Source organism: Allobosea sp. 47.2.35 (genome assembly GCF_024655635.1).
In the GTDB taxonomy this organism is placed as follows: Bacteria; Pseudomonadota; Alphaproteobacteria; order Rhizobiales; family Beijerinckiaceae; genus Allobosea.
The window spans coordinates 55,680-169,047 of sequence record NZ_JANLGI010000009.1 but is presented as its reverse complement, the minus strand read 5'-3'; the positions used below and the strand labels follow the sequence as shown (position 1 = coordinate 169,047).

Here is a 113,368-nt window from a genome sequence, read left to right as displayed (position 1 = left end):
AACCGGTTAGCCCAACGGCCGCGATGGCGTGCTCGATCTTGTGGGCGGCGCCCGCGCCGATCCGACCGAAGATGCCGGCCCGATTCCACAAGCCCATGGCGACGAGATCGTAGACATGGATCGGGAACGAGCGGTCAAGATCAGCCGATTGCGGGAGATAAGCGAGCCGCTTGCCCTTGGCGAGCGCAACGCCACCGGAGAGCGGGGCGAGCGCGCCGGCAATGCCCTTGAGCAGGGTCGACTTGCCGGCGCCGTTCGGCCCGACGATGGCGGTCAGGCTCCCCGCCGCGATTTCGCCGGAGAGGTGATGCACCGCCGGATGGCGGTCATAGCCCAGCGTCAGGTCGGTCAGGCGGATGGCGGACATCAACGCAACCTCACAGGATCACGGCCAAAGTCGCCAGCCAGAGCAGCGCGACGACGGCAGCGGCCAATCCCACGCGCGTGCCCGCAGACAGACGCAACAGCGACCACCCCGGAGCTTCCGAGGCGGCGCGATGCGTATGATGGGCGTGCGCGTGAGCCATGAGAAACGATATAATGTTACGCTCGTGCCGGAGCAAGACGATTCCGCTAGCCGTCCCCGCTCAGAATGGCAGGTACTGATAAAGCCAGGTCTCGGTCAGCACGGTATCGCCCGCCTTGAGGTAGCAGCGCATCTCGACCGGCTCGACGCCGCCCACGGTGAGGTCGAACTGGGCGCGCCAATGGCCGGGTACATCGTCCGGCACCGCTTCCGTCAAGACATAGGAGAAGCTGCCGCGCGAGGTCGACAGCACCACCTCGGGCTTCACGCCGAAGGGGATCGCTTCCAGAGCCGGTCCCAGAAACTCGACCATGAACTTCCGCACGCCCCGCGGCCGCGTCGTTCCCGGCTGGCCGCCATTGCCCAGTCGCGTGGCGACGACCCGGCCGAGTTGCGTCGGGAAAGGTTCATCGGCAAGCCAGTGCAGCTTGTAGCGGAAATTATAGGCGTTTCCGGCCTTCGCGGGACCTTCGGGCACCCACATCGCGACGATGTTGTCGTGGATCTCGTCGTCGGTGGGGATCTCGACAAGCTGGACGGAGCCCTTGCCCCACTGCCCATCGGTCTCGACCCAGAGGCTCGGGCGGCGCTCGTAATGCACCCCGTCAAGGTAATGCCCGGCCTCGCGGTCGCGCTGCATCAATCCGAAGCCGCGCGGATCATTGTCGACGAAGGCCGAGGCCATGGTGTGCGGCGGATTGTTGAGGGGGCGCCAGGCGCGCTCGCCCGGTCCGGTCCAGAGCGCGAGCCCGTCGGAATCATGCACCTCGGGGCGCCAGTCGATCGCCGTCTGCTTGGCGGTCTCGGAATACCAGAACATCGAGGTCAGCGGCGTGATGCCGAGCCGCGAGACGTCCTTGCGCAGATGCAGCGCGGTCTCGATCTCCATGGTCACGCCCTTGCCACGATGCATGCGGAAGCGATAGGCGCCAGCCACGCTCGGCCCCGAGAGCAGCGCGTAGACCACGACATGCTCGGCGCCTGCCTGCGGCGTCTCCAGCCAGATATGGGTGAAGTCCGGGAACTCCTCCAGCTTGCCGGAGACAGCCGGATCGATCGCGACACCGCGCGCCGACAGGCCATACTGGTAGAGTTCGCCGATGGCGCGAAAATAGGAGGCGCCGAGGAAGGCGACCCAGTCATTGGTCTTCCAGTCGAGCGCCCCGCCATCGCGGCCGGGATGGCCGCTGCGGCTCTCCTGCAGGCGGAAGCCGGCGAAACCCGCTCCGGCCGGCAGGTCGCGTGCCGGAGAATTGGCGGGCATCTCAAAATAGCTGGGATCGTAGACGATCTCGCGCGCCTTGCCGGCCTCGACGACATGCATCCTGACCGGCTTCTGGAAGAAGCGACCGAGGTGGAAGAAGGTCACTGGCCAGGGCGAAGGCCCATCCGCCCAGAGCGCGGCTTCCGGCTTGAACCGGATCTTGCCGTGGGCATCGTAGTCGATCCGCTGCATGACCTCGGGCCGTGGGCTCGGCGGCGCCGAGTAGGGCTTGGCCGCCATCTCCTTCGCCTTCGCCTTCAGCGCCTCGAAGGTGAAATCCCCGCTGTCGCCGAGCTTGAGCCCTTGCTGCGCCAACGCGTCCGGCGCGAAGCCGAGCGCGGCGAGCGTCGCCGTCGCACCCGCACCTGCGAGAAGAGTTCGTCGGTCGAGGCGGAGCCCCTGGCTGCTACCCTGCTCGGCACGGTCGTGCATGTCGTTCCTGATCGCTCGTTGCTCGGATGCCCGGTCTGCCGGCCTGTGGCGGCTATCGTGCGAAACCGGAGATATGCAGCCAATCATGGCGAAACCAGTCCGTTCTTTCGGCTAAAGGCGAAGGGCCCCCTTTCGTCGAATGCTTTCCCTTTCGGGTTCAGCGTGCTCTAAAAAACCCGATCAACCGGCCGCATGAGCCGGAGCGACCCTCAGGGAGACGTCATGAAAGCACTGTTCCGCAGCCGCCGCCTCGCCGGCCTTGCCGCCGCCGCCCTCATCGCCGTAGCACCTGCGGCCGCCCGCGCCGAGGAATTCGTCAACGTTCTGACCGGTGGCACCTCCGGCGTGTATTATCCGATGGGCGTTGCCCTTTCGAAAATCTACGGCGAGAAGATTCCGGGCACCCGGCCGACTGTTCAGGCGACGAAGGCATCGGTCGAAAATCTCGTCCTGCTGCAGCAGGGCAAGGGCGAGATCGCTTTCACCCTCGGCGATTCGCTCGCCGCCGCCTGGAAGGGCGAAGAGGAAGCCGGCTTCAAGGCACCGCTGAAGAAGCTGCGCGGCGTCACCGCGATCTATCCGAACTATGTCCAGATCGTCGCCTCGAAGGATAGCGGCATCAAGACGCTGGCCGATCTCAAGGGCAAGCGCCTCTCGGTCGGCGCGCCGAAATCCGGCACCGAGCTGAACGCCCGCGCGATCCTCGCCGCCGCCGGGATGTCCTACAAGGATCTCGGCAAGATCGAGTACCTGCCCTTCGCCGAATCGGTCGAATTGATGAAGAACCGCCAGCTCGACGCGACCCTGCAATCGGCCGGTCTCGGCGTCGCCTCGCTGCGCGACCTCGCGACCTCCGTCGAGATCACCGTCGTCGAGGTGCCGGCCGCGACCGTCGACAAGGCCGGCTCCCCCTTCGTCAAGGCGACGATCCCGGCCAATACCTATACCGGCCAGAGCGCGCCCGTTCACACCGCCGCCGTGGTGAACTACCTCGTCACCCACGAGGGCGTGAAGGAAGACCTCGTCTACCAGATGACCAAGGCGATGTACGAGAATCTCGGCGACCTCGCCGCCGCCCATGCAGCCGGCAAGGCGATCAAGCTGGAAAGCGCGCTGGAAGGCATGCCCATCCCGCTGCATCCCGGCGCCGCCAAGTACTTCAAGGAAAAGGGCCTCAAGGTCGGTTCCTGAACCGTCCGGAGAGCCGTGATCACGGGCGAGGCCTCGGGGCCTCGCCTTTTTGTCTGGCGGGTGGACCCAGCGCATGAGCGAAGACAAGCATAAGCCCCTGGCCGTACCGGATACCGGCGGCGTGCCCGTCGAGACGCAGCAGCCGATCGTCGATCCCGAGCATGGGCTGCCGCCCGGCTTCGGCCCGGGCTGGCCCGGGCGCCTGCTGTTCTGGATCGCGGTGGCCTTCTCGCTCTTCCAGATCGCCACCGCCTTCAACATCCCGCTCGATCACCGCTTCGCCGGCATCGACATCATCGACCTGCTGCGCGCCACGATCGCGCTCTGGCTGGTCGCGATCGTCGTCCAGGCCGCGCGCGGCAAGCCCTGGGCGGAGATGCTGCTCGCCTGGATCCCGATGGCGGTCGTGGTCGAATTGCTGGCGCGGTTCGGCGGATCGGTGCCCAACCAGATCCTGCGCACCCTCCATGTCGGCCTGCTCTGCCTCGTCGCGGGCGGGCTCCTGGCCCAGCACAAGAGCCAATCGCGCGCCAGTGCGGCCCTCGCCTGGACGCTCGCCATCGCCGGCTTCGCCATCGGCCTCTATCACTGGTTCTTCTACGAGGACCTGGTCGCGCGCGCCGGCGAGGTCACGCAGGCCGATCTCGTCGTCGGCATCGCGGCGATCGCCATCCTCTTCCTGATCTGCTGGCGCTTCATGGGCCCTGCGCTGCCGATCGTCGCCGGCCTGTTCCTGGCCTATTGCCTCTTCGGCAACTACCTGCCCTCGCCGATGAACCATCGCGGCTATTCGCTGGAGCAGGTGATCGAGCACATGTCCTTCGGCACCGAGGGCATCTATGCGACGCCGACCGGCGTCTCGGCCACCTTCATCTTCCTGTTCATCCTGTTCGGCTCCTTCCTGGAGCGGGCCGGCATGATCCAGCTCTTCACCGATGTCGCGATGGGCCTGTTCGGCAGCGCCCGCGGCGGCCCGGCCAAGGTCGCGGTCTTCTCCTCGGCGCTGATGGGCACGATCTCGGGCTCCGGCGTCGCCAATGTCGTCTCGACCGGCCAGTTCACGATTCCGCTGATGAAGCGCTTCGGCTATCGCGCCGCCTTCGCCGGCGGCGTCGAGGCGACGGCCTCGATGGGCGGCCAGATCATGCCGCCGGTGATGGGCGCCGTCGCCTTCATCATGGCGGAGACCATCGACGTGCCCTATGCCGCCGTCGTCCAGGCGGCGATCGTGCCGGCCGTGCTCTACTACACCGCCGCCTTCCTGGCCGTGCATCTCGAGGCCGGCAAGCGCGGGCTCGTCGGCATGCCGCGCTCGGCCCTGCCGAGCGCCGGCAAGGCGCTTTCCGAGAAATGGTTCCTGATCCTGCCACTGGCGGTGCTGGTCTACCTGCTCTTCGCGGGCTACACACCGCTCTTCTCGGGTTCGGTCGGCCTCGCGCTCACCGTGGTCCTGATCCTCGGCGGCTCCTTCGCGCTCGGCATCGGCCCGATCGCGGTGCGCGTCCTGTTCTGGGTCGGGCTCGGCCTGCTCTGCGGGCTCTTCTTCTGGTACGGCATCCTCGTCATCGTCGCGATGGTGGCGGCGCTGATCCTCGTGAACCTGTTCAGCAAGGGCGGCGCCGAGACCGTCGCAGCCTGCCGGGAAGCCCTCGCGGACGGCGCGCGCCAGGCGATCCCGGTCGGCGTCGCCTGTGCCGTGGTCGGCATCGTCATCGGCACGATGACGCTTACCGGCGTCGGCACGATCTTCGGCAATGCCGTGGTCGCCGTCGGGCGGGATTCGCTGTTCCTCGCGCTGATCCTCACGATGATCGTCAGCCTCATCCTCGGCATGGGCATCCCGACCATCCCGAACTACATCATCACCTCCTCGCTGGCGGCGCCGATCCTGCTGAAGCTCGGCGTGCCGCTGATCGTCAGCCACATGTTCGTCTTCTATTTCGGCATCATGGCGGACCTGACGCCGCCAGTGGCTCTGGCCGCCTTCGCGGCTGCGCCGATCGCCAAGGAATCCGGCTTCAAGATCGGCTTCCAGGCCTTGAAGATCGCGATGGCCGGTTTCGTGATCCCCTTCATGGCGGTCTACGACCCCGCCCTGATGCTGCAGCCGGTCCAGGGCCTGAGCGGCTTCGCCTATACCAGCGCGGCTGCCTACATCATCGTCAAGGCACTGCTGGCGATCTTCCTCTGGGGCACGGCCACGATCGGTTTCATGAAGCGCGACATGGCGGTCTGGGAGCGCGCGCTGGCGGCGGCAGCCGCCGGCTCGCTCGTCATGGCCCTGCCTGTCACCGACGAGATCGGCTTTGCCCTGGCCGCACTGGTCATCGGCCAGCATCTGTGGCGCGCGCGCGGCGCCGCGGCGCCGGCATGAGCCTGTGCCTGGCGGCCGGCGCGCTCGTGGTGGCGCTCGGCCAGGGCGAGATCACGCTGGGTTGGCGCCATTCGGTGCAGAAGACACTGTGGGAAGAGGTCTGGCGCGAAACGCCCGCCGGGCTCGAAATCGTCGAGGCGCGGATCGAAGGCTCCGGCGCCGGCATGGACCCGCCCGACGGCGCGAAGCTCGTCGACGGCTTCTGGCGCTGGCATCCGGCCCTGCCGCCGCTCAAGGAAGTGGTGATGCGCCGCTCCGGCGCGACGGCCGATTGGCGCATCTGCACGATGTCGGGCTGCCGCACGATGGGAGATTATCTCCCGGCGGATGCCGACCCGGTCACGTTGAAGATCTGCGACTGAAGGGAGAGGCCGAAGGCCTCAATCGACCTCGGTCAGATGCTCGATCTTGAGCATGCGGCGCATCAGGTTGATCAGCCCGTAGCCGGCGAAGACCGAGAACACCGCCATCAGGATGTATTCGAAGATGGTGCCGAGCTCGAACAGGCCGGCCAGTGCCCAGCCGGCCGCCAGCGCCACGCCGAAAAGCTCGACGGCGATCAGGATCCCGAACGAGGAGACCATGATCAGGTTGCGCCAGTTCATATGCCGTCCGGCCATGCTGTCCTTCCTTCACGCGCGGGCCGCCTTGCGCGGCCATGCGCCCCACGCACCTAGCGGAGCTTGCCGCCCCATGCAACAAATTCGCGCCCATCGTGCAGATGGGCATGATCTCCGCGCTTGAAAAGTCCTGATGCTCGATACACCCGTCTTCGCCTCCGCCGCCGTCGCGGCCCCTCACCGCCTCGCCTCCGAGGCGGGCCGCGCCATCCTTGCCGAAGGCGGCAATGCCATCGAGGCCATGGTCGCGATGGCCGCGACGATCGCCGTGGTCTACCCCCACATGAACGGCATCGGCGGCGACGGCTTCTGGCTGGTGCATGAGCCCGGCGGGAAGATGCACGGCATCGAGGCCTGCGGCCCGGCCGGGTCGCTCGCGACGATCGAGCGCTATCGCAGCAAGGGCTATGACGTCCTGCCTTCGCGTGGGCCGGAAGCGGCCCTGACCGTTGCCGGTGCCGTCGGTGGCTGGCAGTTGGCCCTCGATATCTCGCGCTCGCTCGGCGGGCGCATGCCGCTCGGCGAATTGCTGCTCGACGCGATCGGCCATTGCCGCGAAGGCTATGCGGTCTCGGATTCCGAGCTCGGCAACAAGCCGAACGAGCTGGAGGCGCTGAAGGCCGCGCCCGGCTTCGTCTCCAGCTTCTGGATCGACGGCGCTCCGCCCAGGCCCGGCGCCCGCCGCAAGCCGGAGGCGCTTAGTGCTGCCCTGCAGCAGCTCGCCGATGCCGGGCTCGACGATTTCTACCGCGGCGATGTCGGCCGCGAGATCGCCGCCGATCTCGAACGCATCGGCGCACCGGTCACACGCACGGACCTCGAACGCTACCACGCGCGATCCGTCGCGCCGCTCACTCTGAAGCTCCCCGGCCTGACCGTCGCCAACCTGCCGCCGCCGACGCAGGGGCTGGCCTCGCTGCTGATCCTCGGCATCTTCGAACGGCTGGGCGAGGCCAGGCTCGACTCGTTCGAGCACCATCACGGGCTGATCGAGGCAACGAAGCGCGCCTTCGCCATCCGCGACCGCTATGTCACCGATCCGGCCGAACTCGACCACCCGCCCGCCGATTTCCTGACCGACGCCGCCCTGATCCGCGAGGCGGCGGCCGTGGACATGAAGCGGGCGGCGAAGCTGCCGCTGCGCACTGGCGACGGCGACACGATCTGGATGGGCGCCATCGACGGCAAGGGTCTCGCCGTCTCCTATATTCAGTCGATCTATTGGGAATACGGCTCGGGCTGCGCGCTCCCCGCCACCGGTATCCACTGGCAGAACCGCGGCGTCTCCTTCTCGCTCGACAAGAATGCGGCCAATCCGCTGAGGCCCGGCCGCAAGCCTTTCCACACGCTGAATCCGGCCCTTGCCCGTTTCGACGACGGGCGCGTCCTGCCCTATGGCTCGATGGGCGGCGACGGCCAGCCGCAGTTCCAGGCGCAGATCCTGACGCGCTACCGCGCCGGCCAGAACCTCGCGACGGCGGTCGATGCGCCGCGCTGGCTGTTCGGCAAGACCTGGGGGGCGGGCTCGACCAGCCTCAAGTTCGAGAGCCGCTTCGACCCCTCGCTGCTGGAGCGGCTCGATGCCGCCGGCCATCCGGTCGAGGAAAGCGGCCTCGCCTATTCCGAGGGCTTCGGCCATGCCGGCATGCTGGTGAAACACGCGAAGGGCCATGTCGAGGCGGTGCATGACCCGCGTTCCGACGGCGATTCCAGGGGGCTCTGACGCCAGATGACTTTCGACGATCCGTTCCGCTGCTTCGTCCCCTACCCCGACGCGCCGGTGAAGCACGCCGTCGCCGGCCCGCTTGCCGGTTTGACGCTGGCGGTGAAGGACCTCTTCGACATCAAGGGCTATCCGACCGGGGCCGGTTCGCCGCTGATCTTGGCGCAATCCGGCATCAAGACCAAGACCGCACCGATCGTGAAGGAGCTGCTTCAGGCCGGCGCGCGCTTCGTCGGCAAGACCCATACCGACGAGCTCGCCTTCTCGCTCAACGGCCAGAACGCGCATTTCGGCTCGCCGATCAATCCGGCCGCGCCCGAGCGCATCACCGGCGGCTCCTCCTGCGGCTCGATGGCCGCGGTGGCCGGTCGCCTCGCCGATATCGCACTGGGCTCGGACACCGGCGGCTCGGTGCGCGCACCGGCAAGCTATGGCGGCCTCTTCGGCATCCGGCCGAGCCATGGCCGGCTCTCGCTGAAGCGCGCCTGGCCGCTGGCGGAAAGCCTCGACACGCCCGGCTGGTTCGCTCGCGACGGCGACATCTTCGCCCGCGTCGCCAATGTCCTGTTCGGCCCGGACAAGACCGAACTGCCCGAGGCGCCGCGCCTCCTGATGACCGACGACATGTTCGCCCAGGCCGTGCCCGAGGCGGAGACGATCCTGCGCAATGTCGTACAGCGCACGGTTACGACCCTCGGCCAGCCCGAGGGGGTCAAGCTCGTCCGCGATCTCGATGCGCTTTACTGGGCCTTCCGCTGGATCCAGGGCCGCGAAGCCTGGCTGTCGGACGGCCCGATGATCGAGCGCTTCGCCCCGCCGCTCGGCCCGGGTGTGAAGGAGCGTTTCGCCTTCTCGAAGGCGGTGACCGACGCCGAATACGCCAAGGGCGAGGCCACCCGGAAAACCTTCCGCACCCGGCTCGCCCGCCTGCTCGGCCAGGACGGCGTGCTGATCCTGCCGACCATGCCGGACGTCGCCCCGCTGATCGCCGCGAAGGAAGCCGAGCTCGAGGATTTCCGCAACCGGGCGCTGCGCCTGCTCTGCCTCGCAGGGCTCTCAGGCTTCCCGCAGGTCACGATCCCCGTGGCGCAGCGCGAGGGCGCCCCGCTTGGCCTGTCGCTGATTGGACCGAAGGGCTCCGACCGTTCGCTCGTCGCCTTCGCTGTGCGCTACGAGCGCGCCGCACGCATCCGGATCGCCTGAGAGGAGGCCGCCATGAGCGGACATCACCACCACGATCACGACCACACCCATGACAACCACTTCACCGCGATCGAGGCGCGGGTGAAGGCGCTGGAAACGCTGATGGTCCAGAAGGGCTATGTCGACCCGGCCGCGCTGGACGCGATCATCGACACCTATGAGACCAAGATCGGCCCGCGCGACGGCGCCCGCATCGTCGCGAAAGCCTGGACCGATCCGGCCTTCGCCGAACGCCTGAAGGCTGACGGCACGGCCGCCGCGGCCGAACTCGGCTATGGCGGGCGCGGCGGCGAGCATATCGTCGCCTGCTTCAACACGCCCGAGCAGCACAACCTGATCGTCTGCACGCTCTGCTCCTGTTACCCTTGGCCAGTGCTCGGGCTGCCGCCGGTCTGGTACAAATCCCCGCCCTACCGCGCCAAGGCGGTGATCGATCCGCGCGGCACGATCGCCGATTTCGGCGTGACGCTGCCGGAGAACCAGCGCGTCCGCGTCTGGGATTCCACCGCCGAGACCCGCTTCATCGTCATCCCGATGCGGCCCGCCGGCACCGAAGGCTGGAGCGAGGAAAAGCTCGCCAGCATCGTCTCCCGCGACTCGATGATCGGCACCGGCCTTCCTCGCGTGGAGGACGCGGCATGAACAGCGCCCATGATCTCGGCGGTCAGATGGCCTTCGGCCCGGTCGTCCCCGAGCCGAACGAACCGGTCTTCCACGGCGACTGGGAGAAGCGCGTGCTCGCGATCAATGTCGCGGCCGGCGCCATGGGTGCCTGGACCATCGACGAGATCCGCCATGCCCGCGAGAGCTTGCCGCCAGCCCAGTACCTCTCCTCGACCTATTACGAGATCTGGCTCGCCGCGCTCGACAAGGTGCTGGTCAAGCACGGTTTCCTGAGCGCGGACGAACTCGTCAGCGGCAAGCCGGCCACCGAACGCCGCGAGCCGAAGCGCGTGCTCAAGGGCGAGGAGGTCGCGGGCGTCCTGCGGCGCGGCTTCCCCTATGAGCGCGAGGCCAAGGCCCCGGCCCGCTTCACGGTGGGCGACAAGGTCCGCACCATCGTGATGCACCCGCAGCACCACACCCGCCTGCCGCGCTATGCGCGCGGCAAGACCGGCGTGGTCGAGCGCATCACCGGCTGCCATGTCTTCCCGGATACGGGCGCGCAGGGAAAGCCCGAGACGGCGCAATGGCTTTACACGGTGGTCTTCGACGGTCGCGAGCTCTGGGGCCGCGACGCCGACCCGACCTCCACCGTCAGCATCGAGGCCTGGGAGAGCTATCTTGAGCCGGCCTGAGACCGATCTGGCGGCAGCGCTCGCCGCCGATACGCCGATCCCGCGCGACGCCGAGGGCCCGATCTTCGCCGAGCCCTGGCAGGCGCAGGCCTTCGCGCTGGTCGTCGAACTCCAGAACAAGGGCGTCTTCACCGCCGAGGAATGGGCGCAGGCGCTCGGCGCCGAAATCCGCGAGGCGCTCGCGGCCGGCGGCTGCAAGGACGGCTCGGATTATTACGAGCGCTGGTGCGAGGCGCTGGAGCATCTCCTGATCGAAAAGGGGCTGGCCTCGCATGACGGCGTCGACGCGCTCGCCGCCTCATGGGCGCGCGCGGCCGAGGCGACACCGCATGGCAAGCCGATCCTGCTGGAGAATGATCCGCTGCGGGCCGAGCCCTAACTCCCAGTCCCGCCGATCCAAAGGCCGGTGAACAGCGCCGCGCCGAGCACGGCGACGAAAGCGGCGGCGAGCAGTTCGAGCCCGGCGATGAGCCGGGCTGAGCGCAGGCTGCCCCCGCCGGCCAATTTCAGCGCCGCGAACTTGAAGAACACGGCGAAGGCGGCGAGCGCCCCAGTGGTGAGCGCCGTGCCCAGCGCCATGGCGAAGGTTGCGGCGATCCCCGCCCAGAACAGCCCCTGCGCATTGGCGAAGACGAGGATGATCAGCGCGCCCGCGCAGGGCCGTGCACCGGCCGCAACGACGACGCCCGCCATGTCGCGCCAGCCGGCGAGCCGCGAGACCTGCTCGGCATCGGGCATATGGACATGATCGCAAGCCGCCGGGTCATGCGCCCCGCCGGCTTCCAGCCGGACCAGCGCGCCCGCCTTACGCCAGAGCATCAGCAGCCCGACCAGCGCGACCAGCAGAAAGCTGCCCTGCTCGATCACGGTCGTCGCGGCATTCATCTGCATCGCGGTGACCCGCAGCAGCAAGGTCGCCGCCGTCACGATCGCGATCGCAACCAGCGCCTGCAGGAGCGCGGCCGCAAAGCTTAAGGCCAGGCCGCGCTTCAGGCTGCGGTTGTCCGCGACGATATAGCCGGAGATCACCGCCTTGCCATGGCCGGGACCGGCGGCATGGAAGACGCCGTAGCCGAAGGAGAGCCCAAGCAAACCCCAGAGCGCGCCGGGCGCCGTCGCGATCGCCTTCAGCGTCGCGGTCAATTCGCGGTAGAAGCTTGACTGCCAGGCTAGCAGCACCGCCCCGAAACCAGTCGTTGACGGCAAGGCCTCGCGCGGCAGCGCGGCGCCGAAGGGGTTGCGCGGTGGGGGCGGAGGCGGCGGACTGACGCTCGCGATCAGGAAAGCGATCAGGGCAACCACGCCCCCGACCAGCAACAGCGCCAGCGCGCAGGCGATCAGGCGTCGCGACAGCCTCGCACCGGCTGGGCGCGCTGTCTCGGCGGATGTCACGGACATGCCACCAGCGCCCGCGTCACGATCTCGAGTCCGCTGACATCGGGGGTCGCGGTGATATCGGCCTCGGCGAGGCGCTTCTGCGTGGCGTCGTCGAGCTTGGGCGGGCGATTGACCCGCACGACGCAGCCCTGCGGCGCGCCCTTGGTTACGACGGCATCAGGCTCATCGACGATGGAGAACGCGACGAAATAGGTGGGGTCGCCGATCTCGATGCCGAATGAGCGCGCCTTGGCCGGGGTCTTCAACGGCAGCGTGAAAACCAGCGTCAGCACCTTGTTATCGAAGGTCATGACCTCTTCGCCCGGCGTGCCGAATTCCTGCTTGCGGCCGTTGAGCTTGGCCGCGGTGAAGAATTCGACATCGGGCAGCGATTCGACATTGATCTTGGCGAGCTCAGCGAGCTCGTCCGAGGTCAGCTTGCCGTCCCGGTTCTTGTCGAGACCTTGCGTGATATAGGCCGAATAGGCCTCGTCGAAGCTCCAGCGGTTCCGGATCGCCTGCACCGAGCCGTCGGCCGCGAAGACGATCTCGGCCTTGGCGGTGACGAAGACATGCGGATGCGCAGCCACCGGCCCGGCCGCAAAAGCGGCCATAAGGAGCCCCGACAGGGCCGTGAAATGCGCGCGTCGCGTCAAAGGCGAACCCTCCGTGATCCCGCTTGCGTGGATCATGGTGAAGCGATCGTCAACGGGCGCTTCGTCACGCCTGATCGCTGCGACAGCCATCCCCGGCAAACAGGGCCAAATCGCGGCGCCTCCCGCAGGACGCGCACCGGCCGTTCCCGCAAATCTCTGGACCCGGCCCCGAAAACTGGAATGATACCAGATCAATTGACCGCCTCCGGTCGATATGTCAGCCTTACTGACATATTCGCCGCGGAGATGGCGAAGCATGAGGCCGGGATCACCGGCCCGTCGGCGGGAACGATGATCCGGGAGGCCGAACATGGCCGAAGCACCACGGAAATCCGGCACCGAGGCGGGGGCGCTGCGCCAGACCGGGCTGCGCGAGGTCGCGCTCGACGACAAATATGATCTCGGGAAGCGCGAGGTTTTCCTCACCGGCACGCAGGCCGTCGCCCGCATGCTGCTGATGCAACGCGAGCGCGACCGGCAGGCCGGGCTCGACACCGCCGGCTTCGTCTCCGGCTATCGCGGCTCCCCGCTCGGCGGGCTCGACCAGCAATTGATGCGGGCGTCCAAGCCCCTGAAGGCCGCGAACATCGTCTTCCAGCCGGGCTTGAACGAGGACCTCGCCGCGACCGCGATCTGGGGCACGCAGCAGGCGGGCCTGAGTGGCGAAGGCAAGCACGACGGCGTCTTCGCTCTCTGGTACGGCAAGGGCCCGGGTGTCGACCGTTCCGGCGATGTCTTCCGCCACGGCAACATGGCCGGCACCGATCCCAAGGGCGGCGTCATCTGCCTGATGGGCGACGACCACACGGCGGAATCCTCGACCAACGCCCATCAGACCGAGTTCGTGCTGGTCGACCGGATGATGCCGATCCTGAACCCGGCCGGCGTGCAGGAGATCATCGATTACGGCCTGCACGGCATCGCGCTCTCGCGCTTCGCCTCGGTCTGGGTCGGCATCAAATGCGTCAAGGACAACATCGAATCGACCGCCTCGGTCGACGGCTCGCTCGACCGCGTCACGATCGTCACGCCGACCGATTACACCCCGCCGCCCGGCGGCCTCGCCATCCGCCGCGAGCTCGATTTCGTCGAGCAGGAGCGCCGGATGCATCTCTACAAGCGCGACGCGATGCTGGCCTATCTGCGCGCCAACAAGCTGAACCGCATCGTCAGCCATGGCGGCAAGAAGCCGCGCATCGGCATCGCCACCGTCGGCAAATCCTATCTCGACGTGCAGCAGGCGCTCGCCGATCTCGGCATCGACGAGGTCCGCGCCAATGACCTCGGCATCCGCCTGTTCAAGCTCGCCTGCCCCTGGCCGATCGACCCGGCCGAGCTGAAGGCCTTTGCCAAGGGACTCGACCTGATCATGGTGGTCGAGGAAAAACGCTCGCTGATTGAGGTTCAGGTTCGCGAGGAGCTTTACGGCGCCAAGCACCAGCCGATGGTGATCGGCAAGAAGGACGAGAACGGCGACTGGCTCTTCCCTGTCCACGGCGCGCTCGACCCCAACGACATCGCCATCGCACTGGGCGGACGCCTGCTGCAATACCGCGATGACCCCGCCTTACGCGCCCGGCTGGAGGAGATCGCGGCGGCGCAGGGCCGCCTCGCCGAGGCGCAGGAGATCGCGCGGCGCACGCCCTATTTCTGCTCGGGCTGCCCGCATAATTCCTCGACCGTCGTGCCCGAGGGCTCGCGCGCCTATGCCGGCATCGGCTGCCATTACATGGTTCAGTGGATGGACCGCGACACGGCGGGCTTCACCCAGATGGGCGGCGAGGGCGCGAACTGGGTCGGCGAAGCGCCGTTCTCGAAGCGCGGCCATGTCTTCCAGAATCTCGGCGACGGCACCTATACCCATTCCGGCTCGCTCGCGATCCGCTGGGCCGTCGCGTCGGGCGTCACGATCACCTACAAGCTGCTCTATAACGACGCGGTCGCGATGACCGGCGGCCAGCAGGCCGAAGGCCATCTCTCGCCCGACCAGATGGCGCGGCAGGTCGCGGCCGAAGGCGTCGCCCGTATCGCCGTCGTCAGCGACGACCCCGGCAAATATCCGCCGGGCACGCAATGGCCGGCCGGCACGACGCTGCACCATCGCGACGAGCTCGACGCCGTCCAGCGCGAGCTCGCCGGAACCTCCGGCGTCTCGCTCCTGCTCTACGATCAGACCTGCGCCACCGAGAAGCGCCGCCGACGCAAGCGCGGCGCTTATCCCGATCCCGACAAGCGCATCATCGTCAACGAACTGGTCTGCGAAGGCTGCGGCGATTGCGGCGTGCAGTCGAACTGCGTCTCCGTCCAGCCGCTCGAAACCGAATTCGGCCGGAAGCGCCAGATCGACCAGTCGAACTGCAACAAGGACTTCTCCTGCGTGAAGGGTTTTTGCCCTTCCTTCGTCACCGTGCACGGCGCGAAGCCCAGGAAGGCCGATCCGCTCCGGCTCGATGCCGCGGCACTCGGCGAAACTGAACTGCCCGAACCGCTAGTGCCGGCGCTCGATCGCAGCTTCGCGGTGATCGTCACCGGCGTCGGCGGCACGGGCGTCGTCACCATCGGCGCGATTCTCGGCATGGCCGCGCATCTCGAAGGCAAGGGCTGCGGCATGATCGACATGGCCGGCCTCGCCCAGAAGGGCGGCGCGGTCTTCAGCCATGTCAAGCTCGCGCCGCATCCGGACGATATCCATGCCATCCGCGTCACCGCGGGACAGGCCGATCTCGTGCTGGGCTGCGACTTGACCGTCACCGGCTCGAAGAAGGTGCTCGGCGCGATCAGGCCCGAACGCGGCACAGTCATCGTCAACACGGCAGAGAGCCTGCCGGGCGACTTCACCCGCAATGCCGATTTCTCGCTGCCGACCGAGCGCCTGAAGCGCGCGATCCTCGGAGCCGCCGGCCGCGAGCAGACGCATTTCATCGATGCGACCGCCGCAGCGGTCGCCTTTCTCGGCAATGCCATCGCCGCCAATATGTTCATGCTCGGCCATGCCTGGCAGCTCGGGGCTGTGCCGCTCTCTCGCGAGGCGCTGCTCAAGGCGGTCGAGCTCAATGGCGAAGCCGTCGCCATGAACAAGCAGGCCTTCGAGCTCGGCCGCCGCGCCGCGCATGACCCGCAAGCGCTCGCCGGGCTCCTCTCGCAGAGCAAGGCGGCGACGCCCGCCCGCCAGCTCTCCCAGACGCTGGAAGAGACCATCGAGCGCCGCATCGCCTTCCTCACCGCCTATCAGAACGCGGCCTATGCGGCGCGCTATCGCCATCTCGTCGCTCGCGCGCAGACGCGCGAGGCGGCGGTGATGTCCGGCCAGACGGCGCTGAGCGACGCCGTCGCCCGCAATCTATTCAAGCTGATGGCCTATAAAGACGAATACGAGGTCGCGCGGCTTTACAGCGACGGCGCCTTCCGCAAGCAGGTCACTGCCACCTTCGAGGCAGAAGCCGGCGACGGCACGCCGCTACGCTACGAGTTCCACCTTGCCCCGCCGCTGCTGGCACGACGCGACCCCAATACCGGCCTGCCGCGCAAGATGAGCTTCGGTCCGTGGATGATGGGTGCCTTCTCGATGCTGGCAAAGCTCAAGGGCCTGCGCGGCACCGCCTTCGACCTCTTCGGCCGTACCGAGGAGCGCCGCACCGAGCGCCGGCTGATCGAGGATTACGAGGCCCTGTTGAACGAGTTGCTGACCCGTCTCGCGGCCGAGAACCACGCGCTCTGCGTGGCGCTGGCCGCGATACCCGCGAAGATCCGCGGCTTTGGCCATGTCAAGGAACGGCATCTCAAGGCCGCGAAGGCAGAGGAAGCGGTGTTACTCAAGCAGTTGCGAGACGGCTCTCCTTCCGCGGCCCTGCCCCAGGCGGCCGAATAGGGCGGGGGAACCCCTCTCCCATAGAGAAAGGGGCCGGGGTGAGGCGTAGGCCGTTGGACCAGTGAGGCACCAACTTCACCGCTGCGCAGCGACTACCTCACGGCAAGGACGGTGAGCGGCCTACCCCTCACCCTGCCCTCTCCCTACGGGAGAGGGTTCCCTGCGCCTCTTTGGTTCAGCTTGAGTCCGGCTGCCCTCGCAGCCCATACTGCTGCCAACCGCCCATTGCCCGGATAACCCCATCTTGATCACCCCCGAGGAACTGCGTGCCATCGCCTCCTGGTCCCATGATCTGGCGGAGGCAGAGTTCGAGGAGGCGCGACGCGGCATCTCCTTCAAGAGTTACGGCAAGGGTGCCTCGATCTGCCATGTCGGCGACCGGCTGGAGGCATGGACCGGTGTCGCCGAGGGGCTGGTCAAGATGGCGACGACCTCGAAGACCGGAAAATCGGCGACCCTCGCCGGTCTGCGCACGGGAGCCTGGTTCGGAGAGGGCACCGTGATCAAGGCCGAGGCACGCCGCTACGAGCTGGTGGCGCTGCGCGAGTCGCGGATTGCGCTGATGCGGCGCTCAACCTTCCTCTGGCTGTTCGAGCATTCGGCCGCGTTCAATCGCTTCCTCGTCCACCAGTTCAACGAGCGCCTCGCCCAGTTCATCTCGCTGGCCGAAACCGAGCGCACGCTTGATTCCACCGGTCGCCTCGCCCGCAACCTCGCCTGGCTGTTCAACCCGATCCTCTATCCCGATCTCGGCCGCACATTGGCGATATCGCAGGAGGAACTGGGCATGCTCGCCGGCATCTCCCGGCAAATGGCCAATCAGGGCCTGGCGAAGCTCGCCGATCTCGGCCTGATCGAGCTCGGACACGGCAGCATCACCATCCGCGACCTCGACAAGCTCGCCCGCTACGAAGGTTGAACATTGCTGCAGGGCACCAAATCGCGTTTCGCGCGTTCCTTCTCCTGAACAGCTAGGGCTGAGAAAGGAACCGCCGCCATGTTTGGCCTCCTCGACCTCATGACGAAACGGGTCAACGACCAGATCGTCGAATACGCTGCCGCGCAGTCCGAGATCGCCCGTCGTCTCTGGGGCAATTGGCTCGATCCCTTCCACACCTGCAAGCCGGTGAAGATCAATATGGATCGGCATGTGTTGGGTGGTGCGACTGCACGCAACACGAAGCCTCGGCGCTGATCTCAAGGGCAGCGCGCCACGCCCCCGGTAGCTTGTCGCCCATGAGGGGCTCTCTATTGAGCCATAGCAGTCGCCCGACACCTATGGCTAAGTGGCACATGGAGGGGTGTTGTCAGTCTCCACTCCAGTCGCGGATTACATCGACCAGGTCTTCGTCGTTCTCGCTGATCTCTATTGCTGAGTAGCCGAAGTCTTCCGCGAAAAGTTTCTCAGCGAAGGGTTTGATGACGCGCCAGTCAGGATCGACCACCATTCCGTTGGGTGGCCCGACTTTCACTAGAGCGGTAGCTTCGACCAATGAGCCGTCACCGAGCGTGATCTTGCAAGGTGCAACGACCTCAAATCCCATGCGCTTACCAGCCGCAAGCCAAAGCCGTCCTTGATCTGATATCGAAGTCATTCCGGCACAGTGGCACGACTCTTTTCTAGCCGGCAACGGGGCGCGAGCCGATGCGCTGGTCACTTCATGGTTAGGGCCGACAAGTGGTGGACTACCGTTGTTTTTGCGAAGCGGCCCTCGATCGCTTTTAAGATGCTGATGGCGTCGGCGTTCGTTGAAAGCCGCTAAACCGGCGCGTTGAACACCGCCTCGATCGCATAGCCGTCAGGATCGACCACGAAGGCAGCGTAGTAATGCGGCCCGTAATGCGTGCGCAGGCCAGGCGCGCCATTGTCGCGTCCGCCCTGCCGAAGCGCTTCCTCATGGAACCGGTCGACCGCCCCGCGATCAGGCGCGGCGAAGGCCAAATGGAAGCCCGGCCCCGGCGGCCGCTGCCCTTCCGGCCGGTGCTTCAGCGCGAGCTTGTCGCCACCCCCGGGCACACCGTAGCCGACCGCCTGTCCTGTCTCACCCGGGCGCAGGTCCTGCCAGACCCTGACATAACCAAGCGGCGCCAGCACCGCGTCGTAAAAGGCGCAGGCGCGCTCGATATCGAAAACGCCGAAAGACAGATGATGAAGCATGAGTCGGTCCGCCGCCACCGCGGGCGCGGTTCCGCCCGCCGATTCAATCTGTCGAATTCGTGAGGAAAATCAGAGCCGAAGCAAAAGCGCACGCAACAAATCTGCGTGAGGAGCAGACTTCGGCGGGACAATAGTCACCAAAAGGCGAATTGTCTGTCAAGCGGGTCCTTGCAAGGATGATGGCCGCCTGCAAGTCTTGCATGAGAACGAGGCCGGAAACCGGCCCGCGGAAGTCGCCACGACGCATGGCGGCTCGACAGGGAGAACGCAATCGTGGCAAGCGGCACCGCCGGCCAGGCGGATACCTTTCCGAAATTGCTGTTGCGCAACGCGAAGGAACGCGCCTCGCGCGTCGCCTTCCGCCACAAGGATCTCGGCATCTGGCAGTCCTGGAACTGGGCGGAGGTAGCCGAGCACGTCCGCAATTTCGCCAAGGGTCTTCAGGACCTCGGCCTGAAGCGCGGCGAGAAGGTCGCGATCATCGGCCAGAACCGGCCACGGCTCTACTGGTCGATGTGCGCGGCACAATGGATCGGCGCGATTCCCGTCCCGGTCTATGCCGACGGCGTCGCCGAGGAGATGGCCTATGTCCTCGACCATGCCGAGGCGGTCTTTGCCGTGGTGCAGGACCAGGAGCAGGTCGACAAGCTGCTCTCGATCGCCGATCGCCTGCCGCATCTCCGGCACATGCTCTATGACGAGCCCCGCGGCTTGCGCGACTACGACCATAGCAAGCTCCACGCCATCGAGACGGTGATCGCTGACGGCGGCCGGGCATTGAAGGACCCGCAAGCGGGGGCGGCACTTGCCCGCGAGATGGAGCAGGGCCAGGGTTCCGATCTCGGCATCATCCTCTACACCTCCGGCACCACCGGGCGGCCCAAGGGCGTGATGCTCAGCCACTACAACGTGCTGATCGCCGCCGAGATCGGCTGCGGCTTCGACGGGCTCAACGAGACCGACGAGGTCATCGCCTATCTGCCGATTGCCTGGGTGGGCGACCACGTCTTCTCCTATGCGCAGGCGATGCTGGCCGGCTTCTGCGTCAACTGCCCGGAAAGCCCGGACACGGTGATCGACGACCGCCGCGAGGTCGGCACGACCTATGCCTTCGCCCCGCCCCGCGTCTTCGAGAACATGCTGACCGTGACCATGGTGCGCATGGAGGATGCCGGCGCGCTCAAGCGGAAGATGTTCCACTATTTCCTCGACGTCGCGAAGCGCTATGGCGAGCAGATCCTGAACGGTGAGAGCGTGCCGCTGAAAGGCCGCCTGCTCTACAAGCTCGGCGACTGGCTGGTCTACGGCCCGCTGCGCAACCGCTTCGGCCTGACCAATATCAAGGTCGGCTACACTGCGGGCGAGGCGATCGGCCCCGAGCTTTTCCGCTTCTATCGCTCCATCGGCATCAATCTGAAGCAGCTCTACGGCCAGACCGAGGCCGGGGTCTACATCACCATGCAGCCGAACGGCGAGATCAAGGCCGATACGGTCGGAAAGCCCGCGCCGATGGTCGATATCCGCATCGACGACAATGGCGAGGTGCTCTACCGCTCACCCTCGATCTTCGGCGGCTACTACAAGGACCCGGACAAGACCGCAGAGACCATGACCGAAGACGGCTATGTCCGCTCCGGCGATGCCGGCTTCTTCGACGACGGCGGCCATCTCAAGATCATCGACCGCGCCAAGGATGTCGGCAAGCTCGCCAATGGCGAGCTGTTCCCGCCGAAATACATCGAGAACAAGCTGAAATTCTATCCGAACATCAAGGAGGCCGTCGCCTTCGGCCAGGGCCGCGACCACGCGACCGTGGCGCTGAACATCGACCTCATCGCCGTCGGCAACTGGGCCGAGCGCAACAACGTCGTCTATGCCTCCTATCAGGAGCTCGCCGGCCACGATCTCGTCTATGACATGATCGCCAAGCATGTCGACGAGGTGAACCGCTCGCTCGCCTCCGAGCCGATGATGGGCGGCGCGCAGATCAAGCGCTTCCTGATCTTGCACAAGGAGCTGGACGCCGACGACGGCGAATTGACCCGCACCCAGAAGGTCCGCCGCGGCTTCATCGCCGAGCGCTACGCCCCGCTGGTCACGGCGCTCTATGACGGCTCGGAGGCCGCCGATATCTCGACAGAAGTCACCTTCGAGGACGGCCGCAAGGGCGCGATCTCGGCACGCGTCAAGGTGCGTGACGCCAAGATCTACCCCGTCGCCGGGCAGGAGGCGCCGTCATCGGCGAAGGCGGCATGAACGCGGAACCGATCAACGTGACCGGCACACCCATTCGCGCCAAGGGCGAAGTCCTGCTCTCTGTCGAGAACATCTCGCTGCGCTTCGGCGGCGTGAAGGCGATCACCGATGTCTCCTTCGACATCCGCAAGGGCGAGATCCGCGCCATCATCGGGCCGAACGGCGCCGGCAAGACCTCGATGCTCAACTGCATCAACGGCTTCTACCAGCCTCAGGAAGGCCAGATCGTCTTCAAGGGCGAGCGCCGCGCCAAGATGCGCCCGCACCGCGCCGCAGCCGGCGGCATCGCTCGCACCTTCCAGAACGTCGCGCTGTTCAAGGGCATGTCGACGCTCGACAACATCATGACCGGCCGCACGCTCAAGATGAAGAAGGGCTTCTTCTGGCAGGCTTTGCGCCATGGCCCGGCAATGCAGGAGGAGATCGCGCATCGCCGCGTCGTCGAGGACATTATCGACTTCCTGCAGATCGAGCACATCCGCAAACTGCCGGTCGGCAAGCTGCCCTACGGCCTGCAGAAGCGCGTCGAGCTTGGCCGCGCGCTCGCGATGGAGCCGGAGCTGCTGCTGCTCGATGAGCCGATGGCCGGCATGAATCTCGAGGAGAAGGAGGACATGTGCCGCTTCATCCTCGACGTGAACAACCAGTTCGGCACCACGATCGCTTTGATCGAGCACGATATGGGGGTCGTCATGGACCTGTCCGACCGCGTCGTCGTGCTCGAATACGGCCGCAAGATCGCCGACGGCACGCCCGAAGAGGTCAAGGCCGACCAGCGCGTCATCGATGCCTATCTCGGCGTGGCGCATTGAGGAGCGTGGAGACATGAGCGACATCGCCACCCGCCCCGCCCCGAACCTCCTCGCCAACCCGCTGGTCAAGGCCGGCCTGATCGTCGTCGTCGTCATCGCGGCGCTCGCGATCGGCGTGCGGCTCGATTCCACCAACACGCTCTATGCGATCTTCGTCGATCCGTTCCAGCAGATGGTCCAGGCGCCGGACCTGCTGGTGCAGACGGTCTGGGAAGGGCTCGTCTCCGGCGTGCTCTATGCCCTGATCGCACTCGGCTTCGTGCTGATCTTCAAGGCCTCGGGCGTGTTCAACTTCGCGCAGGGCATCATGGTGGTGTTCGCGGCGCTGACCCTGGTCGGCCTCTACGAGAAGGGCGTGCCGGCCTTCCTTGCGGTCATCCTGACGCTCGGCGTGATGTTCGCGCTCGCGGTCACCATCGAGCGCGTGGTGCTGCGCCCGCTGGTCAACCAGCCCGACATCATCCTGTTCATGGCGACCTTCGGCATCACCTATTTCCTGATCGGCTTCGGTGAATCCCTCTTCGGCGGCAACCCCAAGCAGATGATCGCCGAGCAGCTCTACCTGCCCAAGGGCGCGATCGACCTGCAGATCCTCGGCGGGCTGGTCTCGCTGCAGAAGATCGACATCGCCGCAGCCCTCATCGCCTCGCTGATGATCGCAGCGCTTGCCGCCTTCTTCCAGTATACCCGCATCGGCCGCGCGCTCAGAGCCGTGGCCGACAGCCACAAGGCGGCGCTCTCGGTCGGCATCTCGCTCAACCAGATCTGGGTGATCGTCTGGTTCACCGCCGGCATCGTCGCCCTGATCACCGGCATCATGTGGGGCGCCCGCTCGGACGTGTCCTTCGCGCTGGAGATCGTCGCGCTGAAGGCGCTGCCCGTGCTGATCCTCGGCGGCTTCACCTCGATCCCCGGCGCCATCGTCGGCGGCCTGATCATCGGCATCGGCGAGAAGCTCGGCGAGTTCTATTGGGGCCCGCTGATCGGCGGCGGCATCGAGAGCTGGCTCGCCTATTTCATCGCCCTGGGCTTCCTGCTGTTCCGGCCGCAGGGCCTGTTCGGCGACAAGATCATCGAACGTATCTGAGGAGCCGGACGACATGCTCTACCGCGAGGCCGGCCAATACAAATCCAGCTATGCCAGCGACATGGCGGTCTTCCCCCTCAAGGAAGACCGGATCGGCATCGCCGTCATCCTGGCGATCGCGCTCGTCGCCATCCCCTTCCTGGGCAGCGACTTCTTCATCGCCTCGGTGATGATCCCCTTCCTCGTCTTCTCGCTGGCGGCGATCGGGCTCAACATCCTCACCGGCTATACCGGGCTGATCTCGCTTGGCACCGCCGCCTTCATGGGGGTGGGCGCCTATAGCTGCTACAAGCTCACCACCTTCTTCCCCGGCGTGAACATCATCGTCCTGATCCTCGTCTCGGGGCTGTTCTCGGCCGGCATCGGCGTGCTCTTCGGCCTGCCGTCGCTGCGCATCAAGGGCTTCTACCTCGCCGTCGCGACGCTCGCCGCGCAGTTCTTCCTGCAATGGGCCTTCGTCCGCGTGCCCTGGCTGTTCAACTACAACGCCTCGGGCGCGATCGAGGTGCCGCAGCGCACGCTCTTCGACATCCCGCTGACCGGTGCGGCCGCGACACCTGAAACACGCTATTTCGTCTGCCTCGGCCTCGTCGTGGTGCTGACCTGGTTCGCCTCCAACATCGTCCACGGCAAGCTCGGCCGCTCCTGGATGGCCGTGCGCGACATGGACATCGCCGCCGAGCTGATGGGCATCAAGCTGCTCAACGCCAAGCTCGCCGCCTTCGCCGTCTCCTCCTATTTCTGCGGCGTCGCCGGCGCGATGATGATCTTCCTCTGGTACGGCGGCGGCGAGGCGGCGGACGTGTTCTCGATCCGCCTCTCCTTCAACATCCTGTTCATGGTCATCATCGGCGGCCTCGGCTCCCTGATCGGTTCCTTCTTCGGCGCGGCCTTCCTCTCGATCCTGCCGACGGCGCTGAAATTCGGCCTGCCGGCGCTCGGCATCCCGATCGCGGGCGCCGCCGCCGAGCACGTCACCTTCATGCTGGTCGGCGCGCTGATCATCATCTTCCTGATCGTCGAGCCGCACGGCCTCGCCAGGCTCTGGCAGATCGGGAAGCAGAAATTGCGGACGTGGCCCTTCCCCTATTGAGGCCGGAGCATGGCGCGAAAAGTGGAAACCGGTTTTCGCACCAAGTCATGCTCCCAAACCTCAAACGGGAGAGACCCAAGAAACGACCGGCGACAGTGAAGCGCCGGCGGATAAAGACCGATCCGACAGCAGTCTGGTCGGGAGGAAACGAACGGAGGAAGTCCATGAAGACCAGCAATCTGTTGAAGGGTGCAGCGCTCGGAGCCCTGTTCGCCGCCGGCGCGCTTGCCCCGGCCATGGCGCAGGACAGCATCTACTTCGCCAACAATGCCTATCGCACCGGCCCGTTCTCGGGCTCGGGCATCCCGATCGGCGACGGCATGCGCGACTACATCGCGATGATCAACGAGCGTGACGGTGGCGTGAACGGCGTCAAGATCGTCTACGAGGAATGCGAGACCGGCTACGACACCAAGAAGTCGATCGAGTGCTACGAGCAGGCCAAGTCGAAGAACACCGTTGTCTACTCGCCCTGGTCGACCGGCGCGACGCTCGCCGCGATCCCGCGCGCCCATGTCGACAAGATCCCGATCCTGTCCATGGCCTACGGCCTGTCCTCGTCGGCTGACGGCACGAACTTCCCCTGGGTCTTCATCCCGCCGCTGACCTATTGGGACGGCGCCTCGCTGATGGTGAAGCACATGGCGGCCGAGCTCGGCGGCATGGACAAGCTCAAGGGCAAGAAGCTCGGCCTGATCCATCTCGACGCCCCCTTCGGCAAGGAGCCGATCCCGGTCCTCGAGAACCTCGCCAAGAAATACGGCTTCGAGCTCAAGCTCTATCCGGTGGCCGCGGCCGACATGCAGAACCAGGGCTCGCTCTGGCTCTCGATCCGCCGCGACCGGCCGGACTTCCTCTACAACCAGGGCTGGGGCGCGATGAACCCGACCGCAGTGAAGGAAGCGATCAAGAACAACTTCCCGATCGGCAAGCTGGTCGGCGTCTGGTGGGCCGGCGGCGACGACGATGCCCGCGCGGGCGGGCCTGAGGCCAAGGGCTACAAGTCGTTGAACTTCAACGCCGCAGGTCAGAACTTCCCGGTGATCCAGGACATCCTCAAGCACGTCGTCGACAAGGGCAAGAGCACGACGCCGAAGGACAAGGTCGGCGAGAACCTCTATAATCGCGGCGTCTACAACTCGATGCTGGTCGTCGAGGCGATCCGCACGGCGCAGAAGCTGACCGGCAAGAAGGTCATAACCTCCGAAGACATGCGCCGCGGCCTCGAGAGCCTCAATGTCGACGAGGCCAGGCTCAAGGAGATCGGCATGGCGGGCTTCGCTTCGCCTGTGAAGATCAGCTGCGCCGACCATTCCGGGCACCACAAGGCCTATGTCGCCGAGTGGGACGGCAGCAAGTGGACCCAGAAGGGCGACTGGATCGAGCCTCTGAAGGACGAAGTCCGGCCGCTGATCGAGTCCAACGCCAAGGACTATGTCGAGAAGGCCGGCAATTGGCCGAAGCGCACCGAAGCCTGCGAGAAGTCGTCCTGATCTGACGGCAGCCGGCGGCGGCTCCCCGCCGCCGGCCCCCTTCGATACCGATTGTCCGGGAGAGGCCGATGTCGACCGCCACCCTCGAAAAGCCAGCCACAACGACCGCGGGCGACACGATCCTGTCGCTCAACAATATCGAGGTCATCTACGACCATGTCGTGCTGGTGCTGAAGGGCGTCTCGCTCACCGTGCCACGCGCGGGCATTGTCGCGATCCTCGGCGCCAACGGCGCCGGAAAGACCACCACACTGAAGGCGATCTCCAACCTGCTCAAGGCCGAGCGCGGCGAGGTCACCAAGGGCTCGATCGTCTTCGACGGCGAGCGCGTCGACAAGATGTCCCCGAACGAACTGGTCCGGCGCGGCTGCATCCAGGTCATGGAGGGCCGGCACTGCTTCGGCCATCTCTCGATCGAGGAGAACCTGCTGACCGGCGCCTTCACCCGCCGCGACGGCAATGCCGCGATCAAGCGCGACCTCGAGAAGATCTACACCCTGTTCCCGCGCCTGAAGCAGCGCCGCTCGTCGCAGGCCGGCTACACCTCCGGCGGCGAGCAGCAGATGTGCGCCATCGGCAGGGCGATGATGTCGAACCCGAAGATGATCCTGCTCGACGAGCCCTCGATGGGCCTCGCCCCGCAAATCGTCGAGGAGATCTTCGAGATCGTCCGTCAGCTCAATGCCGACGAAGGTGTCTCCTTCCTCGTCGCCGAGCAGAACACCAACATGGCGCTGCGCTACGCCACCTACGGCTACATCATGGAGACCGGCCGCGTCGTCATGGATGGCGAGGCGAAGATGCTGCGCGAGAACGAGGACGTGAAGGAATTCTATCTCGGCGTCGCCGAGGGCAACAAGAAGTCCTTCCGCGAGGTGAAGAGCTACAAGCGCCGCAAGCGCTGGCTGTCGTGACCCCAAGCGATCCGGCACCGCACCCCGACAGACGAGACCACTCCATGACAGAGCACCACGACGCGCTCGAAACCCGCTCGCCTGCCGTGCGCGAGGCCGATCTCTTCGCTCGCCTACCGGCGATTCTGGCAGCGGCCACGAAGGCCCCGGCCTATGCCGAGCGGCTCGCCGGCATCGACCCCGCCGCGATCACCGACCGCAAGGCACTGGCCAGCCTGCCGATCCTGCGCAAGGCGGAACTGCCCGCGCTTCAGAAAGCCGCCCTGCCCTTCGGTGGCTTCGTCGCGGAAACGCCCGGCTCCTTCGGTCGGCTCTTCACCTCGCCCGGCCCGATTTTCGAGCCGGAAGGCACTGCTGTCGATGCCTGGGGTGCTGGGCGCGGCCTCTACGCCGCAGGTTTCCGGCCGGGCGATATCGTCCTGAACACGCTGAGCTACCACCTGACGCCGGGCGGCTTCATCATGGACTCGGCCGCCCGCGCGCTCGGCTGTGCCGTGATCCCGGCCGGTCCCGGCAATACCGAGCAGCAGATGGAGGTGATCTCGGCCTATCGCCCAAGCGCCTATGCCGGAACGCCCGATTTCCTGAAGATTCTGATCGAGGCGGCCGAAACGCGCGGCGTCGACATCTCTTCGATCAAGCGCGCCGTCGTTTCCGGCGCCGCCTTCCCGCCCTCGCTCCAAGCCTGGGTCCGGGAGCGCGGCATCGACGCCTACCAGCTTTATGCCACTGCCGATGTCGGCGTCATCGCCTATGAGACCTCGGCCCGCGAAGGCATGGTGCTGAACGAGAACCTGATCGTCGAGATCGTCCGGCCGGGCACGGGCGATCCCGTTCCCGAGGGTGAGGTCGGCGAGGTCGTGATCACCAATCTCGACCCGCATCATCCCCAGATCAGGCTCGCCGTTGGCGACCTCACCTCCGTGCTGCCGGGCCAAAGCGCCTGCGGGCGCAGCAATACCCGGATCAAGGGCTGGATGGGCCGCGCCGACCAGACCGCCAAGATCAAGGGCATGTTCGTGCGGCCCGAGCAGGTCGCCGAGATCGCCAAGCGCCATGCCGAGATCGCGAAACTCCGCCTCGTCGTCGGCCGCGCCAACGAGACCGATACGATGACGCTGAAGGCCGAGATCTATGCCGAGCCGGCCGGCTTCGTCGATGCAGTCTCCTCGACCTTGCAGCAGGTGACCAAGCTGAAAGGCGCCGTGGAGATCCTGCCGCTCGGCGCGCTGCCGAACGACGGCAAGGTCATCGCCGACGAACGCCCGGTCGGGTGACCCCGCGCGTCACCACGCGATCAACGTCTGCCCCTGCCCTTCCAACCAGGCATTAGCCCGGCTGAACGGCTTCGAGCCGAAGAAGCCCCGCCGTGCCGAAAGCGGCGATGGATGGGCGCTGGCGATGACCAGATGCCGGCTCTCGTCGATCAGCGGCCGCTTCATCTGCGCCGGTGCGCCCCAGAGCAGGAAGGCGACATGTGGCCGCTGGCGCGAGACCGCCGCGATGACGGCATCCGTCACCGCCCCCCAGCCGAGCGAAAGATGGGAGCCTGCCTTGCTCGCCCCTTCCCGCACCGTCAGCGCCGTGTTGAGCAGCAGCACGCCCTGCGAGGCCCAGCGGGTCAGGTCGCCATCGGCCGGAGCGGCTTCGCCGAGATCGGCAGCCCGCTCCTTGTAGATATTGCCGAGCGAGCGCGGCAGCGGCGGCGGCCCGGCATAGGAGAAGGCGAGCCCGTTGGCATGGCCCGGCGTCGGATAGGGGTCCTGGCCAAGGATAACCGCCGTGACCGTGTCGAGCGGCGTCAGCGCCAGCGCGGCGAAGACGCGATCGGGAGCCGGCGCCACCACCTGCCCGGCCGCCCGCTCGGCATCGACGGCAGCACAGGCGCGCGCGGCAGCCCCATTGGCAGCGAAGACCGGCAAGTCCCGCCAGCCCTCCGAAGCCGCGCTCGCCAGGAAGGCCGCGAGCGCGTCGCTGCAATTCACTTCAGGACCGCCCGGCCCTCGACTTTGGCATCGACCGTGCCGAGCTTGCGGACATAGACCATCACCTCGTTCGCCATCAGCTTGCCGTCGGTCAGGCCGAGCAGTGTCTTGCCGCGGCCGAGCGCCGTATAGCCGTCACCGCCTTCCAGCATGAAGTTGTTGGACGCGACGGTGTACTTGGCCGCGGGATCGATCGGCTTGCCATCGACCGTGACCGAGGTGACGCGCGAACCCTGCGGCTGCTTGAGATCGGCCTCGAACTTGAGCCCGGAGACGACGGGGAAGCGGCCTGCGCCCTGCGGTGCATCGCGCAACCCGTTCTCGATCGCGTCCTTCACGTCCTTGCCGGTGATCTCGACCATCACGGTCGCATTGCCGAAGGGCAGTTCGCTCAGCACGTCGCGGCGGGTCAGCTTCTGCCCGGCGGCATATTGCTTGTTGGCGCGGATGCCGCCGGCATTGGTGATGGCAAGCTGTGCGCCGGTCGCGGAGCGGATCGCATCGGCGATCAGGTTGCCGATCGCGGTTTCCTGCGTGCGGATCACGCCGGTGCGGGAATCGAGCGGCGCAGCGAGCGTCGCGATATCGATGTCGAGCTCCTTCGAGAGCTCCGCCTCATAGCCCTTCACGATGGCGGCGACATCCGGGTCCGGCGTCGCCGAGCGGGAATCGTTGACGCGGAAGGTCGGCGTCCATGAAACCTGCCGGGCCGCGCCCTCGCCCCGGACGCTGACGGCGATGTCGATGGCGGTGACGTAGTTGCCCTCTTCGTTCGACTCGACCATCACCACCTTGCCGTCATAGGCGATGGCGAGATCGTGGTCGTGGCCGGTGAGCAGGATATCGACCACGCGCGAGCGCACGATCTCGTAGTCCATCGCACGGTCGGCATGGACGACCGCGACGAGGATGTCGGCGCCCTGCCCCTTCAGGGCCTTGGCCTCGCGGCGCAGCGCCTCCATCGTCGAGGAGAATTTCAGATCGCCGGGATTGGAAAGCTGCGGCGTCGGATCATAGGTCGTGCCGATGACGCCGACCTTGATGCCCCCAAGCTCGAAGATCTGCGAATCCTTGTGTTGCGGCAGCGTATTGCCGGCGGCGTCGCGCAGGTTCGCCGCGAAGGTCGGGTAGTTTTGCGCTGCCGTCAGCTTGAGATAGTTGTCCTTGCCGAAATCGAACTCGTGATTGCCGGGCACGAAGACGTCGATGCCCATCTTGTTCTGCATCGCGACGATATGCGCGCCCTGGTCGAAGCCCGACATCAGCGAAGGCGAGTAGCAGTCGCCGGCATGGCAGAACAGCACCGGTACGCCCTTGGCCCGCTCGGCCTTGGCGATGCCGGAAGCGCGCGCGAAGCCGCCACGGCCCTTGTCGTCGCTCATCTTGTAGATGTCGTTGAGCAGCAGCAGCGTGAAGCTCGGCGCCGGCTGCTGCGCCATCGCCACGGGGGCGGTCGCGGCAAGCGTGGCAGGCGCCGCCAGGACGCCGAGAGCCTTGCGGCGGGTGAGCTTCGTCATCGGGGCGCCCTTATGTCTTGAGAACGGCTCCAGACTAGCAAGACTGTGGCCAAGCTGGCCAGAGGCAGCTGCGCCGGAAGACGCTGGAGGCGGCAGTGTCGCACCTCGACTTTCGGAGGGTTTCGAGGCTGGACGAAAGCGCGAACTCGTCTAAATCACGAGGGCAGAGCATCGGACCGAAAAGTGGATTGCACTTTCCGGAGAAATCCGATGCTCACGAAAGAGAGATCGCCACCTCGCGCCCGACAGGACGCGCGGCGATCTAAGGAGAGCACGCGCTCATGACTGCTGACATCGCCGCCGCGCCAAGCCGCGAAGCCGCTTCCCTGCCACCGGACCATCCCCAGGTGCGCTATGGACGCATCGGCGTGCTCTTGATGAATCTCGGCACGCCCGAGGGCACCGGCTACTGGCCGATGCGCGCCTATCTCAAGGAGTTCCTCTCCGACCGCCGCGTTATCGAGGAGCCTCGCTGGAAATGGTGGCCGATCCTCAACCTGATCATCCTGTCGACCAGGCCCGGCCGAAAAGGCAAGGACTACGCCTCGATCTGGAACAACGAGCGCGACGAGGGCCCGCTCAAGACCATCACCCGCTCGCAGACCGAGCAGCTCACGGAGCGCCTGAAGCCGCTGGCCGGCGAGCGCGTCGTCTTCGACTGGGCGATGCGCTACGGCTTTCCCGATGTGAAGAGCCGCTTGAAGGCGCTGCTCGACCAGGGTTGCGACCGCATCCTGCTGGTGCCGCTCTATCCGCAATATGCCGCGCCGACCTCGGCCACCGCCTGCGACCAGGCCTTCCGCGCGCTGATGCAGATGCGCTGGCAGCCTGCGGTGCGCGTCGCCCCGCCTTATCGCGACGACCCCGTCTATATCGGCGCGCTCGCCCGCTCGATGCGCGCCTCGCTGGCGAAGCTCGATTTCGCGCCCGAGGTCATCCTCTGCTCATTCCACGGCATGCCGAAGGAGTATCTGCTGAAGGGCGACCCCTATTATTGCCAATGCGTGAAGACCTGGCGCCTGCTGCGCGCCGAGCTCGGCCTTTCCGAGGAACAGTTCCCGCTGACCTTCCAGTCGCGTTTCGGGCCGGACGAGTGGCTCCAGCCCTATACCGACGAGACGGTGAAGGCGCTGGCCCAGGCCGGGAAGAAGTCGATGGCGATCGTCGCGCCGGGCTTCTCAGCCGATTGCCTGGAAACGCTGGAAGAGCTCGACGGCGAGAACCGCGAGATCTTCCTTCACAATGGCGGCGAGAAATTCGCCTATCTGCCCTGCCTCAACGATTCCCGCGAAGGCATCGACGTCATCGCCGAGGTCGTCCAGCGCGAACTGATGGGCTGGCTCTGAGCTAGAGCATTTTCGAGCGAAGTGGACACCGGTTCGCGTGAAGAAAATGCGCTAAAGCAAAGACCTAGAGCAGTTCCGCGGTTCGGAGAATTGCGGAACTGCTCTAGCTCGCTCCGATCACGAAGCGGGCCACGCTCTCGGCCACCGGCCGCGCCTTCAGAATGCGGCGATGTCCGAGACCCTCCGTCGCCTGCAGCTGGACGAGCGGGCCGCTCTCGGCCAGCGCTTCAGCGTGCTGGAAGCCGAGTTCGCGATCCTGCCGGTCATGGATCACCAGCGTCGGCAAGCCGATCGCCTTGAGCTGAAGCGGCCCTTCGAAAGCCTCGACCGGATTGCCGGCAACAATATGGATGCGCTGCTCCAGCGCCGCCTGCCCGCGCCTGCCAAGCCCGATCGCATGGCCGAACTGCCGGGTGATCCCGGTGATCGAGGAGGGCGCCGAGATCAGCACGAGCCGGTCGGCGCTCACCACCGGCTGTCCCCTGACCGAGCCGGCCAGCGCCGCCAGCGTGATCGCGCCGCCGAAGGAATGCGTGACGATCGCGTGGAACGGCCCGAACACCCGCGCCACCGCGGCAAGGCTCGCGACCCCCAGCGGAATATTGAGCTCGCGCCCGGTCGAGGCGCCATGGCCGGGGAGGTCGAAGGCAACGACCCGGAAGCCCGCCGCCAGCAGCGGCTCGACGAAGCCGGTCATCGAAGCCGCATCCCCGGTCCAGCCATGGACCAGCAGCACCGTCCGGGTCGGCGCCTGCTCCTCAGGCTCGAAGACATAGGCCTGCACGCTCCCGCACGGGAAGGGAATCGCGCGCGGGCTCGATTGCCGCAACCGCGTCGGCATTACCTGTTCCCCCGCGGTGCCGTTTCCGTTTCGCTTTGCCGGCCTCGGCGGGGTACAGAAGAGGCGGAAGGCCAGCCGGCCGGCCGTGCGTGGAGCGACAAAGCTCGCGGCCCGGACCAGCGGGCGCATGTAACGGAGGGCGGAAGCGCTCATGACGGATATCCGATTTTGTTCAACGCTGAACTATTATGTTCAGCCATGAACAAAAAGCAAGAGCCTTCCGACACGCAGATCCTGCCCTGGGACCTGCCGCGCTTCCGCAACTGGGTCTCCATCGCCCGCGCCCATAACATGTGGGAGAAGGTGCTCACCGAGTCGCTGGCCCCGCTCGGAATCCAGCTCGCGCATTACGACGTGCTCGCCAATATCTTCCATGTTCCGGGCCTCTCGCAGCAGGCCCTGGCCGAGAAGCTCCTGGTCGGCCGCAGCGCCATGAGCATGCTCTTGCCGGTGCTGGAGAAGCGCGGCCTGATCGAGCGCCGCAACGACGAGGCTGACCGGCGCCTGCGCCGCCTCTGGCTGACGCCCGCCGGCGAGGCGATCACCCGCAAGGCCATGGCGATCCATGTCGCCGAGATCGAGGCGATGATGCAGGTCCTCACCGACGAGGAATGCAATGCCGCGGGCGAAGCGATGCGCCGGGTCGGCAAGGCGCTGGAGGCGCGTAGCAGCGCAGCGGCGAAGGGCACGAGTTGAAGGGCGCTACTTGAAGGGCGTCATCCCGTGTCTGCGCAGCGGCATGGAATGCCGCAGCGCGCACGGGAAGACACTCTATGACGTGAGGAAACGCATAGCTTGCAGGTCGCAAGCTATGCCTCAGGCCGGCTTCTTTTCCTCGCCGAAGGCGGAGATGCCGCCATGCTTCGCCGACCAGGTCGCCGGGTCGTTCAGGAAGCTCTCGACCTCGGCCAGGATCTTCGGCTCGAAATGGCCGCTCTCCTTGGCGACAGCCAGCACGTCCCACCAGGTGGTGAGGTAGTGCAGGTTGATGCCGATCTCGGTCATCAGCTCGCGGCTCTTCGGGAAGATGTCGTAATAGAACAGCACAAAGCAGTGCTGCACGTCAGCGCCAGCCGTGCGCAGCGCCTCGGCGAAATTGACCTTGCTGCGCCCGTCGGTGGCGAGATCCTCGACCAGCAGCGTGCGCGCGCCCTCGACGACCGAGCCCTCGATCTGGGCGTTGCGGCCGAAACCCTTGGGCTTCTTGCGGACATACTGCATCGGCAGCGAGAGGCGATCCGATATCCAGGCGGCGAAGGGAATGCCCGCCGTCTCGCCGCCGGCGATGATGTCGAGCGACTCGTAGCCGATGTCGCGCACGATGGTCGTCGCCGCGAAATCGATCAGGGTCGAGCGCAGGCGCGGATAGGAGATGATCTTGCGGCAGTCGATATAGACCGGGCTCGCCCAGCCCGAGGTGAAGAAGAAGGGCTTGTCGCTGTAGAAATGCACGGCCTTGATTTCGAGCAGCATCTTGGCCGCTTCGCGCGCGATCTCGGCCCTGTCGGTGGGAGTGAACAGGTTGGACATGGCGCGGTCTCTCCGGGCTGAGCGACGCCGCTCGCCGGGGACGGCAAGGGCGTTGGGGCTGGTCGAATTGGCAAACGGCCTCTTCTGATCGCGCTTGCCCGGCAGGTCAATCCCTCCGCGTAGCGATTTTCGCCACGATCTGTGGGTCGGTTCCGCCACATGCTGTCCGCCTCGCGCCATCCGGACGGCAACAGGGCGCCCGCGTTGCCCAAAAACGACCATGGCAGCGTTTCCCACGGCATCCACAACCTGCCCGGCGCGCGATCGTTGCGCCGGCTCAGATCGCGTGAGATGGCAAAATCATCCGAATTTGGGCGGTGCCGGGCCGGTATCGTCGCTCCGCAGGGCTTGGCCGGAGCAGCAGCAAGGGCTTGAATCATGAGTGAACTGGGAATGGCGGCCGCGCCATCGGCACCGACCGAGGTGGACAGCAAGGCGCGCAAGGCTCTGTGGGGCGCCGCGATCGGCTATGCCATGGACGGGTTCGACCTCTTGATCCTCGGCTTCATGCTGCGTGCGATCTCGGCCGATCTCCAGCTCAGCCAGGCGCAGGCCGCGTCGCTTGTCACCGCGACGCTGGTCGGCGCCGTGCTCGGCGGCATCGGCTTCGGCATGCTCTCGGACCGCCTCGGCCGCGTCCGCGTTCTGACCTGGACCATCGTCCTCTTCGCCGTCTTCACCGGTATGTGCGCGCTCGCCCAGGGATACTGGGACCTGCTGGTCTACCGCACCATCGCCGGGCTCGGCCTCGGCGGTGAGTTCGGCATCGGCATGGCGCTGGTCGCCGAAGCCTGGCCGGCCTCGAAGCGGGCGCGCGCCTCCTCCTATGTCGGGCTCGGCTGGCAGGTCGGCGTGCTAGCCGCGGCGCTCGCCACCCCGCTGCTGCTGCCCTCGATCGGCTGGCGCGGCATGTTCGCCATCGGCATCCTGCCGGCGGTCGCCGCCTATTTCATCCGCCACTCCCTGCACGAGCCCGACGTCTTCGTCGCCCGCTCCAAGGATAGGCCGAAGGAATCGGCGCTGCACCTGCTGGTCAAGGACCGCGAGACCACCAAGCTCAGCCTCGGCATGGTCATCCTCTGCTCGGTCCAGAACTTCGGCTATTACGGCGTGATGATCTGGCTGCCGAACTACCTCGCCACGCGGTTCGGCTTCCAGCTCACCCAGTCGGCCTTGTGGACGGCGGTGACCATCGCCGGCATGGCGCTCGGCATCTTCGCCTTCGGCCATATCGCCGACCGGATCGGGCGGCGCCCGGCCTTCTTCGGATACATGATCGGCGCCGCCGTGATGGTGATGGTCTATTCGCGCCTGACCGACCCGATGCAATTGCTGGTTGGCGGCGCGGTGATGGGTTTCTTCGTCAACGGCATGCTCGGCGGCTACGGCGCGCTGATCAGCGAGCTCTTCCCCACGGCGGCGCGCGCCACCGCGCAGAACGTGCTGTTCAATATCGGCCGTGGCGTCGGCGGCTTCGGCCCGGTCGTCGTCGGCGCGATCGCCGCGACACATGGCTTCCAGACCGCCATCGCGCTGCTCGCTGCCCTCTACGTCCTCGACTTGATCGCCATGTGGCTCCTCATCCCCGAGAAGCGCGGCGCGGAATTGACCTGAGGCGGACAAAAAGTTCGAGTACAGCCGCTGAGGGCGCCGATCGGCGCCCTCATGCGTTTGAAGGCTGATCGCTGTCAGGACATTCCAGCATAGGCCCAAAAAGCAAAAAGCGCCGGAAGATCCGACGCTTGCATGCTTCTCAAGCCTTGAGATTGTCTGGAGCGGGCGAAGGGATTCGAACCCTCGACCCCAACCTTGGCAAGGTTGTGCTCTACCCCTGAGCTACACCCGCATCCGAGACAGTCGCGCCGTGTTGGCGGCGCGGTCGGGTTATTGCCCCAAAGCACCGCGAAGCGCAAGCACCCCGGTGAAAGTTTTTTGCCGCCTTCCACAAAAGCCCGGATTCACCGGTCCGATCTTGCTGCCGGCGCCGCGCAAGGCTAGGCATCTTCCGGCCTGTTCCTGCCGTTCCGGCAGGGCGTTTCCAATATTGCCTCGAAGCCCGCTCTCCCCTGCCGATCGCCTCGCCATGACCGCGCCCGTCACGCCCGACCAGCTCTGCGCCTATCTCTCCGAGAAGGGCATCGCCTTCCATCGCACCGACCATCCGGCGGTGTTCACCGTCGCCGAGACGGCGCCGCATCGCGACGAGATGGTCGGCCATCACACCAAGAATCTGTTCCTGAAGGATAAGAAGGGGCGGATTTTCCTCGTCTCGGCCGAGGCTCACGCGCGAATCGACCTGAAGCGCCTGCACGAGCACATCGGCGCCAGCGGTAGGCTCTCCTTCGGCTCGGCCGAATTGTTGCTGGAGAAGCTCGGCGTGACGCCGGGCTCCGTCACCGCCTTCGCCGTGATCAACGATCGTGCCGGCGACGTCACCATGGTGCTGGATTCAACGCTCGCGACCGGCGAGGACGTCAATTTCCACCCCCTGATCAACACGGCGACCTTGCGGGTCAGCCGCGACGATCTGCTGGCCTTCTTCCGCAGCACCGGGCATGAGCCGCTGATCGTCGATTTGCCCGTCCCGCCCGATGGACAGAACGGCTGAAGCACCCCATCTATGGCGCAACTGCGCGGGCGGCCGTAAGGGCACGTCTTCGCCTCCAGAGCGTATCACGAAGGACGACCCATGCTGGTCAATGGCGAGGCGGCCGGGCAACCCGGCCTGATCAAGGACACCACGACCCAGGGCTTCCGCGAGGACGTCATCGCCGAATCGATGAAGCAGCCGGTGCTGATCGATTTCTGGGCGCCCTGGTGCGGCCCCTGCAAGCAGCTCACCCCCGTCATCGAGAAGGTGGTCAAGGCCGCCGGCGGCAAGGTCAAGCTCGTCAAGATGAACATCGACGAGCATCCGCAGATCCCCGGCCAGCTCGGCATCCAGTCGATCCCCGCCGTTATCGCCTTCAAGCAGGGCCAGCCAATCGACGGCTTCATGGGCGCCCAGCCCGAGAGCCAGATCAAGGTCTTCATCGAGCGCCTGGTCGGGCCGATGGGGCCGGGCGAGACGGCCGAGCTGATCGAGGCCGCCGCAGCCGCCATCGCAGCGGGTGATCCGGCCGGAGCCAGCGAGCTCTATGCCGGCGTGCTGGAGATCGAGCCCGACAACCTCGCCGCCATCGCGGGCTTGGCACGACTGCATCTCGACAATGGCGATATCGAGGGCGCCAAGGGCATTCTCGGCATGGCTCCAACGGACAAGGCCGGCGACCCGGCGATCACGGCCATCCGCGCCGCGATCGAGCTCGCGGAGCAGGCTGCCTCGCTCGGCGACACCGCCGAGCTGGAAGCCAAGGTCGCCGCCGACCCGAAGGACCATCAGGCCCGCTTCGATCTGGCGCTCGCGCTCAATGCCCGCGACAGGCGCGAGGAGGCGGTCGATCATCTCGTCGCCATCATCAAGGCCGATAGGAAGTGGAACGACGACGGCGCGCGCAAGCAGCTCCTCCAGTTCTTCGAGGCCTGGGGGCCGATGGACGAGGCGAGCGTCGCCGGGCGCCGCAAACTTTCGACCCTGCTGTTCTCCTGACCGGCACAAGGACGAGGCGCGCATGGGCATGAACGCCGTCTACGAGGGAGCCAAGGATTGCCCGACGGCGATCCCGCTCTTTCCCCTGGGCGGCGCCCTGCTCCTGCCGCGCGGCCAGATGCCACTCAACATCTTCGAGCCGCGCTATCTCGCCATGACCGACGATGCGCTGAAGGGCGAGCGGGTCATCGGCATCATCCAGCCCGAGCCGGAAACCGGCCGGCAGCCCGAGATTCCGCCGCTGCTCAAGGTCGGCTGCCTCGGCCGCATCACCCAGTTCTCCGAGACCGGCGACGGCCGCTACATCATCACCCTGACCGGGATCAGCCGCTTCCGGCTGCTCGACGAATTGGCGGTGACGACGCCCTATCGCCAGGGCCGCGTCAGCTATGACAGCTTCGCCGCCGATTTCGTCGCCCGCACCGGCGAGGACGAGGTCGACCGCAAGGGCCTGCTCAAGGCGCTCCGAGACTTCGCCAAGGCCAACGATCTCAAGATCGACTGGAAGGGCGTCAACGAGGCGCCGAACGAGGCGCTGGTCAATGCGCTCTCGATGATGTGCCCGTTCGGGCCGCGCGAGAAGCAGGCGCTGCTGGAAGCGCAGACGCTGAAGGACCGGGCCGAAGTGCTGGTCGCGATCACCGAGATCGAATTGGCCCGCGGCGGCGGCGACCCGGACACGACCCTGCAGTGACGCCAGCGACGCCGCCTGCCGAAGCGCCACCGACCGTCTGGCCGCCGCGCCGCGCGGTCACCGCCTGGCTGTTCTTCGACTGGTCGGCCCAGCCCTTCTTCACGCTGATCACCACCTTCGTCTTCGCGCCCTTCTTCGCCTCGGCGCTGGCGAAGGACGCAGCCGACGGCCAGGCGCTCTGGGGCTATGCCACAGGCTTCGCCGGTCTGTGCATCGCCCTGCTCTCGCCCCTGCTCGGCGGCATCGCCGACCGGACCGGACCGCGCAAGCCCTGGATCGCCGCCTTCGGCGCGCTGCTGGTCATCGGCTCCGCCATGCTCTGGTTCGCCGTGCCGGGCTCCTCATGGGCGGTGCCGATCGCGTTGGCCGGCTTCGTCATCGCGACGATCGGAGCCGAATTCGCCACCACCTTCAACAATGCGATGATGACGCGGCTGGTGCCACCGGAGCGGCTCGGCTGGCTCTCGGGCACGGGCTGGGCCATCGGTTATCTCGGCGGCTTGCTCTCGCTCGCGATCACGCTCGGCCTGCTAGCGGCCGACCCGCAGACCGGCAAGACGCTCGTCGGCATCGCGCCGATCCTCGGGCTCGATGCCGACGCGCGCGAGGGCGACCGCTTCTCCGGCCCACTGACGGCGCTCTGGTTCATCGTCTTCGTCACGCCGATGTTCCTGCTGACCCCGGATTCCGGCAAGACCGGCCTGAGCCTTGCCGAGGCGGCGAAGGGCGGCGTCGGGCGCCTGAAGGATACCTTGGCCGAACTGCCGAAGCTGCCCGCGCTCGGCCGCTTCCTGCTCGCCAACATGATTTACCAGGATGCGCTGGTGGCGCTCTTCGCCTTCGGCGGTATCTACGCGGCCGGCGTCTTCGGCTGGCAGACGATCGAGCTCGGCATCTTCGGCATCCTGCTGACCGTCACCGGCACGCTGGGCGCCTGGCTTGGCGGCAAGCTCGACGATCGCATCGGCGGAAAGCCTGTGGTGCTGGGCTCCATCGCCTGCCTGCTCTTCGCCTGTATCGGCATCCTCTCGCTCGGCGCCGACCGCATCCTGTTCGTGGTCCCCGCGGCTCCCCCCGTGGCCGGAGACGGCCTCTTCGCCTCGCTGCCGGAGCGGGTCTATCTGGGTCTCGGCCTGCTGATCGGCTTGGTCGCCGGCCCGATGCAGGCGGCCTCACGCAGCCTGATGGCGCGATTGGCGCCGGAGGGGCGCATCGGCGAGTTCTTCGGGCTCTTCGCGCTCTCGGGGAAGGTCACGTCCTTCATGGGGCCGACGCTGGTCGCGCTGGCGACCACCATCTTCGCCAGCCAAAGGGCGGGGCTCGCCGTGCTGATCGTGTTCTTCCTGGCGGGTGCGGCGCTGCTCGCGGGCGTGAAGGTCCGCCAATCATAGGGCGTCATCCCGTGCGCGCAGCAGCGTGAAACGCTGCTGCGCAGACACGGGACCGCACGACGAGAAGGCGCCTTTCAAGCAAAAGGGGCACGCCCTGTATCAGGGAGCGCCCCTTCCTGAAAACGGTCCCGTGTCTGCGCAGCAGCACTGACGTGCCGCAGCGCGCACGGGATGACACCCTTCAAAAGATGCCCTTCAATGGCGGCCTTTACCGAACCAGAATGTTCCTGAACTGCCAGGGATCGCTGGTGTCGATATCCTCCGGGAACAGCCCCGGGCGGCCGTCGAGCGGGGTCCAGTCGGTGTAGTAGCCCTTCACCGGCCCAAGATAGGGCATCTGGATCGCAAGGCAGCGGTCGAGATCCATCTCCTCGACCTCGACGATGCCGGCCTTCGGATTCTCCAGCGCCCAGACCATGCCCGCGAGCACCGCCGAGGTAACCTGCAGGCCGGTCGCGGTCTGGTAGGGCGCAAGCTTGCGCGCCTCCTCGGTCGAGAGCTGCGAGCCGAACCAGTAGGCGCCCTTGTCGTGGCCGTAGAGCAGCACGCCGAGCTCGTCGATGCCGTCGACGACTTCGTTCTCCTCGAGGATGTGGTGCTCCTCTTGCGGGCGGCCGGCATTGCCGAACATCTCGTGCAGCGAGAGCACCGCGTCGTTCGCCGGGTGATAGGCGTAGTGGCAGGTCGGCCGGAAGATCGCCTTGCCGGTCTCGTCGCGCACGGTGAAATAATCGGCGATCGAGATCGACTCGTTATGCGTCACCAGGAAGCCGTATTGCGGGCCCGGCGTCGGGCACCAGCTACGCACCTTGGTCTCGGCACCGGCCTGCATCAGATAGATCGCGGCTTGAGAGCCCGTCTCATGGGTGCGGGCGTTCTCGGGCATCCATTTTTCATGGGTGCCCCAGCCCAGCTCGGCCGGCTGCACGCCCTCGGAGATGAAGCCTTCGACCGACCAGGTGTTGACGAAGACGCCTGGCGGCTTCGGATTCTTCGAACGCTGCGTGTCGCGCTCGGCGATATGGATGCCCTTGACGCCGACCTGCTTCATCAGCCCGGCCCATTCCTCGCGTGTCTTCGGCTGCGGCACGTTGAGGCGCATATCGGCGGCGACGTTCAGCAAGGCCTTCTTGGCGAGCCAGGAAGCCATGCCGGGATTGGCGCCGCAGCAGGAGACGGCCGTCGTCGAGCCCGGCGCACGGGCACGCTTGGCGGCCAGCGTCATCTCGCGCAAAGCATAGTTCGAGCGCTCGCCCGGCCCCTTGCTCTCGTCGAAATAGAAGCCGAGCCAGGGCTCGTTGACCGTGTCGATATAGAGCGCGCCGAGGCTGGAGCAGAGCTCCATGATATCGCGCGAGCCGGTATCGCACGAAAGATTGACGCAGAAACCCTGCCCGCCGCCGGCGGTCAGCAGCGGCTCCAGCATCTCCCGGTAGTTCTCGATGGTGACGGCTTCCTGGATGAAGCGGATGCCGCGCTCGTCGAGCAGATGGCGGTTGGAATCATCGGGAGCAATGACGACGAAGCGGCTCTTGTCGAACTTGAAGTGCCGTTCGAGCAGCGGCAGCGTACCGCGGCCGATCGAGCCGAAGCCGATCATCACGATCGGGCCGGTGATCTCGCCGTAGACGGGCCAATTCGTCATTCTCTGTAACTCCTGGGTTCCCGGGGGTAAAAAAGGTCGAAAGGGTCGTATGAGCGCAAAATCGCGCCGTCAATCGCAAGCAGCGCCTTCCAGGCGGGTGAGCGCATGGAAAGCGCCGGGCGATGACGGCGCGATGACGATAGGTCTGAAGGATCAGGCGGCCCGCGCCACCTCATCCGCTTCGAAGGCCGCAGGGATCACAGCGCCGCTGGCGACCAGCACGCCGCGTGCGCCATCGAGCGCACCGTCGCGCAGTTCGATCGCGAGAAAGCGCTCGCGCTCGACCGGGCCGGGCATGGCGAGATCACGGGTCAGCGCCGGATCGAAACCGAACCGGGCGTAATAGGGCGCGTCGCCGACGAGGATGACGGCGCCATGCCCACGGCAGGCCGCGCGCCAGAGCGCTTCGCGCATCATCGCCTTGCCGAGCCCCTCGCCCTGCAATTCCGGCTTCACCGCGAGCGGGCCGAGCAGCAGCGCCGGCACGCCATTGGCTTCCACATGCCAGAGGCGGACGGTGGCCAGCACTTCGCCATCGCGCTCGGCGGTCAGGGCGAGCCCATCGGCCGGCAGACGGCCTTCGCGCAGGCGCTCGCTGGACTTCGCGGTGCGGCGCTCGCCCAAGCAACGGTCGAGCAGCGCCTCGCGGGCGGGAATGTCGTTGGCGATCTCGTCGCGGATCGTGATCATGACGCACCTCCGGCCGGAGCGCCCATCCTCATGGACCTACCCGGCGCCACGCTCGCGCGCGGCCACAATGAAACGATGTGGGGAAGAGGGGTCCGGCGGGAGCCACACCCGCATCTCCGTTTTGGAGACACGAACGCTCCGCCCGTTTGACCGGGCAGCCTGCCGTCTCAGACAGGGCGCTTCGCCGGACCCGATGGGATCAGGAAGGAGCTCGCGCTCCTTCCGACGTCAGATGACGTACTGCTTCAGCGGCGGGAAGCCGTTGAAGGCGACGGCCGAATAGGTCGTCGTATAGGCGCCCGTGCCCTCGATCAGCACCTTGTCGCCGATCTCCAGCGAGAAGGGCAGCATGTACGGGGTCTTCTCGTACATGACGTCGACCGAGTCGCAGGTCGGGCCGGCGAGCACGCACGGGACGGTCGCATCGCCATCGCGCACGGTGCGGATGGGGTAGCGGATCGCCTCGTCCATGGTCTCGGCGAGACCGTTGAACTTGCCGATATCGAGATAGACCCAGCGGACCTCGTCCGTTTCGGCCTTCTTCGAGATCAGCACGACCTCGGCCTCGATCAGGCCGGCTTCGCCGACCATGCCGCGGCCCGGCTCGATGATCGTCTCGGGCAGCTGGTTGCCGAAATGCTTCGACAGCGCCCGGAAGATCGCGTCGCCATAGGACGGCACGCCCGGAATCGGCTTCAGGTAGCGGGCCGGGAAACCGCCGCCGAGGTTGACCATCGACAGCGAGATGCCACGGGTGGCGCATTCCTTGAAGATCGCCGAGGCCGAGGCCAGGGCCGAATCCCAGGCGTTCACGTTGGCCTGCTGCGAGCCGACATGGAACGAGATGCCATAGGCCAGCAGACCCATGCGATGGCCATGCTCGAGCACGTCCGCGGCCATCTCGGGCACGCAGCCGAACTTGCGCGAAAGCGGCCAGTCGGCGCCGGCACCATCGCAGAGGATGCGGCAGAAGATGCGCGCGTCGGTCGTGCCGGTCTTCTCGGCGGAACGGGCGACCTTCTCGACCTCGGCCGTGCAGTCGACGGCGAACAGGCGCACGCCGAGCTCCATGGCGCGGACGACGTCGCGCTCCTTCTTGATGGTGTTGCCGAAGGAGATGCGATCGGCCGTGGCGCCGGCCGCGAGCGCGAGCTCGATCTCGACGACCGAGGCGCAATCGAAGCAGGAGCCGAGCTTGGCGAGCAGGGCGAGCACCTCCGGCGCCGGGTTGGCCTTCACCGCGTAGAAGACGCGGGTGTCGGGCAACGCACGGGCGAAGGCATGATAGTTGGCGCGCACGACTTCGGTGTCGATGACGACGCAGGGCCCGTCCTCGCGGCGGGTACGAAGAAACTCACGGATGCGGTCGGTCATGAGACGCGACTCCCCTACGACGCAAGCGGCGTCGATGCGATGTATCGCCGGAGTGAATCGTCGCTGTCGCGCGGCGCTGTGGAGACGCCTGCTACAACGGACGAGCCGTCCGGACCCGAAACACCGTTCGATTGGGGAAGACCCCGCACGGCCGGCAATGAAGGACAAGCCTCTTCGGTGCCGGCCTGTGGAAAGCCGGCGAGACCAAAAAAGCCCGCTCCGTCGTTGCTTTAAGCTGCGTCCCCCGTGGAGATTCGGGGTTCGCCGGTTTTGCCTCCGGCTGCCGGTCTGTGTCGGGGAACGGCCTCCTTGCGGAAACCGGGAGGCGTGATTTGAGGGATGTCCATCCCCTCCATCCGTCCTCCAACCCCTGGCGGCTGTCCGGCCTCTTGTCCGGATGCCCACCGACCAGCACGCGGCCACAGGCACGTGCGAATTGGGTGAACGCGATATACGGACGCTCGCCCCCGACCACAAGTGTTTTATGCACCCGGAACCGCATTTTTTTGCAAGGCCGATCCGCGTCCTCTCGCGAACGGGTTACCGACAAAAAGCCCTTCGCCGGCTAGGGGTTAGCTGCGCTTCTCGCGGGGCCGGCTTCCGTTGCCGAGCCCGCCGGCGCCAGAGCGGCCACACTCGCCCTCCTCAGGGCTGGAAGCTGAGGAAGAGGAAGGTCGCGAAGATCACGAGATGGACAAGCCCATGCAACATATGGGTGCGCCCGGTCGCGAAAGTCAGCGTGCTGACCAGCATGGTCAGCGCCAGCAGGATCATGGCCGAGGGTTCGAGGCCGAGCGTAAGCGGCTTGCCGAGATGGAGGGTGACGACCGCCACCGCCGGAAAGGTCATGCCGATGGTGGCGAGCGCCGACCCCAGCGCCAGGTTGAGCGCCTTCTGGAGGGCATCGTTGCGGGCGGCCTGCACGGCGGCGATACCCTCGGGCAGCAGGATCAGCATGGCAACGACGAGGCCGGTGGCCTGCGGCGGCGCGCCCGCCGCGACCCGGCCCAGTTCAACGATGACGGCGAATTTCTTCGAGAGCAGCACGATGGCGACGAGCGCGAGCAGCAGAAGCGCGCCGCTGACCGCCAGCCGCTTCGCCGAAGGCTCGAAATGCCAGTCATGATGCGGCGCCGGCACGATGAAGTAGTCGCGGTGGCGCACGGTCTGGATATAGAGAAAGGCGCCGTAAAGCAGCAGCGTCGCGACGGCGACGAAGACGAGCTGCGCCGAGGAGTAGCTTGGGCCGGAGGCGTGCTGCGTGTAGTTCGGCAGGATCAGCGTCAGCGTCGCCAGCACCATCAGCACCGTCAGGTAGGCACCCGCTCCGGGCACACGAAAGCTCTGCTCGCGATAGCGCAAGCCGCCGACAAGGATGCAGATGCCAGCCAGACCCGTGCAGACGGTCATCACCACGGCATAGACCGTGTCGCGCGCCAGCGTCGGCGCCCCCTCCGCACCCGACATCATCACGGAAGCGATCAGCGCAACCTCGATGACCGTCACGGCCGCGGTCAGGATCAGCGTGCCATAGGGCTCGCCGGTCCGGTGGGCGAGGACCTCGGCATGATAGACGGCAGCGAAGATCGCGCCGAACAGAACGGGCATGAGAAGCACCGCCAGCACGAAGCCCATGGAGCCCGGCGCCAGCCCCTCGGAGAAGCCTAGGGCGGAGGCCACGGCATAGAACAGCGCGGCGAGCATGGGATAGATCCAGGCGGTCTGCGGCATCCGGATGAAGCGTTCGGCCTTCATGGCGCACCTTTCGAGGCGATCAGAGCACAGGATTCAGGCGAGGACGGCACCGGCGGCGAGCCGCGCCGGACCTTCGGGATCGTGCGCGGGCAGCAGGATCGTCGGCTCCTCGGCAGCGAAGCGAAGGATCGCCTGCAAGGTCGCGACCGCGGTCGCGGGATCGTTGGTGACGCCGTCGGTCTGGCCGGCGAGGAGATTGGCCTGCGAATAGGTGGCGTCGCCCGCGAGGAAATACGTGACGCCTTCGCCACGCACGATCACCGCGACATGCCCATCGACATGGCCGGGCGTCGGCACCAGCAGGATGCGGCCATCCCGCGTGAGTGCATGCGATGCCGGAAACGGCCCGACCGCGGGCCCGTCCATCACGACGAGGTCCGGCTTCAGCCAGACCGGCCAGCGCTGCGGCAGGCAGCCGGTCATCATCCCGCGCAGTCCTGTCGAGATGGCATGGTTCGCGCGCGGGCCGACGATGCGGCTTCGCGGAAAGTGGTCGAGGCCACCTGTGTGGTCATGATGGAAATGGGTGAGGATGACCGTGTCGATGTCCGTCGCGGGATCGAAACCCAACGCCAACAGCCGCGAGCCGACCTCCTCATGCGGCGCCACCCGGATCTGCACCTGCTTGTAGAAGGGATTCCAGCCCGGCAGGTAGCCCGGCACAGAATTGCGCCAGGTGTCGCCGGTATCGACGAGGAAGCGCCCTTCCGGGTGCTCGACCAGGAAGCACAGGATCGGCAGCGGCTCAACCCAGTTCGGATCGCGGAAGATGTCGATCTTCCTTCCGATACCGCCGCGCCCTTCCCGCCCTGTGCGCTGCGCGGTCTTCATCCGCGCCTTGCCCGCCTCGATCGCCGTCACCCTAATCATGCTCGCCTCTCCAAAAAGAACGGTCATTCGTTTTCTTAAACGCGATGCCTTTGCCTTGTAAAGAGGGAGCGTTCGTTTTATTTTGAAATGATGCCGAAGATTTCAGACGAGAAGCGCGCAGCCCGCAGGGCCCAGATCCTCGAAGCGGCCTGGGCCTGCTTTCAGAAGGAAGGGCTGCATGCCACGACGATGGACGACATCATCCGGGCATCGGGGCTGTCGGCTGGAGCGGTCTATTCGTATTATCCCAGCAAGGACGAGCTGATCCTGGCGGCGGTCACCACCTCGCTCTCGGGCCTGACGGCGCTGGTCGCCCCTCTCCTGCAGGCCACTCCCGCGCCGGCGCCGGCCCAGCTGCTGCAACAGATCACCACGACTATCGACGGCTTCACGGTCCGGCAAGGCTACGATCTCAAGCGCGTCGCCCTGCTCGGCTGGGCCGAGGCGCAGCGCAACGAGCGGTTGCGCGAGACGATGCGCGGCTTCTACCTCGCCTTCAGGGGGCAGCTGGAACAGGCGCTTGCCCGCTCCCCTCAGGCCGGCCAGCCGAAGCACGGGGTTTCCGGCGAGGATGCCGCGAAGGCGCTGCTTGCGATGATCGTCGGCTTCGTCGTTCAGGGCGCCTTGCTCGGCGACGTCGAGCCGGGCGATTTGTCGCGAGGACTCGCCGGGCTTGCGCCGGGACCGGGCGGCGATAGGCTGCCGTAAGCTGGACGAAGACCCGCCCTAGACCGGCCTCAATTGATCACCTAAGTCGCGGACCAGCGAGCCTTGACCGCTGCTTGCGACGAGATGACGGACGAGACATGACCACGACAGACCGCCGCCGCGTCCTGGGCGGACTTTCAGCCGCGCTTTGCCTCTCAGCAGCGCCTTCCGTCCTGCTCGCGCAGCAGCCGCGCCCCCAGCCTCAGCCGCAGGGCCAACCGCAGACGCCACCGCCCCAGAACGCCGCGCCGCAGCCCCGCTTCGGCTTCGAGGACGTCCAGCGCCGCGCCCGCGAGATCGCCGCCGTTCCCTATGAGCCGATCGCGCCGCTCCCCGAGGCGCTGGCAAAGCTCGACTACGATTCCTGGCGCGACATCCGCTTCCGCCCCGACCGGGCCTTGCTGCAGCAGAACGGCTCGCCCTTCCGCATGCAGATGTTCCATCCGGGCTTCCTCTTCACCCGTCCGGTCACGGTGAACGTCGTGCGCGACGGCGTGCCCATGCCGGTGCCCTATGCCGCGAACCTGTTCGACTACGGCAAAGTGAAGTTCGACAAGCCGCTGCCGGTCAATCTCGGCTTCGCCGGCTTCCGCCTGCACTACCCGCTCAACGACCCCCGCGTTTACGACGAGTTGATCTCCTTCATCGGCGCCAGCTATTTTCGCGTGCTCGGCCGCGGCCAGCGCTACGGTCTTTCGGCCCGCGGCCTGTCCATCGGCGCCGGCACGGCCGCCGAGGAATTCCCGGTCTTCCGCGAATTCTGGATCGAGCAGCCGGCCGCCAATGCCGAGCGCGTCGTGATCCATACCCTGCTCGACTCTCCGGCGGTAACCGGGGCCTATCGCTTCACCATCTATCCCGACCTGGACACGGTGGTGGAGGTCGCGGCGACGCTCTATCCGCGCACGACCATCGAGAAACTGGGTCTCGCGCCGCTGACCTCGATGTTCTTCACCGGCGAGAACGACCGGCGCTTCTTCGACGATTTCCGCAGCGAGTTGCACGATTCGGACGGGCTGATGATCCATTCCGGCAGCGGCGAGTGGATCTGGCGCCCGCTGCGCAATCCCAAGCAGCAGGCCGTCTCCTCCTTTGTCGAGCGCGGCATCCGCGGCTTCGGCCTGATGCAGCGCGACCGCACCTTCGAGCACTATCAGGATCTCGACCTGAACTATGAGCTGCGGCCCTCCTACTGGGTCGAGCCGCAAGGCGACTGGGGCGAGGGCGTCGTCGAACTGATCGAGCTGCCGACCACCGACGAGACCAATGACAACATCGTCGCGCTCTGGGCGCCGAAGACGCCGCTGGAGCCGGGCAAGGAATTCTCCTTCGGCTACAAGCTGATCTCGATGCTCGATTCCGGCGACCTGCATCCCGGCGGGCGCGTGGTCAACACCTACCAGGCCAAGCCGAAGGCGCTGGGCTCGGGCGAGCCGGTCACCGAGGGCTCGCGCCGCTTCATCATCGATTTCGCCGGCGGCGATCTCGACTACTATCTGAAGCAGCCGGAGAAGGTCGAGATCGTGCCGTCGATCGCCTATGGCCGGATCGACCGCGCCTTCATCGTGCCGAACCGCAAGACCGAGGGCTTCCGCGCCTTCGTAGACGTCGTCGTGGAACCGGGCCAGCTCGCCGAGATGCGTGCCTTCCTGAGAAGCGGCGGAAAGACGCTGACCGAAACCTGGAGCTATCCCTGGCGCGCCGAAGCGCAGAGATAACTGAGCAAGGCTGAGCTCAAGGAGCCTCTATCATGGACGTCGTCGAGAACCCCGGGGAGAACCGCTTCGAACTCGCGCTCGGCGGCGGCACCGCGCTCGTCGCCTATCGCCGCGACGGCGAGCGATTGGTGCTGGTCCATACCGAGGTACCCTCCCAGTTCGCCGGGCAGGGCGTCGGCTCAAAACTGGCGAAGGGCGTCTTCGAGTTGCTGCGGGCGACTGGACGCAAGGCGGTGGTGCGCTGCGAGTTCCTCACGGGCTGGATCGCGAAGCACCCCGAGTACGACGACGTCGTCGACGGCTGAGCCGCGACTTCACGAGGTCTTGCGGCCGCCCCGGCGCGCCGGCTGCTTCTTGCGGCCGTAGAGTTCGAGGCGGTGGCGGACGAGCTCATAGCCCAGCTCCGCCGCGATCCGCCGCTGCAGCTCCTCGATCGCGTCCGAGGAGAACTCGATCACCTCGCCCGAATCGACGTCGATCAGGTGGTCGTGGTGCTCCTGGTCGGCATGCTCGTAACGCGAGATGCCGTCCTCGAAGGCATGACGCTCGATTGCGCCCTGCGATTCCAGCACCTTCATCGTCCGGTAGACGGTCGAAAGCGATAGTGTCGGATCATGTGCGAAAGCGCGGGTGAAAATCCCCTTCGCATCGGGGTGATCATCGGCTTCCGCCAGCACGCGCAGGATCAACCGCCGCTGCTGCGTCATGCGCAGCCCGGCCCCTTTCAGCTGGCTCTCGAAGACGGCAATCCGCCGGTCGGTCTCGGTCATGCCTTGCCATAGCAATGCCGGCTGCCAATTGCAAAAAGGCCTAACAGAAAATCATTATCATTTGCAATATAAATGCAAACGACGCGCAATAGCATCAATCGCCACGGCGGCAACCAGCTTCGTCGGAGCGAAAGCCTTATCGCCCAAGCTCATTCGCGATCCCGGCCACAAGCTCGAACGAGCGCTTGCGCTTGTCATGATCGAAGATCGGGGCGGTGATCATGATCTCGTCCGCACCGGTCTCGCGCACGAAGGCGCCAAGCGTCCGCTTCAGCGTCTCCGGCGAGCCGATGAACGCGTAGCGCAGCATCCCGGAGACATGCGCCTTCTCGGCCGGAGACCAGTACTGCTCGATATCGTCGATCGGCGGCTGGAGCTTGCCGCGTGCGCCTCTCACCATGCCGACGAAGCGCTGCTGCAGCGAGGTCGCGAGATAGCGCGCCTCCTCATCCGTATCGGCCGCCACGACATTGATGCCGGGCATTGCATGCGGGGTCGCAAGCTGCTCGGACGGCTTGAAACGCTCGCGGTAGACCGCGAGCGCCTGCATCAGCGCATCCGGCGCGAAATGCGAGGCGAAGCTGTAGGGCAAGCCGAGCTCGGCCGCGAGCTGCGCGCCGAACAGGCTCGATCCGAGAATCCACAGGGGCACATTCAATCCCTCGCCCGGCACGGCCCGGACCGCCTGGTTCGGCCCGGCCGGAGCGAACAGCGCCTGCAATTCGAGCACATCCTGCGGGAAACTGTCCGATGACATCGGGCTGCGGCGCAACGCCCTGAGCGTGAGCTGGTCGGTCCCCGGCGCGCGGCCGAGACCGAGATCGATACGCCCCGGAAACAGCGCCTCCAGCGTGCCGAACTGCTCGGCGATGACGAGCGGCGCATGGTTCGGCAGCATGATGCCGCCGGCGCCGACGCGGATCGTGCTGGTCGCCGCAGCGAGCTGCCCGATCACCACCGAGGTCGCTGCGCTGGCGATGCCGACCATGTTGTGATGTTCGGCCACCCAGTAGCGGGTATAGCCGAGCCGCTCGGCATGATGGATCAAGTCGGTTGATTTCAGCAGCGCCTCGCGCGGCCCCTCCCCTTCGACGACGGGAACGAGATCGAGGACGGAGATCGCGACCATGACGGCCCCTGCTGGCTGGTACCGGAGGAAATCCGGCGGGAAGGCTAGGCTTCACCAGATGGGAAGGCTCGGCAGCACGGTCCAGAGGGAGCCCAGCTTCGTCATGGCGCGCCTGCGCTGGCGTTCTGGCGGAACGGGCTCGGCCCAGCCGCGTTTCCTGTTCGAGACAGCCACACCGAAGGGAGCGACCATGACCGCCACAGCCAACCCCGCCAGGGAAAGCCTGCGTCAGGAACAGAAGGAGCAACGCAAGGCCGCGCGCGAGCACGGCAAGGATGCCGAGCTCAACCGGGCGCTGAAGGATACCTTTCCGGCCAGCGACCCGGTCGCGACGCAGACGCCGATCAAGCCCGGCGCCAAGACCAAGAAGGCCTGAGGCTCAGTCGCGCTGGTAGAGCAGACGAGCGCGGATCGTGCCGTCGAGGACGCGGATTTCGCGCAGGATGTCGCGCGCCTCGTTGCTCGACACGCCGTCCGCCTCCATCACGACGTAACCGACCTCGCCATCGGTCTGGTAGTTCTGCGCCGCGATATTGACCTGCCGGCTGGCGAAGACGTCGTTCAACCGCCGCAGCATGCCCGGCACGTTGCGCTGGACATGGATGAAGCGGGTGCCGATCGGGCGCGCCGGCAATTGCACCTGCGGGAAATTCACCGCGCCGACCGTCGAGCCGACATCGGAATAATCGACGAGCTTGCGCGCCACCTCGGCGCCGATGCGCTCTTGCGCCTCCTCGGTCGAGCCGCCGATATGCGGGGTCAGGATCACGTTGGAGAGGCCCTGCAGCGGCGTGACGAAGCGCTCGGCATTCGAGGCCGGCTCGACCGGAAAGACATCGACGGCCGCCCCTGCCAGATGGCCGCTCTTCAGCGCCGCCGCGACCGCATCGAGATCGACGACGGTGCCGCGCGAATTATTGATGAGATAGGCGCCGTTCTTCATCGCCGCGATCTGCGCCGCGCCGATCATGCCCGCGGTCTGCGCCGTCTCCGGCACATGCAGCGAGACGATATCGGCGGCGCCGAGCAGGGCGTTGAGGCTGACGGTCGGCTCGGTATTGCCGTGGCGCAGACGGTCGGTGTGATCGTAATAGATCACACGCATGCCCATCGCCTCAGCCAGCGTCGAGAGCTGGCTGCCGATATTGCCGTAGCCGACGATGCCAAGCGTCTTGCCGCGCACCTCGAAGGAGCCGTTGGCCGACTTGTCCCAGCCCCCCTGATGCGCGTCGCGCGAACGGTCCGGAATGCGCCGGAGCAGCATGACGATCTCGCCGATGGTGAGCTCGGCGACGCTGCGCGTGTTCGAGAACGGCGCGTTGAAAACCGGCACGCCGCGCAGGCGCGCAGCTTCCAGATCGACCTGGTTCGTGCCCACCGAGAAGCAGCCGACGGCGAAGAGCCGGTCGGCGCCGGCGAAGATTTCCGGCGTCAGCTGCGTGCGCGAGCGGATGCCGAGCACATGCACGCCCCGGATCGCCTTGAGCAGTGCCTCGCGGTCGAGCGCCTTCGGCAGCCTTTCGAGATTGCTGTAGCCGGCCTGCTCCAGCAGTTCGACGGCGGAATCGTTGATACCTTCCAGCAGCAGGACCTTGATGCGGTCCTTCGGAAGGGAAAGGCGTTCGCTGGCGGTGGTCATGGAGGTCACGCTCATGGAGGAGCGGTTGCTATAGTCCCCGCAACGCGGGAGGCCAACGCCCTGAACGCAACGCTGCTACGAAAAACCGCGCAGCGGATGCAAAAAGCTCATGGCGACGTTCAGGCCCTCTCGACGATAAGCGTCGAGCCTTCGACCCTGACGACCTTGACCTCGGCCCCCGCCAGCAGCTCCGGGCCAACGATGCGCCAGGACGAATCGCCGACGCGCACGCGCCCCTCGCCGCCCGCCATGGTCGTCTCCAGCCGGAAGACCTTGCCGATGAGCTGGCGGCCGCGATCGTTGAGCCCGGTCGCTGCGTCCGGCTCTTCGGCCTTGCGGCGCGTGAGCAACCGTCCCGCGGCGACGCAGGCGATCGCAAGAATCGCAAAGACGATACAGGCCGCCTGCCAACCGAGCCCGAAGAGACCGACCACCGCGCCCGTAACGAGCGCCGCCAATCCGAGCCAGATCAGGAAGACGCCCGGCGCCAGCATCTCGCCGCCGATCAGGACGAGCCCGAGAATGGCCCAGCTCCAGCCGCCCAGATTCGCAAGTCCTTCGAGCACGTCGGCCTCCGCTCAGGCGCCCGGACGGCCGGAGGTGGGCACCGAGCCGGCCCCGCCCTGGCGCCGCGCCGTCGCATCCTCGCCGAACACCGCTTTGGTGAGCTGGGCTATGCCCCCGACCGTGCCCGCCAGCGAGGCGGCCTCGATCGGCACGATCACGACCTTGCTGTTATGGCTCGACGCGATCGATTTCAGCGCATCGGTGTAGCGTTCGGCGATCAGGAAGTTCGCGGCCTGAATATCACCACGGCTGATCGCCTCCGAGACCATCGCGGTGGCGTTCGCCTCGGCCTGCGCCAAGCGCTCGCGCGCCTCGGCATCGCGCAAGGCCGCTTCCTTGCGGCCCTCGGCGGCGAGAATCTGCGACTGCTTCTGGCCTTCGGCCTTCAGGATCTCCGCCTGCCGCAGACCCTCGGCTTCGAGCACGGCAGCGCGTTTCTCGCGCTCGGCCTTCATCTGCCGGTTCATCGCGCCAGCGATATCGGCGGGCGGCAGGATATCCCTGATCTCGATGCGCGTGACCTTGACGCCCCAGGGCGACGCCGCCGCGTCCATCACCCGCAGCAGCCGTTCATTGATCTCGTCGCGATGCGACAGGAGCTGGTCGAGGTCCATCGAGCCGACGACGGTGCGGATATTGGTCATCGTCAGGACCATCAGCGCGTCGTTGAGCGAGGCGACCTCGTAGCAGGCCTTGGCGGCGTCGAGCACCTGGAAGAAGGCGGCGGCATCGATGCGCACGCCGGCATTGTCCTTGGTGATCGCCTCCTGCGAGGGAATGTCGAGCACCTGCTCCATGACATTCACCTTGTGGCCGATGCGGTCGACCCAGGGCCAGATCAGCCCGAGGCCGGCGCCCAGCGTGCGCGAATAACGGCCGAAGCGCTCGACGGTATAATTATAGCCCTGCGGAACGGTGCGGACGCCGAGGCCGATCGCCATGACGATCACCACGACGATGACGATCACGGAGATATTCAAGCCCGACAAATCCATCGCGTCCCCCAGCGGCGCGGCGCGCCGTCCTGCTCATGCAGTCCTCAAACTGGCGTCTGCGGGGGCCGTATGCAAGCGCGGGTAGCGCAGGGCGAGCCAGCCGCAACGGCGGCCCGCCCCGAAACCGGCGTCAGCTCTGCGTCGCGCCGATATTGCAGCGCGCCAGCATGCGCGACGCCGCGGTCACGCCCGCGAGCGAGAACTGATAGGTCGTAACGTTGCCCCGCAGCGAGCGCGCTTCGAGCGTCATCGTGCTGCCGGCGCGCATCGCGGCCAGCAGGGCCGGCTCCCGTTCCAACCGTTCGAGCCAGGCATTACTGCCCTCGGTCAGCATGCGGAAGCTGTCATCGCCGATCGTGACGGTGACGACCGAGTCCCGGGCGAAATCATAGCCCGTCTGGAAGCTTGATTCCGTATTCGAGGCCTTGTCGCCGGTCTGGACGAAGAAGAAGACTTCGCCATGACGCAAGTTCGACGGCTCCTCCGACGAAGGTTTGCTCATGATGAAGCAACGCGCCAGATCGCCCTTTGCGTAAGTCGCGGCACTCCAGTCGCCGAACTGACCTAACGATGTGGGCCCCGCCGCCTGTACGCCCGTGCCCGCCAAGATGGTGAGGCAGGCTGCCGAAAGCGCTGTCTTGAACATGGTCTCATCTCCTTTCATCGCGGCCAACTTGGAAAGGAGAGTGTTACCGAGGCGTAAATAGGGCTGGGATAATTGATGCGTCGATCCGGCGCAGGACCGTCCCAATCGACCACCAAGCCCCAAAACGACGATGCCCGGCGCAGGGCCGGGCATCGAACGCATTCAGGAAGGCAGTGCCTCAGGCGAACTGGCCGTGGCAGTGCTTGAACTTCTTGCCGGAGCCGCAAGGGCAGGGCTCGTTGCGGCCGACCTTGCCCCAGCTCTCGGGGTCTTCCGGGTTGCGGTCGAGCACGGCGGTATCGGCATCGGTCGCCGCGTACTGAATACCGGTCGCGCCGTAGTCGCCGAAGCCGGAGCCCGCGCCGTCCTGCGCCTGCGCCGGCGCCTGGTCCTCGGGCTGATCGAAGCGCACCTCGATGCGCGAGAGATGGCCGGTGACCTGCTGGCGCAGATGCCCGATCAGCCCGTCGAACAGCTCGAAGGCCTCCTGCTTGTACTCCTGCAGCGGGTCGCGCTGAGCGAGGCCACGCCAGCCGATGACCTGGCGGAGATGGTCGAGCGTGACCAGATGCTCGCGCCAGAGATGGTCGAGCGACTGCAGCAGAACCTGCTTCTCGACATAGGTCATGACCTCGTCGGTATTGCGCTCAATGCGGCCGGCATAATCCTCGTCGGCGAGCTTGCGGATGCGTTCGCGGATCTCGCTGTCGGCGATGCCCTCTTCCTTGGCCCAGTCCTCGATCGGCAGGTCGAGGTTGAGATGCTGGATCACCTCCTGCTTGAGGCCGGCGCTGTCCCACTGCTCGGGATAGGCCTCCTCGGGGATGTGGCGTGCGACGACATCCTCGACCACGCCATGGCGCATGTCGTCGATTGTCTCGCGTACGCTTGCCTGGCGCATGAAGTCGCGGCGCTGCTCGAACACGACCTTGCGCTGGTCGTTCATGACGTCGTCGTATTTCAGGATGTTCTTGCGGATGTCGAAATTGCGCGCCTCGACCTTGCCCTGCGCCTTCTCGACCGCCTTGTTGATCCAGGGATGGACGATCGCCTCGTCCTCCTTGAGGCCGAGCTTGGTCAGCATGCCGTCCATCCGGTCGGAACCGAAGATACGCATCAGGTCGTCCTGCAGCGACAGGAAGAACTTCGAGCGGCCCGGATCGCCCTGGCGGCCGGCGCGGCCACGCAGCTGGTTGTCGATGCGCCGGCTCTCGTGGCGCTCGGTGCCGACGATGTAGAGGCCGCCGGACTTGAGCACGCGCTGCTTGAACTCCGCCACCTCGGCGCGGATGGCGGCGGCCTTGGCGTCGCGCTCCGGACCTTCCTCCATGCCGGCGAGGTCGTGGGAAATCCGCATCTCGGCATTGCCGCCGAGCTGGATGTCGGTGCCGCGGCCGGCCATGTTGGTGGCGATGGTGATCGCGCCGGGCACGCCGGCCTGCGCGACGATATAGGCTTCCTGCTCGTGGAAGCGGGCATTCAGCACGGCGAAGGCCTTGATGGTCTTGCCCTCGCGCGCCGCCTGGTAGATCGGCTCCAGCGCCTTGGGATCGGTGAAGTCGAGCAGCTTGTAGCCCTCCTTCTCCAGCATCTCGGCGATCAGCTCCGAGCGCTCGATCGAGGTGGTGCCGACCAGCAGCGGCTGGCCGTTGGCCTGCGCGGCCTGAATCTCGCGGATCACGCCGCGCACCTTCTCCTCGAAGGTGCGGTAGACCTCGTCATCCTCGTCCTTGCGGGCGATCGGAACATTGGTCGGGATCTCGACGACCTCGAGCTTGTAGATCTGGAAGAACTCGTCCGCCTCGGTCGCCGCCGTGCCGGTCATGCCGGCGAGCTTCTTGTAGAGGCGGAAATAGTTCTGGAAGGTGATCGAGGCCAGCGTCGCGTTCTCGGGCTGGACCGTAACGTGCTCCTTGGCTTCCAGCGCCTGGTGCAGGCCTTCCGAATAGCGCCGGCCCGGCATCATGCGGCCGGTGAACTCGTCGATGATCACGACCTCGTCGCCGCGGACGATATAATCCTTGTCGCGGGTGAACAGCGTGTGGGCCCGCAGCGCCTGGTTGACGTGGTGGACCAGCGTGACGTTGTGGGCGTCGTAGAGGTCGCCCTCGTTGAGCAGGCCGGCCTCCCGCAGCAACTCCTCGATATGCTCGTTGCCAGCCTCGGTCAGCGCCACCGTGCGCTGCTTCTCGTCGACCTCGTAATCGGCCGGGATGAGGCCGGGCAACACCTTGTCGATCGAGACATAGAGTTCCGACTTGTCGTCGAGCGGGCCGGAGATGATCAGCGGGGTGCGGGCTTCATCGACCAGGATCGAGTCGACTTCGTCGACGATCGCGAAATGATGGCCGCGCTGGCTCATCTGCGCGACGTCGTACTTCATGTTGTCGCGGAGATAGTCGAAGCCGAACTCGTTGTTCGTGCCGTAGGTGATGTCGCAGGCATAGGCGCGCTGGCGCTCCTCGTCGTCGAGGCCGTGCACGATGATGCCGACGGTCAGGCCGAGGAAATTGTAGAGCTTCGCCATCCACTCGGCGTCGCGCCGGGCGAGGTAGTCGTTGACGGTGACGACATGGACGCCCTTGCCTTCGAGGGCGTTGAGGTAAGTCGGCAGGGTCGCGACCAGCGTCTTGCCTTCGCCGGTCTTCATTTCGGCGATGGCGCCCTCGTGCAGCACCATGCCGCCGATGAGCTGGACGTCGTAGGGCCGCTGGCCGAGCACGCGCTTGGCAGCCTCGCGCACCGTGGCGAAGGCCGGGACCAGCAGGTCGTCGAGCTTCTTACCCTCCGCGATCTGCTTCTTGAACTCTTCGGTCCGTGCCTTCAGGGCCTCGTCGCTCAGCGCGGCGATCTCTTTCTCCAGCGCGTTGATCGCGGCGACGCGGGGCTGGTAGCCCTTGACGCGGCGGTCATTCGACGAGCCGAAGAGTTTCTTTGCGAGCGCGCCAAGCATGTTGGGCCTTTCAGGTGATGCGTTGAGCCCCCGGCCGGCGCGTAATCGCTTGTCGCGCGCGAACCGGAGGTTCGGTATTCTCGAAATTGCGACCGCGTGTTTAGACGCGAGCGCGGGCAGGGTCCAGCGTGCGTTTCGACCAATAGGCAGCGAAACGGCAAGTGAATTCGGCTCCCGATGTGGGGTTTTTCCGCCCCGCTTCCAAGAGCCTCGGCCAAGATCATCGGACGCTGCGGCATCCGGGCCCGCGCAAAGCGGCGTGATCGCCGGCCGCAATCGCCTGAACCGCCTTGCCTTTGCCGCGTTCATCGGGCAGTGCAGCCGTCAAACCGCCTCGGTTTTCGCGAAAGGCCGTCATTCATGAACTCAGCCCGTTTCATCGCCGTCCTCGGCTTCGCGCTGCTGGCGGGCCCGGCCTTCGCCCAGGCCGACAAGGTCGTCGCCAAGGTCGACGGCATCGCCATCACCGAGAAGGACATCCAGCTCGCGAGCGAGGATCTCGGCGAGCGCCTCGCCCAGCTCCCCGAGGAACGCAAGCGCGACGAAGTCATCAACTATCTCGTCGACCTCAAGCTCGGCGCCAAGGCCGCGGCCGAGGCCAAGATCGGCGACACCCCCGATTTCGCCGCCCGCCTCGCCTATTACCGCGAGAAGGTGCTGCTCGACGAATACCTGACCCGCGAGGGCAAGAAGGCCGTCACCCCTGAGGCAGCCAAGAAGCTCTTCGACGACACCACCAAGGCGATGACGCCCGAGGAAGAGGCCCATGCCCGCCACATCCTCGTCGAGGACGAAGCGCAGGCCAAGGCTGCGGTCGAGCGCCTGAAGAAGGGCGAGGACTTTGCCAAGGTCGCGGCCGAACTCTCCAAGGACCCGGGCTCGGGCAAGGAGGGCGGCGATCTCGGCTGGTTCACCAAGGACCGCATGGTGCCGGAATTCGCCGAAGCCGCCTTCAAGCTGAAGAAGGGCGAGGTTTCCGAGCCGGTGAAGAGCCAGTTCGGCTGGCATATCATCAAGCTTGAGGACAAGCGCTCGAAGCCGCTGCCGGATTTCGCCGCGGTGAAGCCGCAGATCGACCAGTATCTCGAGCGCAAGGCCCAGCAGGACCTCGTTCTCGCCATGCGCGAGAAAGCCAAGGTCGAGCGTCTCGACAAGCCGGCCGCGGATGCCGCCAAGCCGGCCGAGCCGAAGAAGAACTGAGCGCTTCGCTCCGTCTCACGCGATTTTGGAGGGCGGCCCTTGCGGCCGCCCTTCTTGTTTTCGTCATCGGCCTGCGGCAGAGGGGCTCTCGAACGAGACGCGCTGCCTGGCGATAAGGACGATTCGCCGGTCCTCCAGCAGCGCTCCGCAGGAGGAAGCCCGATGGCCGGCAAGGATGTCCCCGTTTCCCCGCTCGCGCCGAAGCGCCAGCCCAAGGTTCCGCCGATCCCGGGCGTGCGCTTCGCCACCGCCGAGGCCGGCATCCGCTACAAGGGCCGCCAGGACGTCTGGTTCGCGCTGCTCGACGAGGGCACGCAGGTTGCCGGCGTCTTCACCCGCTCGAAATGCCCCTCTGCCCCGGTCGACTGGTGCCGCGAGAACCTGAAGCAGGGTTCGGCCCGCGCCGTCGTCGTCAATTCCGGCAATGCCAACGCCTTCACCGGCCTGAAGGGCCGTGACGCGGTCAAGCTCACCGCCGAGATTGCCGCCAAGGCTGCCGGCTGCAAGCCCCACGAGGTCTTCATCGCCTCCACCGGCGTGATCGGCGAGCCGCTCGACGCGACCAAGTTCAAGGGCGTGCTCGACGAATGCGCCAGGCGCGCCGCCGACGGCCCCTGGATCGACGCCGCCCGCGCGATCATGACCACCGACACCTTCCCGAAGGCGCTGACCCGCAAGGCCAGGATCGACGGCAAGGAGGTCGTGATCGCCGGCATCGCCAAGGGCGCCGGCATGATCGCGCCGGACATGGCGACGATGCTCTCCTTCGTCTTCACCGACGCGCCGATCGCGGCCTCTGTGCTCCAGGCCCTGCTCTCCAAGGGCGTGAAGGGCTCGTTCAACGCGGTCACGGTCGACAGCGACACCTCGACCTCCGACACGCTGATGCTCTTCGCCACCGGCAAGGCGGCGGCGCGCGGCGTGCCGGCCATCACCGAGGTCAACGACAGCAGGCTTTCCGGCTTCAAGCGCGCGCTGAATGCGATCCTGCTCGAACTCTCGCATCTCGTCTGCAAGGACGGCGAAGGCGCCCGGAAATTCGTCGAGGTGCGCGTCACCGGCGCGGCATCCGCCCGCTCGGCCAAGCGCGTCGCGCTCTCCATCGCCAATTCACCGCTGGTCAAGACCGCCATCGCCGGCGAGGACGCCAATTGGGGCCGCGTCGTCATGGCCGTCGGCAAGGCCGGCGAGCCCGCCGACCGCGACAGGCTCGATATCGGCTTCGGCGACATCGTCGTGGCGAAGCAGGGCGCGCGCGCGCCGTCCTATGACGAGCAGGCGGTCTCCGACTACATGAAGGGCGACAATATCGTCATCACCGCCGATCTCGGGCTGGGACGCGGCAAGGCCACGGTCTGGACCTGCGACCTGACCAAGGCCTATGTCGAGATCAATGGTGACTACCGCTCCTGAGGCTTCGGCCGCGCCCGAGCCGAGCCGCGGCTTCATCGCCACCCATCTGCTCGTCACGGCCTTCTTCTGGGGCTCCAGCTTCCTGTTCATCAAGCTGATGGCCGGACAGGTCTCGCCCTTCGCCATCGCGGCGGGGCGCGGCCTGCTCGGCGCGGTCTCGCTTTCGCTCTGGCTGCGCTGGCTCGGCCAGAGCCCGTTGCCGCGCCGCCACGAGATCCGCCACTGGCTGATCCTGGGCGCGACCAATGGCTGGATCCCCAATATCCTGATCGCCTACGCCCTGATCCAGCTCGCCAGCGGCCCGGCCGCGATGATCCAGGCGGCGGGGCCGCTGATCACCGCCATCGTCGCGCATCTGATCTTCGCCGAGGAGCGGCTGAGCGGGCGTCGCCTCGTCGGCATCCTGATCGGCTTGGCCGGCGTTGCCCTGCTGATCGGCCCGCGCCTGTTCGAGGGCGGCGGCACCGCGCTCAGCGTGCTGGCCATGGTCGCGACCATGCTGAGCTATGCGACCGGCAATATCTATGTCCGCGCGGTGCCGGCCCCGGCCGGCGACCCGATGCGCCTCGCGCTCGGCCAGCAGGTCGTCTCCGGGTTCAGCGCTTCGCTCCTGGCACTGGCCTTCGCCGGGCCGGCCGCCTTCCTGCCCCTGCGCGATCACTGGCTTGCTTTGCTGGCGCTCGGCATCTTCTGCACGGCCATCCCGATGACAGTCTTCATGCGCCTGATCCGGGCCGCCGGCCCGACGCGCGCGGCGATGACCGGCTATCTCGTGCCGACCGTCGCCGCCGCCATGGGCGTGCTCGTCCTCGGCGAAACGCTGGAGTTGCGGCAGATCGCCGCCGGCTGCATCATCCTGATCGGCGTCTTCCTCGTGACGATGGCGCCGCGTCGGGTGGGGGCTGCATGAGGATCGGGGTTGTCGCGGCAGCCGTATTGGCCGCCGGCATCATGACGGGCTGCGTCGAGCGCAAGCCCGCGACCGTCGCCTTCTCCACGGAGGAAGCGGCCTTCATCAAGAAGACTGGCACGGGCGTCATCACCGGCCATGCCTTCCGCACCAAGCCGAGTGGCGTGGTCGTCAATGCCGCCGGACAGGTCGTCCGCCTCATTCCCGATACCGCGTTCGCGCGCGAGCGCTTCGCCAATTTCTACGGCAAGGCCAAATACGTTCCTCACAGCGCCTATCCGCGCGACGACAACGCCGACCCCGCCTATTCCGAATACACCCGCACGACAAAGGCCGAAGCCAATGGCCGCTTCGCCTTCGAGAAGGTCGCCCCCGGCAGCTATTTCCTGACGACGCAGGTGATCTGGGGCGAGGAAACCGCCTTCACCCGCGAGGGCGGCTCGGTCTATGACAGCGTCACGCTGACGGGCAAGGAGACCGAGCCCGTCCAGGTCATCCTCTCCGGCAACTGAGTTCCCCTGTGAAGCTGCTCCTCGTCGTCGCCTGCGCCCTGATCGATGCCGACAACCGCGTCCTCGTCACGCAGCGCCCGGAAGGCAAGGCACTGGCCGGCCTGTGGGAATTCCCCGGGGGCAAGCTCGAGGCCGGCGAGCGGCCGGAGCCCGCGCTGATCCGCGAGCTGTCCGAGGAACTCGGCATCACCGTGAAGGAGGACTGCCTCGCGCCGCTCACCTTCGCGAGCTACGCCTATCCCGAGTTCCACCTGCTGATGCCGCTCTATATCTGCCGGCGCTGGCAGGGCACCGCGATGTCCCGCGAGGGCCAGGCGCTGAAATGGGTCCGCCCCGGTAAATTGCGCGATCTCGCCATGCCGCCCGCCGACGAGCCGCTCATTCCGCCGCTGATCGACCTTCTGGGAGCGTGATCGCCTGCTCCAGGGCGAACGCCGCAGCCTGCCCCTCGTCGAGCGCGAGCTGGAAGCGCTCGAAGCGCTGCAGCTCCTCCTCGATCGCCAGCTTCAGCTCCGGCGTCTCGCAGCCCTCCAGCCAGGTCCATTGCTGCATCAGGAGCTTGCCGGCCGCCCGGTCGGTCTTGAGGTCGAGCACCGCGACGACGCGCTCGCCAGCCAGCACCGGCAGGCCGAAATAGCCGTAGACCCGCTTCTCCTTCGGCAGATAGGCCTCGAAGACATGGGCATAGTCGAGGAAGAGCTTGGCCCGCTTGCGCTGGATCATCAGCGGGTCGAAAGGCGAGAGGATATGGATCAGCGTCTCATCCGGTGCGGCGAGCGGCTCCAGCACGGCGGGTGAGGCCCAGTGCTGCGTCTTGCCGGCGCCCTCGACGGCGACCGGAACCAACTCCTTGCGCTTGACGCGGGCGGCGATCAGCTCGGACACGGCCTTCTTCGAGGGCGCGTCGAGATGGCAGATCGAATCGAGGCTGACCAGCCCCTGCGCGGTCAGCGCCCTGTCGAGCAGATAGGCGGTGATCTGCCGCTCGCTCGCCGGCACCGGCTTCTTCTCCCACTGGAAGTGCCGGTCGAAGAGTTCATAGGTCTTGACCATGCCGGCACGCGCCGAGATCGCCAGCTCACCATCGTAAAAGGCCCGCTCCAGCAAGCCCTTGGACGGCTTCTTGCTCGCCCAGAGATGCGCCTTCTCGATCAGCTCTTCCTCGATGTCGCGGATCGACAGCGCTCCGTCCTTGCGGATGCGGCGGAGCAGCTTGCGCGTCTCCTCGCGGGCACCGACTGCCGACCAGCGCTTCGGCTCCTCGCGATGCGCCTTCATCGCCGGCAGGAAATAGCGGATGTCGCGGGATGGAACGTAAGCCAGCGCATGCGTCCAATATTCGAAGACGCTCTTCCCGACCGATTGCAGGTGGGCGAGGTCGGCCCGGCGATAGGCCGGGATGCGGGCATAGAGGATATGGTGATGACAGCGCTCGATCACGTTGATCGTGTCGATCTGGACATAGCCGAGATGCTCGATCGCGGCCCGCGCCGCTTCGGGGCCCGCGCCGAAAGGATCACGCCGGTCCAGCCGCTGGGCCTGAAGCCAGATGCGGCGGGCATGTTCGGCGGTGACGGAGATCGGCTTGCGTGGACGCGGAGGCATGAGCGCAAGCTAGTCGCGCCGAGGGCTTCGGTTAAGGGGCCGAACGCGCCGCCGCTGACAGGATCTGACGGGAGCCTTCCGATTGCTGGCGCAAGATCGCGAGCACCCCCCTTCAGAACTCGCCGCTCAGGCCGAAGCGGGCTCCGCCGAAACTGTTGCTGGCCAGGCTGACACCGGCATTGATCGCGACGGGAAAAGCCACGTCGAGCCGATGCGCCACGGCGAAGCCGGCCGCCCATTCGCCCTTGTAGGTCGCGGTATTGCCGCTCCAGCTCGTCCTGCCGGGCTGGGACGGCATGGTTGCGGCCGTCATGGCCATCGCCGCCGCGACGCCCTGCCGCGCCTCACGCCGACCCTCCCGCGCAAAGGCCGCGACATCGTCGATGCGCTGGTCGAGCGCGGTGAGCGCCGCTCCGACATTCGTGTAGATGCCGCTGCGCAGGGCATAGCGTGGTCCGGTGAAGCTGCCGTTGGCGTCGAAGCCTGCCCCGCCTCCCAGAGCCGAAGCCGAGCTGTTGGCGACCGATCGCAACTGGCGCAGGTTGACCGCGTCGGTATCCTGCGTGCCCCCCGCGACATGGGTGATCTGACGCTCGTTGCCGGCAGAGCCGATCGAAAGCGCGCCTTGCGTCGAGGCCACCGCCGTTCCGCTGAAAGCCTCCGCCGCCCCTGCCAGCCCGCCCCGCAGCGCAACCGAACCCGCGCCCAACGCGATGCCGCCCGCGGCCGAGACTGCACTGTCGCGCCCGATCGCGACCCCGTCCGCCGCCGTAACAGCCCCGCGCAGGCCGATCGCGATCGCCCCCGTGGCAGCGCCGGATGTCATGGCGCCATGGCCGAAGGCGATGGCATTCGGGTCAGCTGCGCTTGCCTTGGGGCTCGCCGTGCTGCCGAGCCCGCTGATCTCGCCGCCGCCGATGGCGATGCCGCCCGGCCCCTCGACCGTGACGCTGTCCGCCTTGAGCTTGCAGTTCCCCGGCAAGGTGACGAGGTTGCCGTTCTGGTCGCGGATGCTGAGACCGATATTCCGGCCGCTCAGCGTGTCCCGCAGGTTGAGGTTCACCTCCCCGATGATGCCGTTCAGCACGGGATCGAGCAGGCCGCCGAGCAGCCCCGAGGCTGCGTTGGTGACCGGCTGGAGCACCGGGAGATCGACGCCCAACCCAGTGCAGACATCGATCAGGCCGCCCGACTGGGCCCTGGCCATCCCGGGAAGAGCGGCGGCAATCGCGACAAGAGCAAACGCAAGCGGACGGCGTGACATCGGCACCCCTCCAGCACAATCCCGTGACGGGAACGCTCGGACAGGATACAAGAATAGGTTGCATATGGTTGCATAACTGTAAATATACAACCATTGATTGCGATGACGCTGATCGTCTTTCGGCGACGGAGCCGGTCGGCGCGATCTCGCTTGCGCTTGTCAGGGCGCGACGATCAGAGCCCAGTAGACCTGATACTTCGAGCCGGGCGCATAGGCCGTGGCGATGCCCATGCGCTTGGCCTTCGCATCCTTCATGACGCGATCATGCTGCGGCGAATCCCGCCAGCCCGAGAAGGCCTCGGCCAGGCGGCGATAGCCGGCCGAGAGATTGGCTTCCGCCCCCGGTTGCCCCTCGCGGGCGAGGCGCGCCTTGACCGCGTCGGCCTGAGCAGGCTTGTCGGAGCCGGCCATGGCGGTCGCTTCGCGTTTGGCCGCCTCGACCAGCGCGGGATCGAGCACGAGCGGCCCGAGCCCGGCATTGAGCCGGTAGGCCGAGATCATCGCCCGCGCCTGCTCCGTGTCGACCTGTGCCGAGGCGGAGCCGAGATCGCGATAGAAGGCCGGCTGGCCCTGCCGCTGCGGCTCGGCGCAACCGGCAACGCCAAGAAGCGCAAGGGCGCCGGCAAGCGCGGCCGGGCAGGTCATCGCGCGCGAAGTTGCGGCACGGCGGAAAAGGCTGGGCATCCGATCATTCCTTGCTGTCGTCCTTGGCGGGCTCGGGCGCCGGGGCGGGAGCGGGCTTGCTGGCCTCGGCTTCCTCCTCTTCGGGCTCCTCCGCCGCAACCGGCTTGCGCGAACGGCGCGCCGGAGCGGCCGCCACTGGCTTCGGCGCTTCGCGCTTGACGCGGCTGCGCGCAATCTCTCGCTGCCCGACGGCCTCGGCGATGCTACCAAGCGAATGCTCGACGCCTTCCAGCCCGCGCACCATCAATTCGGGCACGGCGGCAGCCGGCTCCATCTCGGCGAGGCGCTTGTGGATCGCGAAGTTCAGGTCGCTGTTGACCCGGCCGGTGATCTCGACGTCGCCGACCACGCAGACGAGCTCGAAATCCATCGTCGTGGTGCCGAGCTTCTTGAACATCACCGCCGGCGGCGGCTTTTGCATGACATCGCCATGGTTCGAGGCGACCTCGGACAGCATCGCCCGGACCTCACCGGCATCGAGGCTGCGCGGCACGGTGAGCGCGATCAGCACGCGCCCGGTCCGGTCGTTGCGGACGCGGTTGCGCACCACGCCGGAGATCAGGTTCGAGTTCGGCACGATCACGGTCGCCCGGTCGAAGGTCGCGATCTCCGTCGAGCGCACGTTGATGCGCTTGACGATGCCTTCGATGTCGCCGACCAGCACCTGATCGCCGACCCGGATCGGCCGCTCCCAGAGCAGGATCAGGCCCGAGACGAAGTTCGACACCACCGATTGCAGGCCGAAACCGATGCCGACGGACAGAGCCGAGGCCACCAGCGTCAGGCGCTCCAGGCTCAGGCCCACCGCCGAGACCGTGATCGCCGCCGCCGCGATATAGCCGATATAGCCGGCCGCAGTGGTGATCGAGTTGCGCAGGCCGGGATCGAGCGTGGTCGTCGGCAGGAACTGGTTCTCGAGCCAGCGCTGCATCGCCCGCGTCGCGCCGATGCCCATCGCGAAGACGATCGCACCGACGACAATGGTCGAGAGCGAAACGGTGACGCCGCCGACCTGGAAGCCGAAGAAGGCGGCGCGCAGTGACACGAGGAAATCGCTCGATTCCAGCCCCCAGGGCGCCAGCACGAGCAAAACCGTCACCGCGATCAGAAGGAGCTTCAGCATGCCGACGCCGATGACCGAGATCTTGTCGAGCGTGGCGGCGCGCAGGCCCATGCCCGCCTTCAGCGTCAGCGCGAAACGCCCCTTGCCGCCGAAGAGCCGGGGGAAGCCGAGATCGATGAACTGGAAGACCAGCAGGAACAGGCAGGCGACGATGCCGACCCAGAGCGCCTGCTCGGCCAGGAAGGCGGCGAAGACGACATAGCCGAAGAGCGTCGACGTGATGATGCCGAAGCCGATGATCCAGCCGAGGATGCGCACCGGTCCCAGGCTCGCGCCATCGACCGGAACATAAGGGCCGAGACAGGCCTCCTGCTCGACCTCGTCGTCGTCGCGGATCTGGTAGAGCCCTGCGATCAGGGCGAGCGCGAACAGGATGGCGAAGAACGCCTTCACGATGATCGAGATGGCGAGGCCGGCGGCGATCGCCTGCAACCAGGCCTCGAACACCTTGCCGACCGACATCACCGCCGCGAGCGAGCTCGCGATCCAGACGACACTGCGCGCCGTCGTATCCATCACCTTGACGAGACGACGCTGCGGGCTCGACGGCGCGAAGAGCGCATCGGCCAGCGCCTGCACGAAGGCGAAGAAGGCGAGGCCGACGACGACGGCCCAGATTACCGGCTGGATGCGCGGCGGCAGCAGGCCCGTCGTGTTCAGGGCCTTGTAGATCAGCCAGCTCGCCAGCACCGGCGGCGCCGCGCCTGCCACGATATGGGCGAGCGCGATATAGAGGCAGTGCAGGTTGCCGGTATCCTGTGTGTTGCTGAAACGCGCCTTGAAGCGCGGCAGATAGCGCGCCCGCGCCCAATAGAGCAGAATCGCGCCCATGAAGGCGAAGCCGACGACCGTGCCGCGCGTGCCGGAGAAGGCGTCCCTGACGCCCTCCAGCCAGCCGCCGAAGACATGGCCGGAAGCGCGCAGGTCTTCCGGGGCGGTCGCGACCGCATTGCTCCAGACCTCCGGGTTCGCCACGGAGGGGCCGGCCGCGAACAGCTGCTTGGCAAAGATGTCCCGGCGCTTGTCGCCGATGCTGCTCTGCAATTGCTCGGCCTGGAGCAGCGAGGCCTTGGCGAGCTTCAGCGTCTCGTCGGCCTCCGCGAAGGCCTTGGCCCGTGCCTCGCGATCACGCGCGATCTCGGCGCTTTCAGCCGGGGCGCTGGCCTCGGGCTTGGGGCCGAGTTGGTCGAGCCTGAGCTTGGCCTGATCGACGCGGGGCGTCTGCTCGTCGATGATCAGGCGCAACTGGTCGAGCGAGGGCTGCAGGCGCAGGCGCTGCCGCTGCAATTCGGCGTCGGTCGGGTTGGGCGAGGCCAGCGTCGTCTCGATCTGGGCGAGATCGGCGCGGACGCTGTCCAGCCGGGCGCGCAGGCTGCCCGGCTCGGCTGCCGCCTGGGCAAAAGCCGGCGCCGAGGTGGCCAAAGCCATGACGACGAGGAGCAGGCAAGCCGCCAGGAAGCCTTGCAGGCTCGAAAACGACGCTCGCGTCCTGCGCGCTGCCATGGTGATGCGGTCCTGCCCGTCCAGATGATTCGGCTCCGGCTCGACCCTCGGCACAGCCATGCGCGCAAGGCAAGATGAAGAGCGGAGTTCGACCGGCACGAAGGGCTCCCGGGCTCGCGGATTGGAACAGGGCGGGGAGACGGGCCCCGCCGCCTCATCCCTGCAAAACACGACCTGAAGATGGCAGAGGCGCCAGTTTCGCCCGCGCGCCGCTCAGTCGCGCCGCTTGCGCCCGCCCTTGGCGCGGTTGCGGTAGCTCGCATTGCCGAGGCCGGTGCCGATCGTCAGCACCGCCCAGCTCTCGACATCCTGCATCCCCGGCATCTCGCTCAGGCCCTGGATCACGGCGTCGTTGTGCATCACGACCTCGGTCTCGTGCTCGCCGATCTCCGGCACGAGGGCGCGGATGCTGTCGACGAGGTTGAAGCGGCTGCTCTCCCAGTTGCCGGGCAGGTTCTGCGCGCCGCGATCGATCGCGCCGTCGGGCTCGATCAATCCGGGACAGCCGATGCCGATGAAGGGCGCGACCCGCAAGCCCGCCTTCTCCGCGTTGGCGATCTGCTCGCGCAGCATACGGCCTAGCCGCTTGATTGCCTCATCGCGGCTCGGCTCCTCCTCGGCGTGGCGCCAGAGTTCGGATTTCCAGACCCGCGCCTTGCTGAGATCCGGGGCCTTCTTCTGCCGGAGCTCGACGATGCCGGCACGGATGTTCGAGCCGCCGATATCGACTGCGACGAGGCTGTCATAGGCCTCGAAGATCCATTTCGGCGCGAGATGGGCGCTGCCGACCAGCCCGGCTTCGTCGGGGTGATGGCTGACCGGCACCAGGTCCAGGTCGCGCCCGTCGGTCCGCAGGATGATGGCGGCGCGCGCGATGGCGAGTTCGCCGACCCGGCTCTCGCGAAAGCCCCCGCCCACGACGATGCGCTCGATCTCCGCCCAGCTCTTCAGCCTCGTGAAACGACGGATGACGAAGGCAAGCGACTGCGCGAAGCCCTCGATGGCGCTGAGCACCAACGCGGCTTCTCTCGCGTCCCCGCCCTGAAGCAGCGAGTCGAGCTCCTTCTTGCTGATCTCGGCGGTCTTGCCCTCGAGCGGATCGTCGCCATTGCGCTTGAGATGGCTGCGCAGCGCATCGAGATGCTCCATGAAGGCACCGCGGCTCGCCTTGTCGCCGACGAAGCCGTCATCATCGCGGACCTCCAGATTGTAGCTGGTCACCACGACCGAAGGCAGCTCGGCGGCACCATGCGGCCCGGTCGCGGCCTTGGCCGCATTGCGTGACGTCTCGGCGGTCGCCGTGGCCATGTCCTTCCCCCTCGGTCGATGCGGATCAGCGGAGGCAACCCGCTGGAGCCTGCAGGGGTTCCCCGGCCGGGGCGATGCGCCGCATGCAGCCCGCCCGCGCGCAGCCGGCTCGCCCCGGCGGTTGACCGCTGCCGCGATCGCCGCTCCAACAGATACGAGCCGCACCGATGCGGCCCGGGGGGATGGAACGTGTCGGATCTGATCTTGCGGATGGTCGTCATCGGCGTCGGCGCGACCGCGCTTACCGATATCTGGGCTCAGGTCCTGCGCCTGTTCGGCTTCCCCAAGCCGAACTGGGCAATGCCGGGGCGCTGGTTCGCCCATCTGCCGCGCGGCCGCGTCTGGCATGAGGATATCGCGAAGTCAGAGCCCGTCCCCGGCGAGCTCGCGATCGGCTGGATCTGTCATTACCTCGTCGGCATCGCCTTCGCCGGCATCGTGCTGGCGATCGCCGGCGCCGGCTGGGCGCGTAACCCGACCTTCCTGCCGGCGCTCATCGTCGGCTGGGCGACGATCGGCTGCGGCTGGTTCATCCTGCAACCCGGCATGGGCATAGGCATAGCCGCCTCGAAGAAGCCGAACGCGAACCAGATCCGCCTGCTCAATTTCGTCAGCCACACCCTCTTCGCGATCGGCCTCTACGGCACGGCGCTGCTGACGCGCTGAAACGCCTCAGTCGAGAATGCGTGTCTCGTAGGCATAGAGCTGCCGGAAGCCGAGGCTGCCATAGAGGCTGATCGCGACGGCGTTGCTCTGCTCGACCTGCAGATAGGCGTTATCGCAGCCCATCGCCGCGGCCCAACCCATCAGGCTGCGGACGATCTTGCGGCCATAGCCGTGGCCGCGATGGTCGGGATGGACGCAGATCAGGCCGATCTCGGCCATGCCAAGCTCGGCGACGCTCATGCCGAAGGCGACCGCCTCACCCTCGACCAGCCATGTCGCGAAGGCGGCCGGCAGCCGAACCTTCTCGATGATCGCTGCGAGATTGCCGACATGGGTCTTGTTGCCGCTCTGGAGCGCGGCGACGCCGGCCGTCCATTCCAGGCTCGGCCGCGCCTCGATCTGCAGTTCCGCCTCTTCGGACGCCGTGAAACCGGCAAGCGGCGCGATCTGGCCGAAGGATTTGTCCTTGACCCGGTAGCCGCGCTCCAGCACCGCCGCCCGCGTCGCCTCCGCCACCAGTGGCGTCAGGCGGATCGCGGGAGTAAGCCCGTCGGCGCGATAGAGCTCCTCGATCAGGTCTAGCATGGTGGCGTCGAGCTCGGCGCCAAAGCTCAGCGGCGTCGCCGAATTCGCCCGGCCCGAATAGCCATTGGCGAAGCGCAGCACCCAGTCGCCGACGATCAGCGTCGAGAGAGCCGGCCAGGCATTGATGATGCGCCGCTCGCAGCCGAGCACGAGTTCGCTATCGTCCGTCTTCGTCAGCATCCTATCCCCCGGACGGCTTGCGCGGTGTCGGCCGCCAGCCCGGCGGCGCCATCTCGAAGCCCTTGAACTCGAAACCCGGTGCGACCGTGCAGCCGACCAGCGTCCAGGCGCCGAGCGAGGTCGCGCTCTGCCACCAGCCGGCCGGCACCACGAATTGCGGGCGCTGACCGGCTGCAAGCTCGGTGCCGAGATGATGCGCCGAGGCATCGTGCCCGTTCGGCGAGACCGTGATCACCAATGGCGCCCCGGCATAATGATGCCAGACCTCGGCGGCATCGACGCGGTGCCATTCCGAGGTCTCGCCGGTATCGAGCAGATAGTAGATCGCGGTCGAGAAGCCGCGCCCCTCGGGCCCGGCTCCGTCGCGAAACGTCTCGCGATAATGGCCGCCCTCCGGATGGGGCTTGAGGTCGAGCAGGCGGATCACCTCCGCCGCCGTCAGCCCGTCCAGCCGCATCGTCATGGTCAGAACCGGTTCTTGGCTTCGCGAAGCGCCGCGAAAACCTCGCCCGGCGCGGCACCTGCCAGCCCGACCGCCTTCGCCAGCGCCGGCTCGGTCGCCCGGAAGAAGGGGTTGGTCGCCTTTTCCTCAGCGATCGTCGTCAGCGCCCAGAACCGGCCCTCGGCCTTGGCCGTCTCGGCATCAGTGAAACGCGCCTTGAGCGCCTCGTTGGCGGAATCGACCGATCGGGCGAAGCGGGCGTTGGACAGGGTATAGTCATGGCCGCCGAGCAGGCGGACATCGCCCGGCAGCGCCATCAGGCGCGAGAGCGAGGTCCACATCCGCTCCATCTGGCCGGGCTGGACGCGCCCACAGCCCATCACGAAGACGACGTCGCCGACCAGCGCGAGCTTGGCGCCGCGCCCGACGAAGCTGAGATGTCCGTCGGAATGGCCGGGCGTATGCCAGATCTCGAAGCTCTCGCCGCCGAAGCTGACGGTATCGCCCTCGCCCAGGACCCGGTCGAGCGGCGCGCTGGTGCGCGCATCGACCGGCCCGACGACATGGGCGCCAGTCGTCTGCTTCACCTCGGCCACGCCTTGCGTGTGGTCGTGATGGGCATGGGTGATGAAGATGTCGCTGATCGTCCAGCCTTTCGCCCTGGCGGCGGCGAGCGTCTCGCCGGCATCGGGCACGTCGATGGCGGCGCAGGCGCCGCTGGCGGGATCATGGAGCAACGCGCCCGCATTGTCGTTGAGCGTACGGAAGACGTGAAGGTCGAGCGGCATGGCTTCCTCCGGCAGGGTCGGCCCGGCGGAACGGCGGGCGGTCACATCCTCTGCATGGGCCATGCCCGGCCGCCGATCAACCCGGCATCGCCGCAGGGCAGCCCTTGCGTTCAGGCCTTGCGCGTTCCATCTCAGGCGCCATGCCTCTCGACGTCGTCGACCTGCGCGCCTTCTATGCAAGCCCGCTCGGCCATGTGGCCCGGCGCTTCATCGGCCGGGCGATGCTGCGTTTCTGGCCGGATTGTTCGCGCCAGCGCCTGCTCGGCCTGGGTTACGCGACACCTTATCTCTCCGTGCTCGGCATGCAGGCCGAGCGGACCATCGCTTTCATGCCGGCGGCGCAAGGCGTGGTGAACTGGCCATCGCCCGGCCTCTCGGCCTCCGCGCTGGTCGAGCCGACGCTCCTGCCCTTGCCGACCGCGTCGATCGACCGGGTCGTGCTGGTCCATGCGCTGGAGGAGACGGAGAGTCCGGACGACCTGCTGGAAGAGGTTTCGCGCGTGCTCAATCCCGGCGGGCGGATGATCCTGGTCGTGCCGAACCGGCGCGGGCTCTGGGCCCGGATGGACGGCACGCCCTTCGGCCAGGGCCGCCCGTTCAGCCGCCGGCAGCTCTCCGCGCTGATGCGCGGCGCCGAGTTCTCGCCCGAGCATTGGACCGAGGCGCTCTATGTCCCGCCGCTGCAAAGACGGCTGCTGATGCGCTCGGCGCTGGCCTGGGAGCAGATCGGCGCGGGGCTCTCCCTGCCCTTCGCCGGCGTCCATATCATTGACGCCACCAAGCAGTTCTACCGGCGCGCGCCCCTGCGCGCGACACGGCGCAGCTTCGCGCTGAGACCCGTCCTGCTGCCGCAACCTTCACCCACGCCGCGTGCGGCAAACCCGCCTGAGAAGCCACGAACGGGTTGACAATTTCGCCGGGGCGCGGCCAAGGTCCGCCGCTTTTCAAGCCCGGTTTCACTGCAAACCGCCGCTCCGCCCGCTTCTGGCGCGGAATCTGAACTGGATCACGATGCGTAGCTATCTGGATTTCGAGAAACCGGTCGCCGAGCTGGAAGCGAAGGCGGACGAGCTGCGGGCCTTGGAGGCACGCGGCGACGGCATCTCCCTGTCGGAGGAGATCGGCAAGCTCGACGCTCGCGCCAGCCAGGCGCTGAAGGAACTCTATGCCGCGCTGACGCCCTGGCAGAAGACGCTGGTGGCGCGCCATCCGCAGCGCCCGCATTTCAAGGATTACTGCGCAGGGCTGATCACCGAGTTCACCCCGCTGGCCGGCGACCGCGCCTTCGGCGAGGACGAGGCCATCGTCGGCGGCTTCGGCCGCTTCCGCGGCGAGCCCGTCTGCGTCATCGGCCAGGAGAAGGGCGACTCGACCGAAACCCGCATCCGGCACAATTTCGGCATGCCCAAGCCCGAGGGTTATCGCAAGGCCGTGCGCCTGACCGAGCTCGCCGACCGCTTCGGCCTGCCCGTCCTGAGCTTCGTCGACACCGCCGGTGCCTATCCCGGCATCGAGGCGGAGGAGCGAGGCCAGGCCGAGGCCATCGCCCGCTCGACCGAGGCCTGGCTCGGCCTGCGCACGCCGAGCGTCGCGCTCGTCATCGGCGAGGGCGGTTCCGGTGGCGCGATCGCGATCGCCGCCGCCAGCCGCGTGCTGATGATGGAACATGCGATCTATTCGGTGATCTCTCCGGAAGGCGCGGCCTCGATCCTCTGGCGCGACACGGCGCGCGCGCAGGACGCCGCGACCGGCATGAAGATCACGGCGCAGGATCTGCTGAAATTCGGCATCATCGACCGGATCGTGCAGGAGCCGACCGGCGGCGCCCATCGCGACGGACAGGCCGCGATCAACCGCGCGGGCGATGCCATTTCCGCAGCGCTCGCCGATCTTGCCGGCCTCAGTGCCGATGACATCGTCAACAAGCGCGCCGACAAGTTCCTCGCGATCGGCCGCAATCTCTGAGCAATCTCCGGGGGCGAGATATCTCGCACCCGCGAAGGCAAGGTTTCTTTACCCCGCGTTGACCATGTGGCCAGACTCGGGAAGCCTATGGTAAGGAACCCTCAAGGCTAACGCATCTACAACGAGTCGACGGGCACAATTTGGCCGTCTTGCGAAGTCACAGGTCGCGCCCCGGCCTGCCGTTCGATGGGATTGACGACGTGGCATTCAAGCAACTCGCGCTCGTGGCTTTTGTTGCATTGACGCTGGCTGCCTGCGAGGATGATCGTTATCGCGGCTCCGCCCGTCACAACATCCCGATTCCGAGCGCGACCTATGCCCTCATGTCCGAAAAGGGCATGAGCAAGGACCAGCCGATCATCATCCGATCCTTCAAGAAGGAATCGGAGCTCGAGGTCTGGAAGCGCAAGGCCGACGGGCAATACGCACTGCTGAAGACCTATCCGATGTGCCGCTGGTCCGGCCAGCTCGGCCCGAAGCTGCGCGAGGGCGATCGCATGGCGCCGGAGGGCTTCTATGCCATCGCGCCGCAGCAGATGAACCCGAATTCGTCCTATTACGTCTCGTTCAACATGGGCTATCCCAACGCCTATGACCGCTCCTATGGCCGCACCGGCGCTCATCTGATGGTGCATGGCGCCTGCTCCTCGGCCGGTTGCTATTCGATGACGGACGACCAGATCGGCGAGATCTATGCGCTGGTGCGCGAGGCCCAGAATGCCGGCCAGCGCGCCGTGCAGATGCAGGCCTATCCCTTCCGGATGACGGCGCAGAACCTCGCCAAGCACCGGCTCGACCCCAATATCGCCTTCTGGAAGAACCTGAAGGAAGGCTCCGACTATTTCGAGGTGACGAAGGACGAGCCCGCCGTGTCGGTCGCCGGCGGCCGCTATGTCTTCAATGGCGGCCAGGCTCCCGCCGCCGTCGCCGAGAAGCGCCGCGAGGACGAGGTCCAGGTCGCCTCGCTCGTCGCTAAGGGCACGCCCGCGATCAAGCTGATCTATGACGACGGCGACCAGCACACTTCCTTCAAGCGCGCGCTCGCCTCCAACGGCTCCGACGCACTGAACCGCTCCGCCTCCTGGGCATCGAAGGATGTCGGCATCAGCCGCGAGGATGCCCTGGCCCTTGGCCCGCGCGTCGTCGTGCTCGACAACGCCGGCAAGACCAAGACGACCGTGCGCGCCGCCTCCGCCGATAACGACGCCGTTCTTGCAGCGGTCGCCGCCGCACCCATCGAGGAGCCCGCCAAGCCGGTGGAAGCCAAGCCCGCCGCCGCACCGCGCCCGGCCGTGGCGCCGGCCACCACGCAGCTCGCCAAGGTCGCTCCGGGCAATGCCCAGCAGGCGCCGGTTCTGGCAAGCGCCTCCTCGACCCCGGTCGTCCCAGTCGCCCCGGCCGAGGACAAGCCCTTCCTGCAGCGTGCGCTCAGCTTCATGCCGACCTTCGGCGGCACCGCCGACCAGGGCATGACCACCGCTTCGGCTCCCGTGGTCTCGGTGGTTCCGGCCCAGCCGACGAGCACCAGCGCTCCGCTGCCGCCGCGCCGCGCCACCGGCCTCAGGACCTCCAGCCTCGACCAGTCGACGGCGGCCTATGCCAGCCAGCCGGTCCAGCGCTGAAGCACCCGGATGGCGCCGGTTTGGCCGTGACAAAATTGTCGCATCTGACCAGATAATCCCGGCTGCCTTTTTTGCAGGCGCGAAGGCCCCCGTTTCGGGGGCCTTTGCTTTTCTGCTGTGCGATCAGCCCAAAAGCTTGCCTTGCCGGAAATCCGGCCTCACCCGCTTGATGGCGTGACAGCGCGATCACTGCGCGGCGAGGGGTTTTTGCAGATGCCTGATCTCTTCCGTTCCTCGATTCTGGGCCTTGCCCTGGCGGCTGGCGTCAGTGGCGCCCAGGCCTCCGACCTGCCGAGCAAGAAGGGCGCGCCGCCGGCCCCGGTCGTCCCGGCGATCACCTGGTTCGACATCGCCGTCAACGTGAAGGCCCAGACCGACTACAATTTCCGCGGCATCTCGCAGACCGACCGCAAGCCCGGCATCGGCGGCGGCGCCGAGCTGCAGATCTACAACAACCTGTTCTATGTCGGCGTCTACGGTGCCAGCGTCGACCTCGCGACGCGGCCGGATGCCGAGATCGACTTCTATGGCGGTATCCGCCCGAAATTCGGCGACCTCGCCTTCGACCTCGGCGTGATGCAGTACTATTACCCCAGCGAGAAGCAGCTGATCGACGCCACCGGCGTATTCTGGACACCGAAGAACACCGACTACACCGAGGTCTACGGCAAGGCGTCCTACACCTTCGCCGACAGCCTGACGCTCGGCGCCAATGTCTACTACGCCTGGGACTGGCTCGGCACGGGCGCGAGCGGCACCTATGCCTCGGTGACCGCCAAGTACAACCTGCCCTTCCTCGAGGGCCTCTCGGTCTCCGGCGAGCTCGGCCATTATTGGCTCGGCACCACCAATCTCGCGATCTGGTCGACCGTCCCGGCCACCAACCTGCCGGACTACACCTACTGGAATGCCGGCGTGTCCTACAACTGGAAGAACCTCACCGCCGATCTCCGCTATCACGACACCACGCTGTCGAAGACCGAGTGCTTCCTGCTGACGGCCGACCCGCGCGGCATCACGACCGGCAGCGGCCGCTCGAAATGGTGCGGCGCGGCAGTGGTTGCGACGCTCTCCTTCGACATCACCGCGAGCAGCGTCGGCGTCTTCGCGCCGAAGTGAGGCCTGCGCCTTTGCAAACGCGAAAGGCCGCCTTCGGGCGGCCTTTCTGTTGAAGCGATGCCCGCGGTCAGACGATCTCGGAGACCAGCTTGGCGATCAGGCTGTTGGAGAGGATCACCGGGAGGCCGGCTTCCTTCGCCTCGCGGCGATGGCGTTCGACGAAACCCATGCAATCCATCAGCAGAATCTGCGCCCCGCGTCCGGCGAGATCGCGTGCGGCCTCCGATGCGGAAGCTCCGTCTCCACCATAGGGCGAGGCGGCGGCATAGAGCGGCGTGCGGCCGAGTGGCGCCCATTTCCCGGCCTCCGACGCGATCTGCTCCGCCAGCGGCACTATGATGCCGAGCTGAGCACCCTGCACCAACGCCGCCACGGTCGGTGGCAGAATATGATCCGGCTCGACCAATCGCGCTGTCTGCGTCCTCAGGCTCTCGAAATGCCCCGTGCAGAGCATCAGGATCGTCGCGCAGCCTTCGGCCTCCAGCATCGCGAGCTTGGCTTGCGCCGCTGCTTCGGTCCGGGCCCGGTCGATGATCACCGCGCTGCCATCGAGCAGCTTGGTGATCAACACCGGCTTGCCGGGTTCGGCCGCGAAGCCGCGCTCGATCTCGGCACGGCTCAAGCCGTCGAGCACCCCGGCATGGCGGCGCGGCAGACGCGCATCCAGCACATCGTCGAGGATCGGCGTGATGTCGCTGCGCGGCGCCTGGCCGATGGTCAGCGTACCCAGCTTGCTCATGGCGATACCCCCCGCAATGAAAAGGCCCCGGGACGCACGCCCAGGGCCTGTCTCGTTCAGCGCTTCCAGAAATTCTTCGAGACGGAGTCGAAGAAGGAGAAGATCGCGTCGCCCGCGATGACGCCCGCGGCGAAGACCTCCATGTCACCCTCGCCGCTCGCGCCGCGCAGCTTCTCCCAGATGACCCGGCAGAGGATACCGGCCAGCACCGCCCAGCCCGCCATCGGGAAGTTGATCAAGAGGCCAGTGGCGAAGAGAACGCCGATCTGCCGCTTCGGTCCACCGATGAACTGCAGGATCGCGCCCGGAATCGCCCAGATGAAGAGCTGCCAGGCCACGCCCGGCGCGACGCCGGCCTTGATCGTCGCCGCATAGACCTTGTTCACGGGGGCGACGAGGTTCTGGTCGAAGAAGGACTGATAGGAGACCAGCACGACCGCGCCCGCCACGACGAAGGCCAACATCGCGGCGAAGAGCTGCTGGCGGCGGCCCTCGAGCTCGAAGGCGGGGTTGGCGCCGTTGCCGCGCAGCAGGTAGCCGGCCTTCAGGTCATAGCCCATATCGGCGAAGGCCGGGCCCGTTGCGGCCGAGAAGCCGACGAGCAGCGCCAGAGCCGGCATCGGAAAGCCCAGGAGCATGCCGATGATCAGCGTGATCAGCGCTACCGCGAAAGCCGGGAACCAGCCGGAGTGCATCGCCGCGAGACCGACGATCAACTCATGCACATAGGCCGCGAAGGCGGCGTAGAGCACGAATAGGATCAGCATGCCCATCGACATGTCGCTCATCAGTCCGCCGACCACGGCAATGAATACGGCGATGACGAGATAGCCGACGGTGCCGAGGCCGAGCGCGCGCTTGACCTCGGCATCGCTGACGCCGGCCTTGACCTCATCCGCCTTGGCCTCGCCGCGGCGGAACAGCAGCAGCGCGACCTGCAGCAGCGCGACCAGTCCGGCACCGATCATGAAGCCATGCGGAATATAGGCGGCCATCAGGTCGCCCTTCGGGATGATGCCGGCGAAGGTCGGGCCGCTGAAGATCTGGCCGGAATAGCCGCGCAGCAGCAGGCCGATGCCGAACATCAGCAGCGCCCAGATATTGCCGATGAAGGCGACGCCGAAAGCCGACATCGGGATGCCGGAGACGGCGGTCGAACCGGCGAAGCCGATCCAGGCCAGCGGAATCTTGACGAAGGAGGCAACGATGCCGGTGCCGAAGCCGATGCCCATCAGAACCGCCTTGCGCCCACCCTCGTCACCGGCCTTGATCGCCTCGGCCGCCGCGACGCCCGGAGGCCAGGCGCCCGTCGCCGGGAAGACACGGGAATCGAACATCCGGTAGAGCAGATAGGCGTCGAGCAGCATCGCGAAGAAGGCACCCGCCAGCATCGGCAGGACGAGGTCGGGCCGGCCAAGCAGCCAGGGAATGCCGACCGGCAGGAGCAGGCTGTTCGCGGCGCCGAACGTGGCCGAGGAGATCGCGCTCTGGGCGAGGTTCTGCACATGGATCGAGCGGTAGCGCGCGAAGATCGCGAGCGGCACGCGCGCCAGCGCCATGGCGGCGAGCGCGCCGATCAGCGAGGTGTTGGCGGTGATGCCGAGCGACACCAGAAGCTGCATGCCGATGATCGCGCCGAAGACGCAGAGCACGGCGATGAGCAAGAGCGTCGCCGGCTCGAACAGGCTGGGATGCTTCTGAGGCACCCCCTCGTTTGGATTGGTCATGCCTCAGTCCCCTTATTGGCCCCTGTCGGGCGCGTGCGTTGTGATCCCTGCGGCTCAGGCAACCAGGATGCCGGCCTTGGCCTCGCCGACATCCTGCGTGGCATGCGCTCCCTGCACGCCGTAATCGCGCTTGGCGGCATCCGGTGAGACCAGCCCGAGCGCGATGTCGCGGGCAATCGCCTCCCGCGAGCGCTCGGAAGCCGGGCCGTAGCCGGCACCGCCGGCGAGCACGAGCTCGACGATCTCATGCGGCTGCCGGACCTGGACGAGCTCGCCGGTGCCGACGTCCTTCAGGACATGGCCCTGCTCGTCGATCACCCGGCCCGACGCCCCCCCGCCGGCCTTGCCGCCGAACAGGCCCGGAATCGGGTTGTTGACCCCCTCCGGATAGAGCGAAACCAGCGTCGGCAACCCGTCATCGGCAAGCTTGCGTAGACGCACGCGCTGGCCGAGGCCGCCGCGATGCTGGCCGGCGCCGCCCGAGTCAGTGAGATAGGTCTTCTCGACCACCAGCACCGGCACTCGCGATTCGAAGGTCTCGATCGAGGTGTTGGCGGCGGAAGTCGGGTAGAGCAGGCCGGACTTGCCATCGCCCTGGGCCGAGCCGCCCTGGCCGCCACCGACGAAGAGCATGTCGGAATAGGTGTCGCCGACCTGGTCGCGGCCATAGACGCTCGCCGCCACCGGCAGACCGGTGAAGGCCTGGACCTGCTTCGGCGCCGCCTTCGAGAGGGCGCGGAAGATGTTCGGCGCCAGATACCAGCCGGTGCGCGTGCGCAGGTTCACCGCCAGCGGCTTGTCGCAGTTCAGGATCGAGCCCTTCGGCGCGTCGATCGAGAAGGCGCGGTAGCAGCCGGCATTGCCGCGCACGCCCGGCGTCAGCATGCATTTCAGCGGATATGTCGCATGCGCCATCGTGTAGTTGAGCGTGCAGTTCAGCCCGCCCTGCGCCAGCTGCGGCGGGGCGCCGGCGAAGTCGAGATGGATCGTGTCGTCCTTCACCGTCAGCGCCAGCGGATAGGTCATCGGCGTGCCCAGCGGATTATTCGAGACCGTGCCGTGATAGACGCCGTCCGGCAGCGCGCGGATCGCCTCGCGCATCGCCTTCTCCGAGCGGCTCTGCACGACATGGGCGAGCGCCCTCAAATCCTGCATGCCGTAATCGGTCAGGAAGGACTGCAGGCGCTCGGCGCCAATCGCATTGGCCGCGACGAAGGAGTGGAGATCGCCGAGCACCTGCTCGGAGTTGCGCACGTTCTCGCCGAGCAGGCGCACCAGCGTCTCGTTGATCCGGCCGGCCTCGTAGAGCTTCATCGGCGGGATCTGGAAGCCTTCCTCGTAAATCTCGCGAGCCCGCAGCGAATCCTTGGTGCCGCCGATATCGGAGACATGGCCGACCGTGCCCATCAGGCCGACGACGCGATCGCCGAGGAAGACCGGCGTCACCACCGCGATGTCGAAGAGATGGCCGGCGCAGAGCCAGGGATCGTTGGTGATGAGCACGTCGCCGGGCCTCAGCGTCTCGGCCGGATAGCGCTCCAGCAGCGCCTTGACCGCACGCGGCAGCGTCAGGTTGAACACCGGCATGGCGCGCGGCGAATGCGCCAGCGTCTCGCCTTCGGGGTCGAGCAATTCGCAGGCGAAGTCCTGCGCTTCCGAGATCACCAGCGAGAAGGCGGTGCGGCAGACCGTCAGCCACATCTCCTCGACGACGTTGATCATCCGGCTCCACATGATCTCCAGAGAGATCGGATCGGCCTCGATCCGGCGCGCGGCCTCGGCCAGCGGCATGTCGGCGGTGATCGTCGTCTCGGCCGCGTTCGGCTGGGCGACATGGACGATGAGGTTCAGGACGTCGTCGATGCTGACGCTGTCGCCGGGCGGCACGATCGTGGTCGATTCACGCTCCTCGATGATCGCCGGACCCTTGACGGTGTCGCCGGAGCGCAGGGCGTAGCGGTCGTAGACCGAAGCCTCGCTCCAGCCGCCCTCGAACCAGGCCTTGCGGCTGCCCTTGATCTTGTTGGTGGCGTCGCCGCCGCCGGCCGCTCCGGAGAGCGAGAGTGTCGGCACCGGGCCGGCGCAACGGACGCGGAAGTTGATGGCTTCCAGCCGGGCGCCCTCATAAACCGAAGTGTAGCGGGCGGAATAGGCCTTGCTGAAGGCGGCGCGGATGGCCTCCAGGCTCGACGCATCGATGGCGCCGGCCGGCAGCGGCACGGAGATGTCGTGCATCTGGCCGACGAGGCGCATATCGGCCATGCGCTCGACCGTGACGTCGCCGGGCTTCACGCCGGCCTCGGTCAGATGCTTGCGGCCCTCGACCTCCAGATCGCGGAGCACGGCATTGACGGATGCGGCATCGAAGCCTTCGGAGAACTCGACCGGAAGCGAGCGCACCATGTCGAAGGAGAGCGGCGCGGCGAGGAAGCCGAGCGCGGAGGCAGCGCCCGAGGCCGGCGGGATGATGACCTGCTTGACGCCGAGCACGCGGGCGACGTCGACGGCATGGGCCGGACCGGCGCCGCCGAAGCCGACCATGGCGTAATGGCGGGGGTCCTTGCCCTTCTCGACGAGATGGACGCGGGCGGCCGCGCCCATGCTCTCGACCACGACCTTGTGGATGCCCCAGGCGGCTTCCTCGATCGAGAGACCGAGCGGCGCGGCAACGGTCGAGACGGCCTTGCGCGCCGCCTCCAGGTCGAGCGACATGCGCCCGCCCAGGAAGAACGAGGGATCGTAATAGCCGAGCACGAGATTGGCGTCGGTCACGGTCGGCTTCACGCCACCCATGCCGTAGCAGGCCGGGCCGGGATCGGAGCCGGCCGAATGCGGGCCGACCTTGAGCAGGCCGACCTCGTCGATCGCGGCAATCGAGCCGCCGCCGGCGCCGATCTCGATCATGTCGATGACGGGCGCCTTGATCGGCAGGCCGGAGCCCTTGGCAAAGCGGTTGACGCGGCCGGCTTCGAGCATTGGCGCGATCTCGGCACGGCCGTCCTCGATCATGCAGGCCTTGGCGGTGGTGCCGCCCATGTCGAAGGAGATTACGTCCTTATGGCCAGCGAGCTCGCCGAACAGGGCCGTGGCCAGGCCGCCGCCGGCCGGGCCGCTTTCGAGCAGGCGGATCGGGAAGGTGCGGGCCGTCTCGGGCGAGACCAGGCCGCCCGCCGAATGCATCAGCCGGAGCGAGCCGGTGAAGGCGCGGGCCGCCAGCTCGCGCTCCAGCCGGTGCAGGTAGCGCCGCATCAGCGGCTGGACATAGGCGTTCGCCGCCGTGGTGACGAAGCGCTGGTATTCCCAGATCTCGGCAACGACCTCGCTCGACAGCGAGACGGTCAGCTCCGGGCAGGTCTCGCGGACGATTCTGCCAGCCTCCTGCTCATGGGCCGGGTTGCGGTAGCTGTTGAGGAAGCAGACCGCGATCGCCTCACAACCAGCGGCTTCCAGCTCGCGGGCCGCCTTGCGCACGGCTTCCGCATCGAGCGCGGTGACGACCTGGCCGTCGCGGTCGATGCGCTCGGCCACTTCGAGGCGATGCTCGCGCGAGACCAGCGGATCGGGGAAGGTCAGGAACAGGTCGTAGATGTCGTAGCGCTGCTCCGTCCCCATTTCGAGGATGTCGCGGAAGCCCTTGGTGGTGATCAGGCCGAGCTTCGAGCCCTTGCGCTCGATCACGGCATTGGTGACCAGCGTCGTGCCGTGGACGATGTCGCCGACATCGGCGAGCGTGATCCCGGCCATCTCGGTGAGTTCGCCGAGGCCGATTAGGGCCGCTTCCGACGGATCATGCGGTGTGGTCAGGCGCTTGTGCAGCCGGACCGAACGCTCCTGCGAATCGTAGAGGATGAAATCGGTGAAGGTGCCGCCGATGTCGAAGCCGATACGCCAACGATTGCTCATGAAGCGGTCTCCGCGATTGAGAGGTTCAGGGAGTTGAGATGTTCAAGGGGTAGAAGCGGCTGTCATGGGTCAGGGCCGCGATCCCGGCGGCGCCCTCCCCCAGCAAACGGATGATGGCAACGCGCTCGGCCGGCTCGACCGTCGCGGCCGGAAATGACAGGCAGAGCGCGACCTCGTCGCCGGTCGCGGGATCGCCGACCGCGACCGAAAGCGCGCGCACGCCGCGCACCGCCTCGTCGCGGGATTCGGCGAAGCCCTCCTCTCGGATCTGTGCCAGGCGATCGAGCAGGTCGCCCATGTCGCGCGGCGCGGTCTCCGAGGGCGAGGTGAAGCCAGCCGGATAGAGTGTGCGGACCTCGTCGTCAGGCAGGCGGGCGAGCAGGGCGCGGCCGGTGCTGGACGCAAAGGCGGGGATGCGGTCGCCGATCGAGGTGACGACGCGCAGGGCATGGCGGCCGGGATGGGCCGTGACCGCGACGATATCGGTGCCGCGGCGGACGCTGACATAGCCGGTATGGCCGATCCGGTCCGAGATATCGCCGACCACGGCATCGGCACGGTCGATCAGCGAAGCGGCGAAGCGATAGAGATGGCCGACCTGATTGAGCAGCAGCGAGGGCCGGTAGCGCTTGCTCTCTCCGACCGTCTCCAGCAGCCCCTCGTCGCGCATCGCCCGGAGCAGCCGCGAGGCGTTGCTTTTCGGCATGCCCAGTAACGTCACCAGATCCGTCACCGTCACGTCATGGCGTGTGCTGGAGAAGCAGCGCAGCACATCCACGGCCGACGACAGGATCGACATTGCGGCTTACCTTTAAAGTTCCATTTAATGGAACTATAGTTGCAATAAAAGGGAAAATACGCGAGTTAAGAAAGATGTCAATCCTGTGACCGCGTTTTTGCTTCCCTAAGGTGATCCTTGCGATCGGGGCCGAGTGCCTCGACGCCGCTCAAGCCAGGCTGTATCCCGGCTTCCATGCCGCTTCGGGCTTAGCCCGCGTCATGGAGATCACCGGATGAGCGACAGCCTGCTGTATCTTTCGCGCGACGATGTCCGGGCGTTGGCGATCTCGCCTGACGAGGCGCGCGAGGCCGTGCTGCAAGGTTTCCGCGACCACGCCGCCGGACTGAACCGGAGCATTCCGAAGACGGCGCTGACGCTCGGGGCCGGCCATGGCTTCCAGGCCATGACGGCAGCGTCCTCCGCCCAGCAGATCGCCACGGTGAAATGGGTGGCGATGGCGCCGGTCGCGGCAGGCTCGTCGCTGCCAGCCGTCAGCGCGCTGATCTGCGTGAACGACTATGCGACGGGCATGCCGCGCGCGATCCTCGACGGCGACGAGATCACCTTGATCCGCACCGCCGCGATCACCGCAGCAGCAGCCTCGCGCCTCGCCCCGGCCGCGCCGCGCACCATCGGCTTCGTCGGATGCGGATTACAGGCCCATGCCCATCTCGCCGCTTTCCGCGCGCTCTATCCCGGCCTGATGACGGCACTGGCCATGAGCCGCAGCCGCGCCTCGGCCGAACGGCTGGCGGAAGCCGCACGGGCGACCGGTCTCGCAACGCAGGTGCTTGATGATGCCGACGCACTGCTTGCCGAAAGCGACATCGTTGTTTCGATGGTTCCGGGCGGCCCCGGCATGGCGCCTTTCCTCGATGCCCGGCGCCTGAAACCCGTCGCCTTCGCCGCCGCCGTCGATACCGGCCGCAGTTGGATACCCGAGACGCTGCCCGCCTTTGACGTCCTCGCCACCGACAGTCTGGAGCAGTCGCGCGCGCCCTATGATGCGGCCGGCAACCCGGTCACGACCGTCACCTTCGGCCATGATATGACGGAACTGGCAGCCGCGCCGCACCCGACAGCGCCGACGAGCCGCTCCTTCTTCTGCTTCCGCGGCGTCGCGCTGGCTGATCTCGCGCTCGCCCATCTCGTCGTCGAGAAAGCCCGCGAGCAGGGGCTCGGCACGAGCCTGCCGCGCTGATCCAGCCTTGCCTTCCGGACCACGCCATGACCCAGCGCCTTCGCGATTTCGACCTCACCTGCGGCATCCTGCAGCCCGGCCCGCTCAACGCGATCACCGACGTGCCCGGCGTCAAGCTCGGTCATTTCACCCTGAACGAAGGCGATCTCCGCACCGGCTTCACGGCGCTGCTGCCCCATGACGGCAATCTCTTCCGCCGGAAGGTTCGCGCCGCGGTCGATGTCATCAACGGCTTCGGCAAGAGCGCCGGGCTGATGCAGCTCGCCGAGCTCGGCCAGATCGAGACACCGCTCCTGCTCGGCAATACCTTGAGCGTCGGCACCGGCTTCGACGCGCTGGTGACGCGTGCGCTCGCTGATAATCCCGACATCGGCCGTGAGACCGGCACGGTCAATCCGGTCGTGCTCGAATGCAATGACGGCTATCTCTCCGACATCCGCGCCCGCGCGCTGACCGAAGCCCACGCCTTCGTCGCCCTCGATGCCGCCGCTTCCGGCCCTGTCGCGGAAGGTGCGGCCGGCGCCGGCACCGGCATGAGCGCCTTCGGCTTCAAGGGCGGCATAGGCACCGCCTCGCGCCACTTTGACCTCGACGACAGCGATCACACGCTCGGCGTGCTGGCGCTCGCCAATTTCGGCAATTCCGGCGATCTCGTCCTGCCCGATGGCCGCCGCCCGGTTCCGCCCGAGGTGAAGCCACAGAGCGAGCGCGGCTCAGTCATCTTGGTCATCGCGACGGATGTGCCGTTGGAATCGCGGCAGCTTCACCGAATCGCACGGCGCGGCGGGGCCGGCCTTGCCCGGCTCGGCGCCTTCTGGGGCAATGGCAGCGGCGACATCGCCGTGGCCTTCACCACGGCCTGTCCCGTCGACCACGACCAGCCCAACGACCTCGTGCCACTATGCGCGCTCAACGAGAACCGCATCGACACGCTCTTCCGTGCCGCCGCCGAGGCGACGCAGGAAGCCGTGCTCAACGCGATGGTCGCAGCGCCGGCCACGACCGGGCGCGACGGGCATCACCGCCCGTCACTGGGGGATTGGCTCCGGGCGAACGCCGGCTAAGACCGTTCAGGCCCACTCGCCCTTGCGGAACACCGGCACGCGCCGACCGTCCGCGTGGACGCCATCGATATCGACCTCGCCGGAGCCGATCATCCAGTCGATATGGATCAGGCTCTTGTTGCCGCCCTGCGCCGCGATCTGCTCCGGCGTCAGGTCCGCACCATCGACGAAACATTTCGAATAGCACTGCCCCAGCGCGATATGGCAGGAGGCGTTCTCGTCGAAGAGCGTGTTGTAGAACAGGATGCCGCTCTTCGAGATCGGCGAGGAATGCGGCACCAGCGCGACTTCGCCGAGCCGGCGCGCGCCCTCGTCGGTATCGAGCACCTTGTTCAGCACCGCCTCGCCCCGCGAAGCCTTGGCCTCGACGATCCGCCCGCCCTCGAAGCGCACCTGGATCTCGTCGATCAGCGAGCCCTGATAGGAGAGCGGCTTGGTGCTGGAGACATGGCCCTCGACCCGGCGCGCATGCGGTGTGGTGAAGACCTCCTCGGTCGGGATGTTCGGATTGCAGACAATGCCGTTCTTGGCCGGCGAGGCGCCGCCCTGCCAGTCATGGCCATCCGCCAGGCCCACGGTCAGATCGGTGCCCGGCCCGTTGAAATGCAGCGAGGCGAAGCGCTGGCCGTTCAGCCAGTCGCGCCGCGTCCGCAGCGCCGCGTTATGCGCGGCCCAGGCCGCGACCGGATCTGCCTGATCGATGCGCGAGGCCGAGAAGATCGCCTCCGCCAGCTTGCCGACAGCCACTTCCTCGGCGTCATCAGGGAAGACCTGCTTCGCCCAGGCCGCGCTCGGATAGGCCAGGATGTTCCAGTTGATGTCGAAGCCGGCGATCTTCTCCAGCGCCGGCTGATAGGCCAGCGAATTGGCCTTGCTGGCGCGCCCGACCTTGACCGGGTCCTCGTTCGCCAGCAGCATCGGGTTATCGCCGACGATCGCGAGCCGCGCGGTATTGGCGGAAAAGGCCTCGGCGACGCCCTTGTAGAGCCAGGCCGGTGCCTTGTCGAAGCTCGCATCCGGCGCGTAACGGTAGCGCGCCAGCGTCACCTCCTCGTCGGCCAGCATCGGCGTGACGATGCCGGCGCCGGCCTTGTAGGCGTGCTCGGCGATGCGACGCACCAGCGGCAGCGCCGCGACTGGCGCGGTCAGGAACAGGTCCTGCCCCGGCTGGAGATTGAGGCCGACGCGGATGGCGACCTCGGCCAGCTTGTCGAGCTTGGCGGAATCGATGGCTTGCGGGCGCTGGTGAACAGTCATGGCTCTCGACCTGTCGGATTCGGGATTGCCGCCATTGCTGGTCCAAATTGCCGAGAGGTCAACCACCGCGACGGCAAGGCCGCTATCCGATGACCGGCCGTCGGCCCTTCAGCCTTCGGCACCCTCCACCTTGCTCATCCGCCTGAGCTTGCTCGCCCGCAGCAGATGGCTGCGCATCAATGCCGAGGCGACCTCGTTCTCGCCGGCCTCCAGATGGTCGAGCATGGCCATATGCTCGGTGCAGTTCACCCGCACGCGCTCCATGCCCTGGTCCCAGTCATAGTTCGACAGGCGCCGGAGCTGGTTCTGGCGCCGCATCGCCGAATGGAAGAAGCGGTTGCCGGTAGCCGCCGCCAGCCCCTCGTGGAAATCGGCATTCATCTCGTAGAAAGCGATGCTCGAGGCTTCCCGCCAGGGCCGCTGCAGCGACTCGACATGCCGCGCCCGCATCTCGGCGATCCAGTTGGGATCGAGCTGGAAGCCCGGTTCCAGCATCACCATCGGCTCGATCAGCAGGCGGAAGCGGTAGCTCTCATCGCGCAGGCGCTGGTCGCGCGGCTCATGCAGGAAACGCCAGCCATAGCCCGGCTTGCGCTCGACCATGTCGAGATCGGCCAGCCGCGCGAGCAGCTTCTGCGCCTCGGGCCGGCCGAGCTCATAGCGCCGCATCACCTCCAGCTCCGAAACCTCGTCCGGCAGCAGGCCGTTCTCGCGCTCGCGCGCCAGCCTCACCATCGCGAGGTCCAGCGTCTCCGGCGGGCGGGCGCTCTCGTTCGCCGCCGGCAGCTGGATCAGCTCGATGCCCTTGTTGAGGTGGCGGCGCACCACGCCCTGCTCGGCGAGATGGTCCAGCGCGGCGCGCACCGGCGTGCGCGAGACGCCGAGCCGCTTCGCCGTCGCGTTCTCGTTGAGCCAGGCACCGGCCGCCAGCGCATCGTCGCGCACGAGCTGCAGGATGCGTTCGGCGATCTCCTGTTGCAGCCGGGTCGGCGCCGCCATCGGGAAAAGCCCTTGATTGTTTTAGTTGATGATGAAATACACTATAGCACGATCTCCTGTCAGCATACCGGAAAGATATGCGCCATGGTCCAGCCCTGCCCCTTCGTCGATGTATCCGGCACCCCTTATGAGCGCGGCCGCCAGCACGGCGCGGCCGTGCCGGGCCGTGTGAAGCGCTCGATCGAGCTCTATGGCGGCCAGCTCGGCGAGCTCGGCTACGATGCCAAGGCCAAGTCGGCGCTGATCGCCGAGTTTGCCAAGGAGATCGAGGCCTTCGGCGCGCATTACATCGAGGAGATGCGCGGCATCGCCGACGGCGCCGGCGTCGCGCTCGAAGACATCGTCATGGTCAATGCCCGCACCGAGGTCATCGCCAAGGCGCGCTTGGTCAAGAACAAGCCGATCGAGGCCCAGGAGGAGCTCGACGACGGCTGCACCGGCGCGATCATCCTGCCGGAGCGCAGTGCCTCGGGCGAATTGATCCACGGCCAGAACTGGGACTGGAAGGCCGAATGCGCGGAAACGGCGATCGTGCTGCGCGTGCGCCGCGACGACGGCCCGGATTTCCTGACCTTCGTCGAGGCCGGCGGCCTTGCCCGCTGCGGCATGAACGCAGCCGGGATCTCGATCACCGCCAATTATCTCGAATCCGAGCGTGATTTCACGCAGGCCGGCGTGCCGCTCGCCCTGATCCGCCGCAAGGTGCTGGAGCAGGAGCATCTCGCCTTCGCGATCAAGGCCGTGGCGACGACGCCGAAGGCTTGCTCGAACAACATGATGCTCTCGACCGTGAAGGGTTTCGGCATCGATTTCGAATGCGCCCCGGACGAGGCTTTCCAGCTCTATCCGCAGGACGGCATGATCGTTCACGCCAACCACTGGGTCGGCCAGATCGCGCTGACCAAGATCAAGGATACCGGCATCCCGCGCGTGCCGGAGAGCTTCTATCGCGACTGGCGCGTCCGCAAGCTGCTCGACGAGGCCGGCCGCAAGCTCACCGTCGACGATCTCAAGCAGGCCTTCTTCGACGATTTCCTCTCGCCCTATTCGGTCTGCCGCCCGGCCCGCCCGAACGAGCAGGGCAATCTCTCGGCCACGGTCGCCATGGTGATCATGCAGCCTGCCAAGGGGATCATGGAGGTTGCGCCGCTGCCGGCCCAGAACCGCGTCTTCACCCGCTACAGCCTCACCGAGGATCCCGTGCTGCTCGCCGAAGCGGCGGAATAATCCCACTCCGACATCGCGTCACAACCGAAAAACAACAGGGGAACATGATGCGCCGAACAACCACCACCACCGCCCTCGCCGCCGCGCTGCTGTGCGGCGGCCTCGTCCAGGTCGCCGGTGCGAGCACGCTCAAGATCCAGCTGCGCGCCGACATCCGCTCGATCAATCCGGGCGTCAACCGCGATGCCAATACCGACGGCGTCGTCGTGCAGATGGTCGAGGGCCTCGTCGCCTATGGTGAGGATGCCCTGCCGAAGCCGCTTCTGGCCGAGAAGATCGATATCTCCCCGGACGGCAAGAGCTATACCTTCACCCTCCGCCAGGGCGTGAAGTTCCATAACGGTGCGCCGCTGACCGCGGCCGACGTGCTCTGGAGCTGGAACCGCTACATGGACCCGAAGACCGACTGGCGCTGCCTGTCGGAGTTCGACGGCCGCGGCCAGGTCAAGGTCGAGAAGATCTCGGCACCGAACGACAAGACCGTCGTCTTCGAGCTGGACAAGCCGAGCGCGCTCTTCCTCTCGGCGCTCGCCCGCACCGACTGCGCGATGACCGGCATCCTCCACAAGGACTCGGTCAAGGCCGACGGCTCCTTCGACAAGCCCATCGGCACCGGCCCGTTCAAGTTCGCGGAATGGAAGCGTGGCGAGTACATCAAGCTGGACCGCTTCGCCGACTACGCCTCGCTGCCCGGCAAGATCGATGGCCTGACCGGCGCCAAGAAGCCGCTGGTCGACGAAGTGCGCTTCCTCGTCATCCCCGACAACTCGACCGCCAAGGCCGCCCTGCTGAAGGGCGATATCGACGTCGTCCCGGATATCGCCAATACCGACATCGCCGAGCTCAAGAAGAACGACAAGGTCAAGACCTCGGTCGTCACCAGCATGGGCCTCGTCGGCCTGATCATCCAGACCCGCGACCCGCTGCTGCAGAACGTCAAGCTGCGCCAGGCCATGGCCGCCGCGATCGACTCCAAGGAGCTGGTCGGCGCCGTGACCGACGGCATCGGCTCACCCAACAACTCGATCGTGCCGGCGCTCTCCGCCTATTACGGCCCGGTCCAGAAGCAGGGCTGGAAATACGATCCCGCCGCCGCCAAGAAGCTCCTCGCGGAGGCCGGCTACAAGGGCGAGAAGATCGTGATGCTCGCCAACAAGCGCTATCCCGAGAGCTTCGATGCCGCCGTCGTCGCCCAGCAGATGCTGCAGGCCGTCGGTTTCAACATCGAGATCGAGGTGCTGGAATGGGCGACGCAGCTCGACCGCTACAGCAAGGGCAACTACCAGATGCAGGCCTTCCCCTATTCGGGCCGCATGGACCCCGCGCTGAGCTACGAGTCGATGACCGGCCCGAAGGACAAGCAACCGCGCAAGCTCTGGGACAATCCGGAGGTGCAGGCCCTGCTCGACAAGTCCATGGTCGTGAACGACAAGGCCGAGCGCCAGAAGATCTTCGACGAACTGCACAAGCGCTTCATCGCCGAAGTGCCGATGGTGATGCTCTATAACGGCATCGTCGGCGGCGCGATGGGCGCCAAGACCCAGGGCTACGTCTCGACGCTGAGCTCGCTGCCCCGCGCCTGGGAAGTCAGCACCGGCCAGTAAAGCCACCACCTCGCCTTCGCGGCCTCGGACAACGCGGCATGCCCCACGGGGCATGCGCGGACGACACGATAACGAGGGAACGGGAATGATCCGCTTTTCGGCCTCTGCGCTGGCGCTAGCACTGTTCTGTGGCGCAGCGCAGGCTCAGACCATCAATGTCGCGCTGAATGCCGACATCCGCTCGACCAATCCGGGCGTCAATCGCGACGACAACACCGATGCCGTGGTGCTGCACATGGTCGAGGGCCTTGTCGGCTATCGCGAGAACGGCGCCGTCGCGCCGCTCCTCGCCGATAAGATCGACGTCTCGCCGGACGGTCTGACCTACACCTTCCACCTGCGCAAGGGCGTGAAGTTCCATAACGGCGCCGAGATGAGCTCGGCCGACGTGCTGTGGAGCTGGAACCGCTACATGGACGCGAAGACCGACTGGCGCTGCAAGCCGGAGTTCGACGGCCGCATCGGCCTCAAGGTCACGGAAACGACCGCTCCCGACGCATCGACCTTCGTCATGAAGCTGGAGAAGCCGAGCGCGCTCTTCCTCGACACCATGGCCCGCACCGACTGCGCCATGGTCGCGATCCTGCACAAGGATTCGGTGAAGCCCGACGGCAGCTGGGACAAGCCGGTCGGCACCGGCCCGTTCCAGCTTGCCGACTGGCGCCGCGGCGAATTCGTCCTGCTCAAGCACTTTGACGCCTATGCCTCCCCGGCCGGCGACAAGCGCGACGGCTATGTCGGCTCCAAGCGCCCGCTGGCGGCCGAGGTCAAGTTCCTCGCCATCGCCGATGGCGCGACCGTCAAGGCCGGCCTGATGTCGGGCGCGCTCGACGTTGCCGACGTGCCGGACGAGGACGTGCCGGAGATGAAGAAGAGCGGCCTGCAGGTACTGACGGCGCCAAGCGCCACCAAGCACGGCATCCTGCTCCAGAGCCGCGACCCGCTGCTCGGCGACGTCCGCATGCGCCAGGCGATCATGGCGGCGCTCGACCAGGACGAGATCGTCGGCGCCGTCTCGAACGGGCTCGGCAGGGTCAACAATTCGGCGGTCTACGTCACCTCGCCCTATTACGACGAGGTCCAGAAGAAGCGCTACACGCATGATCCCGCGCGCGTGAAGAAGCTGCTCGCCGAGGCCGGCTACAAGGGTGAGACGATCAAGCTGATCGCCAACAAGCGTTCGACCGTGCCGAGCTATCCGATCGCGATCATGGCGCAGGCGATGCTGCAGGCCGCCGGCATCAAGGCCGATATCGAGATCCTGGAATGGGCGACCCAACTCGACCGCTTCTCGAAGGGCAACTACCAGATGATGTCCTTCAGCTACTCCGCCCGCATCGACCCCGCCCAGAGCTATAACCAGTTCTCCGGTCCGAAGGACAAATTGCCCTCCAAGGTCTGGGACAATCGCGAGGCCGATGCGCTGATCGAGAAGGCGACGCTGGTCAGTGACGAGGCCGAGCGCCGCAAGATCTTCGACCAGCTCCATGTGATGATGCTGGCCGATGCGCCGCTGATCTTCCTCTACAACCAGGTCGATACGGCCGTCGTCTCGAAGCGCCTGCAGGGCTTCGCACCCTGGGTCGCCTCCAAGCCGCGTCTCTGGGAGGTCTCCGTCGCCAAGTGACGACGGCCGCTCAGGCCGGCTCGACCGGAGCCGGGCCGACGGGCGCGCCCTTGATGATATGGGTCGCGATCAGGGCCGCCAGCGCTCCTGCATCGCGCGCCTTCAGGGCCGCCATCATCTCGTAATGCTCGCGATCGCTCTTCTGGAGCAGTTCATGCGAACTCCACACCGTGATCTGCGAACCGCGCCCGCGGTCCCGCAGACCCCAGATCATCTCCTCCAGCACGGCATTGCCGCAAAAGGAGTACATGAATTGATGGAAGGCGCGGTTGATCTCGCTCTGCTCGGTCCGGCTGCCGGTCGTGACCGCAGCGGAGAACTGCGCCGCCAGCGCGTCCAGCCGTGCGATCGCGGCATCGTCGATCTGCGCGACGATGCCGTCCGCCGTGGCCCGCTCCAGGATGATGCGCGTCGCGAGGATTTCCTCATAGGTCTTCAGGTCGACCTCGGCGACACGATAGCCCCGGTTCGGGACATGCTCGATCGTCTTGCGCACGGCGAGCTCGTCGAGCGCGCTGCGCACGTCGAAACGCGTCGCCTGGAAGCGCTCCTCGAGATCGATCTGGCGCAGCCACTCGCCCGGCCTGAACGCGCGCAGACGAATCGCCTGCGCGATCTCGTTGGCGAGCATGGCGCGCCGCGTGCTGGTGTTCTTGCGTTTCCGCTCGGACGTCATGGCAGGCTCTCTAAAGCATTTTCGAGCGGATTGGGCACCGGTTCGCGTGAAGAAAATGCAGCGGAACAATGCTCTAGCAGGATTCGCGCGACACGGAAGAAGTTGGTTGCGAAGACAACCATATCATGCAACATAATTGGCGCCAATAATTTCGCCATAAGAGAGAGCCCGTGAACGCCGTGGCTGAACAGACCGCCAAGCCCGACACCGAGGCGGCCGCCCGCGCCAAGGCGCTCTACGAGTACGGGCCGACCTCGATCTATTCGTCGAAGCACGACCCCCGCTTCCCCTATTGCCTCTATGTCCCGCCGAGCCTGGGCCAAGGCGGCGAAAAGCCCGAGCTGATCGTCGCGATGCACGGCACCGGCCGCGGCTTCACCGGCTATCGCGATGCCTTCTCGTCCTTCGCCCGCTGGAACAACTGCATCATCCTGGCGCCGCTCTTCCCGATCGGCGTGATGGGCGACGGCTATCGCGACGGCTTCAAGTACATGCGCGAGGGCAACCTCCGTTACGACCATGTTCTGCTTGCCATCGTCGAGGAGGTCTCCGAGCGTTACGGCATCGCCTTCGATCGCTTCGGCCTGTTCGGCTATTCCGGCGGCGGCCATTTCGCCCATCGCTTCCTGATGCTCCAGCCCAACAAGCTCTGGGGCGTCTCGATCGGCGCGCCGGGCTCGGTCACCCTGCTCGACCCCAGCCGCGACTGGTGGGTCGGCACGCGCAACTTCGCCGAGCTCTTCGGGCAGCAGCTCGACATCCCCGCGATGAAGCAGGTCGCGGTGCAGATGGTCGTCGGCGCCGCCGATCTCGAGACCTGGGAGATCACCCACAAGCCCGGCGGCCGCAACTGGATGCCGGACGCCAACCATGCCGGCACCAACCGGCCAGAGCGGCTGGCGAGCCTGCGCGACAATTTCGCCGCGCATGGCATCGCGGCCCGCTTCGACCTCGTGCCGAACACCCCGCATGACGGCGTCAAGGTCGTGCCGGTCGTCGAGGATTTCTTCGCCGGCGAGCTCGCACGCATCCGCGCCGCCCGGAAGGCGGCCTGAACGATCATAACGACAACAGGGGAACCATCATGAAGCGCCTCCTTGTCTCCGCCGCCGCGCTCGCCCTCTCGGCCGGCGCCCTTCAGGCCCAGACGCTGACGGCCGTACTCAACGCCGATATCCGCTCGACCAATCCGGGTGTGAACCGTGACGGCAACACCGATTCCGTCGTGCTGCACATGGTCGAAGGCCTCGTCGGCTATGCCGAGGACGGCTCGGTCGGCCCGCTGCTCGCCGAGAAGGTCGAGATATCGCCGGACGGCAAGACCTACACCTTCCGCCTGCGCAAGGGCGTCAAGTTCCACAACGGCGCGACCATGACCTCGGCCGACGTGCTGTGGAGCTGGAACCGCTACATGGACGCGAAGACCGACTGGCGCTGCCTCTCCGATTTCGACGGCCGCAACGGCCTCAAGGTCGAGAAGATCGCGGCCCCGGATGCCGACACCGTCGTGATGGAGATCAACGAGCCGAACGGCCTCTTCCTCGACTCGCTCGCCCGCGCCGATTGCGGCGGCACCGCCGTGATCCACAAGGACTCGGTCAAGGCCGATGGCAGCTGGGACAAGCCGATCGGTACCGGCCCCTTCATGCTCGGCGAATGGAAGCGCGCCCAGTCGGTCCAGCTTCTCGCCTTCGACCAGTATGTCTCGCCCAAAGGCGACAAGCGCGACGGCTATATCGGCTCGAAGCGTCCGCTGGTGAAGGAAGCCCGCTTCATGGTCATCCCCGACGCGGCGACGGTGAAGGCCGGCCTGCTGGCGGGCTCGCTCGACATGGCGCTGATGCCGGAATCGGATGTGCCCGACCTCAAGAAGGCCACGAACCTGACGCTGGCCATCGCGCCGAACCCGGTCCGCCACAGCCTGATCATCCAGACGCGCGATCCCGTCATGAAGAACCAGGCCCTGCGGCAGGCGATTGCTGCCGCGATCGATTTCCCCGAGCTCGTCGCCAACGTCTCGAACGGCCTCGGCAAGCCCAACAACTCGCCGGTCTATACGACCTCGAAATATTTCGGCGACGTCCAGAAACAGGGCTTCAAGTATGATCCGGCCGTGGCCAAGGCCCTGCTCCAGAAGGCCGGCTACAAGGGCGAGAAGATCACGATCCTCGCCAACAAGCGTTCTTCGGTGCCGAGCTTCAACACCGCCGTCATCGCCCAGGCGATGATGCAGGCCGCCGGCATCAATGCCGAGATCGAGGTGCTGGAATGGGCGACGCAGCTGGACCGCTACAACAAGGGCAACTACCAGATGCAGTCCTTCTCCTATTCAAGCCGCTTCGACCCCGCGCTCGGCTTCGAGCAGATTGCCGGCCCGAAGGACAAGCAGCCGCGCAAGATCTGGGAGGAGCCGGAGGCGCTCGCCCTGATCCAGAAGTCGATGGTGGTGACCGACACCGCAGAGCGCCAGAAGATCTTCGACGAGCTGCACAAGCGCTTCATCAACGAGGTCCCGACCATCTTCACCCATAACGACCTCGACATCGTCGCCCACAACAAGCGGGTGAGCGGCGTGACGCCCTGGGCGTCCCAGCTGCGCCTTTGGGAAGTCAGCGTCGCGAAGTAAGGCGATTGCCGGCTTCGTCGTGAGACGGGGCCGGTTTCCAAGGCTTGGGAGGGCCTTCGATGTTCCGATTTGCGCTGACGCGGATCGCCATGGCGCTACCGACGCTGCTGATTGTTGCGGTGTCGGTGTTTGTCCTGATCCGTTTGATTCCGGGTGATCCGGCCCAGCTGATGCTGGGGGATCTCGCGACGCCGGCGAGCCTGGCCGATCTCAGGGCCCGGCTGGGGCTCGACCAGTCGCTGCCGGCCCAGTTCGGCATCTGGATCGGCAATGTCGTGAGTGGCGATTTCGGCCAGTCGATCTCGTCGCAGCAGGCGGTTCTGCCCTTGATCCTGCAGCGCTTCTGGGTCTCCGCCCAGATCGTGCTGGTCGCGGTCTTGCTGGCGAGCTGCGTTGCGGTGCCGGCCGGCGTGATCGCCGCCTGGAAGCAGGATTCAGCCCTCGATCTCGGCCTCGTCGCCACCGCGACGCTGCTGCTCTCGATCCCGACCTTCTGGCTTGGCCTGCTGCTGCTGCTGTTCTTCGGGCTCAAACTCGAATGGCTGCCGGTCGTCGGCTATGTCTCGATCGCCGAGAACCCCTGGGCCGGCATCCTCTACCTGGTCATGCCGATCATGACGCTGTTCCTGCACGAGATCGGCGTGATCCTGCGCATGGCCCGCGCCTCGACGCTGGAGGTGCTCCGGCTCGACTACATCACCCATGCCCGTGCCAAGGGCCTGTCGGAGGGCGCGGTGCTCTGGCGCCATGCCTTCAAGAACGCCTTCGGCCCGACCTGGACCCTGATCGGCCTCGTGCTCGGTAACCTGCTCGGCGGCATCGCGGTGGTCGAGACGGTCTTCACCATCCCCGGCCTCGGGCGCCTGCTCGTCGATGCGATCTTCGCCCGCGACTATCCTGTCATCCAGGGCTGCATGCTCTTCGTCGCCTTCACCTATGTGCTGGTGAACCTCGTCATCGACCTCTGCTACCCGGTCTTCGATCCAAGGGTGACGGCGCAATGAGCAGTGACAGCACCCTGAACACTGGCGGCACCGTCAGGAAGCCCCGCCGCATGAAACTCCCCGCCCCCAATGCAATCGTCGGCGGCACGCTGATCGGCATCCTGCTCGTGACCGCCTGCATCGGCGCGCTTTGGACGCCCTATGATCCGCTTAAGCTCTCCTTCCGCGAGAAGCTGGCCGCGCCCAGCGCACTGCACTGGCTCGGCACTGACGAGTTCGGTCGCGACGTGCTTTCGCGCCTGATGGCGGGTGCGGCGACCTCGGTCTGGATCTCGATCCTCACCGTCACGCTCGCCGTCGTGATGGGCACGCTGATCGGCCTGTTCTCCGGCTATATGCGTGGCTGGACCGATCGCATCATCATGGCCTTCAACGATGCGCTGCTGGCCTTCCCCGGCATCCTGCTGGCACTCGGCCTGCTCGCGGTGGTCGGCGCCAACAAATACGGCATCATCGTAGCCCTGGGCATCGCCTATACGCCCTCGGTCGCCCGTGTCGTGCGCGGCACGGTTCTCTCGCTGCGCGAGCGCGAGTTCATCGCGGCCTCGCGGGTGATGGGCAACTCCGAGGCCTTCACCATGGCCCGCCACATCCTGCCGAACTGCATCGCGCCCTTGACCGTGCTGGCGACCTCGATGTTCGGCTATGTCCTGCTGGCCGAGAGCGCGCTCTCCTTCCTGGGCCTGGGCGTACCGCCGCCGGCCCCGACCTGGGGCAACATGCTCGCGGGCTCGCGCCCCTATATCGGCCAGGCCGTCTGGCTCGGCATCTTCCCGGGCCTGTGCATCTCGCTGACCCTGCTCGGCATCAACCTGCTCGGCGACGCCGTGCGCGACCGGCTCGACCCGCGGATGAGGGGCTCGCGATGACCAAAACAGCGCCTCTCCTCGACGTCGCCAATCTCACCTTGAAGATCGGCGGCTCCGGCCGGACCGTCGTCAACGACGTCTCCTTCCAGGTCTTCCCGGGCGAGATCGTCGGCATCGTCGGCGAATCCGGCTCAGGGAAAACGCTCGCGGCCCGCGCGGTGATGGGCTTCATCCCGCCGGCGGTCCGGCTCGAGGGGGGCACGATCCGCTTCGACGGCCAGGACGTGATGGCGATGTCTGCCAAGGACCTGCGCACGATGCGCGGCTCCAAGGTCGGCATGGTCTTCCAGGAGCCGATGACCTCGCTCAATCCCTCGATGCTGATCGGGCGCCAGCTCGACGAGGGCCTGGCGCTGCACCGCAAGCTCGACGCCGCTGGCCGGCGCGCGCTGATCCTCGACATGCTCAAGCGCGTGGGCTTACGCGATCCCGAAGGGGCGCTCACCGCCTATCCTCATCAGTTCTCCGGCGGCATGCGCCAGCGCATCATGCTGGCCTCGGTGATGCTACTGAAGCCGGCCTTGCTGCTGGCGGACGAGCCGACCACCGCGCTCGACGCCGTCGTCCAGCGCGACGTCATGGAGCTGATGGTCGAGCTGACCCAGGCCAACGACACCGCCGTGCTGCTGATCTCGCATGATCTCGGCATGGTCGCGCGCTATTGCAGCCGCATCGTCGTGATGTGCCAGGGCGACCTGGTCGAGCAGGGCCAAAGCGAGGATATCCTCGCCCGGCCGCAGCACCCCTATACCCGCAAGCTGCTCTCGGCGATGCCGCATCGCCTGCCGGCCCGCCTCCTGCCGGAGGCGAAGACGCCGATCGTCGCGGTTCGCGACCTCATCGTCGAGTACCCCGGCCGCCAGGGCTTCTTCCGCAAGGAGCAGGCGAAGCGCGCGCTGCACGGCATCAGCATCGACGTGCAGCCGGGCGAGGTCGTCGCGGTGGTCGGCGGCTCGGGCTCGGGCAAGACCACGCTCGGCCAGTCGATCGCGGGGCTGGTCAAGCCGGCCGGCGGCGAGATCCGCTTCAACGGCAAGCCGATCACGAGGAGCGAGACGGCCTATTGGGACTATCGGCTGAACTGCCAGATGGTCTTCCAGGATCCCTATTCCTCGCTCGACCCGCGCATGACGATCGGGCAGCTCGTCGCCGAGCCGCTGCGGCTGGTCTCGGACATGAGCCCGGCCGACCGCAAGGCGCGTGTCGCGGAGGTGCTCACAGAGGTTGGACTAGGCGACGGCTTCGCCGAGCGCTATCCGCACGAGCTCTCCGGCGGCCAGCGCCAGCGCATCGCGATTGCCCGCGCCATCGTGCGCCGGCCGAGCTTCGTCATCGCCGACGAGCCGGTCTCGGCCCTCGATGTCACGGTCCGGGCGCAGGTGCTGGAACTGTTCGACGAATTGCAGAAGAAGCACGGCTTCTCCTGCCTGTTCATCAGCCACGATCTCGGCGTGGTCGAGCAAGTCGCCGACCGCGTCATCGTCATGCAGGACGGCCGCATCGTCGAGGAAGGCCCTCGCGACGATATCTTCGATGACCCCAAACACCCCTACACGCAGAAGCTCCTCGCTGCCGTACCAGGCCTCGAATCCACCCCCGAAGGCGGCGTCAGGCTCTTCTGGAGACGAACCGAAAACGACAAGGCCATCACGGGCTAAGGCCCCGAAATAAATCGGCCCGGAACCATCGGCGGTGGCGGCACCGCGTGATGGTTCCGGGCCTTTTCTTTCGCTCCGCCACAAGGCGGAGCGAAGAGATGTCGGTGTCGATCAGCGCTTGCGCTTGGCGCCGACCAGCTCGTCCCATTTGCGGAAGGCAACGACCATCTTGTCGGGCTTCAGCGGCAATTCGATCGGGTTCTTGGCGATGAGGTCGGCATATTCGGGCCGGCCGAACTCCGCGATCACCTCCTGGCTGCGCTTCGGCGCCAGCGACAGCGGTACGTCCTTCACCGCCGGGCCCGGATAGAGATAGCCCTCGTCATAGGAATAGGCCTGCATCTTCGGCGTCAGCACATGCGCCATGATGTCGAGCACGACGGCGAGGCGGTCGTTCGGGATGCCCTTCGGCACGCACATGAAGAAGGCGTCCGAGACCCAGTGGAAGCCCTTCAGCGTCTGGATCCTGGCTTCCTTCGGCACGATGCCGAGCGCGCGCGGGTTGATGTCCCAGCCCGTGGTCGAGATGATGATGTCGCGCGAGCCGTCGCCGAATTCCTTCATCGTCGCGCCGGTGCCGGCCGGATAGTATTCGATGTACTCGCCGATCGCCTGCAGATAGGCCCAGGTCTTGTCCCAGCCATTGACCGGGTCCTGCGGATCCTTGTCGCCGAGGATATAGGGCAGGCCCATCATGAAGGTGCGGCCCGGGCCGGAATTGGTCGGGCGCGCATACATGAACTTGTTCGGATTGGCCTTGGCCCACGCAAGCAATTCCTCGGCCGTGGTCGGCACCTGCTTGACGCGATCGGGCATGTATTCGAGCAGCGGCCCGGACGGGTAGTAATTCACCACCGTGCCGAAGCCCGCACCCTGGACCTTGTGCAGGTTGAGCGCCGCCGGCTCGTAGTTCTGCTCGATATTCGGGAACTTCGCGGCGAAATCCGGGAAGATCTTGAGCCAGAGATTCTGCTCCAGGCCGGCCGCGAGACCGTCCGAGCCGGTCAGGACGAGATCGAGATCGGCGCGGCCGGCATCCTGCTGTGCCTTGATCTTGCTCGCCAGCTCAGGCGCCGGCGCCTTTACATAAGTGATGCGCGAGACGAGCTTGGGATTGTTAGCGCGGTAGTCGTCGAAGGCCTGCTGCATCAGCGCGAGCGCGCCGCCGACATCGATGATGTTGATGCCGACCGGCGCCGAGGGCAGCGCCGGCACGGCGGCGAGAGCGCCACTGCCGCCGAGTGTCAGCGCGCCGAGGCCGCCCAGGACGGTGCGGCGATCCACACCTTTGGAAAATTCGCTCATGCTTCTCCCCTTTTCGTTGGTTGACGACGTCTCAAGCAGCCGCCTCGGCGGCAAAGTCACGGCGCTCGTTGCCGACGCGCACGCTGCGAACCCGGAGATCCGGCGACCACTCGATCGCGCTCTCCGGCAAGGTGATCCCGGCGCCGGCCAGGGCATCGGCGATGCACGCCAGCGCATGGGTCGAGGCCATCGCGACCGCCTCCTCCGGCGTGACGATGCCCCAGGCGACGACATTGCGGACGGCATCGTCGAGCTTGAGCGCCGAACCCGCCAGCGAATCGCCGTTGACCTGATAGACCGAGCCGTCGGGCCGGAGTTCGACCGGCATCCCGGCGAAGCTGTAGCGGCCGGGCACGGCGCCCGCCGCGACCACCGCATCGGTCACGAGGATCGAGCGCTCGAACCCCTTGGCCCGGATCAGGCTCTTCAGCGCTTTCGGAGGCAGGTGGATGCCGTCGGCGATGAAGCCCGCCATCAAACGGTCCTCGCCGAGCTGGGCGAAGAGCGCGTTCGACAGCTTGGGCAGGTCCTGCGGCAGGCCGTTGCCAAGATGTGTCGAGAGCGTCACCCCGACATCGGCGGCCGCCGCGACGATCTCGAAATCGACAGCGGAATGGCCGATGGCGACGACCTTGCCCATGCGGGCGAGCTTGCCGGCAAGCGCGATGCCGCCCTCGATCTCCGGCGCCAGCGTCACCATCAGGATCGGCCGTGACAGAAGCCTTTCGAGATTGGCGATCAGGTCCGGGGTCGCCGCCGTCATGGCTTCCGGCGGATGGCAGCCGCAATAGCCGACAGCCGGATTCAGGAACGGGCCTTCGAGATGATAGGCCGGGCACATCAGTGGCCCGAGCCGGCTGCCCGTCACCGCCGCATCGAGCGCGCGGAAGCGCTCCTCCAGCTCATGCGGATGGGCCGTGATGATGGTCGGCAGGCAGGTGGTGACGCCCGTAGCCAGCATCGCCTCCAGCGCCCGGTCGAGTTCGGCCGCTGTGACAGTGCCGGAGTTGAAATCCAGCCCCGCAAAGCCGTTCACCTGAAGATCGACAAGACCGGGCGTGTGCATGGTCAGCCCTTCCGGCTCAGCAGGGAGGCGGCCGGCGGATCGATGAACAGCACCGTCCGCTTGTGCGTCTGCAGGATCGAGGCGGGCGCCAGATTGCTGACCGGCCCTTCCAGCGCCGCCTTGGTCGCCGCGGCCTTGCGCGTGTCGGAGACGGACAGCACGATCAATTCGCTCTTCAGGATCTGGCGAATGCTCATCGAAATCGCCTGCTGCGGCACGTCCTCGAAGCTCGGGAACCAGCCTTCGCCGAATTGCTGCTGCCGGCAGGCATCGTCGAGATTGACGACGAGATAGGGTTCCTCGGTGTCGAAATCGGCCGGCGGGTCGTTGAAGGCGAGATGGCAGTTCTCGCCGAACCCCGCGAAGCAGACGGCGATGCGCTTGCCGGCGATCTGCTGATCCAGCTGCTTCACCATTGCCGCGGGATCGCCCTCGCCATCGACCGGGATAAAGGTCGGCGCATTCTTGAGCGGCGCCATGAAGCGCTCGCGCAGATAGCGCCGGAAGCTCGCCGGATGGCTCTCGGGCAGGCCGACATATTCGTCGAGATGGAAGGCCGTGACCTTCGACCAGTCGATGCCCTCGGCCATGACGAGATGGTTCAGCATCTCGAACTGGCTGGCGCCCGTCGCCACGATGATCGTCGCCGCGCCGTTGCGGGCGAGCTCGTCGCGGATCGCCTGCGCGCCCAGCGCCGCCGCCTGCCGGCCGAGCTCGTCCTTGTCGGAGGCGAGATGCATCTCGATCATCGAATTTTGAACCTTTTAAGCCAGTAATTTTCCGATATTCTGAGAACGAGCTTATGAAGCTTCCTCCGAAACGCAACGATTAATTTTGAACGCAACCGTTCCGAATAGAGCCTGCCTTGTCCCTATTGACGCTCGACGAAACCCGCCTCGCGCTTGCCCATGACCGGGACTGCGCCCGGATCTACCGGCTGATCCTCAATGGCGAGGCCCATTCCCGCGCCGATATCGGCCGCATCCTGCAATTGCGCTCGACCAGCGTCTCCCGCGTCGTCGGCGATCTCATCGCGCGCCGCCTCGTCATCGAGGCCGTCGGCGAGGCGAGCGGGCGCGGACGGCCGCCGGCGATCCTCGTCGCCCATACCCGCCGCATCGGCGCTTCCGTGATCTATGTCTCCAGCCAGTCGCTCTCCGGCGCGCTGGTCGATCTCAACGGCCATCTCGTCGCCGAGCGTCGACGCCCGATCGCGGGCGATGCCGACAATGCCGCGATCGCCGCCGTGATGGCGGAGCTCGCGCGCGATCTCCTCGACGCCATGCCGCCGGGCATGAGCCATGCCGGCACCGCCGTGTCGCTCTCCGGCCTGATCGACCTGAAGCAGGGCCAATGGTTGCTGGCCTCGCGCTGGCCGCGCATGCGCGGGCTCGACATCGCCTCCGTACTCGAGCCTGTGGCCGGGCCGGTTACGATCTGCCGCAATCTCGATGCCGAACTGCGCGCCCGTGCTGCCCGCGAGCCCGAGAACTTCGCGGGAGGCACGATCCTGCTGCACTGGGGCTGGGGCGTTGGGCTCGCCTATGCGGTCGATGGCGAGCCCTTCGCCCCGACCGGCTCCTTCGGCGAGATCGGCCATTGGCGCCTCGCCGCGCTGAACGGCCGCCGCTGCGGCTGCGGCAACACCGCCTGCCTCGAAACCGGTGCGGCCCTCTGGTCTCTGCTCCCGGCGCTGCGCCAGCACTGGCCCGATCTCGATCAGGACGAGGTCCGGCTCGCCCGGCAGCTCGCCGGCCTCGATCTCCTGTCACTGCCCGAGATGGAGACAGCGGTGGAACTGGTGGCCCGCGCGCTCGCCAATGCCTGCCGCATGCTGTTCCCTGCCCGGATCGCGATCAGCGGCCCCTTTTCTGCCAATCCGCAGCTCTGGGCCCGGTTCAACACGCTGTTCCGGGCCGAAGGCACCATGGACGGCTTCGCCGTGCCCGATCTCGCCGGCGTGCCCGCCAGCCATCTCTACGAAATCCACGGCGCCGCCGCGCCCCTGCTCAGCCGCGCGGCCGAGGCTCTCCTGCTCGAACACGCCTGATCGCCTCTGTCCGCCATGTCCCGGCGCGGTGTCCGCCATGCCACGGAATCCGCTGGCGCGCCGAAAAGTGGTGCACTAGTATCCCAGTCAAATGCTCCGGATGCCGCTCACGGCATCGCAAAAGAGAGCTCAACCCAGGGAGAGATCATGACCCATCCGACACGTCGCACCGTCATGGCCGGAGCGGCTGGCCTCGCCGCGTTGAAAGCCGGTGGAGCGCTGGCGCAGAGCGCGCCCGTCGCGCTCAACATCATCGATGTCGCCGGCAATCTTCAGCTGACGCAGATCGCCATCGAGAAATTCGCCAGGGACAATCCGAAGCTGGTTTCGCGCCTGAATTTCTCGCGCGCGCCCTCGCCGGAGCTGCCGGCCAAGCTCAAGGCCCAGCAGCAGGCCAACCGCGTCGATATCGACCTCGTGCTCACCGGCCCCGGCGCCATGTCGGACGGCATCCAGCAGGGGCTCTGGGTCGATGTCTGGAAGTCCCATGCCAAGGACCTGCCGAAGCCGGAGGACATCTATCACGAGCAGGCGCTGATGATGCAGCGCAATTTCGGCCAGAACGAAGGCGTCGCGGTGGTCTATTCGCCCTCGGGCCCGCTTTTCGAATATGCGCCCGAGCGGCTCAAGACCGTGCCGAAGACGGCTGCGGATCTGCTCGCCTATGTCAAGCAGAACCCGAAGCGCTTCACCTATGCGCGGCCGGTCAATTCCGGCCCCGGCTGGACTTGGCTGCAGGGTCTGCCCTACATCCTCGGCGATGCCGACCCGACCGATCCGATGAAGGGCTGGGACAAGACCTGGGCCTATCTCAAGGAGCTCGGCACTGGCGTCGACTATTATCCGGGCGGCACCGCCGCGACGATGAAGGAACTCGGCGAAGGCACCCGCGACGTCATCGTCTCGACGCTCGGCTGGGACATCAACCCGCGCGTCCTCGGCATCGTGCCGAAGGAGGCCAAGGTCTTCGTCCTCGCCAACACGCACTGGATTCCCGACACCCAGTTCATGTGCATCCCCAAGGGCGTCCCGGCCGACAAGATGCCGGCACTGGTCGCTCTGATGGCTCATATGCTGAAGCCGGAAGCCCAGGCCGTGACCTATGACAAGGGCTATTTCTATCCGGGCCCGGCGATCAAGGGCGTCACGCTCGCGATGGCGCCGCAGGAGAGCCGCGACATCCTCGCCGAATACGGCCGGCCGGAATATGACGGGCTGATCACCAGCCTGCCGACCCGCCCGCCGCTGACGCCCGAGCGTCTCGTCGCCGCGTTCCGGCGCTGGGACCAGGAAATCGGCGTCGGCCACAACGCGCCGCAATAACCATGCGCTTCGCCGCCATCGGCCTCGACCACCGCCATATCTACCATATGGTCGGTGGTCTCCTCGAAGCCGGCGCGACCTGCGTCGGCTTCGATCCCGCGACCAGCGACGAGCGCGTCCTCTCGGGCTTCCGCGAGCGTTTCCCCGATCTGCCGGAGAGCACGGCCGACCGGCTGATCGACGATCCCGCGATCGATCTGGTCGTCTGCGCCGCGATTCCCGCAGAGCGGGCCGCGATCGCCATCCGTGCCATGCAGGCCGGCAAGGACGTGATGGTCGACAAGCCCGGCGTCACCGATTTCGACCAGCTTGCCGCCGTCGAGAAGGTGGTCGCGGAGACCGGCCGCATCTTCTCGATCTGCTTCTCCGAGCGCTTCACCGTCCCGGCGACGATCATAGCCGGCAAATTGATTGCGGACGGCGCGATCGACCGCGTGGTTCAGACGCTCGGCATGGGCCCGCATCGGCTCAATCGCGCGATCCGGCCGGGTTGGTTCTTCGACAAGCGCAACTATGGCGGCATCCTCACCGATATCGCTTCGCACCAGATCGACCAGTTCCTACACTTCACCGGCTCCGACGATGCGCAGATCGTTGCCTCCGGCATCGGCCATTTCGGCACGCCGGACCTGCCCGATTTCGAGGATTTCGGCGAGGTTCTGCTGCGCAGCGACAGGGCCCGCGGCTATATCCGCGTCGACTGGTTCACGGCCGACGGGCTGCCGACCTGGGGCGATGGCCGCCTCACCATCCTCGGCACCGAGGGCACGATCGAACTGCGCAAATATGTCGACATCGCCGGCCGCCCCGGCACCGACCATGTCTTCCTCGTCGACAAGGCCGGCACCCGCCATATCGACGCCTCCGCCGAACCGCTGACCTATTTCCGCAACCTCGTCGCCGACATCGCCAACCGCAGCGAAACCGCGATGAGCCAGCGTCATGCCTTCACCGTCTGCCGGCTCGCACTGGAGGCGCAGGCCAAGGCCGCCTGGCTGCCGGCAAAGCCGGCCGCTCGCGCTTGAGGAGCCACCCGTCATGACACGCAAGCTCGGCATCGCCGTGATCGGGCTCGGCCCCGCTTCCCTGCCGCATTCGAAAAGCCTGCTCGACCTCACTGAGCGCGCCGAGACGCGCTGGGCCGTGAGCCGGACACCCGACCGCGCCAAGGCCTATGCCGCGCAATTCCCCTTCCCGACCACGACCGATCTCGACGCAGTGCTGAACGATCCGGCAGTCGATGCCTGCATCGTGCTGACGCCGCCCTCGAGCCATCTCGACGTCTCCGCGCTCTGTCTTGAAGCCGGCAAACATGTTCTCGTCGAGAAGCCGCTGGAGCTGACCAGCGAGCGCGGCCAGCGCCTCGTCGATACCGCGCGCCGCACGGCTAAGACCTTCGGCGTGACCTTGCAGCACCGTTTCCGCCCGGCAAGCCTGCGCCTCAAGGCAGCGCTCGCTTCCGGCGAACTCGGCACGATCGAAGCCGCCTTCCTGTCCGTGCCGTGGTGGCGCCCGCAGAGTTACTATGACGAGCCGGGCCGCGGCACGCTCGCCCGCGATGGCGGTGGTGTATTGCTCACGCAGGCGATCCACTCGCTCGACCTGTTCCGCTCGCTCGTCGGTGTGTCGAAGGTCGTCGCAGCGCAGGCCCGCACCACCGCCCTCCACCGCATGGAGACCGAGGACTATGTCTCGGCCCTTATGGAAACCGCCAACGGCGCCCCCGCCACGCTGGTGACGACCACCACCGCCTACCCCGGCTATCCCGAGCGCATCGAGATCACCGGCAGCAAGGGCTTCGCGGCCCTGATCGGCGGACGCCTGCGCCTCGCTTTCCTCGACGGGCGCGAGGAGATCGTCGAGGCCGAGGGCTCGACCGGCAGCGGCGCCAACATCATGGACTTCCCGCATGACGCCCATCGCGCCGTCATCGCCGATTTCCTCGATGCGATCGAGCAGGGCCGCGATCCCGTCGTCACCGGCGAGGAAGCGCTGGCCTCGCAAAGGCTCGTCGATGACATCCTGAAGGCTGCAGAGCGCGCCGCCTGAACGAGGCCTCCTTGACTCGCAGGCGATTTATAGCGCTCCAAGACTCGATGCCCGAAGGTCGCCTCGTGAAGCTCGCCCTCCCGTCCCCTCACCGTCTCTTCTCGCTCAGGGCCGGACGATGAATGTCGTCCTAGCCTGCGATCTCGGTGGCAGCAGCTTCCGCGCCGCGCTGATCGACGATCGCGGCGTGAAGCAGGTCGAGCATGCCGTGCCCGGCCCGGTCCTGGACGACCATCTCGACCGCTCGGAAGTGCCGGCGCAGGCCTGGTGGGCGCTATTGCTCGAAGCCACCGGCAAGCTCGCCGAACAGGCGCCGGAGCTTTTTGCAAAGATCCAGGGCATCGCGATCTGCGGCGTGACCCGGACGCAGGTCTTCCTCGGCCATGGCGGGCAGGAACTGCGCCCGGCCATGACATGGAAGGACGCGCGCTCCGTCGGCATTGCCGCTCGCCTGCGCGAGACGCTGGCCGATCATCCCGAAGCCAGTCGCATCAACGCCTTCCACCCGCTCGCCCGCCTCGCCTGGCTGACCGAGAACGAACCCCTCAATGCCCTCGCGCTCGCTTGCGTGCTCGAGCCCAAGGACTACCTGAATTTCCGCCTGACTGGCCGGAAGGCGAGCGACCCGGTTTCGCTCGCACGCCTTGTCGCTTGCGCGGAAAGCTTGAATGGCGGCTCCGGCTTCGGCGCAATAGGCCTCTCGCCGGACATCATGCCGGCGATCCTCGAACCAATCGATATCGTCGGCTCCGCCATCACCGGCTTGCCCGCACCCTTCGACAGGCTCGCCGGCGTCCCCGTCTTCTGCGGCTGCAACGATACCTGGGCGGCGGTCGCGGGGCTCGGCGCCTTGCGCTCGGGCTATGCCTACAACATCTCCGGCACCACCGAGGTGCTCGGCGTGCTCGGCCCCGATCAGGCCGAAGCCGAGGGGCTCATCTCCGTCGACTGGCGCGGCCTCTGGCATCTCGGCGGCCCCAGCCAGAACGGCGCCGACACCATCGCCTGGCTCACCGGCCTGCTCGGTGGCACCGGCCCTGTCGGCGAGACGATCGAGCACCTTCTCGCTGGCCAGCGCCACCCGCAGCCGCTGCTCTTCCTGCCTTATCTGCAGGGTGAGCGCGTACCCTATTGGGACCCGAACCTGCGCGGCGCCTTCATCGGGCTCGGCCGCCGGCACGGGCCGACCGATCTCGCCTATGCCGTGCTCGAAGGCGTCGCCTGCCAGAACCGCCTCGTGCTGGAACGGGCGGAAGGCGCGCTCGGCACCCGCGTCGACGAAATCCGCTTCGGCGGCGGCGCTGCGGCCAATCCGGTCTGGGCACAGGTCAAGGCCGATATCTGCGGCCGCCCGATCGCGGTCGGCGCCGCCAAAGAACCCGGCCTGCTCGGCGCGGCGATCATCGCCTGGACGGGCCTTGGCCGCTTCGCCTCGCTGGAAGCGGCGCAGGATGCCCTCGTCACGATCAGCAGACGCTATGAGCCCGACCCGGCGCGCCGCCCGGCCTATAACGCACTCTATGCCCTCTATCGGCAGAGCGAAGCAGCGCTCGCGCCGATCTCGACCAATCTCGTTGCGCTGGCGCAGAACACGGCCGCGTTGCCCGGCCTCGCCAACCCGGAAAGCGCGACGTAAAGGACTGATCATGCCGACGATTCGAAACCGGGCGCCGGCGCGCATGATCGCGAAGAAGGAACGCTGAGCTTGGGCCGTATCGACCCGCGCGAACTGATCGGACGCTACGGCACGGCGATCGCCGGTCTGGCCCTGATCCTGTTCTTCCTGATCTTCGCGCCGAACTTCGCCAGCACGATGAACATCATCAACGTGCTGAAGGATACGAGCTTCCTCGCCATCCTCGCGCTCGGCTTCGCGCTGGCTTTCACCGTGGCCGAGCTCGACCTCTCCGTCGCGGAAATGGCGAGCCTCGCGGCGGTGGTCTGCGGCTGGCTCGTCCATGCGCAATATCCGCCCGCCGTCGCGGTATCGGCTGCGATTGGTGTCGGCATCGTTCTCGGCACGCTGAACGGCTACGGCGTCACCGTGCTGCGCATCCCCTCGCTGATCATGACACTCGGCACCGCGGCGATCGCCAAGGGCTTCGCCTTCATGATCACGCAAGGGGTGGCTTTCGTCGGGCGCTGGCCGGTCGGCTTCACCGGGCTTGCGCGGGGCTACTCCTTCGGCATTCCCAATCTCGTGCTCTGGATGACGGGCGCCACGCTCTTCGCCTATGGGCTCGTCAAATGGACACGGACCGGCGCTCATATGGTCGCGACCGGCGAGGCGGACGAGGCCGCGCGGCTCGCCGGCATCGCCACCGCCCGGATGAAGCGCATCGGCCTTTTACTCTCCGGCGTCTTCGCCGGCCTCATGGCCATGCTGCTTGCCGCCAACCTGTCCTCGGCCGCGCCGAACATGGCGGGCGACTACCTGCTTTATGCCATCGCCGCCGTGCTGCTCGGCATGACCATGTTCGAGCCCGGCAAGCCCAACATTCCCGGCACGGTCTTTGCGGCGCTCGTGCTCAAGGTGCTCGGCAACGGCTTGGTGCTGCTGGGCGCGCCCTATTACATCCAGGACATCGTGCTCGGCGCGATCATCATCGGCTCGGTCGCCTTCTCGGCCAGCGCGATGAAGAAGGCGGCGTTCAAGGTCTGATTTCGACAACCACAAGCAGAATGAGGGGAGTGGGTTTCATGTTCGGGTTCAGGAAAATGCTCGTCGCCGCCGCCGCGCTCGTCGCACTCGGCCAATCGGCCGGGGCCTTCGAGGTCGGCATCATCGGCTTCCAGTTCACCTCGGAAACGCATGCGCGCGTCGCCAATGCGGCTGCTGCCGCCGCCAGGGCCAAGGGCTGGAACGTCACGCTGCTGAACTCGGAAGGCGCGCTGCCGAAGCATGCCGAGCAGTTCGACGCGCTGATCGCCAAGAAGGTCGACGCCATCATCATCGCCATGGGCAAGCCGGTCGAGGCCGACGCCCAGTTCAAGGCGGCGAAGGACGCCAAGATCCCGGTCATCACCGTGCAGTCGGGTTCGAGCCCGCATGCGCTCTTCGACATCCAGACCAACGAGTACAAGGTCGGCGCCGATGCCGCGCTCTACCTGCTCGGCCAGCTCGGCTATCAGGGCAACATCGTCTCGGCCCGCTTCGACCTCAACGTCGCCTCGCGCATCCGTGGCCGTCTGCTCGATGCCGTCCTCGCCGAGAACCAGGCGGTGAAGGAGCTCGGCAAGTTCTCGATGGCCCGCACCCAGAGCTGGCGCGACGACGTCCGCGCCGGCATGCAGGCGCTGCTCCTGCAGAACCAGGGCAAGATCAACGGCATCTGGGCCTCGTTTGACGGACAGGCCTATATCATCGACGACCTCTTGCAGGCTCAAGGGGTGAAGAAGGGCCAGATCCCGCTGGTCTCGGTCGATGGCGGCAAGGAGAGCTACGAGCGCATCGCCGATCCGAACTCGACCTTCATGGCGACCGTCGCCGTGCCTTTCGACGAGATGGGCAAGCAGGCGGTCGATGCGATCCAGGCGATCGTCGTCGAGAAGAAGCCGAAGGAGAGCATCACGCCCGGCCCCTATCTCTTCACGGAAGCCGTGCTGGTCGACAAGAACAACGTCCAGCAGTTCCTGAAGAAGTGAGGACAGCAACCGTCATGGGCCTGCCCTGGGCGTGACGGAACCTTGCGGCTGCCAATTCCCGGACAGACGATGACCGACCCCACCCCTTTCCTCTCGCTGCGCGGCATCGGCAAGGCCTATGGCCCGGTCGTCGCCGTCCGCGATGTCGATCTCGACATCTTCCCGGGCGAGGTCGTGGCACTCTGCGGCGACAACGGCGCCGGCAAGTCGAGCCTGATCAAGGTGATCTCCGGCGCCGAGGAGGCGACGAGCGGCACGATCAGCCTGCGCGGCAAGCCGGTGACTTTCGCCTCGCCGCACGATGCGCTGGAGAACGGCGTCGCGACGATTTACCAGGACCTCGCGCTCGCGCCGCGCCTCTCCATTGCCCAGAACGTCTTCATGGGCTCTGAATTGACCAGGCCCGTCCTGCTGCCCTTCCTGCGCATCCTCGACAAGAAGAAGATGATCGCGGAAGCGCAGCGCTATCTCGCGCAGCTCTCGGCCGCCGTCACCGATATGAACCGGCCGGTCGAGCGCCTCTCGGGCGGCCAGCGCCAAGCCGTCGCGATCTCGCGCGCGCTGCGCTGGAACGCCGAGATCATCATCATGGACGAGCCGACCGCCGCGCTCGGCGTCAAGGAAAGCGCGCTCGTCCTCGACCTGATCCGCAAGCTCAAGGCGGACGGCCGCACCGTCATCCTGATCAGCCACAACATGCGCGACGTTGTGGCGTTGGCCGACCGCGTCGTCATCATGGGCGCCGGCCGCAAATACGTCGATCGCCCCCTCGGTGACCTCACCGCCGACGACATCGCCCATATGATCATGGCCGGCAACGCCAAGGCGGCCTGAGATGCGCGAGTCCGTCGTCATCGATACCGATCCCGGCCAGGACGACGCCGTTGCCCTGCTGCTCGCCTTCGCGAGCGCCGGGCAGATCGATCTCAGGGCGATCACCACGGTCGCCGGCAATGTCCCGGTCGCGCAGACGACAGTGAATGCGCTGCGCATCCGCGATCTCGCCGGCCGCGACGACATCCCCGTGCATCGCGGCGCGGAGGGCCCGCTGGTCTTCGCTCTCGAAACCGCCGAATTCGTCTGCGGTCCCGATGGGCTCGCCGGCGCCGATCTGCCCCTGCCGAAGAGCGAGACCGCACCCGGTCACGCCGTACAGGCGATCATCGATCTCTGCCGCGCGGCGCCTGCGAACGGCATCGCGCTCTGCCCGCTCGGGCCGCTGACCAATCTTGCGCTCGCCTTCCGGCTGGCGCCCGATATCCTGCCCAAAGTGAAACGCATCGTGCTGATGGGTGGCGCCATCGGCCTCGGCAACATCACGCCTGCCGCCGAGTTCAACACCTATGTCGACCCGCATGCGGCGGCGGTCGTGTTCGATTGCGGCCGGCCGGTCGTGATGTTCGGCCTCGGCGTCACGCTCCAGGCCATCGCCAGCCATGACCAGATCACCCGCATCGGCGCGCTCGGCAACGCGGCGGGCAAGGCCGTTCACGGCATGCTGACGCGCCCGCGCCCCGGCGGGCTCGGCTCGAACGGCCATCCGATGCACGACCCTTGCGTCATCGCCTTCCTGCTCTGGCCGGACTTGTTCGAGGGCCGCGACTGCTTCGTCACGGTCGAGATCGGCGACGGCCCCTTGCGCGGGCGCACCACGATCGACTGGAACGGCCGCCTCAAGCGCGAGCCCAATGCCCATGTCGTCTCGGCCGTGCAGGCCCATGACCTGTTCGAGCGGATGATCGAACGCCTCGCCACGCTGCCTTGAAAGACCCGGACATGCCGCATTTCGTCGAAGCGCTGCAGCAGGAAGCAGCAGAAGCCATCGCGAAGATGCAGGATGCGGCCTTGCGTGCCCGCCATGCTCATGCCCGCGCCGAATTGATGCGCCACATGCTGACCACGGCCCGCAAGGTCAAGGACAGACCGAAGGCCGAAGCTGTCGAGACGGTCGTTCGCGAATGGATGGACGCCTGGAATCTCGGGCGTAGTGACTGGCCGCACATCGCCCGCGAGATGGAGAGCTTCACCGAGGCCTTCCACGACTACGCCAATGATCCGAGCGATGCCCACGACACGCGCCTGCGCGAAACCTGCGCGGCGCTCGATGCCGTTCTGGAGCAGGAGGGCACCTCGATCTCCGACCAGATGGCCTTCCGCTCGCAATGCGCCCATGGCTGGTGGGAGCAGGTGAAGCCCGTCCCCGCCGACCTGCCCGGCCGCAAGCCGCGTCCGTCCGTGCCGGCGCTTGAATCCGGCAAAGCATTCTGGGAAGCCGGCTGCGCCGCTTTCTGCCGCTGACGCGGTTCAGGGCAGCTGCTGGTTCTCGAAGAACCCGTCCAGCGGGATCTGGGTCGTCTTCTCGAAATCGTCCATCGCGTCGAGCAGGCGCTGGCGATAGTTCAGCAGCGCCAGCAGCAATTGCGCCGCATCGCGCGACAGCCCGTAGCGCGCCCAGCTCTCGGAGGTCCGCCGCTCCAGCCCGATCTGGTCGCCGAAAGCCTCGACCGTCGCGAAGCCGAGGCCCTGCACGACTTCCAGCAACTCCTCGGCGGTCATGCGCGGCTTGACGACATGGGAATGCACGCGCTCCAGCATGAGGCGGATGTCGGAGGGCCGGAACTGCAGGGAGTTGCGCGCGAACTGCTCGAAATTATTGGCCATGGCGTCTCTCCCGTTCGGCTCCCTCTGCCGTCTGTTTCGCGCTGCCGGCCAGCAAGGCCTCCGCAGCGCCTTCATCCGTGATCAGCACCTTCGCCGCGCTCGCCCGCAAGGCTGCGCGGATCGCATGTTCCTTGTGGGCACCGCCAGCCGCGATCGCGACAAGGCCGATGCCCCGGAGGTCGGCCGGACTCACCGCCATGATACGCCTGTTCACCGGATGGTCCACCAGCTCGCCCTCGGCATCGATGAAATGGCAGACGAGGTCGCCGACCGCACGGGCCTTCTTCAGACCCGCCAGATCGGATTGCGGTAACAGCCCCTCGCGGAACAGCGTCGAATCCGGCACGAGATCGCCGACGCTGACCAGCGCGACATCGGCCGCCCGCGCCCGGTCGAGCAAATCCCGCAGGGTCGGCTCGCGCCAGAGCGCATCGCGGATCTCGGCATTCGAGACGAAGACCGGCGCGGTCAACTGGAAGCAGTCGGCCCCGAACATGTCGGCGACACGGCGCGCCACCGCCGAAGGATTGATGCTGCGCGAATGGGTGAGGCCGCCGAGCAAGGAGACGACAGACATGCCTTCGATCTGGCGCGGCTGCATGCCCCGGAGCGCCAGATGCAGGGTCTGCCCCCAGCCGACGGCCAGTGACATGTTGTCGGTCAGCTTGTCGGAAAGCCAGAGACCGGCCGCATAGCCGACGAGCGCCGAGACGCTGGCCGC

Annotated in this window: 102 protein-coding genes and 1 tRNA gene (2 of these 103 only partly in view); 59 read left to right on the top strand and 44 right to left on the bottom strand. The window is 66.7% G+C overall.

Annotated features, from left to right (window positions below; genetic code table 11):
• Positions 1-367, bottom strand: partial view of a zinc ABC transporter ATP-binding protein AztA gene (aztA, locus tag NUV79_RS13585; protein WP_257733614.1) — the 5' portion only. Its footprint begins 368 nt before the window's first position; only the first 367 of its 735 coding nucleotides appear in the window; its start codon is at positions 365-367; the stop codon falls past the left edge of the window.
• 220 nt (positions 368-587) lie between these two features.
• Positions 588-2,222 (bottom strand): OpgD/OpgG family glucan biosynthesis protein, encoded by a 1,635-nt coding sequence (locus tag NUV79_RS13580; RefSeq protein WP_257733613.1) that lies wholly within the window; start codon positions 2,220-2,222, stop codon positions 588-590.
• A 222-nt stretch (positions 2,223-2,444) separates the two neighbouring features.
• Here NUV79_RS13580 and NUV79_RS13575 point away from each other — a divergent pair, with 222 nt between their 5' ends.
• The 3 genes from NUV79_RS13575 to NUV79_RS13565 all read left to right on the top strand — a co-directional run bounded on the left by NUV79_RS13575 (position 2,445) and on the right by NUV79_RS13565 (position 6,149).
• Positions 2,445-3,413: a TAXI family TRAP transporter solute-binding subunit gene (locus tag NUV79_RS13575; RefSeq protein ID WP_257733612.1), complete on the top strand. Its 969-nt coding sequence runs from the start codon at positions 2,445-2,447 to the stop codon at positions 3,411-3,413.
• Positions 3,414-3,486: 73 nt separating this feature from the next.
• Positions 3,487-5,787, top strand: coding sequence for a TRAP transporter permease (locus NUV79_RS13570; protein ID WP_374679270.1), 2,301 nt, complete (start codon positions 3,487-3,489; stop codon positions 5,785-5,787).
• Positions 5,784-6,149: a DUF1850 domain-containing protein gene (locus NUV79_RS13565; RefSeq protein ID WP_257733611.1), complete on the top strand. Its 366-nt coding sequence runs from the start codon at positions 5,784-5,786 to the stop codon at positions 6,147-6,149. Before NUV79_RS13570 ends, NUV79_RS13565 begins: the two co-directional genes overlap by 4 nt.
• An 18-nt stretch (positions 6,150-6,167) precedes the next feature.
• Here NUV79_RS13565 and NUV79_RS13560 read toward each other — a convergent pair whose 3' ends face one another.
• The gene (locus tag NUV79_RS13560; protein ID WP_257733610.1) at positions 6,168-6,407 is read right to left on the bottom strand and encodes a hypothetical protein; all 240 of its coding nucleotides are present in this window, start codon (positions 6,405-6,407) and stop codon (positions 6,168-6,170) included.
• A gap of 133 nt (positions 6,408-6,540) precedes the next feature.
• Here NUV79_RS13560 and NUV79_RS13555 point away from each other — a divergent pair, with 133 nt between their 5' ends.
• The 5 genes from NUV79_RS13555 to NUV79_RS13535 are packed head-to-tail and all read left to right on the top strand — an operon-like array spanning position 6,541 to position 11,010.
• Positions 6,541-8,130, top strand: a complete 1,590-nt coding sequence (locus tag NUV79_RS13555; protein WP_257733609.1) for a gamma-glutamyltransferase family protein — start codon at positions 6,541-6,543, stop codon at positions 8,128-8,130.
• A 6-nt stretch (positions 8,131-8,136) separates the two neighbouring features.
• Positions 8,137-9,333, top strand: a complete 1,197-nt coding sequence (locus NUV79_RS13550; RefSeq protein WP_257733608.1) for an amidase — start codon at positions 8,137-8,139, stop codon at positions 9,331-9,333.
• A 12-nt stretch (positions 9,334-9,345) separates the two neighbouring features.
• A complete protein-coding gene (nthA, locus tag NUV79_RS13545; protein ID WP_257733607.1) occupies positions 9,346-9,975 on the top strand; it encodes a nitrile hydratase subunit alpha in 630 nt (209 codons plus the stop codon).
• On the top strand, positions 9,972-10,631 hold the full coding sequence (nthB, locus tag NUV79_RS13540) for a nitrile hydratase subunit beta (protein WP_257733606.1): 660 nt from the start codon (positions 9,972-9,974) through the stop codon (positions 10,629-10,631). The genes nthA and nthB overlap by 4 nt, the downstream gene beginning before the upstream one ends.
• Positions 10,618-11,010: a nitrile hydratase accessory protein gene (locus tag NUV79_RS13535; RefSeq protein ID WP_257733605.1), complete on the top strand. Its 393-nt coding sequence runs from the start codon at positions 10,618-10,620 to the stop codon at positions 11,008-11,010. Before nthB ends, NUV79_RS13535 begins: the two co-directional genes overlap by 14 nt.
• Here the strand turns inward: NUV79_RS13535 and NUV79_RS13530 are convergent.
• On the bottom strand, positions 11,007-12,029 hold the full coding sequence (locus NUV79_RS13530) for a nickel/cobalt transporter (protein WP_257733604.1): 1,023 nt from the start codon (positions 12,027-12,029) through the stop codon (positions 11,007-11,009). The two genes, NUV79_RS13535 and NUV79_RS13530, sit on opposite strands and share 4 nt — an antisense overlap.
• The gene (locus NUV79_RS13525) at positions 12,020-12,622 is read right to left on the bottom strand and encodes a DUF1007 family protein (RefSeq protein WP_257733603.1); all 603 of its coding nucleotides are present in this window, start codon (positions 12,620-12,622) and stop codon (positions 12,020-12,022) included. The genes NUV79_RS13530 and NUV79_RS13525 overlap by 10 nt, the downstream gene beginning before the upstream one ends.
• A 352-nt stretch (positions 12,623-12,974) precedes the next feature.
• Here NUV79_RS13525 and NUV79_RS13520 point away from each other — a divergent pair, with 352 nt between their 5' ends.
• The 3 genes from NUV79_RS13520 (at position 12,975) to NUV79_RS13510 (ending at position 17,727) form a co-directional block, all read left to right on the top strand.
• On the top strand, positions 12,975-16,532 hold the full coding sequence (locus NUV79_RS13520; protein ID WP_257733602.1) for an indolepyruvate ferredoxin oxidoreductase family protein: 3,558 nt from the start codon (positions 12,975-12,977) through the stop codon (positions 16,530-16,532).
• A gap of 244 nt (positions 16,533-16,776) precedes the next feature.
• Complete coding sequence (locus NUV79_RS13515) at positions 16,777-17,451, top strand: Crp/Fnr family transcriptional regulator (protein WP_257733601.1); 675 nt, start codon at positions 16,777-16,779, stop codon at positions 17,449-17,451.
• A 78-nt stretch (positions 17,452-17,529) separates the two neighbouring features.
• Positions 17,530-17,727: a hypothetical protein gene (locus NUV79_RS13510; protein WP_257733600.1), complete on the top strand. Its 198-nt coding sequence runs from the start codon at positions 17,530-17,532 to the stop codon at positions 17,725-17,727.
• Positions 17,728-17,839: 112 nt separating this feature from the next.
• On the opposite strand, the gene NUV79_RS13505 is transcribed toward NUV79_RS13510, so the two are convergent.
• Both NUV79_RS13505 and NUV79_RS13500 read right to left on the bottom strand, forming a co-directional pair.
• Entirely contained in the window at positions 17,840-18,076 is a 237-nt protein-coding gene (locus tag NUV79_RS13505; protein WP_257733599.1) for a hypothetical protein, read from the bottom strand.
• A 215-nt stretch (positions 18,077-18,291) separates the two neighbouring features.
• The gene (locus NUV79_RS13500; RefSeq protein WP_257733598.1) at positions 18,292-18,690 is read right to left on the bottom strand and encodes a VOC family protein; all 399 of its coding nucleotides are present in this window, start codon (positions 18,688-18,690) and stop codon (positions 18,292-18,294) included.
• Positions 18,691-18,960: 270 nt separating this feature from the next.
• On the opposite strand from NUV79_RS13500, the gene NUV79_RS13495 reads away from it, so the two are divergent.
• The 7 genes from NUV79_RS13495 (at position 18,961) to NUV79_RS13465 (ending at position 27,622) form a co-directional block, all read left to right on the top strand.
• Positions 18,961-20,946 (top strand): AMP-dependent synthetase/ligase, encoded by a 1,986-nt coding sequence (locus NUV79_RS13495; RefSeq protein WP_257733647.1) that lies wholly within the window; start codon positions 18,961-18,963, stop codon positions 20,944-20,946.
• The gene (locus NUV79_RS13490) at positions 20,943-21,758 is read left to right on the top strand and encodes an ABC transporter ATP-binding protein (RefSeq protein ID WP_257733597.1); all 816 of its coding nucleotides are present in this window, start codon (positions 20,943-20,945) and stop codon (positions 21,756-21,758) included. Before NUV79_RS13495 ends, NUV79_RS13490 begins: the two co-directional genes overlap by 4 nt.
• Positions 21,759-21,930: 172 nt before the next feature.
• Entirely contained in the window at positions 21,931-22,845 is a 915-nt protein-coding gene (locus NUV79_RS13485; protein WP_257733646.1) for a branched-chain amino acid ABC transporter permease, read from the top strand.
• Between the two features lie 13 nt (positions 22,846-22,858).
• Positions 22,859-23,938: a branched-chain amino acid ABC transporter permease gene (locus tag NUV79_RS13480; RefSeq protein ID WP_257733596.1), complete on the top strand. Its 1,080-nt coding sequence runs from the start codon at positions 22,859-22,861 to the stop codon at positions 23,936-23,938.
• Positions 23,939-24,102: 164 nt separating this feature from the next.
• Positions 24,103-25,431 (top strand): ABC transporter substrate-binding protein, encoded by a 1,329-nt coding sequence (locus NUV79_RS13475; RefSeq protein ID WP_257733595.1) that lies wholly within the window; start codon positions 24,103-24,105, stop codon positions 25,429-25,431.
• A 68-nt stretch (positions 25,432-25,499) separates the two neighbouring features.
• Entirely contained in the window at positions 25,500-26,345 is an 846-nt protein-coding gene (locus NUV79_RS13470; RefSeq protein ID WP_257733594.1) for an ABC transporter ATP-binding protein, read from the top strand.
• Between the two features lie 44 nt (positions 26,346-26,389).
• A complete protein-coding gene (locus tag NUV79_RS13465) occupies positions 26,390-27,622 on the top strand; it encodes a phenylacetate--CoA ligase family protein (protein WP_257733593.1) in 1,233 nt (410 codons plus the stop codon).
• A 9-nt stretch (positions 27,623-27,631) separates the two neighbouring features.
• Here NUV79_RS13465 and ung read toward each other — a convergent pair whose 3' ends face one another.
• Together ung and NUV79_RS13455 are read right to left on the bottom strand one after the other, a co-directional pair.
• On the bottom strand, positions 27,632-28,330 hold the full coding sequence (gene ung, locus NUV79_RS13460) for a uracil-DNA glycosylase (RefSeq protein ID WP_257733592.1): 699 nt from the start codon (positions 28,328-28,330) through the stop codon (positions 27,632-27,634).
• The gene (locus tag NUV79_RS13455; protein ID WP_257733591.1) at positions 28,327-29,847 is read right to left on the bottom strand and encodes a bifunctional metallophosphatase/5'-nucleotidase; all 1,521 of its coding nucleotides are present in this window, start codon (positions 29,845-29,847) and stop codon (positions 28,327-28,329) included. The genes ung and NUV79_RS13455 overlap by 4 nt, the downstream gene beginning before the upstream one ends.
• A gap of 281 nt (positions 29,848-30,128) precedes the next feature.
• On the opposite strand from NUV79_RS13455, the gene hemH reads away from it, so the two are divergent.
• Positions 30,129-31,193: a ferrochelatase gene (gene hemH, locus NUV79_RS13450; protein WP_257733590.1), complete on the top strand. Its 1,065-nt coding sequence runs from the start codon at positions 30,129-30,131 to the stop codon at positions 31,191-31,193.
• Positions 31,194-31,296: 103 nt separating this feature from the next.
• Here the strand turns inward: hemH and NUV79_RS13445 are convergent, their stop codons facing one another.
• Positions 31,297-32,034, bottom strand: coding sequence for an alpha/beta fold hydrolase (locus NUV79_RS13445; protein WP_257733589.1), 738 nt, complete (start codon positions 32,032-32,034; stop codon positions 31,297-31,299).
• A gap of 198 nt (positions 32,035-32,232) precedes the next feature.
• On the opposite strand from NUV79_RS13445, the gene NUV79_RS13440 reads away from it, so the two are divergent.
• Complete coding sequence (locus NUV79_RS13440) at positions 32,233-32,730, top strand: MarR family winged helix-turn-helix transcriptional regulator (protein ID WP_257733588.1); 498 nt, start codon at positions 32,233-32,235, stop codon at positions 32,728-32,730.
• Between the two features lie 120 nt (positions 32,731-32,850).
• On the opposite strand, the gene NUV79_RS13435 is transcribed toward NUV79_RS13440, so the two are convergent.
• Positions 32,851-33,564: an orotate phosphoribosyltransferase gene (locus NUV79_RS13435; protein ID WP_257733587.1), complete on the bottom strand. Its 714-nt coding sequence runs from the start codon at positions 33,562-33,564 to the stop codon at positions 32,851-32,853.
• A gap of 378 nt (positions 33,565-33,942) precedes the next feature.
• Between NUV79_RS13435 and NUV79_RS13430 the strand changes: the two genes are divergently transcribed.
• Entirely contained in the window at positions 33,943-35,178 is a 1,236-nt protein-coding gene (locus NUV79_RS13430; protein ID WP_257733586.1) for an MFS transporter, read from the top strand.
• Between the two features lie 157 nt (positions 35,179-35,335).
• Here the strand turns inward: NUV79_RS13430 and NUV79_RS13425 are convergent.
• A tRNA-Gly gene (locus tag NUV79_RS13425) sits at positions 35,336-35,410 on the bottom strand.
• A gap of 237 nt (positions 35,411-35,647) precedes the next feature.
• Here NUV79_RS13425 and NUV79_RS13420 point away from each other — a divergent pair.
• The 4 genes from NUV79_RS13420 to NUV79_RS13405 all read left to right on the top strand — a co-directional run bounded on the left by NUV79_RS13420 (position 35,648) and on the right by NUV79_RS13405 (position 39,238).
• The gene (locus NUV79_RS13420; protein ID WP_257733585.1) at positions 35,648-36,172 is read left to right on the top strand and encodes a prolyl-tRNA synthetase associated domain-containing protein; all 525 of its coding nucleotides are present in this window, start codon (positions 35,648-35,650) and stop codon (positions 36,170-36,172) included.
• Positions 36,173-36,253: 81 nt separating this feature from the next.
• Positions 36,254-37,153 (top strand): thioredoxin, encoded by a 900-nt coding sequence (trxA, locus tag NUV79_RS13415; RefSeq protein ID WP_257733584.1) that lies wholly within the window; start codon positions 36,254-36,256, stop codon positions 37,151-37,153.
• Positions 37,154-37,175: 22 nt separating this feature from the next.
• The gene (locus NUV79_RS13410) at positions 37,176-37,847 is read left to right on the top strand and encodes an LON peptidase substrate-binding domain-containing protein (protein WP_257733583.1); all 672 of its coding nucleotides are present in this window, start codon (positions 37,176-37,178) and stop codon (positions 37,845-37,847) included.
• Positions 37,844-39,238 (top strand): MFS transporter, encoded by a 1,395-nt coding sequence (locus NUV79_RS13405; protein WP_257733582.1) that lies wholly within the window; start codon positions 37,844-37,846, stop codon positions 39,236-39,238. The genes NUV79_RS13410 and NUV79_RS13405 overlap by 4 nt, the downstream gene beginning before the upstream one ends.
• Positions 39,239-39,446: 208 nt before the next feature.
• Here NUV79_RS13405 and NUV79_RS13400 read toward each other — a convergent pair whose 3' ends face one another.
• From NUV79_RS13400 to NUV79_RS13380, 5 genes are all read right to left on the bottom strand, one after another.
• Positions 39,447-40,883, bottom strand: a complete 1,437-nt coding sequence (locus NUV79_RS13400) for a homospermidine synthase (protein WP_257733581.1) — start codon at positions 40,881-40,883, stop codon at positions 39,447-39,449.
• Between the two features lie 153 nt (positions 40,884-41,036).
• Positions 41,037-41,573 carry a GNAT family N-acetyltransferase gene (locus NUV79_RS13395; protein WP_257733580.1) on the bottom strand — a complete coding sequence of 179 codons (537 nt, stop codon included), beginning with the start codon at positions 41,571-41,573 and terminating at the stop codon, positions 41,037-41,039.
• Between the two features lie 228 nt (positions 41,574-41,801).
• Positions 41,802-42,947, bottom strand: a complete 1,146-nt coding sequence (locus NUV79_RS13390; RefSeq protein WP_257733579.1) for a type III PLP-dependent enzyme — start codon at positions 42,945-42,947, stop codon at positions 41,802-41,804.
• Positions 42,948-43,592: 645 nt separating this feature from the next.
• On the bottom strand, positions 43,593-44,702 hold the full coding sequence (locus tag NUV79_RS13385; RefSeq protein WP_257733578.1) for a calcium:cation antiporter: 1,110 nt from the start codon (positions 44,700-44,702) through the stop codon (positions 43,593-43,595).
• A 33-nt stretch (positions 44,703-44,735) separates the two neighbouring features.
• A complete protein-coding gene (locus NUV79_RS13380; RefSeq protein WP_257733577.1) occupies positions 44,736-45,572 on the bottom strand; it encodes an N-acyl homoserine lactonase family protein in 837 nt (278 codons plus the stop codon).
• A 90-nt stretch (positions 45,573-45,662) separates the two neighbouring features.
• Between NUV79_RS13380 and NUV79_RS13375 the strand changes: the two genes are divergently transcribed.
• The 3 genes from NUV79_RS13375 to NUV79_RS13365 all read left to right on the top strand — a co-directional run bounded on the left by NUV79_RS13375 (position 45,663) and on the right by NUV79_RS13365 (position 48,303).
• A complete protein-coding gene (locus NUV79_RS13375; RefSeq protein WP_257733576.1) occupies positions 45,663-46,280 on the top strand; it encodes a TetR/AcrR family transcriptional regulator in 618 nt (205 codons plus the stop codon).
• A gap of 98 nt (positions 46,281-46,378) precedes the next feature.
• A complete protein-coding gene (locus NUV79_RS13370) occupies positions 46,379-47,998 on the top strand; it encodes an OpgD/OpgG family glucan biosynthesis protein (protein WP_257733575.1) in 1,620 nt (539 codons plus the stop codon).
• A 32-nt stretch (positions 47,999-48,030) separates the two neighbouring features.
• Positions 48,031-48,303 carry a GNAT family N-acetyltransferase gene (locus tag NUV79_RS13365; RefSeq protein WP_257733574.1) on the top strand — a complete coding sequence of 91 codons (273 nt, stop codon included), beginning with the start codon at positions 48,031-48,033 and terminating at the stop codon, positions 48,301-48,303.
• A gap of 9 nt (positions 48,304-48,312) precedes the next feature.
• Here the strand turns inward: NUV79_RS13365 and NUV79_RS13360 are convergent, their stop codons facing one another.
• A complete protein-coding gene (locus NUV79_RS13360; protein WP_257733573.1) occupies positions 48,313-48,768 on the bottom strand; it encodes a Fur family transcriptional regulator in 456 nt (151 codons plus the stop codon).
• A gap of 136 nt (positions 48,769-48,904) precedes the next feature.
• Positions 48,905-49,897: an LLM class flavin-dependent oxidoreductase gene (locus NUV79_RS13355; RefSeq protein ID WP_257733572.1), complete on the bottom strand. Its 993-nt coding sequence runs from the start codon at positions 49,895-49,897 to the stop codon at positions 48,905-48,907.
• Between NUV79_RS13355 and NUV79_RS13350 the strand changes: the two genes are divergently transcribed.
• Positions 49,896-50,273, top strand: a complete 378-nt coding sequence (locus NUV79_RS13350) for a hypothetical protein (RefSeq protein ID WP_257733649.1) — start codon at positions 49,896-49,898, stop codon at positions 50,271-50,273. The genes NUV79_RS13355 and NUV79_RS13350 overlap by 2 nt on opposite strands.
• A 3-nt stretch (positions 50,274-50,276) precedes the next feature.
• Here the strand turns inward: NUV79_RS13350 and serA are convergent, their stop codons facing one another.
• The 5 genes from serA to secA form a co-directional block, all read right to left on the bottom strand.
• Positions 50,277-51,536 carry a phosphoglycerate dehydrogenase gene (serA, locus tag NUV79_RS13345; RefSeq protein ID WP_257733571.1) on the bottom strand — a complete coding sequence of 420 codons (1,260 nt, stop codon included), beginning with the start codon at positions 51,534-51,536 and terminating at the stop codon, positions 50,277-50,279.
• A 119-nt stretch (positions 51,537-51,655) separates the two neighbouring features.
• A complete protein-coding gene (locus NUV79_RS13340) occupies positions 51,656-52,102 on the bottom strand; it encodes an NfeD family protein (protein WP_257733570.1) in 447 nt (148 codons plus the stop codon).
• Positions 52,103-52,114: 12 nt separating this feature from the next.
• Positions 52,115-53,098: an SPFH domain-containing protein gene (locus NUV79_RS13335; RefSeq protein WP_257733569.1), complete on the bottom strand. Its 984-nt coding sequence runs from the start codon at positions 53,096-53,098 to the stop codon at positions 52,115-52,117.
• A gap of 130 nt (positions 53,099-53,228) precedes the next feature.
• Positions 53,229-53,744 carry an invasion associated locus B family protein gene (locus NUV79_RS13330; protein WP_257733568.1) on the bottom strand — a complete coding sequence of 172 codons (516 nt, stop codon included), beginning with the start codon at positions 53,742-53,744 and terminating at the stop codon, positions 53,229-53,231.
• A gap of 178 nt (positions 53,745-53,922) precedes the next feature.
• Positions 53,923-56,697, bottom strand: a complete 2,775-nt coding sequence (gene secA / locus NUV79_RS13325) for a preprotein translocase subunit SecA (RefSeq protein WP_257733567.1) — start codon at positions 56,695-56,697, stop codon at positions 53,923-53,925.
• A 360-nt stretch (positions 56,698-57,057) separates the two neighbouring features.
• Between secA and NUV79_RS13320 the strand changes: the two genes are divergently transcribed.
• The 5 genes from NUV79_RS13320 to mutT all read left to right on the top strand — a co-directional run bounded on the left by NUV79_RS13320 (position 57,058) and on the right by mutT (position 61,145).
• Positions 57,058-57,897, top strand: a complete 840-nt coding sequence (locus tag NUV79_RS13320) for a peptidylprolyl isomerase (RefSeq protein ID WP_257733566.1) — start codon at positions 57,058-57,060, stop codon at positions 57,895-57,897.
• A gap of 162 nt (positions 57,898-58,059) precedes the next feature.
• Positions 58,060-59,310 (top strand): bifunctional glutamate N-acetyltransferase/amino-acid acetyltransferase ArgJ, encoded by a 1,251-nt coding sequence (gene argJ, locus NUV79_RS13315; RefSeq protein WP_257733565.1) that lies wholly within the window; start codon positions 58,060-58,062, stop codon positions 59,308-59,310.
• The gene (locus NUV79_RS13310) at positions 59,294-60,220 is read left to right on the top strand and encodes a DMT family transporter (protein ID WP_257733564.1); all 927 of its coding nucleotides are present in this window, start codon (positions 59,294-59,296) and stop codon (positions 60,218-60,220) included. The genes argJ and NUV79_RS13310 overlap by 17 nt, the downstream gene beginning before the upstream one ends.
• Positions 60,217-60,732, top strand: coding sequence for a carboxypeptidase regulatory-like domain-containing protein (locus tag NUV79_RS13305; RefSeq protein ID WP_257733563.1), 516 nt, complete (start codon positions 60,217-60,219; stop codon positions 60,730-60,732). The genes NUV79_RS13310 and NUV79_RS13305 overlap by 4 nt, the downstream gene beginning before the upstream one ends.
• Positions 60,729-61,145 carry an 8-oxo-dGTP diphosphatase MutT gene (mutT, locus tag NUV79_RS13300; RefSeq protein WP_257733645.1) on the top strand — a complete coding sequence of 139 codons (417 nt, stop codon included), beginning with the start codon at positions 60,729-60,731 and terminating at the stop codon, positions 61,143-61,145. Before NUV79_RS13305 ends, mutT begins: the two co-directional genes overlap by 4 nt.
• On the opposite strand, the gene NUV79_RS13295 is transcribed toward mutT, so the two are convergent.
• From NUV79_RS13295 to NUV79_RS13275, 5 genes are all read right to left on the bottom strand, one after another.
• Positions 61,111-62,337: a winged helix-turn-helix domain-containing protein gene (locus NUV79_RS13295; RefSeq protein ID WP_257733562.1), complete on the bottom strand. Its 1,227-nt coding sequence runs from the start codon at positions 62,335-62,337 to the stop codon at positions 61,111-61,113. The two genes, mutT and NUV79_RS13295, sit on opposite strands and share 35 nt — an antisense overlap.
• Positions 62,338-62,449: 112 nt before the next feature.
• A complete protein-coding gene (locus NUV79_RS13290) occupies positions 62,450-63,601 on the bottom strand; it encodes a hypothetical protein (RefSeq protein ID WP_257733561.1) in 1,152 nt (383 codons plus the stop codon).
• Between the two features lie 159 nt (positions 63,602-63,760).
• Entirely contained in the window at positions 63,761-64,285 is a 525-nt protein-coding gene (locus NUV79_RS13285; protein ID WP_257733560.1) for a CAP domain-containing protein, read from the bottom strand.
• 4 nt (positions 64,286-64,289) lie between these two features.
• The gene (locus NUV79_RS13280; protein WP_257733559.1) at positions 64,290-66,911 is read right to left on the bottom strand and encodes a DUF3772 domain-containing protein; all 2,622 of its coding nucleotides are present in this window, start codon (positions 66,909-66,911) and stop codon (positions 64,290-64,292) included.
• Positions 66,912-67,124: 213 nt separating this feature from the next.
• Entirely contained in the window at positions 67,125-68,219 is a 1,095-nt protein-coding gene (locus tag NUV79_RS13275; RefSeq protein ID WP_257733558.1) for an ROK family protein, read from the bottom strand.
• Positions 68,220-68,429: 210 nt separating this feature from the next.
• Between NUV79_RS13275 and NUV79_RS13270 the strand changes: the two genes are divergently transcribed.
• Complete coding sequence (locus NUV79_RS13270; RefSeq protein WP_374679272.1) at positions 68,430-68,885, top strand: DUF2938 domain-containing protein; 456 nt, start codon at positions 68,430-68,432, stop codon at positions 68,883-68,885.
• A gap of 6 nt (positions 68,886-68,891) precedes the next feature.
• Here NUV79_RS13270 and NUV79_RS13265 read toward each other — a convergent pair whose 3' ends face one another.
• The 3 genes from NUV79_RS13265 to gloB are packed head-to-tail and all read right to left on the bottom strand — an operon-like array spanning position 68,892 to position 70,880.
• A complete protein-coding gene (locus NUV79_RS13265) occupies positions 68,892-69,650 on the bottom strand; it encodes a GNAT family N-acetyltransferase (protein ID WP_257733556.1) in 759 nt (252 codons plus the stop codon).
• Position 69,651: 1 nt separating this feature from the next.
• The gene (locus NUV79_RS13260; RefSeq protein WP_374679271.1) at positions 69,652-70,107 is read right to left on the bottom strand and encodes a cupin domain-containing protein; all 456 of its coding nucleotides are present in this window, start codon (positions 70,105-70,107) and stop codon (positions 69,652-69,654) included.
• An 8-nt stretch (positions 70,108-70,115) separates the two neighbouring features.
• Complete coding sequence (gene gloB / locus NUV79_RS13255) at positions 70,116-70,880, bottom strand: hydroxyacylglutathione hydrolase (protein WP_257733644.1); 765 nt, start codon at positions 70,878-70,880, stop codon at positions 70,116-70,118.
• Positions 70,881-71,020: 140 nt separating this feature from the next.
• Between gloB and NUV79_RS13250 the strand changes: the two genes are divergently transcribed.
• From NUV79_RS13250 to NUV79_RS13235, 4 genes are all read left to right on the top strand, one after another.
• Positions 71,021-71,788 (top strand): class I SAM-dependent methyltransferase, encoded by a 768-nt coding sequence (locus tag NUV79_RS13250; protein WP_257733554.1) that lies wholly within the window; start codon positions 71,021-71,023, stop codon positions 71,786-71,788.
• Between the two features lie 103 nt (positions 71,789-71,891).
• Positions 71,892-72,845, top strand: a complete 954-nt coding sequence (locus NUV79_RS13245) for an acetyl-CoA carboxylase carboxyltransferase subunit alpha (RefSeq protein ID WP_257733553.1) — start codon at positions 71,892-71,894, stop codon at positions 72,843-72,845.
• 200 nt (positions 72,846-73,045) lie between these two features.
• The gene (locus NUV79_RS13240; RefSeq protein WP_257733551.1) at positions 73,046-74,467 is read left to right on the top strand and encodes a hypothetical protein; all 1,422 of its coding nucleotides are present in this window, start codon (positions 73,046-73,048) and stop codon (positions 74,465-74,467) included.
• 213 nt (positions 74,468-74,680) lie between these two features.
• A complete protein-coding gene (locus NUV79_RS13235) occupies positions 74,681-75,586 on the top strand; it encodes a TorF family putative porin (protein WP_257733550.1) in 906 nt (301 codons plus the stop codon).
• A gap of 67 nt (positions 75,587-75,653) precedes the next feature.
• On the opposite strand, the gene NUV79_RS13230 is transcribed toward NUV79_RS13235, so the two are convergent.
• Genes NUV79_RS13230 through NUV79_RS13215 form a run of 4 tightly spaced genes read right to left on the bottom strand, consistent with a single transcriptional unit; the run spans position 75,654 to position 82,754 of the window.
• A complete protein-coding gene (locus NUV79_RS13230) occupies positions 75,654-76,325 on the bottom strand; it encodes an AroM family protein (protein WP_257733549.1) in 672 nt (223 codons plus the stop codon).
• 56 nt (positions 76,326-76,381) lie between these two features.
• On the bottom strand, positions 76,382-78,052 hold the full coding sequence (locus NUV79_RS13225; RefSeq protein WP_257733548.1) for an OPT/YSL family transporter: 1,671 nt from the start codon (positions 78,050-78,052) through the stop codon (positions 76,382-76,384).
• A gap of 54 nt (positions 78,053-78,106) precedes the next feature.
• The gene (locus tag NUV79_RS13220; protein WP_257733547.1) at positions 78,107-81,955 is read right to left on the bottom strand and encodes a hydantoinase B/oxoprolinase family protein; all 3,849 of its coding nucleotides are present in this window, start codon (positions 81,953-81,955) and stop codon (positions 78,107-78,109) included.
• Between the two features lie 25 nt (positions 81,956-81,980).
• The gene (locus tag NUV79_RS13215; RefSeq protein ID WP_257733546.1) at positions 81,981-82,754 is read right to left on the bottom strand and encodes an IclR family transcriptional regulator; all 774 of its coding nucleotides are present in this window, start codon (positions 82,752-82,754) and stop codon (positions 81,981-81,983) included.
• A gap of 214 nt (positions 82,755-82,968) precedes the next feature.
• Here NUV79_RS13215 and NUV79_RS13210 point away from each other — a divergent pair, with 214 nt between their 5' ends.
• Positions 82,969-83,937 carry a hypothetical protein gene (locus NUV79_RS13210; protein WP_257733545.1) on the top strand — a complete coding sequence of 323 codons (969 nt, stop codon included), beginning with the start codon at positions 82,969-82,971 and terminating at the stop codon, positions 83,935-83,937.
• A 26-nt stretch (positions 83,938-83,963) separates the two neighbouring features.
• A complete protein-coding gene (locus NUV79_RS13205) occupies positions 83,964-85,001 on the top strand; it encodes a DmpA family aminopeptidase (protein ID WP_257733544.1) in 1,038 nt (345 codons plus the stop codon).
• A 6-nt stretch (positions 85,002-85,007) separates the two neighbouring features.
• Here NUV79_RS13205 and NUV79_RS13200 read toward each other — a convergent pair whose 3' ends face one another.
• On the bottom strand, positions 85,008-86,258 hold the full coding sequence (locus NUV79_RS13200) for an aminopeptidase (RefSeq protein WP_257733543.1): 1,251 nt from the start codon (positions 86,256-86,258) through the stop codon (positions 85,008-85,010).
• 108 nt (positions 86,259-86,366) lie between these two features.
• Positions 86,367-87,257 (bottom strand): GntR family transcriptional regulator, encoded by an 891-nt coding sequence (locus tag NUV79_RS13195; RefSeq protein WP_257733542.1) that lies wholly within the window; start codon positions 87,255-87,257, stop codon positions 86,367-86,369.
• Between the two features lie 84 nt (positions 87,258-87,341).
• On the opposite strand from NUV79_RS13195, the gene NUV79_RS13190 reads away from it, so the two are divergent.
• From NUV79_RS13190 to NUV79_RS13180, 3 genes are all read left to right on the top strand, one after another.
• A complete protein-coding gene (locus tag NUV79_RS13190; RefSeq protein WP_257733541.1) occupies positions 87,342-88,484 on the top strand; it encodes a C45 family autoproteolytic acyltransferase/hydrolase in 1,143 nt (380 codons plus the stop codon).
• A gap of 44 nt (positions 88,485-88,528) precedes the next feature.
• Positions 88,529-90,088, top strand: coding sequence for an ABC transporter substrate-binding protein (locus NUV79_RS13185; RefSeq protein ID WP_257733540.1), 1,560 nt, complete (start codon positions 88,529-88,531; stop codon positions 90,086-90,088).
• Positions 90,089-90,173: 85 nt separating this feature from the next.
• Positions 90,174-91,715, top strand: a complete 1,542-nt coding sequence (locus NUV79_RS13180; RefSeq protein WP_257733539.1) for an ABC transporter substrate-binding protein — start codon at positions 90,174-90,176, stop codon at positions 91,713-91,715.
• Between the two features lie 10 nt (positions 91,716-91,725).
• Here NUV79_RS13180 and NUV79_RS13175 read toward each other — a convergent pair whose 3' ends face one another.
• On the bottom strand, positions 91,726-92,391 hold the full coding sequence (locus tag NUV79_RS13175; RefSeq protein ID WP_257733538.1) for a GntR family transcriptional regulator: 666 nt from the start codon (positions 92,389-92,391) through the stop codon (positions 91,726-91,728).
• 170 nt (positions 92,392-92,561) lie between these two features.
• On the opposite strand from NUV79_RS13175, the gene NUV79_RS13170 reads away from it, so the two are divergent.
• Genes NUV79_RS13170 through NUV79_RS13150 form a run of 5 tightly spaced genes read left to right on the top strand, consistent with a single transcriptional unit; the run spans position 92,562 to position 98,548 of the window.
• Positions 92,562-93,446: an alpha/beta hydrolase family protein gene (locus NUV79_RS13170; protein WP_257733537.1), complete on the top strand. Its 885-nt coding sequence runs from the start codon at positions 92,562-92,564 to the stop codon at positions 93,444-93,446.
• Between the two features lie 29 nt (positions 93,447-93,475).
• Entirely contained in the window at positions 93,476-95,017 is a 1,542-nt protein-coding gene (locus NUV79_RS13165) for an ABC transporter substrate-binding protein (RefSeq protein WP_257733536.1), read from the top strand.
• A gap of 59 nt (positions 95,018-95,076) precedes the next feature.
• A complete protein-coding gene (locus tag NUV79_RS13160) occupies positions 95,077-96,021 on the top strand; it encodes an ABC transporter permease (protein WP_257733535.1) in 945 nt (314 codons plus the stop codon).
• Positions 96,022-96,071: 50 nt separating this feature from the next.
• Positions 96,072-96,890, top strand: a complete 819-nt coding sequence (locus tag NUV79_RS13155; protein ID WP_257733533.1) for an ABC transporter permease — start codon at positions 96,072-96,074, stop codon at positions 96,888-96,890.
• Positions 96,887-98,548 (top strand): ABC transporter ATP-binding protein, encoded by a 1,662-nt coding sequence (locus NUV79_RS13150; protein WP_257733532.1) that lies wholly within the window; start codon positions 96,887-96,889, stop codon positions 98,546-98,548. Before NUV79_RS13155 ends, NUV79_RS13150 begins: the two co-directional genes overlap by 4 nt.
• Positions 98,549-98,659: 111 nt before the next feature.
• On the opposite strand, the gene NUV79_RS13145 is transcribed toward NUV79_RS13150, so the two are convergent.
• From NUV79_RS13145 to NUV79_RS13135, 3 genes are read right to left on the bottom strand one after another with little or no spacing between them, the layout of a single operon-like run.
• Entirely contained in the window at positions 98,660-99,853 is a 1,194-nt protein-coding gene (locus tag NUV79_RS13145) for an extracellular solute-binding protein (protein WP_257733531.1), read from the bottom strand.
• Between the two features lie 31 nt (positions 99,854-99,884).
• The gene (locus NUV79_RS13140; protein WP_257733530.1) at positions 99,885-100,919 is read right to left on the bottom strand and encodes an N-acetylglucosamine-6-phosphate deacetylase; all 1,035 of its coding nucleotides are present in this window, start codon (positions 100,917-100,919) and stop codon (positions 99,885-99,887) included.
• 2 nt (positions 100,920-100,921) lie between these two features.
• Entirely contained in the window at positions 100,922-101,668 is a 747-nt protein-coding gene (locus tag NUV79_RS13135) for a glucosamine-6-phosphate deaminase (protein WP_257733529.1), read from the bottom strand.
• A gap of 116 nt (positions 101,669-101,784) precedes the next feature.
• On the opposite strand from NUV79_RS13135, the gene NUV79_RS13130 reads away from it, so the two are divergent.
• The 10 genes from NUV79_RS13130 (at position 101,785) to NUV79_RS13085 (ending at position 112,284) form a co-directional block, all read left to right on the top strand.
• A complete protein-coding gene (locus NUV79_RS13130) occupies positions 101,785-102,969 on the top strand; it encodes an ROK family protein (RefSeq protein WP_257733528.1) in 1,185 nt (394 codons plus the stop codon).
• Positions 102,970-103,116: 147 nt separating this feature from the next.
• Positions 103,117-104,292 carry an extracellular solute-binding protein gene (locus tag NUV79_RS13125; protein ID WP_257733527.1) on the top strand — a complete coding sequence of 392 codons (1,176 nt, stop codon included), beginning with the start codon at positions 103,117-103,119 and terminating at the stop codon, positions 104,290-104,292.
• A gap of 2 nt (positions 104,293-104,294) precedes the next feature.
• A complete protein-coding gene (locus NUV79_RS13120) occupies positions 104,295-105,317 on the top strand; it encodes a Gfo/Idh/MocA family protein (RefSeq protein ID WP_257733526.1) in 1,023 nt (340 codons plus the stop codon).
• Positions 105,318-105,330: 13 nt separating this feature from the next.
• Positions 105,331-106,341 (top strand): Gfo/Idh/MocA family protein, encoded by a 1,011-nt coding sequence (locus NUV79_RS13115; protein ID WP_257733525.1) that lies wholly within the window; start codon positions 105,331-105,333, stop codon positions 106,339-106,341.
• 118 nt (positions 106,342-106,459) lie between these two features.
• On the top strand, positions 106,460-107,977 hold the full coding sequence (locus NUV79_RS13110) for a xylulokinase (RefSeq protein ID WP_257733524.1): 1,518 nt from the start codon (positions 106,460-106,462) through the stop codon (positions 107,975-107,977).
• A gap of 69 nt (positions 107,978-108,046) precedes the next feature.
• Positions 108,047-109,003 carry an ABC transporter permease gene (locus NUV79_RS13105; RefSeq protein ID WP_257733523.1) on the top strand — a complete coding sequence of 319 codons (957 nt, stop codon included), beginning with the start codon at positions 108,047-108,049 and terminating at the stop codon, positions 109,001-109,003.
• 38 nt (positions 109,004-109,041) lie between these two features.
• A complete protein-coding gene (locus NUV79_RS13100) occupies positions 109,042-109,986 on the top strand; it encodes a sugar ABC transporter substrate-binding protein (protein ID WP_257733522.1) in 945 nt (314 codons plus the stop codon).
• Positions 109,987-110,055: 69 nt separating this feature from the next.
• The gene (locus NUV79_RS13095; protein ID WP_257733521.1) at positions 110,056-110,820 is read left to right on the top strand and encodes an ATP-binding cassette domain-containing protein; all 765 of its coding nucleotides are present in this window, start codon (positions 110,056-110,058) and stop codon (positions 110,818-110,820) included.
• A 1-nt stretch (position 110,821) separates the two neighbouring features.
• A complete protein-coding gene (locus NUV79_RS13090; protein WP_257733520.1) occupies positions 110,822-111,751 on the top strand; it encodes a nucleoside hydrolase in 930 nt (309 codons plus the stop codon).
• Between the two features lie 11 nt (positions 111,752-111,762).
• Positions 111,763-112,284, top strand: coding sequence for a hypothetical protein (locus tag NUV79_RS13085; protein WP_257733519.1), 522 nt, complete (start codon positions 111,763-111,765; stop codon positions 112,282-112,284).
• Positions 112,285-112,290: 6 nt separating this feature from the next.
• Here NUV79_RS13085 and NUV79_RS13080 read toward each other — a convergent pair whose 3' ends face one another.
• Both NUV79_RS13080 and NUV79_RS13075 read right to left on the bottom strand, forming a co-directional pair.
• Entirely contained in the window at positions 112,291-112,647 is a 357-nt protein-coding gene (locus NUV79_RS13080) for a hypothetical protein (protein ID WP_257733518.1), read from the bottom strand.
• Positions 112,637-113,368 carry the 3' portion of a sugar-binding transcriptional regulator gene (locus NUV79_RS13075; protein ID WP_257733517.1) on the bottom strand. It continues 288 nt past the right edge of the window, so only the last 732 of its 1,020 coding nucleotides appear in the window; its start codon lies beyond the right edge, outside the window; it ends in the stop codon at positions 112,637-112,639. Before NUV79_RS13075 ends, NUV79_RS13080 begins: the two co-directional genes overlap by 11 nt.

Excerpts from the sequence above, each read along its gene's own strand:
- NUV79_RS13530 (WP_257733604.1), bottom strand. The coding sequence starts at position 12,029 with ATGTCCGTGACATCCGCCGAGACAGCGCGCCCAGCCGGTGCGAGGCTG.
- NUV79_RS13360 (WP_257733573.1), bottom strand. The coding sequence starts at position 48,768 with ATGACCGAGACCGACCGGCGGATTGCCGTCTTCGAGAGCCAGCTGAAA.
- NUV79_RS13305 (WP_257733563.1), top strand. The coding sequence starts at position 60,217 with ATGAGGATCGGGGTTGTCGCGGCAGCCGTATTGGCCGCCGGCATCATG.
- NUV79_RS13330 (WP_257733568.1), bottom strand. The coding sequence starts at position 53,744 with ATGTTCAAGACAGCGCTTTCGGCAGCCTGCCTCACCATCTTGGCGGGC.
- NUV79_RS13140 (WP_257733530.1), bottom strand. The coding sequence starts at position 100,919 with ATGCACACGCCCGGTCTTGTCGATCTTCAGGTGAACGGCTTTGCGGGG.
- NUV79_RS13550 (WP_257733608.1), top strand. The coding sequence starts at position 8,137 with ATGACTTTCGACGATCCGTTCCGCTGCTTCGTCCCCTACCCCGACGCG.
- NUV79_RS13165 (WP_257733536.1), top strand. The coding sequence starts at position 93,476 with ATGAAGCGCCTCCTTGTCTCCGCCGCCGCGCTCGCCCTCTCGGCCGGC.
- NUV79_RS13115 (WP_257733525.1), top strand. The coding sequence starts at position 105,331 with ATGACACGCAAGCTCGGCATCGCCGTGATCGGGCTCGGCCCCGCTTCC.
- NUV79_RS13510 (WP_257733600.1), top strand. The coding sequence starts at position 17,530 with ATGTTTGGCCTCCTCGACCTCATGACGAAACGGGTCAACGACCAGATC.
- NUV79_RS13440 (WP_257733588.1), top strand. The coding sequence starts at position 32,233 with ATGAACAAAAAGCAAGAGCCTTCCGACACGCAGATCCTGCCCTGGGAC.
- NUV79_RS13080 (WP_257733518.1), bottom strand. The coding sequence starts at position 112,647 with ATGGCCAATAATTTCGAGCAGTTCGCGCGCAACTCCCTGCAGTTCCGG.
- NUV79_RS13145 (WP_257733531.1), bottom strand. The coding sequence starts at position 99,853 with ATGAGCGAATTTTCCAAAGGTGTGGATCGCCGCACCGTCCTGGGCGGC.
- NUV79_RS13465 (WP_257733593.1), top strand. The coding sequence starts at position 26,390 with ATGACAGAGCACCACGACGCGCTCGAAACCCGCTCGCCTGCCGTGCGC.
- NUV79_RS13185 (WP_257733540.1), top strand. The coding sequence starts at position 88,529 with ATGATGCGCCGAACAACCACCACCACCGCCCTCGCCGCCGCGCTGCTG.
- NUV79_RS13435 (WP_257733587.1), bottom strand. The coding sequence starts at position 33,564 with ATGTCCAACCTGTTCACTCCCACCGACAGGGCCGAGATCGCGCGCGAA.
- NUV79_RS13375 (WP_257733576.1), top strand. The coding sequence starts at position 45,663 with ATGCCGAAGATTTCAGACGAGAAGCGCGCAGCCCGCAGGGCCCAGATC.
- hemH (WP_257733590.1), top strand. The coding sequence starts at position 30,129 with ATGACTGCTGACATCGCCGCCGCGCCAAGCCGCGAAGCCGCTTCCCTG.
- NUV79_RS13265 (WP_257733556.1), bottom strand. The coding sequence starts at position 69,650 with ATGCTGACGAAGACGGACGATAGCGAACTCGTGCTCGGCTGCGAGCGG.
- NUV79_RS13175 (WP_257733538.1), bottom strand. The coding sequence starts at position 92,391 with ATGACGTCCGAGCGGAAACGCAAGAACACCAGCACGCGGCGCGCCATG.
- nthB (WP_257733606.1), top strand. The coding sequence starts at position 9,972 with ATGAACAGCGCCCATGATCTCGGCGGTCAGATGGCCTTCGGCCCGGTC.
- gloB (WP_257733644.1), bottom strand. The coding sequence starts at position 70,880 with ATGCCGCTCGACCTTCACGTCTTCCGTACGCTCAACGACAATGCGGGC.
- NUV79_RS13120 (WP_257733526.1), top strand. The coding sequence starts at position 104,295 with ATGCGCTTCGCCGCCATCGGCCTCGACCACCGCCATATCTACCATATG.
- NUV79_RS13555 (WP_257733609.1), top strand. The coding sequence starts at position 6,541 with ATGCTCGATACACCCGTCTTCGCCTCCGCCGCCGTCGCGGCCCCTCAC.
- NUV79_RS13100 (WP_257733522.1), top strand. The coding sequence starts at position 109,042 with ATGTTCGGGTTCAGGAAAATGCTCGTCGCCGCCGCCGCGCTCGTCGCA.
- NUV79_RS13410 (WP_257733583.1), top strand. The coding sequence starts at position 37,176 with ATGGGCATGAACGCCGTCTACGAGGGAGCCAAGGATTGCCCGACGGCG.
- NUV79_RS13475 (WP_257733595.1), top strand. The coding sequence starts at position 24,103 with ATGAAGACCAGCAATCTGTTGAAGGGTGCAGCGCTCGGAGCCCTGTTC.
- NUV79_RS13155 (WP_257733533.1), top strand. The coding sequence starts at position 96,072 with ATGAAACTCCCCGCCCCCAATGCAATCGTCGGCGGCACGCTGATCGGC.
- NUV79_RS13350 (WP_257733649.1), top strand. The coding sequence starts at position 49,896 with ATGACGGCCCCTGCTGGCTGGTACCGGAGGAAATCCGGCGGGAAGGCT.
- NUV79_RS13365 (WP_257733574.1), top strand. The coding sequence starts at position 48,031 with ATGGACGTCGTCGAGAACCCCGGGGAGAACCGCTTCGAACTCGCGCTC.
- NUV79_RS13095 (WP_257733521.1), top strand. The coding sequence starts at position 110,056 with ATGACCGACCCCACCCCTTTCCTCTCGCTGCGCGGCATCGGCAAGGCC.
- NUV79_RS13480 (WP_257733596.1), top strand. The coding sequence starts at position 22,859 with ATGCTCTACCGCGAGGCCGGCCAATACAAATCCAGCTATGCCAGCGAC.
- NUV79_RS13090 (WP_257733520.1), top strand. The coding sequence starts at position 110,822 with ATGCGCGAGTCCGTCGTCATCGATACCGATCCCGGCCAGGACGACGCC.
- NUV79_RS13160 (WP_257733535.1), top strand. The coding sequence starts at position 95,077 with ATGTTCCGATTTGCGCTGACGCGGATCGCCATGGCGCTACCGACGCTG.
- NUV79_RS13200 (WP_257733543.1), bottom strand. The coding sequence starts at position 86,258 with ATGACTGTTCACCAGCGCCCGCAAGCCATCGATTCCGCCAAGCTCGAC.
- NUV79_RS13560 (WP_257733610.1), bottom strand. The coding sequence starts at position 6,407 with ATGGCCGGACGGCATATGAACTGGCGCAACCTGATCATGGTCTCCTCG.
- NUV79_RS13575 (WP_257733612.1), top strand. The coding sequence starts at position 2,445 with ATGAAAGCACTGTTCCGCAGCCGCCGCCTCGCCGGCCTTGCCGCCGCC.
- NUV79_RS13215 (WP_257733546.1), bottom strand. The coding sequence starts at position 82,754 with ATGTCGATCCTGTCGTCGGCCGTGGATGTGCTGCGCTGCTTCTCCAGC.
- NUV79_RS13470 (WP_257733594.1), top strand. The coding sequence starts at position 25,500 with ATGTCGACCGCCACCCTCGAAAAGCCAGCCACAACGACCGCGGGCGAC.
- NUV79_RS13210 (WP_257733545.1), top strand. The coding sequence starts at position 82,969 with ATGAGCGACAGCCTGCTGTATCTTTCGCGCGACGATGTCCGGGCGTTG.
- NUV79_RS13320 (WP_257733566.1), top strand. The coding sequence starts at position 57,058 with ATGAACTCAGCCCGTTTCATCGCCGTCCTCGGCTTCGCGCTGCTGGCG.
- NUV79_RS13500 (WP_257733598.1), bottom strand. The coding sequence starts at position 18,690 with ATGCTTCATCATCTGTCTTTCGGCGTTTTCGATATCGAGCGCGCCTGC.
- NUV79_RS13390 (WP_257733579.1), bottom strand. The coding sequence starts at position 42,947 with ATGACCGACCGCATCCGTGAGTTTCTTCGTACCCGCCGCGAGGACGGG.
- NUV79_RS13520 (WP_257733602.1), top strand. The coding sequence starts at position 12,975 with ATGGCCGAAGCACCACGGAAATCCGGCACCGAGGCGGGGGCGCTGCGC.
- NUV79_RS13085 (WP_257733519.1), top strand. The coding sequence starts at position 111,763 with ATGCCGCATTTCGTCGAAGCGCTGCAGCAGGAAGCAGCAGAAGCCATC.
- NUV79_RS13245 (WP_257733553.1), top strand. The coding sequence starts at position 71,892 with ATGCGTAGCTATCTGGATTTCGAGAAACCGGTCGCCGAGCTGGAAGCG.
- NUV79_RS13270 (WP_374679272.1), top strand. The coding sequence starts at position 68,430 with ATGGTCGTCATCGGCGTCGGCGCGACCGCGCTTACCGATATCTGGGCT.
- NUV79_RS13570 (WP_374679270.1), top strand. The coding sequence starts at position 3,487 with ATGAGCGAAGACAAGCATAAGCCCCTGGCCGTACCGGATACCGGCGGC.
- NUV79_RS13235 (WP_257733550.1), top strand. The coding sequence starts at position 74,681 with ATGCCTGATCTCTTCCGTTCCTCGATTCTGGGCCTTGCCCTGGCGGCT.
- NUV79_RS13250 (WP_257733554.1), top strand. The coding sequence starts at position 71,021 with ATGCCTCTCGACGTCGTCGACCTGCGCGCCTTCTATGCAAGCCCGCTC.
- secA (WP_257733567.1), bottom strand. The coding sequence starts at position 56,697 with ATGCTTGGCGCGCTCGCAAAGAAACTCTTCGGCTCGTCGAATGACCGC.
- NUV79_RS13220 (WP_257733547.1), bottom strand. The coding sequence starts at position 81,955 with ATGAGCAATCGTTGGCGTATCGGCTTCGACATCGGCGGCACCTTCACC.
- NUV79_RS13230 (WP_257733549.1), bottom strand. The coding sequence starts at position 76,325 with ATGAGCAAGCTGGGTACGCTGACCATCGGCCAGGCGCCGCGCAGCGAC.
- NUV79_RS13385 (WP_257733578.1), bottom strand. The coding sequence starts at position 44,702 with ATGAAGGCCGAACGCTTCATCCGGATGCCGCAGACCGCCTGGATCTAT.
- NUV79_RS13580 (WP_257733613.1), bottom strand. The coding sequence starts at position 2,222 with ATGCACGACCGTGCCGAGCAGGGTAGCAGCCAGGGGCTCCGCCTCGAC.
- NUV79_RS13485 (WP_257733646.1), top strand. The coding sequence starts at position 21,931 with ATGGTCCAGGCGCCGGACCTGCTGGTGCAGACGGTCTGGGAAGGGCTC.
- NUV79_RS13190 (WP_257733541.1), top strand. The coding sequence starts at position 87,342 with ATGGTCCAGCCCTGCCCCTTCGTCGATGTATCCGGCACCCCTTATGAG.
- NUV79_RS13445 (WP_257733589.1), bottom strand. The coding sequence starts at position 32,034 with ATGCCGACGCGGTTGCGGCAATCGAGCCCGCGCGCGATTCCCTTCCCG.
- NUV79_RS13455 (WP_257733591.1), bottom strand. The coding sequence starts at position 29,847 with ATGACGAAGCTCACCCGCCGCAAGGCTCTCGGCGTCCTGGCGGCGCCT.
- NUV79_RS13395 (WP_257733580.1), bottom strand. The coding sequence starts at position 41,573 with ATGATCACGATCCGCGACGAGATCGCCAACGACATTCCCGCCCGCGAG.
- NUV79_RS13135 (WP_257733529.1), bottom strand. The coding sequence starts at position 101,668 with ATGATCGAGATGCATCTCGCCTCCGACAAGGACGAGCTCGGCCGGCAG.
- nthA (WP_257733607.1), top strand. The coding sequence starts at position 9,346 with ATGAGCGGACATCACCACCACGATCACGACCACACCCATGACAACCAC.
- trxA (WP_257733584.1), top strand. The coding sequence starts at position 36,254 with ATGCTGGTCAATGGCGAGGCGGCCGGGCAACCCGGCCTGATCAAGGAC.
- NUV79_RS13180 (WP_257733539.1), top strand. The coding sequence starts at position 90,174 with ATGATCCGCTTTTCGGCCTCTGCGCTGGCGCTAGCACTGTTCTGTGGC.
- NUV79_RS13380 (WP_257733577.1), bottom strand. The coding sequence starts at position 45,572 with ATGATTAGGGTGACGGCGATCGAGGCGGGCAAGGCGCGGATGAAGACC.
- NUV79_RS13355 (WP_257733572.1), bottom strand. The coding sequence starts at position 49,897 with ATGGTCGCGATCTCCGTCCTCGATCTCGTTCCCGTCGTCGAAGGGGAG.
- NUV79_RS13150 (WP_257733532.1), top strand. The coding sequence starts at position 96,887 with ATGACCAAAACAGCGCCTCTCCTCGACGTCGCCAATCTCACCTTGAAG.
- NUV79_RS13295 (WP_257733562.1), bottom strand. The coding sequence starts at position 62,337 with ATGCCTCCGCGTCCACGCAAGCCGATCTCCGTCACCGCCGAACATGCC.
- NUV79_RS13275 (WP_257733558.1), bottom strand. The coding sequence starts at position 68,219 with ATGGCCACGGCGACCGCCGAGACGTCACGCAATGCGGCCAAGGCCGCG.
- NUV79_RS13420 (WP_257733585.1), top strand. The coding sequence starts at position 35,648 with ATGACCGCGCCCGTCACGCCCGACCAGCTCTGCGCCTATCTCTCCGAG.
- NUV79_RS13400 (WP_257733581.1), bottom strand. The coding sequence starts at position 40,883 with ATGACGAATTGGCCCGTCTACGGCGAGATCACCGGCCCGATCGTGATG.
- NUV79_RS13205 (WP_257733544.1), top strand. The coding sequence starts at position 83,964 with ATGACCCAGCGCCTTCGCGATTTCGACCTCACCTGCGGCATCCTGCAG.
- NUV79_RS13285 (WP_257733560.1), bottom strand. The coding sequence starts at position 64,285 with ATGCCCAGCCTTTTCCGCCGTGCCGCAACTTCGCGCGCGATGACCTGC.
- NUV79_RS13125 (WP_257733527.1), top strand. The coding sequence starts at position 103,117 with ATGACCCATCCGACACGTCGCACCGTCATGGCCGGAGCGGCTGGCCTC.
- NUV79_RS13225 (WP_257733548.1), bottom strand. The coding sequence starts at position 78,052 with ATGACCAATCCAAACGAGGGGGTGCCTCAGAAGCATCCCAGCCTGTTC.
- NUV79_RS13290 (WP_257733561.1), bottom strand. The coding sequence starts at position 63,601 with ATGTCACGCCGTCCGCTTGCGTTTGCTCTTGTCGCGATTGCCGCCGCT.
- NUV79_RS13490 (WP_257733597.1), top strand. The coding sequence starts at position 20,943 with ATGAACGCGGAACCGATCAACGTGACCGGCACACCCATTCGCGCCAAG.
- NUV79_RS13505 (WP_257733599.1), bottom strand. The coding sequence starts at position 18,076 with ATGGGATTTGAGGTCGTTGCACCTTGCAAGATCACGCTCGGTGACGGC.
- NUV79_RS13430 (WP_257733586.1), top strand. The coding sequence starts at position 33,943 with ATGAGTGAACTGGGAATGGCGGCCGCGCCATCGGCACCGACCGAGGTG.
- NUV79_RS13370 (WP_257733575.1), top strand. The coding sequence starts at position 46,379 with ATGACCACGACAGACCGCCGCCGCGTCCTGGGCGGACTTTCAGCCGCG.
- NUV79_RS13110 (WP_257733524.1), top strand. The coding sequence starts at position 106,460 with ATGAATGTCGTCCTAGCCTGCGATCTCGGTGGCAGCAGCTTCCGCGCC.
- NUV79_RS13280 (WP_257733559.1), bottom strand. The coding sequence starts at position 66,911 with ATGGCAGCGCGCAGGACGCGAGCGTCGTTTTCGAGCCTGCAAGGCTTC.
- NUV79_RS13335 (WP_257733569.1), bottom strand. The coding sequence starts at position 53,098 with ATGGATTTGTCGGGCTTGAATATCTCCGTGATCGTCATCGTCGTGGTG.
- serA (WP_257733571.1), bottom strand. The coding sequence starts at position 51,536 with ATGACCACCGCCAGCGAACGCCTTTCCCTTCCGAAGGACCGCATCAAG.
- argJ (WP_257733565.1), top strand. The coding sequence starts at position 58,060 with ATGGCCGGCAAGGATGTCCCCGTTTCCCCGCTCGCGCCGAAGCGCCAG.
- NUV79_RS13525 (WP_257733603.1), bottom strand. The coding sequence starts at position 12,622 with ATGGCCGCTTTTGCGGCCGGGCCGGTGGCTGCGCATCCGCATGTCTTC.
- NUV79_RS13260 (WP_374679271.1), bottom strand. The coding sequence starts at position 70,107 with ATGCGGCTGGACGGGCTGACGGCGGCGGAGGTGATCCGCCTGCTCGAC.
- NUV79_RS13565 (WP_257733611.1), top strand. The coding sequence starts at position 5,784 with ATGAGCCTGTGCCTGGCGGCCGGCGCGCTCGTGGTGGCGCTCGGCCAG.
- NUV79_RS13195 (WP_257733542.1), bottom strand. The coding sequence starts at position 87,257 with ATGGCGGCGCCGACCCGGCTGCAACAGGAGATCGCCGAACGCATCCTG.